The 112,984-nt window shown below is 60.9% G+C and carries 111 protein-coding genes, 1 tRNA gene, 6 pseudogenes, 1 riboswitch and 1 other annotated feature (2 of these 120 only partly in view); of the genes and pseudogenes, 67 read left to right on the top strand and 51 right to left on the bottom strand.

Features of this window, described 5'->3' with window-relative positions:
• From HH212_RS07450 to pepA, 3 genes are all read left to right on the top strand, one after another.
• A protein-coding gene (locus HH212_RS07450; protein WP_229217621.1) for an N-acyl amino acid synthase FeeM domain-containing protein crosses the window boundary here: on the top strand, positions 1-680 show its 3' portion. 58 nt of this gene lie to the left of the window's left edge; only the last 680 of its 738 coding nucleotides appear in the window; the start codon falls outside the window, past its left edge; the stop codon is at positions 678-680.
• A gap of 163 nt (positions 681-843) precedes the next feature.
• Positions 844-1,518, top strand: coding sequence for a class I SAM-dependent methyltransferase (locus HH212_RS07445; RefSeq protein ID WP_169434825.1), 675 nt, complete (start codon positions 844-846; stop codon positions 1,516-1,518).
• 251 nt (positions 1,519-1,769) lie between these two features.
• A complete protein-coding gene (gene pepA, locus HH212_RS07440) occupies positions 1,770-2,579 on the top strand; it encodes a flocculation-associated PEP-CTERM protein PepA (RefSeq protein ID WP_169434824.1) in 810 nt (269 codons plus the stop codon).
• Positions 2,580-2,707: 128 nt separating this feature from the next.
• On the opposite strand, the gene HH212_RS07435 is transcribed toward pepA, so the two are convergent.
• The 10 genes from HH212_RS07435 to HH212_RS07390 form a co-directional block, all read right to left on the bottom strand.
• Entirely contained in the window at positions 2,708-3,577 is an 870-nt protein-coding gene (locus HH212_RS07435; protein WP_169434823.1) for a ThiF family adenylyltransferase, read from the bottom strand.
• A 106-nt stretch (positions 3,578-3,683) separates the two neighbouring features.
• Positions 3,684-4,346, bottom strand: coding sequence for a GNAT family N-acetyltransferase (locus tag HH212_RS07430; RefSeq protein WP_229217620.1), 663 nt, complete (start codon positions 4,344-4,346; stop codon positions 3,684-3,686).
• Positions 4,347-4,621: 275 nt separating this feature from the next.
• Positions 4,622-7,399, bottom strand: coding sequence for an XrtA/PEP-CTERM system TPR-repeat protein PrsT (prsT, locus tag HH212_RS07425; protein ID WP_169434822.1), 2,778 nt, complete (start codon positions 7,397-7,399; stop codon positions 4,622-4,624).
• 239 nt (positions 7,400-7,638) lie between these two features.
• Positions 7,639-7,959 (bottom strand): hypothetical protein, encoded by a 321-nt coding sequence (locus HH212_RS07420; protein ID WP_169434821.1) that lies wholly within the window; start codon positions 7,957-7,959, stop codon positions 7,639-7,641.
• Between the two features lie 189 nt (positions 7,960-8,148).
• Positions 8,149-11,436 (bottom strand): fused isobutyryl-CoA mutase/GTPase IcmF, encoded by a 3,288-nt coding sequence (icmF, locus tag HH212_RS07415; protein WP_169434820.1) that lies wholly within the window; start codon positions 11,434-11,436, stop codon positions 8,149-8,151.
• 119 nt (positions 11,437-11,555) lie between these two features.
• Positions 11,556-11,714 carry a cytochrome bd-I oxidase subunit CydX gene (gene cydX / locus HH212_RS07410; protein ID WP_169434819.1) on the bottom strand — a complete coding sequence of 53 codons (159 nt, stop codon included), beginning with the start codon at positions 11,712-11,714 and terminating at the stop codon, positions 11,556-11,558.
• 28 nt (positions 11,715-11,742) lie between these two features.
• Entirely contained in the window at positions 11,743-12,885 is a 1,143-nt protein-coding gene (gene cydB, locus HH212_RS07405; protein ID WP_169434818.1) for a cytochrome d ubiquinol oxidase subunit II, read from the bottom strand.
• 19 nt (positions 12,886-12,904) lie between these two features.
• Positions 12,905-14,491, bottom strand: coding sequence for a cytochrome ubiquinol oxidase subunit I (locus HH212_RS07400; protein ID WP_169434817.1), 1,587 nt, complete (start codon positions 14,489-14,491; stop codon positions 12,905-12,907).
• A 20-nt stretch (positions 14,492-14,511) separates the two neighbouring features.
• Positions 14,512-14,775 carry a cytochrome oxidase putative small subunit CydP gene (cydP, locus tag HH212_RS07395; RefSeq protein WP_169434816.1) on the bottom strand — a complete coding sequence of 88 codons (264 nt, stop codon included), beginning with the start codon at positions 14,773-14,775 and terminating at the stop codon, positions 14,512-14,514.
• Between the two features lie 211 nt (positions 14,776-14,986).
• Positions 14,987-16,024, bottom strand: a complete 1,038-nt coding sequence (locus tag HH212_RS07390) for a GGDEF domain-containing protein (RefSeq protein ID WP_169434815.1) — start codon at positions 16,022-16,024, stop codon at positions 14,987-14,989.
• A 386-nt stretch (positions 16,025-16,410) separates the two neighbouring features.
• Here HH212_RS07390 and HH212_RS07385 point away from each other — a divergent pair, with 386 nt between their 5' ends.
• From HH212_RS07385 to HH212_RS07325, 13 genes are all read left to right on the top strand, one after another.
• The gene (locus HH212_RS07385; protein ID WP_169434814.1) at positions 16,411-16,596 is read left to right on the top strand and encodes a Flp family type IVb pilin; all 186 of its coding nucleotides are present in this window, start codon (positions 16,411-16,413) and stop codon (positions 16,594-16,596) included.
• 80 nt (positions 16,597-16,676) lie between these two features.
• Positions 16,677-16,862, top strand: a complete 186-nt coding sequence (locus tag HH212_RS07380; protein ID WP_169434813.1) for a Flp family type IVb pilin — start codon at positions 16,677-16,679, stop codon at positions 16,860-16,862.
• A gap of 52 nt (positions 16,863-16,914) precedes the next feature.
• Entirely contained in the window at positions 16,915-17,439 is a 525-nt protein-coding gene (locus HH212_RS07375) for an A24 family peptidase (RefSeq protein WP_169434812.1), read from the top strand.
• Between the two features lie 96 nt (positions 17,440-17,535).
• Positions 17,536-18,897, top strand: a complete 1,362-nt coding sequence (locus HH212_RS07370; protein ID WP_229217618.1) for an ATP-binding protein — start codon at positions 17,536-17,538, stop codon at positions 18,895-18,897.
• The gene (cpaB, locus tag HH212_RS07365; RefSeq protein ID WP_169434811.1) at positions 18,898-19,752 is read left to right on the top strand and encodes a Flp pilus assembly protein CpaB; all 855 of its coding nucleotides are present in this window, start codon (positions 18,898-18,900) and stop codon (positions 19,750-19,752) included. It begins immediately after the preceding gene.
• Between the two features lie 35 nt (positions 19,753-19,787).
• A complete protein-coding gene (locus tag HH212_RS07360; RefSeq protein WP_229217617.1) occupies positions 19,788-21,311 on the top strand; it encodes a type II and III secretion system protein family protein in 1,524 nt (507 codons plus the stop codon).
• 9 nt (positions 21,312-21,320) lie between these two features.
• Positions 21,321-21,599, top strand: coding sequence for a hypothetical protein (locus HH212_RS07355; protein WP_169434810.1), 279 nt, complete (start codon positions 21,321-21,323; stop codon positions 21,597-21,599).
• Positions 21,600-21,683: 84 nt separating this feature from the next.
• Positions 21,684-22,862 (top strand): CpaE/TadZ family protein, encoded by a 1,179-nt coding sequence (locus HH212_RS07350; protein WP_169434809.1) that lies wholly within the window; start codon positions 21,684-21,686, stop codon positions 22,860-22,862.
• Between the two features lie 16 nt (positions 22,863-22,878).
• A complete protein-coding gene (locus tag HH212_RS07345; protein ID WP_169434808.1) occupies positions 22,879-24,222 on the top strand; it encodes a TadA family conjugal transfer-associated ATPase in 1,344 nt (447 codons plus the stop codon).
• Positions 24,223-24,246: 24 nt separating this feature from the next.
• Complete coding sequence (locus HH212_RS07340) at positions 24,247-25,224, top strand: type II secretion system F family protein (protein ID WP_169434807.1); 978 nt, start codon at positions 24,247-24,249, stop codon at positions 25,222-25,224.
• 11 nt (positions 25,225-25,235) lie between these two features.
• Complete coding sequence (locus tag HH212_RS07335; protein ID WP_169434806.1) at positions 25,236-26,180, top strand: type II secretion system F family protein; 945 nt, start codon at positions 25,236-25,238, stop codon at positions 26,178-26,180.
• 17 nt (positions 26,181-26,197) lie between these two features.
• Positions 26,198-27,289 carry a LytR C-terminal domain-containing protein gene (locus HH212_RS07330; protein ID WP_169434805.1) on the top strand — a complete coding sequence of 364 codons (1,092 nt, stop codon included), beginning with the start codon at positions 26,198-26,200 and terminating at the stop codon, positions 27,287-27,289.
• A 91-nt stretch (positions 27,290-27,380) separates the two neighbouring features.
• Positions 27,381-27,707, top strand: a complete 327-nt coding sequence (locus HH212_RS07325) for a BON domain-containing protein (RefSeq protein ID WP_169434804.1) — start codon at positions 27,381-27,383, stop codon at positions 27,705-27,707.
• 82 nt (positions 27,708-27,789) lie between these two features.
• Here the strand turns inward: HH212_RS07325 and HH212_RS07320 are convergent, their stop codons facing one another.
• Both HH212_RS07320 and rtcR read right to left on the bottom strand, forming a co-directional pair.
• Complete coding sequence (locus HH212_RS07320; protein ID WP_169434803.1) at positions 27,790-28,548, bottom strand: GIN domain-containing protein; 759 nt, start codon at positions 28,546-28,548, stop codon at positions 27,790-27,792.
• Positions 28,549-28,638: 90 nt separating this feature from the next.
• A complete protein-coding gene (rtcR, locus tag HH212_RS07315) occupies positions 28,639-30,267 on the bottom strand; it encodes an RNA repair transcriptional activator RtcR (RefSeq protein ID WP_169434802.1) in 1,629 nt (542 codons plus the stop codon).
• Between the two features lie 182 nt (positions 30,268-30,449).
• Between rtcR and HH212_RS07310 the strand changes: the two genes are divergently transcribed.
• The 3 genes and pseudogenes from HH212_RS07310 to HH212_RS07300 all read left to right on the top strand — a co-directional run bounded on the left by HH212_RS07310 (position 30,450) and on the right by HH212_RS07300 (position 34,667).
• Entirely contained in the window at positions 30,450-30,707 is a 258-nt protein-coding gene (locus HH212_RS07310; protein WP_169434801.1) for a hypothetical protein, read from the top strand.
• 63 nt (positions 30,708-30,770) lie between these two features.
• Positions 30,771-31,262: pseudogene (locus HH212_RS07305) on the top strand (RtcB family protein); the annotation flags it as partial.
• A gap of 720 nt (positions 31,263-31,982) precedes the next feature.
• On the top strand, positions 31,983-34,667 hold the full coding sequence (locus tag HH212_RS07300) for a TrlF family AAA-like ATPase (RefSeq protein ID WP_169434800.1): 2,685 nt from the start codon (positions 31,983-31,985) through the stop codon (positions 34,665-34,667).
• A 75-nt stretch (positions 34,668-34,742) separates the two neighbouring features.
• On the opposite strand, the pseudogene HH212_RS07295 reads toward HH212_RS07300, so the two are convergent.
• The 3 genes and pseudogenes from HH212_RS07295 to HH212_RS27805 form a co-directional block, all read right to left on the bottom strand.
• Positions 34,743-35,066, bottom strand: a pseudogene (locus HH212_RS07295) (DUF4158 domain-containing protein); the annotation flags it as partial.
• Positions 35,067-35,078: 12 nt separating this feature from the next.
• A pseudogene (gene arsH / locus HH212_RS07290) lies at positions 35,079-35,779 on the bottom strand (arsenical resistance protein ArsH).
• 150 nt (positions 35,780-35,929) lie between these two features.
• Positions 35,930-36,154: a hypothetical protein gene (locus tag HH212_RS27805; RefSeq protein ID WP_211172470.1), complete on the bottom strand. Its 225-nt coding sequence runs from the start codon at positions 36,152-36,154 to the stop codon at positions 35,930-35,932.
• Between the two features lie 151 nt (positions 36,155-36,305).
• Here HH212_RS27805 and HH212_RS07280 point away from each other — a divergent pair, with 151 nt between their 5' ends.
• From HH212_RS07280 to arsH (HH212_RS07250), 7 genes are all read left to right on the top strand, one after another.
• A complete protein-coding gene (locus tag HH212_RS07280) occupies positions 36,306-36,509 on the top strand; it encodes a substrate-binding domain-containing protein (RefSeq protein ID WP_211172469.1) in 204 nt (67 codons plus the stop codon).
• 18 nt (positions 36,510-36,527) lie between these two features.
• Positions 36,528-37,205 carry a molybdate ABC transporter permease subunit gene (gene modB / locus HH212_RS07275; RefSeq protein ID WP_169434798.1) on the top strand — a complete coding sequence of 226 codons (678 nt, stop codon included), beginning with the start codon at positions 36,528-36,530 and terminating at the stop codon, positions 37,203-37,205.
• A gap of 276 nt (positions 37,206-37,481) precedes the next feature.
• Positions 37,482-37,826 (top strand): ArsR/SmtB family transcription factor, encoded by a 345-nt coding sequence (locus tag HH212_RS07270; protein WP_169434797.1) that lies wholly within the window; start codon positions 37,482-37,484, stop codon positions 37,824-37,826.
• A 40-nt stretch (positions 37,827-37,866) separates the two neighbouring features.
• The gene (locus HH212_RS07265; RefSeq protein ID WP_169434796.1) at positions 37,867-38,346 is read left to right on the top strand and encodes an arsenate reductase ArsC; all 480 of its coding nucleotides are present in this window, start codon (positions 37,867-37,869) and stop codon (positions 38,344-38,346) included.
• Between the two features lie 85 nt (positions 38,347-38,431).
• Complete coding sequence (locus tag HH212_RS07260) at positions 38,432-39,712, top strand: arsenic transporter (RefSeq protein WP_169434795.1); 1,281 nt, start codon at positions 38,432-38,434, stop codon at positions 39,710-39,712.
• A gap of 13 nt (positions 39,713-39,725) precedes the next feature.
• A complete protein-coding gene (arsC, locus tag HH212_RS07255) occupies positions 39,726-40,148 on the top strand; it encodes an arsenate reductase (glutaredoxin) (RefSeq protein ID WP_169434794.1) in 423 nt (140 codons plus the stop codon).
• Positions 40,145-40,861: an arsenical resistance protein ArsH gene (gene arsH / locus HH212_RS07250; RefSeq protein WP_169434793.1), complete on the top strand. Its 717-nt coding sequence runs from the start codon at positions 40,145-40,147 to the stop codon at positions 40,859-40,861. The genes arsC and arsH (HH212_RS07250) overlap by 4 nt, the downstream gene beginning before the upstream one ends.
• 11 nt (positions 40,862-40,872) lie before the next feature.
• On the opposite strand, the gene cadR is transcribed toward arsH (HH212_RS07250), so the two are convergent.
• Positions 40,873-41,304, bottom strand: a complete 432-nt coding sequence (gene cadR, locus HH212_RS07245) for a Cd(II)/Pb(II)-responsive transcriptional regulator (RefSeq protein ID WP_211172468.1) — start codon at positions 41,302-41,304, stop codon at positions 40,873-40,875.
• Between the two features lie 144 nt (positions 41,305-41,448).
• Between cadR and HH212_RS07240 the strand changes: the two genes are divergently transcribed.
• The 5 genes and pseudogenes from HH212_RS07240 to HH212_RS07220 form a co-directional block, all read left to right on the top strand.
• The gene (locus HH212_RS07240; RefSeq protein ID WP_229217616.1) at positions 41,449-42,006 is read left to right on the top strand and encodes a cation efflux transmembrane domain-containing protein; all 558 of its coding nucleotides are present in this window, start codon (positions 41,449-41,451) and stop codon (positions 42,004-42,006) included.
• A gap of 437 nt (positions 42,007-42,443) precedes the next feature.
• Positions 42,444-43,694 carry a TolC family protein gene (locus tag HH212_RS07235; RefSeq protein ID WP_169434791.1) on the top strand — a complete coding sequence of 417 codons (1,251 nt, stop codon included), beginning with the start codon at positions 42,444-42,446 and terminating at the stop codon, positions 43,692-43,694.
• A gap of 8 nt (positions 43,695-43,702) precedes the next feature.
• The gene (locus tag HH212_RS07230) at positions 43,703-44,923 is read left to right on the top strand and encodes an efflux RND transporter periplasmic adaptor subunit (protein WP_169434790.1); all 1,221 of its coding nucleotides are present in this window, start codon (positions 43,703-43,705) and stop codon (positions 44,921-44,923) included.
• An 11-nt stretch (positions 44,924-44,934) separates the two neighbouring features.
• On the top strand, positions 44,935-48,057 hold the full coding sequence (locus HH212_RS07225; protein ID WP_169434789.1) for an efflux RND transporter permease subunit: 3,123 nt from the start codon (positions 44,935-44,937) through the stop codon (positions 48,055-48,057).
• A 302-nt stretch (positions 48,058-48,359) separates the two neighbouring features.
• Positions 48,360-48,896, top strand: a pseudogene (locus HH212_RS07220) (IS5 family transposase); the annotation flags it as partial.
• Positions 48,897-48,983: 87 nt separating this feature from the next.
• On the opposite strand, the gene HH212_RS07215 reads toward HH212_RS07220, so the two are convergent.
• A complete protein-coding gene (locus HH212_RS07215) occupies positions 48,984-49,316 on the bottom strand; it encodes a helix-turn-helix domain-containing protein (protein ID WP_169434787.1) in 333 nt (110 codons plus the stop codon).
• Positions 49,317-49,440: 124 nt separating this feature from the next.
• Here HH212_RS07215 and HH212_RS07210 point away from each other — a divergent pair, with 124 nt between their 5' ends.
• From HH212_RS07210 to HH212_RS07185, 6 genes are all read left to right on the top strand, one after another.
• A complete protein-coding gene (locus HH212_RS07210) occupies positions 49,441-49,935 on the top strand; it encodes a hypothetical protein (RefSeq protein ID WP_169434786.1) in 495 nt (164 codons plus the stop codon).
• Positions 49,936-50,105: 170 nt separating this feature from the next.
• Positions 50,106-50,504 carry a hypothetical protein gene (locus HH212_RS07205; protein ID WP_169434785.1) on the top strand — a complete coding sequence of 133 codons (399 nt, stop codon included), beginning with the start codon at positions 50,106-50,108 and terminating at the stop codon, positions 50,502-50,504.
• 80 nt (positions 50,505-50,584) lie between these two features.
• Entirely contained in the window at positions 50,585-51,646 is a 1,062-nt protein-coding gene (locus HH212_RS07200) for a CAP domain-containing protein (protein ID WP_169434784.1), read from the top strand.
• Positions 51,647-51,683: 37 nt separating this feature from the next.
• Positions 51,684-52,067: a hypothetical protein gene (locus tag HH212_RS07195; RefSeq protein ID WP_169434783.1), complete on the top strand. Its 384-nt coding sequence runs from the start codon at positions 51,684-51,686 to the stop codon at positions 52,065-52,067.
• A gap of 183 nt (positions 52,068-52,250) precedes the next feature.
• Entirely contained in the window at positions 52,251-52,409 is a 159-nt protein-coding gene (locus HH212_RS27800; protein WP_370663933.1) for an antitoxin Xre/MbcA/ParS toxin-binding domain-containing protein, read from the top strand.
• A 48-nt stretch (positions 52,410-52,457) separates the two neighbouring features.
• Positions 52,458-52,883: a hypothetical protein gene (locus HH212_RS07185; RefSeq protein WP_169434781.1), complete on the top strand. Its 426-nt coding sequence runs from the start codon at positions 52,458-52,460 to the stop codon at positions 52,881-52,883.
• 288 nt (positions 52,884-53,171) lie between these two features.
• Here the strand turns inward: HH212_RS07185 and HH212_RS07180 are convergent, their stop codons facing one another.
• The 4 genes from HH212_RS07180 to HH212_RS07165 are packed head-to-tail and all read right to left on the bottom strand — an operon-like array spanning position 53,172 to position 59,676.
• Entirely contained in the window at positions 53,172-54,599 is a 1,428-nt protein-coding gene (locus tag HH212_RS07180) for a tyrosine-type recombinase/integrase (RefSeq protein ID WP_169434780.1), read from the bottom strand.
• Complete coding sequence (locus HH212_RS07175; RefSeq protein ID WP_169434779.1) at positions 54,599-55,141, bottom strand: hypothetical protein; 543 nt, start codon at positions 55,139-55,141, stop codon at positions 54,599-54,601. The genes HH212_RS07180 and HH212_RS07175 overlap by 1 nt, the downstream gene beginning before the upstream one ends.
• On the bottom strand, positions 55,134-57,197 hold the full coding sequence (locus HH212_RS07170) for a site-specific integrase (protein WP_169434778.1): 2,064 nt from the start codon (positions 57,195-57,197) through the stop codon (positions 55,134-55,136). Before HH212_RS07170 ends, HH212_RS07175 begins: the two co-directional genes overlap by 8 nt.
• Positions 57,190-59,676, bottom strand: coding sequence for a hypothetical protein (locus HH212_RS07165; protein WP_169434777.1), 2,487 nt, complete (start codon positions 59,674-59,676; stop codon positions 57,190-57,192). Before HH212_RS07165 ends, HH212_RS07170 begins: the two co-directional genes overlap by 8 nt.
• A 72-nt stretch (positions 59,677-59,748) precedes the next feature.
• Here HH212_RS07165 and HH212_RS07160 point away from each other — a divergent pair.
• The 4 genes and pseudogenes from HH212_RS07160 to HH212_RS27050 all read left to right on the top strand — a co-directional run.
• A pseudogene (locus tag HH212_RS07160) lies at positions 59,749-60,471 on the top strand (RtcB family protein); the annotation flags it as partial.
• A gap of 19 nt (positions 60,472-60,490) precedes the next feature.
• Positions 60,491-61,510 (top strand): RNA 3'-terminal phosphate cyclase, encoded by a 1,020-nt coding sequence (rtcA, locus tag HH212_RS07155; RefSeq protein ID WP_169434776.1) that lies wholly within the window; start codon positions 60,491-60,493, stop codon positions 61,508-61,510.
• 142 nt (positions 61,511-61,652) lie between these two features.
• Complete coding sequence (locus HH212_RS27055; protein WP_211172467.1) at positions 61,653-61,952, top strand: DUF1287 domain-containing protein; 300 nt, start codon at positions 61,653-61,655, stop codon at positions 61,950-61,952.
• Positions 61,949-62,212 carry a DUF1287 domain-containing protein gene (locus HH212_RS27050; protein WP_211172466.1) on the top strand — a complete coding sequence of 88 codons (264 nt, stop codon included), beginning with the start codon at positions 61,949-61,951 and terminating at the stop codon, positions 62,210-62,212. Before HH212_RS27055 ends, HH212_RS27050 begins: the two co-directional genes overlap by 4 nt.
• A gap of 53 nt (positions 62,213-62,265) precedes the next feature.
• On the opposite strand, the gene HH212_RS07145 is transcribed toward HH212_RS27050, so the two are convergent.
• From HH212_RS07145 to HH212_RS07125, 5 genes and pseudogenes are all read right to left on the bottom strand, one after another.
• A complete protein-coding gene (locus HH212_RS07145; RefSeq protein ID WP_169434775.1) occupies positions 62,266-62,853 on the bottom strand; it encodes a TadE/TadG family type IV pilus assembly protein in 588 nt (195 codons plus the stop codon).
• Position 62,854: 1 nt separating this feature from the next.
• Positions 62,855-63,349 (bottom strand): TadE family protein, encoded by a 495-nt coding sequence (locus HH212_RS07140; protein WP_169434774.1) that lies wholly within the window; start codon positions 63,347-63,349, stop codon positions 62,855-62,857.
• On the bottom strand, positions 63,346-64,752 hold the full coding sequence (locus HH212_RS07135) for a pilus assembly protein TadG-related protein (protein ID WP_169434773.1): 1,407 nt from the start codon (positions 64,750-64,752) through the stop codon (positions 63,346-63,348). Before HH212_RS07135 ends, HH212_RS07140 begins: the two co-directional genes overlap by 4 nt.
• Positions 64,753-65,521: 769 nt before the next feature.
• Positions 65,522-65,889 (bottom strand): annotated as a pseudogene (locus tag HH212_RS07130) (globin domain-containing protein); the annotation flags it as partial.
• Positions 65,890-66,006: 117 nt separating this feature from the next.
• A protein-coding gene (locus HH212_RS07125; RefSeq protein WP_169434306.1) for an IS3 family transposase occupies positions 66,007-67,232 on the bottom strand; the annotation gives its coding sequence in 2 pieces (ribosomal slippage) (positions 66,007-66,953 and positions 66,953-67,232; 1,227 coding nt in all).
• Positions 66,838-66,954, bottom strand: a sequence feature (AL1L pseudoknot). (Overlaps the previous gene by 117 nt.)
• A 170-nt stretch (positions 67,233-67,402) precedes the next feature.
• Between HH212_RS07125 and HH212_RS07120 the strand changes: the two genes are divergently transcribed.
• From HH212_RS07120 to HH212_RS07110, 3 genes are read left to right on the top strand one after another with little or no spacing between them, the layout of a single operon-like run.
• Positions 67,403-68,047 carry a hypothetical protein gene (locus tag HH212_RS07120; RefSeq protein WP_229217615.1) on the top strand — a complete coding sequence of 215 codons (645 nt, stop codon included), beginning with the start codon at positions 67,403-67,405 and terminating at the stop codon, positions 68,045-68,047.
• Positions 68,044-68,706: a hypothetical protein gene (locus HH212_RS07115; RefSeq protein WP_169434772.1), complete on the top strand. Its 663-nt coding sequence runs from the start codon at positions 68,044-68,046 to the stop codon at positions 68,704-68,706. Before HH212_RS07120 ends, HH212_RS07115 begins: the two co-directional genes overlap by 4 nt.
• 45 nt (positions 68,707-68,751) lie before the next feature.
• Positions 68,752-69,234, top strand: a complete 483-nt coding sequence (locus tag HH212_RS07110) for a hypothetical protein (RefSeq protein WP_169434771.1) — start codon at positions 68,752-68,754, stop codon at positions 69,232-69,234.
• A gap of 115 nt (positions 69,235-69,349) precedes the next feature.
• Here HH212_RS07110 and HH212_RS07105 read toward each other — a convergent pair.
• The 6 genes from HH212_RS07105 to petA all read right to left on the bottom strand — a co-directional run bounded on the left by HH212_RS07105 (position 69,350) and on the right by petA (position 73,624).
• Positions 69,350-69,425: transfer RNA gene (locus tag HH212_RS07105), tRNA-Thr, on the bottom strand.
• Between the two features lie 21 nt (positions 69,426-69,446).
• On the bottom strand, positions 69,447-69,965 hold the full coding sequence (locus HH212_RS07100) for a ClpXP protease specificity-enhancing factor (RefSeq protein WP_169434770.1): 519 nt from the start codon (positions 69,963-69,965) through the stop codon (positions 69,447-69,449).
• A gap of 126 nt (positions 69,966-70,091) precedes the next feature.
• A complete protein-coding gene (locus HH212_RS07095) occupies positions 70,092-70,703 on the bottom strand; it encodes a glutathione S-transferase N-terminal domain-containing protein (protein ID WP_169434769.1) in 612 nt (203 codons plus the stop codon).
• A gap of 87 nt (positions 70,704-70,790) precedes the next feature.
• The gene (locus tag HH212_RS07090; protein WP_169434768.1) at positions 70,791-71,561 is read right to left on the bottom strand and encodes a cytochrome c1; all 771 of its coding nucleotides are present in this window, start codon (positions 71,559-71,561) and stop codon (positions 70,791-70,793) included.
• A 28-nt stretch (positions 71,562-71,589) separates the two neighbouring features.
• Positions 71,590-73,005 carry a cytochrome b gene (locus HH212_RS07085; RefSeq protein WP_169434767.1) on the bottom strand — a complete coding sequence of 472 codons (1,416 nt, stop codon included), beginning with the start codon at positions 73,003-73,005 and terminating at the stop codon, positions 71,590-71,592.
• Between the two features lies 1 nt (position 73,006).
• Positions 73,007-73,624 carry a ubiquinol-cytochrome c reductase iron-sulfur subunit gene (gene petA, locus HH212_RS07080; RefSeq protein ID WP_169434766.1) on the bottom strand — a complete coding sequence of 206 codons (618 nt, stop codon included), beginning with the start codon at positions 73,622-73,624 and terminating at the stop codon, positions 73,007-73,009.
• A 266-nt stretch (positions 73,625-73,890) separates the two neighbouring features.
• Between petA and mscL the strand changes: the two genes are divergently transcribed.
• From mscL to HH212_RS07060, 4 genes are read left to right on the top strand one after another with little or no spacing between them, the layout of a single operon-like run.
• Positions 73,891-74,325 carry a large conductance mechanosensitive channel protein MscL gene (gene mscL, locus HH212_RS07075; protein WP_169434765.1) on the top strand — a complete coding sequence of 145 codons (435 nt, stop codon included), beginning with the start codon at positions 73,891-73,893 and terminating at the stop codon, positions 74,323-74,325.
• A 22-nt stretch (positions 74,326-74,347) separates the two neighbouring features.
• Complete coding sequence (locus tag HH212_RS07070) at positions 74,348-75,502, top strand: Do family serine endopeptidase (RefSeq protein WP_169434764.1); 1,155 nt, start codon at positions 74,348-74,350, stop codon at positions 75,500-75,502.
• Positions 75,503-75,548: 46 nt separating this feature from the next.
• A complete protein-coding gene (locus HH212_RS07065; protein ID WP_169434763.1) occupies positions 75,549-76,232 on the top strand; it encodes a DUF2461 domain-containing protein in 684 nt (227 codons plus the stop codon).
• A 60-nt stretch (positions 76,233-76,292) separates the two neighbouring features.
• Complete coding sequence (locus tag HH212_RS07060; protein ID WP_169434762.1) at positions 76,293-76,676, top strand: cupin domain-containing protein; 384 nt, start codon at positions 76,293-76,295, stop codon at positions 76,674-76,676.
• Positions 76,677-76,804: 128 nt separating this feature from the next.
• Here HH212_RS07060 and HH212_RS07055 read toward each other — a convergent pair whose 3' ends face one another.
• The 5 genes from HH212_RS07055 to HH212_RS07035 form a co-directional block, all read right to left on the bottom strand.
• Positions 76,805-77,845 (bottom strand): NAD(P)H-dependent glycerol-3-phosphate dehydrogenase, encoded by a 1,041-nt coding sequence (locus HH212_RS07055; protein ID WP_169434761.1) that lies wholly within the window; start codon positions 77,843-77,845, stop codon positions 76,805-76,807.
• Between the two features lie 11 nt (positions 77,846-77,856).
• Entirely contained in the window at positions 77,857-78,318 is a 462-nt protein-coding gene (locus HH212_RS07050) for an SH3 domain-containing protein (RefSeq protein WP_169434760.1), read from the bottom strand.
• Positions 78,319-78,491: 173 nt separating this feature from the next.
• Positions 78,492-78,965: a protein-export chaperone SecB gene (gene secB / locus HH212_RS07045; protein WP_169434759.1), complete on the bottom strand. Its 474-nt coding sequence runs from the start codon at positions 78,963-78,965 to the stop codon at positions 78,492-78,494.
• 288 nt (positions 78,966-79,253) lie between these two features.
• Positions 79,254-79,523 carry a glutaredoxin 3 gene (grxC, locus tag HH212_RS07040; RefSeq protein WP_169434758.1) on the bottom strand — a complete coding sequence of 90 codons (270 nt, stop codon included), beginning with the start codon at positions 79,521-79,523 and terminating at the stop codon, positions 79,254-79,256.
• A gap of 20 nt (positions 79,524-79,543) precedes the next feature.
• Positions 79,544-79,948, bottom strand: coding sequence for a rhodanese-like domain-containing protein (locus HH212_RS07035; RefSeq protein WP_169434757.1), 405 nt, complete (start codon positions 79,946-79,948; stop codon positions 79,544-79,546).
• 142 nt (positions 79,949-80,090) lie between these two features.
• Here HH212_RS07035 and gpmA point away from each other — a divergent pair, with 142 nt between their 5' ends.
• The 16 genes from gpmA (at position 80,091) to HH212_RS06955 (ending at position 96,431) form a co-directional block, all read left to right on the top strand.
• A complete protein-coding gene (gene gpmA / locus HH212_RS07030) occupies positions 80,091-80,837 on the top strand; it encodes a 2,3-diphosphoglycerate-dependent phosphoglycerate mutase (protein WP_169434756.1) in 747 nt (248 codons plus the stop codon).
• Between the two features lie 210 nt (positions 80,838-81,047).
• A complete protein-coding gene (locus HH212_RS07025) occupies positions 81,048-82,457 on the top strand; it encodes a murein hydrolase activator EnvC family protein (RefSeq protein ID WP_170205315.1) in 1,410 nt (469 codons plus the stop codon).
• 85 nt (positions 82,458-82,542) lie between these two features.
• Entirely contained in the window at positions 82,543-84,054 is a 1,512-nt protein-coding gene (locus tag HH212_RS07020; protein ID WP_169434755.1) for a S41 family peptidase, read from the top strand.
• A 65-nt stretch (positions 84,055-84,119) separates the two neighbouring features.
• Positions 84,120-84,878 carry a HesA/MoeB/ThiF family protein gene (locus HH212_RS07015; RefSeq protein ID WP_170205314.1) on the top strand — a complete coding sequence of 253 codons (759 nt, stop codon included), beginning with the start codon at positions 84,120-84,122 and terminating at the stop codon, positions 84,876-84,878.
• 202 nt (positions 84,879-85,080) lie between these two features.
• Positions 85,081-85,515 (top strand): type II secretion system major pseudopilin GspG, encoded by a 435-nt coding sequence (gene gspG / locus HH212_RS07010; protein ID WP_169434754.1) that lies wholly within the window; start codon positions 85,081-85,083, stop codon positions 85,513-85,515.
• Between the two features lie 62 nt (positions 85,516-85,577).
• A complete protein-coding gene (locus tag HH212_RS07005) occupies positions 85,578-86,078 on the top strand; it encodes a GspH/FimT family pseudopilin (protein WP_169434753.1) in 501 nt (166 codons plus the stop codon).
• Between the two features lie 2 nt (positions 86,079-86,080).
• Positions 86,081-86,485, top strand: a complete 405-nt coding sequence (gene gspI / locus HH212_RS07000; protein WP_169434752.1) for a type II secretion system minor pseudopilin GspI — start codon at positions 86,081-86,083, stop codon at positions 86,483-86,485.
• Positions 86,485-87,129, top strand: a complete 645-nt coding sequence (locus HH212_RS06995; RefSeq protein WP_169434751.1) for a PulJ/GspJ family protein — start codon at positions 86,485-86,487, stop codon at positions 87,127-87,129. The genes gspI and HH212_RS06995 overlap by 1 nt, the downstream gene beginning before the upstream one ends.
• Positions 87,126-88,127, top strand: a complete 1,002-nt coding sequence (gene gspK, locus HH212_RS06990) for a type II secretion system minor pseudopilin GspK (protein WP_169434750.1) — start codon at positions 87,126-87,128, stop codon at positions 88,125-88,127. The genes HH212_RS06995 and gspK overlap by 4 nt, the downstream gene beginning before the upstream one ends.
• An 18-nt stretch (positions 88,128-88,145) precedes the next feature.
• Positions 88,146-89,360 (top strand): type II secretion system protein GspL, encoded by a 1,215-nt coding sequence (gene gspL, locus HH212_RS06985; RefSeq protein WP_169434749.1) that lies wholly within the window; start codon positions 88,146-88,148, stop codon positions 89,358-89,360.
• On the top strand, positions 89,357-89,875 hold the full coding sequence (locus HH212_RS06980) for a type II secretion system protein M (RefSeq protein WP_169434748.1): 519 nt from the start codon (positions 89,357-89,359) through the stop codon (positions 89,873-89,875). The genes gspL and HH212_RS06980 overlap by 4 nt, the downstream gene beginning before the upstream one ends.
• Positions 89,872-90,645 carry a type II secretion system protein N gene (gspN, locus tag HH212_RS06975; RefSeq protein WP_169434747.1) on the top strand — a complete coding sequence of 258 codons (774 nt, stop codon included), beginning with the start codon at positions 89,872-89,874 and terminating at the stop codon, positions 90,643-90,645. Before HH212_RS06980 ends, gspN begins: the two co-directional genes overlap by 4 nt.
• Positions 90,642-93,023 carry a type II secretion system secretin GspD gene (gspD, locus tag HH212_RS06970; protein ID WP_308633249.1) on the top strand — a complete coding sequence of 794 codons (2,382 nt, stop codon included), beginning with the start codon at positions 90,642-90,644 and terminating at the stop codon, positions 93,021-93,023. The genes gspN and gspD overlap by 4 nt, the downstream gene beginning before the upstream one ends.
• Before the next feature lie 6 nt (positions 93,024-93,029).
• Positions 93,030-94,454, top strand: coding sequence for a type II secretion system ATPase GspE (gene gspE / locus HH212_RS06965; protein ID WP_169434746.1), 1,425 nt, complete (start codon positions 93,030-93,032; stop codon positions 94,452-94,454).
• A gap of 3 nt (positions 94,455-94,457) precedes the next feature.
• Positions 94,458-95,678, top strand: a complete 1,221-nt coding sequence (gene gspF, locus HH212_RS06960; RefSeq protein WP_169434745.1) for a type II secretion system inner membrane protein GspF — start codon at positions 94,458-94,460, stop codon at positions 95,676-95,678.
• 9 nt (positions 95,679-95,687) lie between these two features.
• The gene (locus HH212_RS06955; RefSeq protein WP_169434744.1) at positions 95,688-96,431 is read left to right on the top strand and encodes a hypothetical protein; all 744 of its coding nucleotides are present in this window, start codon (positions 95,688-95,690) and stop codon (positions 96,429-96,431) included.
• Positions 96,432-96,466: 35 nt separating this feature from the next.
• Here HH212_RS06955 and HH212_RS06950 read toward each other — a convergent pair whose 3' ends face one another.
• The 11 genes from HH212_RS06950 to HH212_RS27250 all read right to left on the bottom strand — a co-directional run bounded on the left by HH212_RS06950 (position 96,467) and on the right by HH212_RS27250 (position 106,945).
• Positions 96,467-97,300 (bottom strand): helix-turn-helix domain-containing protein, encoded by an 834-nt coding sequence (locus HH212_RS06950; RefSeq protein ID WP_169434743.1) that lies wholly within the window; start codon positions 97,298-97,300, stop codon positions 96,467-96,469.
• Between the two features lie 184 nt (positions 97,301-97,484).
• Positions 97,485-97,682, bottom strand: coding sequence for a hypothetical protein (locus HH212_RS06945; protein WP_169434742.1), 198 nt, complete (start codon positions 97,680-97,682; stop codon positions 97,485-97,487).
• Positions 97,683-97,714: 32 nt separating this feature from the next.
• A complete protein-coding gene (gene hslU / locus HH212_RS06940; RefSeq protein ID WP_370663932.1) occupies positions 97,715-99,058 on the bottom strand; it encodes an ATP-dependent protease ATPase subunit HslU in 1,344 nt (447 codons plus the stop codon).
• Positions 99,059-99,084: 26 nt separating this feature from the next.
• Complete coding sequence (gene hslV / locus HH212_RS06935; protein ID WP_169434741.1) at positions 99,085-99,621, bottom strand: ATP-dependent protease subunit HslV; 537 nt, start codon at positions 99,619-99,621, stop codon at positions 99,085-99,087.
• A 231-nt stretch (positions 99,622-99,852) separates the two neighbouring features.
• Complete coding sequence (locus HH212_RS06930; RefSeq protein ID WP_169434740.1) at positions 99,853-101,292, bottom strand: STAS domain-containing protein; 1,440 nt, start codon at positions 101,290-101,292, stop codon at positions 99,853-99,855.
• Between the two features lie 245 nt (positions 101,293-101,537).
• Positions 101,538-101,990, bottom strand: a complete 453-nt coding sequence (gene dksA / locus HH212_RS06925; RefSeq protein WP_169434739.1) for an RNA polymerase-binding protein DksA — start codon at positions 101,988-101,990, stop codon at positions 101,538-101,540.
• Positions 101,991-102,276: 286 nt separating this feature from the next.
• A complete protein-coding gene (locus tag HH212_RS06920; protein WP_169434738.1) occupies positions 102,277-103,356 on the bottom strand; it encodes a CobW family GTP-binding protein in 1,080 nt (359 codons plus the stop codon).
• 135 nt (positions 103,357-103,491) lie between these two features.
• Positions 103,492-104,460 carry a tyrosine-type recombinase/integrase gene (locus tag HH212_RS06915; protein ID WP_169434737.1) on the bottom strand — a complete coding sequence of 323 codons (969 nt, stop codon included), beginning with the start codon at positions 104,458-104,460 and terminating at the stop codon, positions 103,492-103,494.
• A gap of 2 nt (positions 104,461-104,462) precedes the next feature.
• A complete protein-coding gene (locus tag HH212_RS06910) occupies positions 104,463-105,155 on the bottom strand; it encodes a DUF484 family protein (RefSeq protein ID WP_169434736.1) in 693 nt (230 codons plus the stop codon).
• A gap of 149 nt (positions 105,156-105,304) precedes the next feature.
• On the bottom strand, positions 105,305-106,381 hold the full coding sequence (locus HH212_RS06905; RefSeq protein WP_169434735.1) for a porin: 1,077 nt from the start codon (positions 106,379-106,381) through the stop codon (positions 105,305-105,307).
• 279 nt (positions 106,382-106,660) lie between these two features.
• Positions 106,661-106,945, bottom strand: coding sequence for a hypothetical protein (locus HH212_RS27250; RefSeq protein WP_229217784.1), 285 nt, complete (start codon positions 106,943-106,945; stop codon positions 106,661-106,663).
• On the opposite strand from HH212_RS27250, the gene HH212_RS06900 reads away from it, so the two are divergent.
• Positions 106,887-108,383: a tetratricopeptide repeat protein gene (locus HH212_RS06900; protein WP_370663931.1), complete on the top strand. Its 1,497-nt coding sequence runs from the start codon at positions 106,887-106,889 to the stop codon at positions 108,381-108,383. The genes HH212_RS27250 and HH212_RS06900 overlap by 59 nt on opposite strands.
• 37 nt (positions 108,384-108,420) lie before the next feature.
• Here the strand turns inward: HH212_RS06900 and dapF are convergent, their stop codons facing one another.
• From dapF to HH212_RS06885, 3 genes are read right to left on the bottom strand one after another with little or no spacing between them, the layout of a single operon-like run.
• Complete coding sequence (gene dapF / locus HH212_RS06895; RefSeq protein WP_169434733.1) at positions 108,421-109,272, bottom strand: diaminopimelate epimerase; 852 nt, start codon at positions 109,270-109,272, stop codon at positions 108,421-108,423.
• A 26-nt stretch (positions 109,273-109,298) separates the two neighbouring features.
• Positions 109,299-110,162, bottom strand: a complete 864-nt coding sequence (locus HH212_RS06890; RefSeq protein WP_169434732.1) for an LpxL/LpxP family acyltransferase — start codon at positions 110,160-110,162, stop codon at positions 109,299-109,301.
• Entirely contained in the window at positions 110,159-111,055 is an 897-nt protein-coding gene (locus HH212_RS06885) for a lysophospholipid acyltransferase family protein (RefSeq protein WP_169434731.1), read from the bottom strand. Before HH212_RS06885 ends, HH212_RS06890 begins: the two co-directional genes overlap by 4 nt.
• A gap of 204 nt (positions 111,056-111,259) precedes the next feature.
• Between HH212_RS06885 and metK the strand changes: the two genes are divergently transcribed.
• Positions 111,260-112,429 carry a methionine adenosyltransferase gene (metK, locus tag HH212_RS06880; protein WP_169434730.1) on the top strand — a complete coding sequence of 390 codons (1,170 nt, stop codon included), beginning with the start codon at positions 111,260-111,262 and terminating at the stop codon, positions 112,427-112,429.
• Between the two features lie 249 nt (positions 112,430-112,678).
• Positions 112,679-112,751: riboswitch (S-adenosyl-L-homocysteine riboswitch) on the top strand.
• Positions 112,752-112,779: 28 nt separating this feature from the next.
• Positions 112,780-112,984, top strand: partial view of an adenosylhomocysteinase gene (gene ahcY, locus HH212_RS06875; protein WP_169434729.1) — the start only. 1,214 nt of this gene lie beyond the right edge of the window; the window shows 205 of its 1,419 coding nt (coding positions 1-205); its start codon is at positions 112,780-112,782; its stop codon lies beyond the right edge, outside the window.

Below are 112,984 nucleotides of genomic sequence, written 5' to 3'. Positions count from 1 at the left end.
CGGAGGTGGGAAGTCCAAGTATCGCCGAGCGTACCATCAATGAACGGACATTCGGTATCCGGGCAGCGGACATCGCCGAGCACCGCAATTCGGCTAGTATGCTCATCAGCAAGATGTATGCGTGGCGCGGCTATACCGGCAACCACCAGGTAGGCTGCGACCCGAACCGCATCACGCTGACGGCATCGGAAAAGAATGGCCAGACCATCGGCACCCTCAGCCTGGGGATCGATTCCAGTGTCGGCCTGCTGGCGGATCAGGTATTCAGGGATTGCGTCGACCGCTATCGCCATGGCTCGCGCCGGGTATGCGAAATCACCAAACTGGCCATCGATCCTTCCGTGAAATCGAAAGCGGTGCTCGCATCGCTGTTCCACGTGGCCTTCCTGTATGCCAGGAACCTGCACGATTGCAGTGAAATCTTTATCGAGGTCAATCCGCGGCACCGGCGTTTCTATCAGTCCATGCTCAACTTCAGCGTGGAAGCGGAAACCCGCGATAATCCGCGTGTGCAGGCGCCTGCCGTGCTGCTGCGTGCGAATACCGACTATGGCGCCGACCAGATCGCCCAGCGCGGTGGCCGCAGCGACAATCCCGGCGACGACCGTTCGTTGTTCCCCTTCTTCTTTTCGCAACGCGAAGAAGAGGGCATCCTGAACCGTCTGCGCGACATCGGCTGATGGTGCCGGCAGCCACGCCGGCTGCCGATGTGCAATCCCCCATCCACGACATCTGTTCGTTGCCGGCCACACCCGCCGGCTCGCTCCGCATCTTGCCTGCACCGCAATAAGCACCTATATTCGCTGCTTCCACCCTTCCATTATTCAACGACAAGGAATGCCAATGACGATCGGTAAGACAAGGGATGAAATTGCGGAAGCCTATTCATCCGAGCCATGGTGGTATGACATTCGTGGTTTCTTCATTCTCACGTTTGCCTACAACAGCACGATCGGCACGCAGATGCGTTTCTTCGGACCGAATTTCGGTCCCGAGCACCTGGAAGTCGCCTGCGGCACCGGCACCTTGCTGGAAATGGTGTTGGGCTGGCGCCGCCGCAGGAAACTGCCACAAGTAAAAGTGACCGGCATCGATTATGCGCCGTCGATGCTGGCGGGCGCAAAAAAGCGTTTCGCCAAGGATCCGCAGGTCCATGTACAGCATGCCGACGCAGCCGACCTGCCATTCGCCGACAATACCTTCGATACCGCCAACATCGCCAACTCGATCCACTGCTTTCCGACCGTCGACGGTGCCTTGCGCGACATCCGCCGCGTGTTGAAGCCGGGCGGCACACTGGCGGCCAACGTGCTGCTCTATCCAAGCGGCTTTGCGCCACTGCGCTGGATTGCCCAGAAGATCAACGACTGGGGTATCCGCAAAGGTATCTTGTACAGCCCCTTCGAGCAGAGCCAGATCTGCAGCAAGATGCTGGCTGCAGGCTATGAAATCGCCAGCGAATTCAAGTCGGGTAACACCTGGAATGTTATTGCACGCAAACCCTTGCAAATGAGATAACAGCTCTGCTTCACCCGATGAGCATCGCAAGCATCGGAAACATTGCTTCATTAGATTAATTTCTTTGGCGCATTAAAAATGCGCCAAAATTATTTCTAAATTTCAACTTGCTGTCGGTTTTTTTTACAATTGCCTTTTGAAACTTTGTTCTTCGAATTCAAGTGTTTGAATTTAAAAGAAATTTTTATTCTGGCACGGTAGTTGCTATATAAGCTTTCGTAAGCATCACCCTTTACCCCCAGGAGATCACGATGAAAGCAGTTTCGAAAACCATTCTGGCTTGCTCCGTAGCAGCCGCCGCCATGTTCGCCAGCGCCACTGCCAGCGCAGCAAACTTCAATCCGTTCACCGTGACCCCGACCGGTCCAAACGCCACTGCTTCGTTCACTGCCGACAAGATCACCGGTAATTACACTGAAGTTGCTACCTTCAACAACGACGGCACCTTCAACGTGTCGCTGTACTGGAACGCTGGCCAGTTTGTCACCAACGGCGGCAACACCGGCCTGAGCGCACGCACCACCGGCCTGGGCAACGATTATGGCCTGTATGCTGTCTATACCGCTTCGGGCACCACCACCACCACCAACGGCGTGACCTCGTTCACCTTCCAGCCAGGTACCGGTTCCCTGTCGCTGTACCTGGATCTCGGCGACGAGACCAATGTTGCCGCCAACCCGACCACCGGTACCGGCACGTTCAGCTTTACCGGTAACAGCACCGACGTGCTGTTGGCGTCTGGCAACCCGGTATCGGGCCTGGGTACCCTGGACCCGAGCCTGAGCACCTGCGGCAGCAACGGCATCAACTGCGGCAGCTTCGGTTCGGAAACCACGTTCGCCCTGACCACTGCTGGTTCGGCATTCTTCGTGTCGCCGAACCCGTTCTATAACCTGTCGTTCCAGTCGGGCCAGCTGAACAACTTCACCCCGACCGGTACCCAACTCATCAACGGTTCGTTGGACGTCGTGTTCGCCAACGAAGTGCCTGAACCGGCATCGTTGGGCCTGCTGGGCCTGGGCCTGTTGGGTCTGGGCTTCGCCCGCCGCAAGCAGAAGTAACCGGCTACCGGCCCGGTATGCCGGGCCCACCATGAAAGAAACCACTGCCGCGGCAGTGGTTTTTTTTTGTCTTGCGATGTCATGCCGTTCGTCGCCAGCCAAGGCCGAACGAGCCGGCCGGCGAAGAATCAGCCAGCCTTGCGCGCGAACTGGCGCTTGCCGATGGCGATCGCCAGCTTCTGGATCGGGTGACGATTGCCGCCCGGACGCCAGGTCCTGCTCAGCTTGTTGCGGTAGGCATCGAACTGCATGCCGTGCGGCGCCGCCAGCACCTTGCCGCGCCCCAGCAGGATTTTCAGGGCTTCGGTGGCGACGATGCCGGCGCACAGCTGGCATGCCATGAACGTGGACGGGCCGCGTTGTTCGGCGAAGCTGACCGATTCCGGCACCACCAGGTAGGGGCGATGCAGGCCGGCCGGCGCCAGGCCGACCACGAAGCGGATCGCCTTGTCCAGCACCGGAAGCTCGCCCCACTGGAAATAGTCTTCGAAGGTCATCTGTCCCGGCAGGAAGTTGAGCAGGGCGGCGCCCATTCCCAGCGGCGCCGCTGTCGTCGCCGGTACGCCAAGGCGGGCGCACATGGCGAAGGTCTGCTGGCGCGCGTCGAAGGCGAAGAAGTCGAGGGCATCGACGTACAGGTCGACGCCTTTCAGGAATTCAGGCAGGTTGTCCTGGTTGACGCCCTCGGGGAAAATGCGGATGTCGATTTCCGGATTGATCTCCCTGGCCATGCGCGCCAGCACCTCGGCCTTGGGCTGACCCAGGGTCGACATGGTGGCGCCGACCTGGCGGTTGAAGTTGACGATGTCGAAGGTGTCGAAATCGGCGATGTGGAACTGCGACACGCCCAGGCGCGCCAGGGTCAGCAGGTGGACGCCGCCAACGCCGCCGCCGCCGGCGATCGCGACGCGTTTGCCGCGCAGGCTCGATTGTTCCTGGGCCGTGACCCAGCCGATATTGCGTGAAAACGCTTGTTCATATTGGAACGGAGTGCTCATAAGCGCGCGGAAAGCGAAAAACGGGTTGGAGATGATCTAGCGGAGGCGATGCGTGCATGGCGCCGGCACGCGGCGGGCACGGCGTGATGCGCCGAAGCGGAAGCGCTCAGGCGACGTCCTGCTCATCCATGCGCTGCAGACGGTGGATGATGCCGAGCTCCTCGCGCGGCGAGAAGAAATAGGGGTAGAACGAGCGTTCGGTGACTTCGCTGTTTTCGGTATAGGTGCCGCCGTACTGTTCGATCTGTTCGGTCACGTAGGCCAGGTTCACGCGCAGCAGGTAGGCCGGGGCGTCGACGCGCGGATTGACCTTCAGTTCTCCCTCCTGCACGAACCCGAGCATGCGCTCGTAGAAGCGCCGGTGGCGCGGGTTCACTTCGATGATGATGTCGGTGCAGTTGTGGATGTCGCGCGCGTAGATCACGGCAAGGTGAAACAGGTTGGCCAGCGAGACCTTCGAGCGCACCGACGGATCGAAGGCGAACTTGGTGAATTCGCACAGGCGCGCACCGTTGTTGCGGTGCGCATCCAGCTCCTCCTTGAAAACCTGGTCCGCCATCAGCCCTATCGGGGAATCGATGCCGATACTGAGCGTGCCCACCACCTCTCCCTTGTCGGTGGCGGTCAGGGTGATCCGGTTCGGATCGTCGGTGAACTGGTGCGCGCTGCCGTAGCCGCGCCACGCGTACATCTTGTTGATCAGCATGCTGGCCGAATTACGGCCTTCCGGGGTATCGGTAAGCCGGATTCCGTACGAATCGTGGTTCACGATAGAACATCCTCAAATTGGGAGGGCGCCATATTATCGCGATCACCGCGAACATGAGCGTCCGATAGGGATGCGGCAGACTCGCCCTCGGGATTCCCGGACCGGAAGCGCGCGCCGTCCGGTCCCGGGCTTGCCGCGTCCTTGCCACCCTGGGCGCGGAGGTCCTGGCCGGAGAACTGCCCTGCGCCCAGCACCTGCCTGGCAAGGGAGGCGCTGCATGCGGCGGATCGTTCGATGGCCATGGACGGATATAAAAGTAAAATTATATTAACAATTTATAGCGTCTTGAGCAACGCGCGCGCCTCGTCGATCTGGGGGAAGGGCGTGTTCTGCGCCAGCACCTTGTCGAGCTCCTTGCGCGCGCCCTGCTTGTCGCCGTTCTTGCTCAGGGCGACCGCCAGGTGATAGCGGATCTCGACGGCGTTCGGCGCCAGGCCGCTGGCCTTTTGCAGCAGCGGCAGGCCGCGCCCGGCGTTGCCTTGCTCGACCAGCATCCAGCCCAGGGTATCCATCACGCCCGGATTGTCGCCGGCCAGTTTATAGGCCTGCTCGGCGGTCGCCAGTGCGCGCGGATCCTTTTCCTGCTGGTAGGCCCAGGCCAGGTTGTTCAATACCAGGGGATTGTTGGGGACGCGCTTGAGCGTGTCTTCCAGCACCGCGATCGCCGGCTTGTATTCCTTGGCTGCCAGGTTGGTCTCGGCCAGCATCAGCGCGATGCGCACGTCGTCCGGATGCTGGACCAGCCATTGCTGGGCGCGCGACCTGACTTCCTTGGTCTTGCCGGATGCGCCCAGCGCCTGCATGGTCTTGACGAACAGTTCCGGCGCATTCGAGATCGCCAGACCCTTCTCGTAGGAAGGCAGGGCCTGGGCCGGCTTGTTCTGCGACATCATGACATCGCCTTCGATGACGTATCCGGCGGCCGATTTCGGATCGAGCTTCTGCAGCTGGCGCGCGATGTCGAGCGCCTCGTCGCTGCGGCCGGCACGCATCGCCATGTCGACCTGTACCAGGCGCGCCGGAATGAAGTTCGGCTGCAGCTCGACCGCGCGCTTGAGGTCGGCGCTGGCGGCGCTGTCGTTCTTCATCATGAGGTGCACGCCGGCCAGGCGCAGCTGTGCCTGGGGCGATTTCGGCGCCGCGTTGACCAGCTTACTGTAGGTTTCCAGCGCGCCGTTGGTGTCCTTGGTGGCCACCTGGGCCTGGCCCAGCATGTCCAGCAGTTCCGGATTGGTCGGATTGGCGGTCTGGAACTTGCGCGCCAGCGTCAGCGCCTTTTGCGGCTGGTTGGTGCGCAGGTAATGCGCGCCCAGCTTGAGGGCCGGCGCCACCGCGTCGGGGTTGGCGTTGCTGGCCTTTTCGAACCACGAGGTGGCTTCGTCGGTGTGCTTCTGCACCAGCGCCAGTTCGCCCAGTGCGCCCATGGCGTCGGCGTTGTTCTTGTCCTTTTCCAGGACTTTCTCGAAGCGCCCCTTGGCGGCGTCGGGTTTCTTGTCCTGCAGGTCCAGGCGCGCCAGGTTGGTCACGGCCGGCAGGAAGGTCGGCTGCAGCGCCACCGCCTTTTCGAAGGCGGCGCGGGCATTGGCCGGGTCGCCTTTGATCATGTAGACGCCGCCTTTCAGGTTCTGCACCTGCGGATTGTCGGGCTGCTGTTTTTCCAGCGACTGCACCGCGGCCAGTGCCTTGTCGAAATGCTTCAGCTGCATTTCGGTCTGTACCAGCGCCACCGCGGCCTGGGTCGACTTCGGATCGAGCGCGGTGGCCAGTTCCAGTTCGCTCAGGCCGCGCGCCTGGTCACCCTGCGCCAGCTTCGACAGGCCGAGCGAGGTGCGCACGGCAGCCGCCTTGGGCGCCAGCGTGGATGCCTTTTCCAGGTAGGCGCTGGCTTTGCCGAAATCGCGCACCTGCATGTAGGATTCGCCGGCCAGGGCCAGCAACTGCGGGTCCTGGGTCGATTCGTTCAGCACCGGCGCCAGCGCGGCGGCGGCATCGGCCGGCTGGGCGCGCTTGAGCAGCGTCTGGGCCAGCAGCTTGCGTGCGTAGACATCGTTCGGATTGGCCTCCAGGTAACGGCGCAGGTGCTGCTCGGCCTGCTGGGTCGCGCCCAGGTTCAGTTCCGACGCGCCGGCCAGCAGGACGCTGGGCATGTGGTCCGGCGCGCTCTTGAGCACTTTCTGCAATGCGTCTTGGGAGGCAGCGTACTTGCCCTGTGCGAACTCGTAGAGCGCGCGCGTATAGGTAACCAACAAGTTGCCCGGCGATGCCTTTTCGGCGGCATCGATTTCTACTTTGGCCTCGGGGAACTTGCCGCGGGTGATCTGCAGATAGGCCTTCTCGATGTGGGCGCTGCGGTGGTCCGGCTTGAGCTTCAGCGTTTCGTCGTACGCCGCCAGCGCCTCGTCGGCCTTACCGGTGGCGCGCAGCAGGGCGCCGCGCGCCATCCAGACTTCCGGATTCTTCGGATCCTTGGCGACCGCATCGTTCACATAACGCTCGGCGCCTTCGCGGTCCTGCTTCGACGCCGCCAGGCGCGCCAGTCCCAGCAAGGCATCGCCGGCGTTCGGGTTGACCGCGAGCGCCTGTTCGTAGGCAGTCTTGGCGTCATCGCCCTTGCCGGTCACCAGCAGGGCGTCGCCACGCAGCGTCAACAGTGGCGCCGAACGGGCCGCCTGTTCCGCGCTGATATCGTCCAGCAATTCCTTGGCCTTGCCCTGCAACATGTCGGTCTTGCCCAGCAACGGCAGCACCCGGTCAGCGGCAATGCCGAGCGAGCGCGCCTTGCGCAGTTCCTTGTCGGCCGAGACGGCGTCGCCCATGTCCAGTTCCATCATTGCCAGCTGCATACGCGCCTCGCCATCTTCCGGGCTCTTTTCGACGGCGTTCTTCAACTGGATCAGGGCCGATTTGAGGTCGCCCTTCTGCTGGTACTGCTTGGCTTCGGCCATCAGGGTGGCCGTCGATTCGCTCTTGCCGCAGGCGGACAGGCCCGCCATCAGTAAAGCACCCGACACGAGGGCAGCGGTAAGTTTGAGCTTGGAGGCGTGACGCGACATCTGGATTCCTTGTGGGTTGGCTAGCATTTCGCTTTTTGGCGAATTTACTCAGCAACAATAATACCTGAAGGAATAGTCAACCAAACCCATAAGTGGCGCGATTGTTGCAAATCTTCGCCATAACGGCAGCGAAAATCAAAGAAATTTGTTCTATAGAAATTAACGGTAGCTAAGTGCAATGTGCACTTTATCTATATGAGGCAATCGTGCGCGCTGCCGATGCCATGGCATGCAGATCGTCAAGGCGCATCCGGTGCGTCGCCCTTGCGCAGGCGACCGAGCAAGGCTGCGACGTTGTCTCCGACCGGCAAGCCATGACGGCGCAGCAGTTGCACGTGCAGCACCAGGTTTTCCAGTACCAGCTTGGCAGCCACCGCCAGCAGGGTCATCAAGCGGTCTTCGGTACTGAAATTCTCCATCGCCGCCGCCATCTCGCACAGGTGGTTGGCGATCAGCTGGCGCAGCTCGTCTTCGGGAAAGGGCAGATCGGCGAAATCGATGGGGTCTTCCTGCTCGACTTCGCGTATCAGGGCGGCAAGGTCTTCCGGCTTGATCGGCATGCATGGCTCCTGGGATCGTTCTGGAGCCATTCTAGGGCAGTGTCACTAGCAGCGCTACGTCACCATTTGTTCAACATCAAACCGGGGTCAGAGCCCTGATTTTGGAAACATCCTGGCAGATATTGCCAAATTTCGGGCTCTGACCCCGGTTTGCGAGCGGTCAATGCAGGACACGGCTTGCCTTGCCGCTTACATGTTGCGCCGGTACTGGCCGCCGACTTCGAACAGCGCGGTCGTGACCTGGCCGAGCGAACAGACGCGCACCGCATCCATCAGGCGCGCGAACACGTTGTCGTTGTCGATCGCAGCTTGCTGCAAGGCCGCCAGGGCAGCGGGCGCGCTGCCGGCGTGGCGCCGATGAAAATCTTCCAGGCGCGCCAGCTGCGATTGCTTTTCGTCGTCGGTGGAGCGCGCCAGCTCAATGGTCGCGGGGGCTTGCGCACCCTTCGGATTACGGAAGGTGTTGACGCCGATAATCGGCAGGGAGCCATCGTGCTTGCGGTGCTCGTACAGCATCGACTCTTCCTGGATCTTGCCGCGCTGGTAGCCCGTCTCCATGGCGCCCAGCACGCCGCCGCGCTCGGCGATGCGCTCGAATTCCTGCAGCACGGCCTCTTCGACCAGGTCGGTCAGCTCCTCGAGGATGTACGAACCCTGGTTCGGATTTTCATTCTTGGCCAGGCCCCATTCGCGGTTGATGATCAGCTGGATGGCCAGCGCGCGCCGCACCGATTCGTCGGTGGGCGTGGTGATCGCTTCGTCGTAGGCATTGGTGTGCAGCGAGTTGCAGTTGTCGTAGATCGCGATCAGCGCCTGCAGCGTGGTGCGGATGTCGTTGAAGTCGATCTCCTGGGCGTGCAGCGAGCGGCCCGAGGTCTGCACGTGGTACTTCAGCTTTTGCGAGCGGTCGTTGGCGCCGTACTTGTCGCGCATCGACACTGCCCAGATACGGCGAGCGACGCGCCCCAGCACCGTGTATTCCGGGTCCATGCCGTTGCTGAAGAAGAAGGACAAGTTCGGCGCGAAATCGTCGATGTGCATGCCGCGCGCCAGGTACGCTTCGACGAAAGTAAAACCGTTGGACAGGGTGAACGCCAGCTGCGAGATCGGATTGGCGCCCGCTTCTGCGATGTGGTAACCCGAGATCGACACCGAATAGAAGTTGCGCACCTGGTTCTGGACGAAATACGCCTGGATGTCGCCCATCACTTTCAGCGAAAACTCGGTCGAGAAGATGCAGGTGTTCTGGCCCTGATCTTCCTTGAGGATGTCGGCCTGCACGGTGCCGCGCACGTTGGCCAGCACCCAGGCGCGGATTTGCGCCGCTTCCTCGGCGTCCGGCGCACGGCCCTTGTCGGCGTTGAACTTGTCGATCTGCTGGTCGATGGCGGTATTCATGAACATCGCCAGGATGGTCGGGGCCGGACCGTTGATGGTCATCGAGACCGAGGTACTCGGGCTGCACAGATCAAAACCGTCGTACAGCACCTTCATGTCGTCCAGGGTCGCGATCGAGACGCCGGAGTTGCCGACTTTGCCGTAGATGTCCGGGCGCAGCGCCGGATCGGCGCCGTACAGCGTGACCGAATCGAAGGCGGTCGACAGGCGCTTGGCATCCATGCCGGTCGAGACCAGCTTGAAGCGGCGGTTGGTGCGGAAGGCGTCGCCTTCTCCGGCGAACATGCGGGTCGGATCTTCTCCTTCGCGCTTGAACGGGAACACGCCGGCGGTGTAGGGAAAGGCGCCGGGCACGTTTTCCAGCATCAGGAAGCGCAGGATCTCGCCGTGGTCCTCGAAGCGCGGCAACGCTACCTTGCGCACCCTGGTGCCAGACAGCGTGGTCTGCACCAGGCGCGTGCGCAGTTCCTTGTCGCGGATTGTCACCACGTGTTCGTCGCCGGCATAGGTGGCCTGCAGTTGCGGCCAGGCCGCCAGCAGTTTTTTTGCGTCGCCGTCCATAGCGCCGTCGCGTTCGGCGATCAGGTCGTCGAGGACCACTTCACGCCCGGCGGCGGCCAGCATGCGCCCGGTTTCCGTGAGCTGCTGGCGCTCGCGCGCCAGCGTCACCTGCTTGCCGGTGTTACGGTGGTAGCCGCGTACGGTATCCGCGATCTCGGCCAGGTAGCGCGTGCGGCTCGAGGGCACGATCACGTGCTTGCCACCCGAGAATTTCTGCTCGGGCGTCGCCAGTTTCGACGCTTCGACGTGCAGGCCGCGTTGCGCCAGCGCCGGCAATAAACCGTGGTACAGCGCGGTGACGCCGTCGTCGTTGAAGCGCGATGCCTGGGTGCCATAGACCGGCATCCGGTCCGGCTCCAGGCTCCACAATTCGCGGTTGCGCTGGTACTGCTTGGCCACGTCGCGCAAGGCATCGCGCGCGCCCTTGCGGTCGAACTTGTTGATCGCGATGAAGTCGGAGAAATCGAGCATGTCGATCTTTTCCAGCTGCGAGGCGGCGCCGAATTCCGGGGTCATGACGTACATCGACAGATCGACGTGCGGCACGATGGCGGCGTCGCCCTGGCCGATGCCCGAGGTCTCGACGATCACCAGGTCGAAACCCGTTACCTTGCAGGCGGCGATCACGTCCGGCAGCGCCTGCGAGATTTCGGAACCGGCTTCGCGCGTGGCGAGCGAGCGCATGAACACGCGCGCTTGCCCGTTCCACGGATTGATCGCATTCATGCGGATGCGGTCGCCCAGCAGGGCGCCGCCCGACTTGCGGCGCGACGGATCGATCGACACCACCGCGATGTTCAGCCTGTCTCCCTGGTCGAGGCGGATGCGGCGGATCAGTTCGTCGGTCAGCGAAGACTTGCCGGCGCCGCCGGTGCCGGTGATGCCGAGCACCGGCACCCGCAGGCCGTCGGCACGCTCCATGATCTGGCGGCGCAGGCCGGCGTCCGCTTGATTGTTTTCCAGCGCGGTGATCAGCTGCGCCAGCGGGCGGTGGCGCGCTTCGATGGCGCCGCCGACGAGCGGCTCGATGGTGGCCGGCGCATACGGCGACAAGTCGACGTCGCACGCTTCCAGCATCGAGCGGATCATGCCGACCAGGCCCATACGCTGGCCGTCTTCCGGGCTGAAGATGCGGGTGACGCCGTACTCGTGCAACTCGGCGATCTCGCTCGGCACGATCACGCCGCCGCCGCCGCCGAACACCTTGATGTGGGCGCCGCCGCGCTGGCGCAGCAGGTCGATCATGTACTTGAAATATTCGACGTGGCCACCCTGGTAGCTGGAAATGGCGATGCCCTGCACGTCCTCGGCCAATGCCGCGGTGACGACCTCGTCGACCGAGCGGTTGTGGCCCAGGTGCACGACCTCGGCGCCGTTCGACTGCAGGATGCGGCGCATGATGTTGATCGAGGCATCGTGTCCGTCGAACAGCGAGGCGGCAGTGACGAAACGGACTTTGTTGGACAGCTTGGCTTGTTCCGGCAGCGCGAGTTGGGCGGCGGGGGTGATGTCGTTCATGGTGTTCCTTGGGATGGCGGAAACGAACAGGTTTCACGGTACGGTATATGACGTTAACGTAAACGTCAAGAACGGACCGCCGCCTTGCGCAAGCGCGCGCCATGCCTGCCTAGCCTGGATCAGCGCTGTTTCTTCGTGCGGCGCGCATCCTCGAAGCGCGCCATGGTCGTGTCCTCGGTGCGCTGGCCGAAGGCATAGTTGGTTTCGAGCCAGATCGCGTTGATGATGGCGACCGTGAGGGCGAAGCCGAGGCCGAGGATCCAGGAGAAATACCACATGATGTTGTCCTTTGCGTTGAGTGCGTTGTCAGTACGCGGTGTGCTGGTTGTCGTGGATGTGCTGGTGCGTCACCTTGCCGCGCATGACGCGGTAGACCCAGCCGGTGTACAAGATCACGATCGGCAGCATCACGATCACGACCCAGAACATCACGGACAGGGTGCGGTGGCTGGAGACGGCATCCCATGCAGTCAGGCTATGCGCCGGCAGCAGCGACGAGGGCATCACGAACGGGAACATCGCGGCGCCGGCGGTCAGCACCACGCCGGAAACCGCCACGCCGCTGCTCAGGAAGGCGGGCAGCGAGCGGCGCGCGGCGCTGAACAGCCCGGCCATCAGGCCGCCGGCCACGCCCATGGCCGGCAGACTCCACAGCAATGGCCAGCGATTGAAATTGTCCATCCAGGCGCCGCTGGCGCGGGTGACGTCCTTGGCGGCCGGCAGGAACACGCTGTTTGCGTCCGGCATGGAAACGATGCGATACCCTTCGATGCCGTTGGCGATCCACACGCCGCCTAGCACGAACAGCAGCACGGCCAGCAGCGCCGATCCGATCGCCATGCGGCGCGCGCGCTCGGCCACCGCGCCTTCGGTCTTGTGCAGCAAATACGTGGCGCCATGCATGGACAGCATGCTCAGCGACAGCACGCCGCACAGCAGGCCGAAGGGATTCAGCAGCTGGAAGAAGTTGCCCATGTATTCCAGGCGCAGCATGTCGTCGTAGCGGAACGGTACGCCCTGCAGCAGGTTGCCGAAGGCGACGCCGAAGATGATCGGCGGCACGAACCCGCCGACGAACAGCGCCCAGTCCCAGGTATTTCTCCAGCGCGGGTCGGCGATCTTGTTGCGGTAATCGAAGCCGACTGGACGGAAGAACAAGGCGAACAGGCACAGCAGCATTGCTACGTAAAAGCCGGAAAAGGCGGCGGCGTACACCAGCGGCCAGGCGGCGAACAGCGCGCCGCCGGCGGTGACCAGCCAGGTCTGGTTGCCTTCCCAGGTGGGGCCGATGGCATTGATGATGATGCGGCGTTCGGTATCGGTGCGGCCGAGGAAGGGCAGGCCGATGCCGACCCCGAAGTCGAAGCCGTCGGTGAGGGCGAAGCCGAGCAGCAGCACGCCGACGAAGCACCACCAGATCAGTTTATAGGTTTCGTAGTCGAACAGCATGATGATTCCTTGTTTGTCTTCAGGCGGCCACGGTGTCGTCGGCCTGAGCGGTGACGGCATCCTCGCCGTGGTAGCGGCCGGTATGCAGGCTGGCCGGACCGAGCTTGGCGTACTTGATCATCAGGCCCATCTCGACCACCAGCAGCAGCGTATAGAAACCGAGGAAGCCGATCAGGCTGAACCACAGGCTGCCCGGGCTCAGGCTGGAGGCCGACAAATGGGTGGGCAGCACGCCGGCGATGGTCCAGGGCTGGCGGCCGTATTCGGCCACCACCCAGCCGAGCTCGGCGGCGACCCAGGGCAGCGGGATCGAGATCACGCACAGTTTCAGCAGCCAGCGCTGCGGCGCCAGATTGCGGCGCACCATGAACCAGACCGCGGCGCTGAAGATGAACAGGAACAGGAAACCGAGGAATACCATGCCGCGGAACGACCAGAACAGCGGGGCAACCTTGGGAATGGTGTCGGCGGCAGCCTGCTTGATCTGCGCTTCGGTGGCATCGGTCACGTTGGGCGTGTATTTCTTCAGCAGCAGGCCGTAGCCGAGGTCTGCCTTGAGGCCGTCGAACGCGGCTTTGGCTTGCGGCGATTTGTCGCCGCCCTTCAGGCGCAGCAGGGCGGCATAGGCTTGCATGCCGGTGCGGATGCGCGCCTCGTTCTCGCTGCGCAGTTCACGCAGGCCGGTCACCTTGCCGTCGAACGAGCGGGTGGCGATCAGGCCCAGCACATAAGGCAGCTCGACCGAATATTCGGTGGTCTGCTTGTCGTCATCCGGAAAGCCGAGCAGCGTCAGCCCGGCCGGCGCCTGCTGGGTTTCCCAGGCGGCTTCGATGGCCGCCAGTTTTACCTTGTTGACTTCGCCGGCGGTGTAGCCGGATTCGTCGCCCAGCACGATCACCGACAGGGTCGAGGCCAGGCCGAAAGCGGCGGCGATGGCGAACGAGCGCAGCGCGAACTGCACGTCGCGCGCTTTCAGCAGGTACAACGACGAGATACCGAGCACGAACATCGATGCGGTGACGTAGCCGGCGGCCGCGGTATGCACGAATTTGACCTGCGCCACCGGATTCAGGATGACCTCGCCGATCGAGACCAGTTCCATGCGCATGGTATCGAAGTTGAACTCGGCGCCGACCGGGTGGTTCATCCAGCCGTTGGCGATCAGGATCCACAGGGCCGACAGGCTGGAGCCGAGCGCCACGCAAAAGGTGACAAATAAATGCTTGCCTTTCGACAGACGGTTCCAGCCGAGGAAGAACAGGCCGACCATGGTCGATTCGAGGAAAAAAGCCATCAAGCCTTCGATCGCCAGCGGCGCGCCGAAGATGTCGCCGACGTAGTGCGAGTAATACGCCCAGTTGGTGCCGAACTGGAATTCCATCGTGATACCGGTGGTGACACCCATCGCGAAATTAATGCCGAACAGCTTGCCCCAGAACTGGGTCATGTCTTTATAGATCTGGCGCCCGGTCATGACGTACACGGATTCCATGATGAACAGGATCCAGGCCAGGCCCAGGGTGAGGGGGACGAACAGGAAGTGGTACAGCGCGGTGGCTGCGAACTGTAGCCGCGACAGGGCTACGACATCGTCGAGCGGAGGCATGATGAGACCTGCTGGTTATGTTATCGGGAAGGGTGGGAAGAAAAGCCGTGCGCGGCCGGTGTGGAGAACAGGTGGCGTTGCACCTGGTCCGCCGGCAGCAGCATGTGCTTGGTTTGCGGATGTGAAAAACAGGCATACCAGAGGCCATACAACAGCAGGCATTTGATGGCGATGGTGACGCACAGCGTCAATGCCAGGCGTTGGCTGCGCGGCTGGTGGCGATTTTCCTGATGACGTGTCGGAGAATCGGCTTGTGCGGAAACGCGGGATAAAACGGTAGTCATGTCAGCGTCTTCAAATTCATCGCTAGAACTTGAGGTAACGCAAAGTGCACCCATCAAAGTCTGCTAGCGAAACGATGACGCAAGGTTATCTTTTCAATTTGGAAAAGTTATTGATGCAGATCAAATAGTGGGAAAGCAATTGTGGCGCTGCACAATCATGCCGGTGTGCAGGCAAATAACGTCGATCGCGGCATGCCGGCGGCGAAAACGATCAGAAAAATTCGGCGATGTCGTTCGACGTCACTTTTTTCAGCACACCATGCGAGACCAGGTCGTCGTAGTGGCAGGCGCGGTTGCGGCCGCTGCTCTTGGCATAGTACAGGGCCTGATCGGCATGGCCGAGGGTTACCACAGGCGATTCGTAGGCGTTGATGCTGACGAAGCCGACACTCACCGTGACCCGGCCGACCTGGGGGAAATCGTGATTCTCGACGTTGGTACGAAAACGCTCGATGATCTTCCAGGCGTTTTCCGGCGTGGTCGAACGCAGCAGTACGACAAATTCCTCGCCGCCGAAACGGAAGACCCGGTCTTGGGAGCGGAACGAGGTTTGCATCAAGTTGGCAATCAAAATCAACACTTCGTCGCCGTACAGGTGGCCGAACTTGTCGTTGACGGCCTTGAAGTGATCGACGTCGACCACCGCCAGCCATTGTTTTTCCGTGCCATGCAACTGGCGCCGCTCCATCTGACCGGGCAGGCGCAGGTCCTGTTCGTGCGCGCTGTGCAGCATGCGCTTCATCTGGTCGTCGAAGGTCTTGCGGTTCAGCAGGCCGGTCAGGGAATCGCGTTCGCTGTAGTCGAGCAGATTCTGGAAATTGCGGTATACGCCCACGATGCCGCTGACGGTGTGGATCGCATCGTTGCAAAAGGGCTGGTCGTTGCGGATTTCCAGGCAGGTCGAGGCCTTATCGCCGAACCAGATCGGCAACCATAGCAGGCGCATGCCGTCGGCGCCGCAGGCTTCGGCATGACTGCGGTGTTCGGCCAGGCAGCTTATCAATTCCGGATGAATTGCCAGCGGTTCACCTGGACCGCCATCGACGACGTCTTCCAAACGCGCCTCGCAACCCTTTTCGATGGAGGCACGTGCGCGCAGGTACTGTTGGCCGGAGACGCTGACAATGCTCATGATGCGTGCCTGGGCGGCGCCAGCCAATTCCTGTACTGCCGAGATCACTGAAATGTCCAGCATCGCATGATCGCGGTGGCCAGTCATGTCCACCATGTGTTTCAGGAGCGAATCCATATCGTTCTCGGCAGTGTAACCGGATAACCTGCGTCGATATCGACAAAACCGTCCGCAGGATGCTGGCGTTTCAAGAAGAGCAAGCGAAACAGAATATCTGTTTTTTATTTCTTGAGCAATTATGCGAGTTCGATTTTGTTGAGGCTGTTTGATTCCGGCTTAAAAGCTTTCGTTCGACTTACAACACCACAGCAGAAAATTCTTAAAAGAAGTTAATAGTTCAAAATAAAAAGTTGCGTGTAGTCAACTTGCTCAAAAGCATCGCCTTTTATAGTGAGCTCACTGATACGGAAACACGGTGTAGTTGACCGTCAGAAGCGTAGTGGTCGAAGTAGTGCCCTTCCGATCAGTGTCGTGTTTATCAACCTACCATACAGGAGCATTTCATGAGCAACGTGATCTCGGCTTTCAAGGCTTTCGCAGCTGATGAGGGTGGTGTGACCGCCATCGAGTACGGCCTGATCGCAGCATTGGTCGGTGTCGCAGTCGCGGCTACCGCCAAAACGCTGGGCGGCGACCTGTCGGCCGTGTTCGGCAACGTCAGCGGCAAACTGAAAGACGCAATCAAGTAAGTCCGGCAAACCCTCCAGGTCTCGTACTTGGAGGGTTTTTGTTTTTAGGAAGCCTGTCAATCGAACAGTAGGAGTATGTAATGAGTAACGTGATCTCGGCTTTCAAAGCGTTTGTCGCTGACGAAAATGGTGTGACCGCTATCGAATACGGCCTGATTGCAGCATTGGTCGGTATCGCAGTCGCTGCGACCGCCAAAGTGCTGGGCGCCGATATTTCGAACGTGTTCGGCAAAATCAGCGAAAAATTGCAAGCAGCCATTGCGTAAGTTCGATGCCCCTCCAGGTCTCGTGCCTGGAGGTTCTGTTTTGGAGGAAGCCATGCCAATCGAACAGTATCTTGACGTGGTCCTGCTTCTACTGGTGAGCGCCGCCGCCATCAACGATCTGGCGACACGCCGGATTCCCAATCTGCTGCTGCTGGCTGGTCTGTCCAGCGCATTTATCCTGTATTGCCTGTCCGTCGCTCCCGGTACATCGCTGCTGTCAGCATTGGGAGGCATGGCGACCGGCCTGGGATTATTTCTGCCTTTTTACATTATGCGTGGCATGGCTGCCGGGGACGTCAAGATGATGATGACGATCGGCGCTTTCAGCGGACCGGATGAAGCGCTTGAAATAGCCATTCTGTCCTGGTGCATTGGGGGTGTCATGGCGCTGGCGATGGTGTTGTGGCGTGGCCGATTGTGGCTGGCGCTACGCAACATAAAACAAATTTTATATGGCGTGCTGACGCCGGGTGTTGACGCCGCTGCGGTGGCGCCGCAAACGAGTGCCGGGGCCATCCCCTATGGATTGGCAATGGCGATCGGTACCATCATCGTCCTGCTCGACCATCACGGCTGAGTCCGCCTTTGGCGAACCTCAAGGTGATCAAAAAGCCGGTCTTTAGAATCAATCCGACCCTGTTTCAGAAAACATGACGTCTCGTAGGGGATTCCGATGTTTGAAGCACTATCGACAGGCAATACCGTGATCATGCACCGCGCCGCGCCAGCGGCCGTGCCAGCCGAGACTGATATTGTGCCGATCCTGCCGCGCCAGGCCAAGACGGTGCGCGACACCGGTCTTGAACCGCGCTTCGTCACCGACCTGGTGCTCAAGGCGATCCAGGCCAGCGGCAAGGCACCGCTACCGGTATTGGCCGGCAAGCTGCGTTTGTCGATCAGCATCCTGCGCGAAGTACTGAATCCCCTGATCGCCGAGCAGCAAGTGGAAGTCGCCTGGTGCGGCGAATCCGACATCGACATGCAGTACCAACTGACGCCCATTGGTCAGCGCGGCGCCGCAGATGCGCTGACGCGTTGCCGCTACGGCGGTCCGGCACCGGTCACGCTGGCGTCCTACCGCGCCATGGTCGAACGCCAGGCACTGCGCAATGTAGATGCAGAACGGACTACGCCGGCCGTGTTCGCCGCAGCGCTCGGTGAAGACGGGCTTGCGCAGGCCACCCGCGACACGCTCGGCGCAGCACTCTACGCGCGCCGTTCCTTGTTGCTGCATGGCCCGTCCGGCAGCGGCAAGACGCAGTTGGCGCACAAGCTCGGCCGGCTGCTGCCAGGACCGATCGCCGTGCCATATGCCTTGATGGCCGGGCGCCATGTCATCCGCCTTTATGATCCGGCGCTGCACGCCGCTCCATTGCAGCTGGCACGCCAGCAGGAAGAACGCCGCAGCTGCGACGCACGTTGGATCATCGCACAGCGGCCCCTGGTCCATGTCGGTGCCGAGCTCGGACGCGACATGCTCGAACTGCGCTATGACGCAGAGGAGGGCGTCTATCATGCACCACCCCACCTGCAGGCCAACAATGGCATGCTGGTGATCGATGATATCGGACGCCAGCGCATGCCGGCGGCTGAACTGCTCAATCGTTTCATCGGGCCGCTCGATACCGGTATCGACCAGCTGACGCTGCCGGGCGGCCAGACGGAGTCGATGCCGTTCGATGCCGCCATCGTATTCGCCACCAATCTGCGTCCGACCGCCGTGTTCGACGATGCCGCGTTGCGCCGCATCGGCTACAAGGCCGAAATCGGCGCCTGGCCGGCAGGCGCCTACCGTTCCCTGCTGCGCCGTCAGTGCCTGATGCGCGGGATCGAATATGACGACGGCGCGGCCGCCCACCTGATCGAGCGCCTGCATCCGCAATCCAGGCGTGCCCTTCTGGCCTGCTATCCAGGCGAGCTGCTCGACCGGATCGCAGACTTCGCCGGCTTTGCCGGAAGCGACGCACGCTTGACCATGGCGGCGGTCGAGCAAGCCTGGCACAGCATGTTCATCGCTGACGACGCGGAGGCCTAAGTGAAAAACAAGCGCGCTTTCATCGTGATGGCAGTCGCCATCCTGTTCGGACTGGCTGCCGTGGTGTTCGCGTCGCGCTGGCTGCTGAAACAGCCGGGTAGCGGCAATGGGCAGATCGTCGTTGCCGGCGCCGACATCAGCCTCGGCCAGCGCCTGGCGCCCGACATGTTCAAGCTGGCGGAATGGCCGGTCGGCAGCATGCCGAAGGATGCGTTCACCGATCCGCAGCAATTGAATGGCCGTGTCCTCAAGAATAATCTCGTGATGGGCGAACCGATCAGTGAAGCCAAGCTGGCGCCGAAAGGCACGTTAGGCGGCCTGTCGGCACTGATCGCGGAAGGCAAGCGCGCCATCACGGTGCGCGTCAATGACGTGGTCGGCGTTGCCGGGTTTGCACTGCCTGGTAATTATGTCGACATCATCGTCAGCACCCAGAAGGATGCAGCGCCCGGCGCCGACAGCCGCGAACAGAACATCTCGAAGATCGTGCTAGAGCGAATTCTGGTGCTGGCGATCGCGCAGGAGGTCAACCGCGACGAGACCAAACCAAAGGTCGTCAATGCGGTCACGCTCGAGGTGACACCGCAACAGGCTGAAACGCTCGACCTGGCACGCAGCGTCGGCTCGTTGTCGCTGGCATTGCGTAATCAAGTCGATCCGCAGTCGGCATCCACCGAGGGCGCGACCAAGCTCACGCTGCTGCCGCAAGCGAAACCGCCGGTGGTGCCAAAACCGGCGCCCAAACCGGTTCCTCCCCCACGCCTGGCGCCGGTGGTGGTCAAGGTGGCGGCGCCGGTCAAACGTGACTGCGTCAGTGTGCTCAATGGCCTGCGCATGACGCAGGAATGCTTCTGAATTCATACCGGGGTAATGCCATGAACGGATGTCTAATGCATACGCCGATGGTGCGTAGCCTGTTTGTCGCTGGCCTGGCCCTGGCCTTGGCTGACCCTGCATTCGCCGCCAAGTCCAAGGCGCAGAGTGGAGAAAATCCGGATCAGGCCGCGCCGCTACGTGCCGAGATCGGACCGAATTGCCGCGGTGAGGCAGCCAAACCGGCTCAACTGGCGCTGCAGGTCGGCAAATCGAGTCTGATGCGCCTGCCCGAAGCGGTGCAGCATCGCAGTGTCGGTAACCCGTCAGTGGTGCAGGCATTGCTGGTTGCGCCGGATACCCTGTACATCGCCGGTGTCGATGTCGGCACCACCAACATGATCGTGCAGGGCAGGAGCGGCCTGTGCAGTGTGCTGGACATCACGGTGGCGATCGATCCGGCACCGCTGCAGGCCACCCTGGCGGCAGTCATGCCCGATGAGCGCGACATCAAGGTGACCGCGGCTGCCGACACGCTGATCCTGAGCGGCGCCGTCAGCGATGCCAGTGCGGTGGCCCGCGTGGTAGAGCTGGCGAATGCCTATGTGCGTCGTCCGCTGCGCGCACTCAGTGTGCCGGACAAGGACGACAAATCCACGTCCGACCAATCTAATGCGGGTGGCAATCCCCCTGGTGCGCGTATCGTCAATCTGCTGGCGGTGACTGCGCCGCAGCAGGTGCTGCTGGAGGTGAAGGTCGCGGAGGTTTCGAAGACCCTGCTCGAACGCCTGGAAACCAACGCCAGTTGGACGTTCAGTCACGGCAGTTGGGCAGCGGCTCTGGTGACGAATTTCGTTACCGGGAAAGCGCAAGGCAATTACGTTGCGGGCAAATCTCTCGACAAGAACTTTGTCGGCGGTGCCGAGAAGCAGGATAGTCTGGTGCGCGTGCTAGCCGAGCCCAATGTCCTGGCAATCAGTGGCCAGGAAGGCACGTTCCTGGCGGGAGGGAAGTTTTACATACCGGTCGCTCAGGAAAATAACCGCGTCACCCTGGCCGAGAAAGAATTCGGGGTCGGCTTGCGTTTCATGCCGACCGTCCTGTCGGGTGGACGCATCAACCTGCAGGTCGCACCCGAAGTATCGGAATTGTCGCGCGACGGGATCGGTGTGTCTGCCTCGGGCACCTCGGGCACGGCAATCCTTCCAGTCGTCACCACGCGCCGGGCCAGTACCACCGTTCAGCTGTATGACGGCCAGAGTTTTGCGATCGGCGGACTGATCAAGAACAACCTGGCGGCCAATCTGAAGGGATTGCCGGTGCTTGGCGAGGTGCCGATACTGGGGGCACTGTTTCGCAGCACCGACTACCAGCAGGACCGTACCGAACTGGTATTCGTGATCACTGCGCGCCTGGTCAAGCCGTTGGCCGGCCCGGGTTACCAACTGCCGACCGACAAGGTCGGTATTCCCTCGCGCGGCACGATCCTGCTCGGCGGCCAGCTGGATGGTCCTGCACCGGACGTCACGACGGCATCCGGTTCCACGCCCGTGTCGACGCCACGCTCATCGCAGAGCAGCACCGGCTTCGAACTGAAATAGGAGGAAGCGATGGCTATCAGATGTAACCGCTCGACACTCGTGGCGTTGCTGGGCGCCGCGCTGGCAGGATGCGCTTCAACTCCCCACTTCGATGACAGCTTCGGCACTGCAGTGCGCGCCAACCTTTCCGCGCAGACGATCAGTCCGGCCGCTGCAATGAACACGAATCCGGCCGCCGGCATCGATGGCGCCGCTGCCGGCGCAGCCCAGACACGCTACCTGCGCTCCTTTATCGACACCGATACCAGAGCCAACCAATCGCTGGTCAATGGAGGCGGCATCAAATGAGACAGCTCGCGCCGATCTGGCATGAAGGCGCAGCGTCATACGACTCCTGTATGGACTTGATCGAATGCCGTTCCGAGGAAACAGATGAAAGCCCTTTTGATCAGCCGCGACACCCAGCTTTACGCGGAGATCTCCTCCCAAGGCGCGGCGCGCGTGCCGCCATTGAACGTTGCCACTACCCGCGACAGCCTGCGTGACGCCCTCGACCGTCCACTGGCGGACAGCCCCGGGATGGTCATCGTCGACATCAGCGATGCCGACACCGCCGATGGCGACTTGCTGGAGCGCCTGACGCGCCATTATGCGTCGGCGCACTTCATGCTGCTGACCGATAACCATCACCCGGACATCCTGATCCGCGCCATGCGCGTCGGCGTGCGCGAAGTGCTGCAACTGCCGCTGGTGCATCGCGCCCTGCACGAGGCGATCGACCGCATCGCCGCCAGCGCCGGCGTGGCATCGGTCCACGACGGCAAGGTACTCGCCTTCATCGCTTGCAAAGGCGGCAGCGGCGCGACCTTCATCTCGACCAATTTCGGCTACGCGCTGGCGACCCTGGCCGACAAGAAGGTGTTATTGATCGACCTGCATCGCCAGTTCGGCGACGCCACGCTGTATGTCTCGGACCAGAAACCGGCGATGACGCTGTCCGACGTCTGCCAGCAGATCGCGCGTATCGACGGTCCCTTTCTCGAATCCTGCCTGGTCCACGTCGCGCCGGGCTTCGGCGTGCTGGCCGCCGCCGACGATCCCAGCCAGTCGGTGGAAACCAAGCCGGAGCACATCGACATCATCCTGCGCGTGGCGCGTCAGCACTATGACTATATCTTGCTCGACGTCGGCCGCCAGATCGACGCCGTCTCGCTGCGTGCACTGGATACGACCGATGCCATCTACCCAGTGCTGCAGCTGGCCTTGCCCGACATCCGCGACGCGCGCCGGCTGCTCGACATCTTCCGCTCGCTCGGCTACCTCACCGACCATATCCGCCTGATCGTCAACCGCTACGAAAAAGGCGGCAAGCTGCGCCTGCAAGACCTGCACGCGGCCCTGGGCGCGGAAGTACTGCATACCATCCCCAACGATTACATCGCGGTCACCGACTCGGTCAACCAGGGAATCCCGGTACTGCAGTTGGCGCGCGGCAGTCCGGCGGCGCGCAGCCTGGCCGACTTGGTCGAAATCGTGACGGCGCGCCGTATCATCGAAACCAAGAGCGGCCTGTTCGATCGCCTGTTCGGACGTAGTGAAGTCGATTATTAATCAGAAGGAGCATTCCATGTCCTTGCGCGAGCGCTTGTCCGGAACCGACGAGGAACGCCAGCATCAGCCGGTACCGGCGGTGGCGCAACAAGCTTACCGAGAGCTGAAAAAGACAATGCACCAGATGGTCCTTGACCGGATCGACCTGGAACGCCTCAAGCGACTGACCGGCGAACAGTTCAAGCACGAGCTGGCATTGCTGGTGCAACGCATCATCGAAGAAGAACGGATCGTGCTGAACCAGCAGGAACGACACAACCTGGTACTCGACATCCAGCACGAGATGCTGGGGTTCGGGCCATTGGAACCTTTGCTGAACGATCCGAGCGTGTCCGACATCCTGGTCAATACCCACAGCAAAGTGTATGTCGAGCGGCGCGGCCGCCTGGAGCTCACGAATATTACCTTCCATGACAATGCGCACCTGATGAAGATCATCGAGAAGATCGTTTCGCGCGTGGGCCGGCGCGTCGATGAATCCAGTCCGATGGTGGATGCACGCCTGCCGGACGGTTCGCGCGTGAATGCGATCATTCCTCCGCTCGCAGTCGACGGCCCCCTGGTATCGATCCGGCGCTTCGGCGCGACGCCGCTGACGGTGCAGAACCTTCTCGACTACAAGAGTGTGACGCCGCCGATGGTCAAGGTGCTCGAAAGTCTTGGAATTGCCAAAATCAACATCCTGATTTCCGGCGGTACCGGCAGTGGCAAGACCACGATGCTGAACCTGATCTCGGGATTTATCCCGTCCAACGAGCGCATCGTGACGATCGAAGATGCAGCCGAACTGCAGTTACGCCAGCCCCATGTGGTGCGCCTCGAGACACGGCCGGCCAACATCGAAGGCAAGGGGGAAGTCACGCAGCGTGCGTTGGTGCGCAACTCATTGCGTATGCGTCCGGACCGCATCATCCTGGGCGAAGTGCGCGGTGCCGAAGCGATGGACATGCTGCAGGCGATGAACACCGGTCATGAAGGCTCGCTGGCGACGATCCATGCGAACACGCCGCGCGACGCGCTCGCGCGACTGGAAAACATGGTGGGCATGGCCGGCGTCAGCCTGACCCCGCGCGCGATCCGCCAGCAGATCTGTTCGGCCATCACCGTGATCCTGCAAGCCACGCGCCTGACCGACGGTACGCGCAAGGTGGTCAGCATCCAGGAAGTCACCGGCATGGAGGGCGACATCATCTCGATGCAAGAGATTTTTCGTTTCGAGCAGACCGGCGTCGACGCCGAGGGCAAAGTGCAGGGACATTTTTGCGCGACCGGCGTACGTCCGCGTTTCGCCGAGCGCCTCAGGATGTTCGGCGCGCCGGTGCCGGAAGACACCTTCGATCCGGATCGCATCTTTACCTAGCCGGCGCCCGCCGCGGAGTCTCGCATGGACATCTTTTTTTACGGTTTTGCGGTCTTCCTGTTTGCCGCCATCATCCTTGCCATCGAAGGCATCTACCTGTGGTGGGTGAATGTCCACGGCGCCGCGGCGCAACGCGTGGCGCGTCGCCTGCAACTCATGTCCGGCAGCCCGGGCCGTGCCGGAGAGCGCGTCTCGATCCTGAAGCAGCGCCGCTTCGGCCGGCATGAAGCGGTCGACCGGCTGCTGCATCGCCTCGCGATCGCGCATTGGCTCGACCGTCTGCTGATCCAGTCGGGGAAGCAATGGTCGGTCGAGATGTTCCTGCTTTGGTCCGCGGGCGCATTACTGGCCGGCGCTACCGTGGTGGTGCAGTGGCCGATGCCACTGGCGATCCGCGCCGGCGTGATGCTGCTGTGCGCCTTGGTGCCGCTGGCGCTGGTGCGACGTGCACGGGCGCGGCGCCTGGCCTATATCGAGCAGCAGTTGCCGGATGCAGCCGACTTCATCGCTCGGGCGTTACGCGCCGGGCACTCGTTCACCAACGTGCTGCAGATCGTCGGCAACGAACTGTCCGAACCGTTGAGCGGCGAATTCCGTATTGCCCGTGAGGAAATCAACTATGGCGTGCCGATGAGCGAAGCGCTGCACAATATGGCCGCGCGCATTCCGCTGACCGACCTGCGCTACCTGATCATTGCGATCCTGATCCAGCGCGAGACCGGTGGCAACCTTGCCGAGATCCTGAGCAGCATCAGCCACATCATCCGCAGCCGCCTGAAATTGGCGGCGCAAGTACGCGTGCTGTCGGCGGAAGGACGGATGTCCGCTTGGATCCTGGGTCTGTTGCCGTTCGGCGTTGCCGGCGTACTGGCACTGACCAACCTCGACTACATCAAACCGCTCTGGACCACGCCGCCCGGCATCCGGCTGTTGTGGACAGCACTGGTAATGATCGTCATCGGCGTGCTCTGGCTGCGCAAGCTGATCCGCATCCGCATCTGAGGAGCCATTGCATGACTAGCGCACAATTGCTGTTTCTCTTGCTCGTGTTTTCGATCGTCTGCGGCTTGGCCTGGCTCGGAATGATTCTGTTCGCTCCGGCCACCCTGCGGGCCCGGCTCGCCAGCTTCATGGGCGCGCGCTCCGAAAGCAACAAAGCGGATGGCAGCCGCTGGGTCGACCGCATGGCGCGCGCCGTGCGGCCACTGGGCAAGCTTTCGGTGCCGGAAGAGGGATGGGAAAAATCGGCATTGCGTACCCGGTTCATGAATGCCGGCTGGCGCAATCCGGCTGCACCGGCACTGTACTTTGCATCGAAGACCGTGCTCGCGCTGCTCATGCCGGCTGTATGCGGCATCACGCTGGCGCTGGTACCGTCGGCAAAACTCGGCGGTACCGCGATACTGCTCGTGCTTCTGCTGGCTGCATCTCTCGGTTATTACCTGCCGAACATGGTGCTGGATCGCTTCGTCAAATTCCGCAAACGCGAGATATTCGAGACGATTCCGGATGCGCTCGATCTGCTTACCGTATGCGTGGAAGCGGGTCTTAGCCTGGAACGAGCGATGGTCAAGGTGGCTGCAGAAATTCATATCAAAAGCGTGATGCTCGCGCAGGAACTTCAACTGGTTTTGATGGAAATGCGCGCTGGCTTCAGTAAGGAAAAAGCACTGCGCAATTTCGCGTTACGTGTCGGTGTCGACGACGTCGATTCGCTGGTAGCCATGCTGATCCAGTCGGAACGCTTCGGCACCAGCATCGGCGATGCCTTGCGGGTGTATTCGGAAAACCTGCGTACCAAGCGCCGCATGATTGCCGAGGAAGCCGCCGCCAAGATCGGCCTCAAGCTGCTGTTCCCGCTCATTTTCTGCATTTTTCCGACCTTGCTGATGGTGTTGCTCGGCCCGGCTGCGCTGCAGCTCATGGCCATGTTCGGTACCGTCCTCAGCAGTGATTGATATCTTGGGAGATCACCATGCCAGTCCGAATCCATCTTCGTGCCGCGCTTGTCGCACTGCCTTTGCTATGCAGCGGCGCGCTGCTGGGCTGCGGCGGTTTTTCCCCGCAGACGGCGTCGGCCATTGCCCACGCCAATCCTGCAGATGAACATTACCAGCGCGGCCGCATGTTGCATCTGGCGCGGCGCCCCGCCGAAGCGATCGCCGCTTACCAGGCTGCGCTGCAAGCCGATGGCGCCCACGTCAATGCCAGAAACGGCTTGGCGATCGCCTATGCCGAGCAGGGCGATTACGCCAAGGCAATCCCGATCTGGCGCGAGCTTACCCGTGGAGCAACGATGGATTCTGGCCCGGCTTACGCTTTCCTGTTCGGTAACCTCGGCTATGCTCATTACCTCCAGGGCGACTTCAACGATGCCTTGCCGGCGCTAGAAAAAGCCTGCCTGCTCGATCCGCTCAACCAACGCGCCTGGCAATATCTGGGCGAGACGCTGCAGAAACTCGGCCAGGATGAACGCGCCCGGCAAATGCTGCGCCAGGCCAGCGCGCTGCGCGAACATGATTTCCAAGTGGATTACGCTACCGCAACCGGTGGGCATAAATTGCCTGCAATTGAGCAAGCAGTACAACGTGTCCGGCAACCGGACCAGGAATGGGCGTTCACGGAGGTGATTGACAAGGGCAACGGATTACTCGAACTGCGCCGCGTCGCTTCCGCCAGCGTGGCGCACAAGGAGACGGCCAAGAAGGAAGGAGAGCAATCGCAGCCTCTCGTGCTTGCCGCCCTCGAAATCAGCAACGGTAATGGCCGCCAAGGCATGGCACGCAGGCTGTCGCGCCAGATCCAGGAGCCTGGCGTCAAGATCGTGCGCTTGAGTAACGAGAAGGGCTTCGCGGTACGCCAGACCCGCATCGAATATCAGCCGGCGTTCCGTGGGGTGGCCGAACGCTTGGCGCAACGCTTCGGCGCCAATATAGCGGTCGAAGTTGCCTTGGCTAGCCGCGCCGACGTGCGCCTGGTGCTCGGCCATGACTTACCGCCACAACGCATTGCCGTACGTTTAGATAACGCTTCGGGTGGCCATGCAGGTGCGGTCGCGGCGCCGTGATCGATCGCGGTCGCGTTTTCGCAACAGTATCGGGCGACAGGCTAAACCGAAATTGGGAATAATAAAAGCTCAATAAATTCGGAGAATTGCCATGACCTTTACTCGCCGTTTCCAGTCCGCCATCGCCCAATCCGTCATCGCCGGTACCCTGCTGGTGTCGCTTGCAGCATGCGCTCCTACCGCAACCCGTGAAGGCACCGGCGAATACGTCGATGATGCCGTGATCACCAGCAAGGTGAAAGCCGCCTTCGCCGCCGACCCGACGGTCAAGGCAACTCAGGTGAAGGTTGAAACCTTCAAGGGCACGGTCCAGCTGAGCGGCTTCGTCGACTCGCGCGAAAGCTCTCAGCGCGCCGTCGAACTGGCGCGCAACATCAAAGGCGTGACCTCGGTAAAGAACGACACGGTCATCCGCTAATGCTCATGGCCGGCATGGCGGCCTGCGCCACATGCCGGCATGCTGGCCGCGCGCCATCGATCGTACCCGCCTGAACGGCGTGTCATTGCCAGCTGACTTTTCCAAAACCGTTGGTCGTCGCATGGCGCGTCGCCGGCTTGCCATAGACGGTGGCCGATCCCATACCGCTCATGTTGACGTTGGCAGCGGTCCTGGCGAACACGCTGGCGCCGCCCAGGCCCGACATGTCCAGGTCGACCGTATCGGCACGTAATTGTTGAGCGTCGAGTCCACCGACGCCGCCCAGGTGGGCACGCAGCAGCTTGGTCTGGCCGCTCACCGTGATATGGCCAGCGCCGCCAAGGCGCACCTCTACCCGGTCGGCCTGTCCCGGGTCCAGCGTCAAGCCGCCCACACCGCCCAGGCGCGCATCGACTTCGCGATACTGCCCGGTAAATTTCACCGCACCCGCACCGTCCAGCGACAACCTTACCTTATTGCCGCTGAAGCCGGACACCTCGCTCGAACCGACGCCTTGCGACACGAATTCCTGCAGATTCGGTACCGTCAGGTCGGCGCGCAACTCGCCCTTGTTGTTTTCCATGCGGGTAGCATTGTCCATGTCGATCACCAGGGTGTCGCCGCGTTGCGTGGTCGTGATCTTTGCCACCCAACGGCGTTCGCCCGACAGCACCAGCGACGGCGGCCCCTGGCGCAGCGTCAAGCGCACGATGCCGCCCAGGCGCACTTTCGATACTGCGGCGTCCACCGGACGGTTTTCGCGCACGTCCTCGGCCCAGGCGGTATTGGCAGCGAGCGCCATGGTGCTGGCGAGGAGGGCGGTGCTGAGCAATTTTTTCATGTCATGTTCTCCGATACAGGGTTGATGAACCCACTATAGGCCGGCGAACATGCACCAACGCCGGGATTGCGACAGACTGCGCCATCGGCGTCATGAAGCGTCAAAATGCCGTATCGCCTCCCACGACAGCCCGAAGCGGGCCAGGTATTTCTTGAGCCGGTCCGCATCGTTCGGCTGGCGCTTGGCCTGGCGCGAGACCGCGAACAGGCTGCGCCCCGCCTCCGACAGCGAAGCCGAGCGGCAGCACACGTCGATCACCGCCTGCAGTTGCACCGCATCGAAGTGGTCGAGCTGTGCCGCCTCGCCGCCCAGCAGTCGCTTCAGAGCACGATCTTGAGGGGTGCTTGCAGATGGCAGCGGCGCTTCGGCGTCGTGCTGCCACAGGCGGCGCAGGCGCAGTATCTCGCCATCGACGATGTCGCTGGTCACGCGGCCCGCTTCGGCCAGCGTCGCCATGCGCATCACGGAAGCGGACAGGTCGCGGAAGTTGCCGGTCCAGCGCGCCTGCGGCGACAGCGCATAACGCATGTAGCGGTCGCGCGCCTCCTTGTTGAAACGGACCATCTGCCCATGCTCGGCGCCGAACGCGCGCAGCAGGTAATCGATGTTCGGTTCGATGTCTTCGCGCCGTTCGGCCAGGCCCGGCAATTCATAGGTCCATAAATTGATGCGAGCGAACAGATCTTCACGGAAGCGGCCATGTCGCACGTCCTGTGCCAGGTCGCGGTTGGTGCCGGCGATCAGTTGAAAATCGCTGTGTACTTCCTGGTCGGCACCGACCGGCAAGAAGCGTTTATCCTCGATCGCCTTGAGCAGCATGGCTTGCTCGTCCAATCCCAGTTCACCGATCTCGTCGAGGAACAACAGCCCCTTGGCGGCGCTGCGCAGCAAACCGGCGCGCTCGGCGGCGGCCCCGGTGAAGGCCCCCTTGACGTGCCCGAACAGGGTAGAACCGGCGCCATCGCCATGCAGCGTGGCGCAATTGATCTCGACAAATCTGCCATCGATCTGGCGACGCGCCTTTTTTAGTTCGTACAAGCGGCGCGCCAGGAAGGATTTGCCGGCGCCGGTCGGCCCCATCAACAGCATCGGCGCGCGCGACTTGATGGCGACCCGTTCGATCTCGTCGATCATTGCATTGAAGCGCGGGTTGCGGGTGGCGATGCCGGATTTCAGGAATGCCACGCCTTCCTGCTGCTCGCGCGTAAAACGCTGCGCGATCTGGTTGTATTTCGACAGATCGAGGTCGATCAGCGCCAGGGAGCCCGGCGCGCCCGGGGTGTGGCGCCGCGGTGGCGAAGTCTGCAATAGCCGGCCCGGAAAGTAATGCGCTTCGGTCATCAGGAACAGGCAGATCTGCACCACGTGCGTACCAGTCGTGATGTGGATCCAGTATTCCTCACGTTCCAGGTCGAATGGATAGTCCCTGGCGAAATCGTAAAGCGCGCCATACACCTGCTCGAAATCCCATGGGTCGTCGATGGCGACCTGGCGCGGCACGACCTCGGTTTGCGGGCAAACCGCCCCGATATCGATTGTCACCTGCTTCACCAGCGCATCGTGGTGGCCGCTGAACAGCAAGTCGATACGGTCGATGATCACGTCTTCGTGCTGTGCCAGCGCCACCGTCGGCCGCCATTTTTCCCAACGTGCGCTACCTTTTCCACTGTCGAGCTGAGTACCGATAAAACCGATGACGACCTTTTTCTTGTTTTTCATATTTATAAAAATTTATATTTAGGTATAAATTTACCATGAAATTTAGCTTGTAATGGCGGTAGCACAGGTTGATGACTTCGAAAAATTTTCTATTTCAATCAACTACTTATAATTAGACTCCATGCCATCGCCCATTCCTGGCACATGCCTTGCAAATAGAGACAGGCAAGCAAAGAGAACGCATGTGGCCAATCCAGGCCGATCACGACAGGGAGAACGATATGGGATGGATCATCAGCGTCGGCAAGGCCGGCGTACCAGGCAGAACAGCGGGCACGCGTTTGTTGTCGGTGGATGCCGATGTACGCGGCGTATCGGTCCGCGTCCAGGTATTCGCGAACGATGATCCGAGCGCCAGCCACGGCGAAACCGCGTTGACGGCCCGGCAGGCCCAGCGCGTCTGGCGCACCATCCTGTCGACCCTGGTCGAACCCAACTGAAGGAAAGAGACAATCATGGCAATCCAGCACAAGGCACAACAAGCTGCCCAGCACTACGACGTGATGGACGTGAACGGCGGCCGCCCGGTCAAGATGTGGACCCGCGGCGTGCCGGTCGAAGACGAAGCGCGCCAGCAGCTCGCCAACACCGCGCGCATGCCATTCATCTATAAACACATGGCGGCCATGCCCGACGTGCACCTGGGTAAAGGATCGACCATCGGCAGCGTGATCCCGACCCTGGGCGCGGTGATCCCGGCCGCGGTCGGCGTCGACATCGGCTGCGGCATGATGGCGGCCAAGACCACGCTCAGTGCCAACGACCTGCCCGACAACCTGGGACCGCTGCGCAGCGCCATCGAACGCGCCGTGCCGCACGGCATGTCGCCCAAGACGCGCGGCTTCAAGGGCCGCGACAAGGGTTCGTGGGATGCGCCGCCCGACGCGGTCGACACGGCCTGGCTGGCGCTGAAGGACGAATTCGACGTCATCTGCCAGAAGACCCCGAAGCTGAAGAACACGAACAACTATAAGCACCTGGGAACCCTGGGCACCGTTTCCCTGATTGATAAGAATTCTGTCTAAAGTTGTCAGTCCTTAGAACCATTCCAGTTGTTGTGTGAAGCCAACGGAGCCTATCGAGATTTGGTCAGTGGCAACCAAGATAATGTGCCTCGAGCTAGCATTGACACTGCCATTGTAGCTGCCCCCTGCCAGCGGCGAATATACAGGCAGAAACCCGACCGATCATGGCAAGCGCGGCTGCAAGCACCAGCTGCTCATGGATCAACGTGAGTTACGGCTGGTAGCCAAGATCTAGGGCGCAAAGGTGTTCGACCCGCTTCCTTATCCCGCTCGTAGAAGTCATTTTGACGGCTATAGAGCCTTCCGGTGTGCACGCAGACATCTAGGTAAGCTGCATACCAGTCCAGCCTACGCTTCACATGCGCATTGTGCTTGGGTTGTTGAGCGCGCCCCAGGATGCTACAACGTTTTTACAGCTTGCGCATCTCACATGAGCGACGAGCAGACATCCAGCAAGCGTTCCTATCGCTTGCCTGTTCGCTTGTCTATTGGAGGTATGTAGAACTGTTTTGTGACGCGCTAATCGGTCGAAGCAACGGTCCTAGGTCCGCCTTGAGATCTGCACTCTCGCGTTCGAGAGTGCACAAGTAGGTCGCCAGTTTCGTTATTTTTTTAACTAAATTGACCGACTAAGTTTAGGTCATGGCATAGTTCTATAACGTGCGCTTGCGGCGCTATTTGGAAAATGACATGACAGGAAAACTGGCGGAATGCACTGCCCTTCCAAACGGGGCGCACTTTTATCGAGGTGATCTACACATCCATTCGTACAGTGCGTCGCACGATGTGAAGGATGCAGCGATGACGGCGCAGTCAATCATCGACACTGCAGTGATCGAAAAGCTCGACCTCATTGCTATCGCGGACCACAACGAGATTCGAAACGTACGCGATGCGCTTGCCGCTGGCGAAGCCGCCGGAATATTAGTAATACCTGCTGTCGAATTATCCACTCCAGAAGGCCATTTGCTATGTTATTTCCCATCGCTGGAGGCGCTCGAGCAATTTCACGGCCGTCTCGATCTCTCTGAGCGGGGCACACAGAATAGCCGTTGTAGGACAAACATGAGCCGCTGCCTCGACTTGATTGAGGAGCAGGGTGGCTTTGGAGTATTGGCTCACATCGATGGAGGAAATGGTCTAGAAACCAACCATCCTGGCGCGTCGCCTCACAAGCTCGACATCCTATGTCATCGTGCGCTGTTAGGAATCGAACTAAATACTGCGCTTTCTCCTGTGTCATACACGAAGGACGACGTGGATTCAGTTCGCGTTGGAATCGGAAAGCAACGGATCGCAAAGTTAGGCCTCGGCGAGAGGCAGTATCTTGCTCGTATCCTGAATTCAGACTCGCACACTTTAAATGCTTTAGGACGCAATGCGCGACAAGATAGAAAGCTAACGCGCTACAAAATGACAGCGCCCTCATTCCTTAGTTTGCGACACGCTCTGGAGGAGTGCGACTCGCGAGTCCGTCTGGAAGACGAAGTGCCAGAGACAACACCGTTCGTCCTCGGAGCCGCGTTTGGCGGCGGCTTCCTGGACGGGCAAATGGTTCATTTTAGTCGAAACCTCAACTGCATCATTGGCGGCAGGGGAACTGGGAAATCAACAACTTTTGAGGCCATCCGATGTCTTGTAGGTTCAGAGAGCGAAGCTGAAGTAGTTAACTCTGAAGTATGGCCCAACCAGTTACATCTCTTTTGGAAAGACGAAGCTGGGCAGGAGCACAGTTTGTCACGATCAATCGGGTGTCAGATCGAGAATTTAGACAACGCTCAAGACGGCCCCATTGCCTTCGGAATTGACTGTTTTGGCCAAGGGGAGGCAGCGCGCGTGCGGGAGCAGGCGAAGGCAGATCCACTGGCGTTGATGAAGTACTTGGACACATTCACCGGCGTGGATGATGCACTTGGCGAGGAGGCAAACATATTGCAATCCTTACGCGACAAGCATAAAGATATTCTCAAAGCTGAACAGCAGGTCGCATCGATCCCTCAGGTTCAGCGGTCGCTAAGTACCGTCCAACAGCAGCTCATTGCGTTTGAAGCGGCTAAAGGGGCCGAGATCATGCAGTTGCAACGCAGCTTGGCAAACGAAAAAGGTCGACGCGACTCCCTTACCCAAAGTATTACGGACATTGGACGTGAGATTGCCAACTATTCAGTTGTGACCATGGTCGACGACGCAAGGGCATTTGTTGTGGGGGACGACATCACTACAGGGAACGTAGAGGCGGACGCAATCGCTGCGTTCGCTGACGAATTCAAGGAACGCGCAGAGGATCTCGAACAACAGTTGAGTGAAGCTTTCAAATCTTTTAAGAGCAACGCTGTTCGTCAGATGGAGGCGTGGACATTAAAAGAACGTCCTATTCGAGAAAATATCGAAACTAGGCGCGGTGCACTCGAGCAGCAAGGAGTAAAGCTGAACATGGCCCATGTTAACAAGCTTACCGCGGATGAGGCGAAGCACAAGCAGACACTAACTATGTTAAAAACATGGGAGCCACATCTTCAGCTTCTGCAAGCTCAGTACGCCGAGTTGCTGTCACAACGCTGGGCTGCGCGCACTCGCGTGGCAACGCTCCGACAGCATTACGCGGCTAAAGCGACGAGAGCGCTAGGGGAGGTATTAACCGACCTCCGGGTAAAGCTGCAATATATCCAAAGCGGCTTTGCCCAAGAAGCAGTAACCATTGTGGCATCAGCGTTAGGATGGAAAACAGTCAGTCACGCGAAGGCTAAACTTCTCATCTCTAGTCTTACAGTGCCTGGTCTGTTAGAAGCAGTTGCGAAAAAACGCATAGCAACGCTCACCGCAATTCTCACCGAAGATGGCACAAATCAGTTTGGTAAGGTTGAAGCCGAGGAAATCATTGCCAAGCTGTCCGAACCGTCTGTGAAGGCTTCGCTCGAACAATGTCATGTCGACGATTTTCCAAAGCTGACTGTGTCACGCCATACTGGCGGTGGGGACAGTGCCGCCGTAGTAAAGCGCGAGTTTTCGCAACTCTCTCTCGGGCAGCAACAATCGGTCTTGCTTGCCCTTATCCTGTCCTCGGATAGCAAGCAGCCCCTGATTATCGACCAGCCAGAGGACAATCTCGACAGCGAGTTCATTTTTCATACTTTCGTTCCTGTACTGCGCAGAGCGAAGGAACGGCGCCAAGTCATTATCGTCACTCATAATGCCAACATTGCCGTATTGGGAGATGCGGAGCAGCTCATCGTCCTCAAGACCAATCGCGACCGCAGCCAGATCGTCGCCCGGGGCTCTATCGATGACACAATGGCGAGAGACGCTGCTTGCAAAATCCTTGAGGGGGCAAAAGAAGCGTTCGCGCGGCGAGCACGCATTTACTGCATTTCATGAGCACGTATGCTGTTGCGCAGCCCGAAGGAGTTGTGGTGGCCCGACGCCGAGATCACATTAAAAACGACGTTAAGCGCGCAGCTCGTGCAGGTGCTCGTTGCGCGCCTTCTCCCGACCACCGAACTCGGAGAACGCCGTGGCGTCGCTTTGTACCTGCTTGGCGATCCAATGGATGACCGGATCGGACAACCTGGTGTCACTAGCCAGCGCGTAGCCCGGGTAACGCAGGAGGCGCAGTTGAACTGCGACGCCAAGGCGGTTGGCCGCGCCTCGCCGCTGCCGGATCGAGGCGGGATCCGCGTCAGTGAAGCCGTATTGCCGGGCCAAGTCATCCTTGCTTTCCGGCAATGCCAACAAGCTGGCGCGTTCGGTTTCGGAAAGCAGCGAGCGGCGCGGCACCGAGCGGAAGCGCTAGATCTTGGCGACCAACGACGAGATCAATTTAACTTGTCGCTCATTGCGCTCGCTGTAGCGATTGGTGAGATAGTCGATACGTCCGCGTAGCAGCCGCGTCATTTTGAACAGTTCTTCCATCACGTCCACTCCCCGATCGTAGTATGCGGACGGGCGCATACGCACGGCGTCGTCGAACTCCTTGTGGGCCATCGGCACCGACGACTGATTTGGGATGGTGAGCATGCGCATCCAGCGTCCCAACAGGCGCAGGGTATTGACCACGTTGAAGGACTGCGAACCGCCGCATACCTGCATCACGACCAGCGTGCGGCGCTGGCTCGGCCGCAGTGCGCCCTGTTCCAGCGGGGTCCAGTCGATCTGGTTCTTCATCCCCGCCGTGACGGCGCCGTGGCGTTCGGGGCTACACCACACTTGACCCTCGGATTACAGGGACAATTCGCGGAGCTCTACCACCTTCGGATGTGTCTCCGTACGCTGCCGGCCATCGGCAACTCCATCAGGTTAAAGATCCGCACCTCGGCGCCGAATTGCTCGAGGATGCGGGCCGCCTCTTCCGTCAGAAAGTGGCTGAAGGAGCGCTCGCGCAGCGAGCCATACAGCAGCAGGATGCGCGGCGGATGGTTCAGGTCACCAACGGGGGCGAGCTTTTCCAGGGTGGGCGTGTCCAACAGCGCGTCGTGGACGTTGGGTAGAATTTGGCAGCGTCATCAGATCCTCACTTTCTCGATGTTGGCGTCGGCGAAGTCGCCAGGCGGCATAGTGCCGGCCACCGTCGCCCCCTTAGGCGCGGCCGGATACAACCAGCAGAACACCAAGCGTCGCGGTCATGGCGCCGGCCAACTGGGCTAGGATGAAGCCAGGGGGGCGCCCGGACGAATACCGGCAAAGGTATCGGTCGCGGCGCGCGCCAACGTCACGGCCGGGTTGGCGAACGGCGTGACGGCGGGCCGACTGCGCGAGCAGCCAATGATGAAGCCGATCAGGCCGAAGGTGGCCACGAACTCGCTCCACCACTGCAACGCGCCGGTACGGACGTGCTGCGAGGCGAAGAACAACATCTGGTCGAACATACCGTGCGCGGTGGCCACGTGTAGTGGATGAAAAAAAGCTTCACTCGTTATCAACGTAAGTCATTGATTCAGCAAGTACTTGAACATCAAGAAAAGCTGGAAAAATTATCACTAGAGACATACATCTGTAGTTCTTACCATTGATGTGCGGATGAACAAAACTCTCACAACATACCGCTATTCGCTGATCCCTGACAACCTGCACGAGCCGCTGGAACAAGGCTTCATCATCACCAAGCGCGCAGAGAGGAACGCCGCGGCCCGACGATTCGCTGACTACATGAACAGCAAGCCTGCACGGGCTGTAATGACCAGATACGGTTTCGTTCTTCCCGGCGAAATCGCAGGCAAGTAAGGCGGACTGAGAAATGGAATGCTGACGCCCAGCGACCTGCAGGCCTTGTGGTTGACCGCGCGCCTGGCTGCAGTCGTGACTTTCGTTCTGCTGCTGGTCGGGACACCCATCGCCTGGTGGCTTGCCCGCACGCGGAGCTGGTGGAAAGGCCTGGTCGGTGCGGTGGTCGCCCTACCTCTCGTGTTACCGCCGTCAGTGCTGGGGTTTTACATGCTGCTGGCAATGGGCCCGAGCGGCCCAGTGGGACAGTTCACCCAGGCGCTGGGTGTGAGCTCGCTGCCGTTCACTTTCTGGGGGCTGGCACTCGCCTCCGTGTTCTATTCCATGCCCTTCATGGTGCAGCCTTTGCAAACGGCCTTTGAAGCGATTGGCAATCAGCCGCTGGAAGCTGCGGCCACGCTAGGCGCCTCGCCCTTCGATACCTTCTTTCGCGTGGCCTCGCCGCTGGCTGCGCCTGGCTTCCTGACCGCCTCGATCCTGACCTTCGCCCACACGGTCGGCGAATTCGGCGTTGTCTTGATGATCGGAGGTAACCTGCCTGGCTTGACCAGAGTGGCTTCCGTTCAAATCTATGACCATGTCGAAGCGTTTGAATATGTGGCGGCGCACCGGCTTGCGGCGGTGATGCTGATCTTCTCCTTTGTCGTGCTGCTGGCTCTGAATATCTGGCGACCCAACCCCAGGAAAGAAAGTTGACGTAGCTGGCGTCGTCTAGGTGAAAGGAACGGGCGATGAGAAATGCGCTGCCTTTGCCCAGACCTTCCTGTAGATCCGCAAGCGTGTCGATCAGCTTGTCATGCTTCTCTTGGAATGGATGGACGATCACGATACCAAGACCGAAATAGTCAGGGCGTTCGCTGCAATGAAACTATAAAGGGACTTCCCAAGCGTCCCTGTCGATCGCCATGCCGAGCTTGCTGCATGAATATCCATTCGACTATACTGGAATTATCAAATACTTGGAAACTTCACATGGACACGAAACCGGCTCTTGCCGCCCTTGCCGCACTATCCCAAGAATCGCGGCTGGCAACCTTCCGCTTGCTCGTGCAAGCCGGCCCCGCAGGTCTTTCGGCCAGCAAGATTGCAGAGGCATTAAGCGTGCCGCCGTCGTCGCTTTCCTTTCATCTGAAAGAGCTGACCCACGCGAACCTCGTCATACCACGTCAGGAAGGACGCTTCGTCATCTATGCAGCGAACTTTGACACGATGAATTCCCTGATCGGCTTCCTCACCGAAAACTGCTGCGGTGGCAACACTTGTTCGCCCGTCATTGGCTCGGCCTGCGGCACCACCACAGCCAGTTCGGCTGCCTGAACGACTCAATTACTTTGTCTCGAACCACTTAAGGATTACTGTGAACGTACTTTTTCTGTGCACCGGCAACTCGTGCCGTTCCCTGATCAGCGAAGCCGTTTTCAACCACCTGGCCCCAAACGGCTGGCATGCCATCAGCGCAGGCAGCCAGCCCACCGGCAAACTGAACGACCGCGCGCTGGCCCTGCTGGCCAGTAAAGGCATTTCGACCGAGGGCTACTACAGCAAGTCCTGGGACAACCTGCCGGTGACGCCGGACATCGTGGTCACGGTCTGCGCCAGTGCCGCGGGCGAAACCTGCCCCGCCTATCTTGGTCCCGTCCTGCGCACGCACTGGGGTGTCGAGGATCCGAGCCATGTCGTCGGCACCGAAGAGGAGATCAGCGCCGCTTTCGAGAAGGCCTACGCGATCCTGCGCGCACGCATCGAAGCCTTCCTGGCCCTGCCGCTGGACGAGCTGAAAGGCGACCGCGCGAAGCTCAAGGCAGAGCTCGACCGCATCGGCCACATCGAAGCCTGACCTACCGCCACATTCCCCTCGACGGCCGGGCGACAATCCCGGCCTTTTTCGTGAGCCCCTGGCCACGGCAGCCTGAAGGATTTTCGTGCTTACCGCTTTTCTCATCTTCCTGGCCACCCTTACTTTCGTCATCTGGCAGCCGCGTGGGCTGGGCATCGGCTGGAGCGCATCGGCCGGCGCCATTGTTGCCCTGCTCGCCGGCGTCATCCACGTCAGCGACATCCCGATCGTCTGGCACATCGTCTGGAACGCCACCGGCGCCTTCGTCGCCGTGATCATCATCAGCCTGCTGCTTGACAAGGCCGGCTTCTTCGAATGGGCCGCGTTGCACGTGGCGCGCTGGGGCGGCGGCAACGGTCGGCGCCTGTTTGTGATGCTGGTTCTGCTGGGAGCCGCAGTCGCCGCGCTATTCGCGAACGACGGCGCCGCGCTGATCCTGACGCCCATCGTCATCGCCATGCTGGCGGCCCTGCGTTTCTCGCCCAAGGCGACGCTCGCTTTCGTAATGGCGGCCGGCTTCATCGCTGACACCGCCAGCCTGCCGCTTGTCGTGTCGAACCTCGTCAACATCGTCTCGGCCGACTACTTCGATATCGGCTTCGCGCGCTACGCGGCGGTGATGGTGCCGGTGAACCTGGTGTCGGTGGCAGCCACGCTGGCTGCGCTGGTCTGGTTCTTCAAGAAGGACATCCCCGCCGACTACGACCTGGCCCAGCTCAAGCGGCCGGAAGAGGCGGTCCATGACCGGGCGACATTTATCACCGGCTGGTGGGTGCTGGCAATGCTGCTCATTGGCTTCTTCTGGCTTGACGACGTCGGTATCCCGATCAGCGCCGTTGCCGCAGTAGGCGCCGTGCTCCTGCTCGCGGTCGCGGCACGCGGCCACCGGATCTCGACCCGTGAAGTGCTGCGCGGGGCACCGTGGCAGGTGGTTGTATTCTCTCTGGGCATGTACCTGGTGGTCTATGGCCTGCGTAACGCCGGCCTGACCGATTACCTGACCGCCTTGCTCAACCGCTGCGCGGAGCACGGCATTTGGGGCGCAGCACTGGGCACCGGCTTCATCACGGCCATCCTATCGTGCATCATGAACAACATGCCGACCGTGCTGGTCGGCGCCCTGGCCATCGATGCTACATCGGCCCAAGGCGTTGTCCGTGAGGCGATGGTGTACGCGAACGTCATTGGTGCGGACCTCGGCCCGAAGATCACGCCGATCGGTAGTCTCGCCACCCTGTTGTGGTTGCATGTGCTGTCGGCCAAGAACATCCAGATCTCCTGGGGCTACTACTTCCGAATCGGTATCCTGCTGACGCTGCCGATTCTCCTGGTGACCCTGAGCGCACTGGCCGTGCGCCTGAGCTAAGAAAGGACCCAACATGGAAGTCACGATCTACCATAACCCCGAGTGCGGCACGTCGCGCAATACGCTCGGGCTGATCCGCAATGCCGGTATCGAACCGACCATCATCGAATACCTGAAGCAGCCGCCGGACCGCGCCACGCTGGCCGATCTGATTCAGCGCTCTGGCCTGTCAGTGCGCAGCGCAGTGCGCGAGAAAGGCACGCCCTACCTCGAGCTAGGCCTGGACAATCCAGCGACCACGGATGAGCAGTTGATTGATGCCATGCTTGCACACCCAATCCTGATCAACCGCCCAATCGTGGTCACGCCAGCCGGCGTGCGGCTGTGCCGCCCGTCCGAGGTCGTGCTGGATATCCTGCCCGTACCGCAGCGCGGCGCCTTTACGAAAGAGGACGGCGAACCTGTTGTCGACGCAGAAGGAAAGCGAATCAAATGACCAATATTCCGAATCTCCCAAACATCAAGCCGGAGCTGCTGGACCTGCCGACCATCGAGAAACTCGAACCGGTAGGCGACCTGAGCCACCCGCCGCGCATCCTGATGCTGTACGGCTCGTTGCGCGAACGCTCCTTCAGCCGCTTTCTCACCGAGGAAGCCGCGCGCATCCTGGAGCACTTCGGCGCCGAGGTGAAGATTTTCGATCCGATGGAACTGCCGATGGTCGGCAGCGTGCCCGAGACCCATCCAAAGGTGGTCGAGCTGCGCGAGCTGTGCCTGTGGTCGGAAGGCCAGGTGTGGTGCAGCCCCGAGCGGCATGGCGCGATCACGGCCGTCATGAAGAACCAGATCGACTGGATTCCGCTGGAAATGGGCGCGATCCGGCCGAGCCAGGGACGCACGCTAGCCGTGATGCAGGTTTGCGGCGGTTCGCAGTCCTTCAATGTGGTGAACACCCTGCGCCTGCTGGGGCGCTGGATGCGCATGTTCACGATTCCGAACCAGTCGTCTGTGCCGATGGCCTACAAGGAATTCGACGACGAGGGACGCATGCGACCTTCCGCTTACTACGATCGGGTGGTCGACGTGATGGAAGAGCTCGTCAAGATTACGCTGCTGATGCGTGGGCGCACTGATTACCTGACGGACCGCTACAGCGAGCGTAACGAACGGGCGAAGAAGGCGATCGATCGGCAAATCAGCCGAATTTGACCATACTGCGCTCACCTCGACGAATCAGCGGTTTCTTGAACCGCGGCCGGTTCACTAAGCTGCTTCAGTATCTCGCAAGAAGCCGCGGGGCGTGTCGAGCCGCATTTCGCCCGCAGCTGTGAAAGTTCGGTACGCAGCGTAGTTAGCTCAGCAATCTGCCGATCAACCTGATCAAGGTGCTGATCGACCAGCTCGTTCACCCCGCCGCAAGGCCGATCTGGCTCGTCGTGAAAATCGAGCAGGATCTGCACTTCGTCCAGCGACATCCCCAATGCCCGGCAGCGGCGGATGAAGTGCAAACGTTCCGCGTGAGCGGCGTCGTACAGCCGGTAGTTTGCATCCGACCGGACTGGGGGCGGCAACAGACCCTTCTGCTCATAGAACCGGATCGTCTCCGGCTGGCACGCTGTCAACTTCCCCAACTCACCAATTCGCATGTTCATTTGCACCTCGTGCTTGACCTTGTAGTAGCTACAGGGATTCTAATACGACTATTACTCGTAGAGGTTCCTATGTCGTCTTGCTGTTCAGGCTCATTCAGTTCCCAACCGTCGCCGCCAGATAACCGCTATCGCAAGGTGCTTTGGGTGGCACTGCTCATCAACGTCCTGATGTTTGGTGTCGAGTTGGTCAGCAGTATGAGGTCCGGCTCCGTTTCCCTGTTGGCCGATTCGGTCGACTTCCTCAGCGACGCCGGCAACTATGCCGTGTCGCTATTCGTGCTTGGGATGGCCACCATTTGGCGATCGCGCGCCGCCTATGTCAAAGGTGTTGTCATGGGCATGTTCGGGGTACTCGTGCTGGTTCGAGTGCTCTGGATTGGCATGGGTAGCCGCGTGCCGGAAGCCGAGACAATGGGCCTGGTCAGTATCGTTGCCTTCGCAGCGAACGGCCTGGTCGCGTTGTTGCTGTACGCCTTCCGCAATGGGGACGCGAACATGCGTTCCGTGTGGCTCTGCACCCGCAATGACATGATCGCCAATTTGGCTGTCTTGCTCGCCGCGGTCGGGGTGTTCGGCACGAAGGCAGGCTGGCCTGATATCGCTGTAGCAAGTATCATGGCGTTCCTTGGGCTCTCCGCAGCACGCGACATCATCGGTCGCGCCCGTTCCGAAATGCGCAGCCTGAGCACTTCAACTTCCTGATCACATGAGCCGCTGGGTACTCATCATTCTGCTGCTGGTCTATCCATTCCAGGTTGTCCTGGCCGTGGCAGACAGGTGCTGCGTGACGACCCCTGCTGGCGTCACGCATCACACTGTCGACCAAGGGTCCGGTATATCCGTCAGCGAACCCGTTTTCCTGGCCAGCGACGGCCAGTCAGCCCTTGTGGACCTACACTGCCCGGCCTGTACCTTCGGGCATAGCTTCTACCTTCCATCTGATTCGGTTGCGATGTCGGCTGAGCGTCACCCGACATTTAGGATCGCATTCGTTCCCCCACTCCTGACAGCCCCACCCGTGGTCCGTTTCGAACGGCCCAAGTGGTCTGCCGCCGCTAGTTAGCGCGCGGACCTCCAAGCAAGCGAGCCGCTGGCTCCAGCCCCCGCGCGCCTGATTTGATTTATTTTCAGGAGCACGAATGCACACCCTATCTAAACGACTATCGGTGCTGGTCGTCGTATCCGCATTGGCGTGGCGCTGCGGCGCTGCCGAACCATTGCACGGTACGACGGCGGGCAATCCACCACTCGACTTACCGACCGCGATCCGGCTCGCTCTCGACCAGCCTGGGCCACGCGCTGCAGCCCATGATGTGGCTGCCAGCGAAGCGTTGGTCGACCAGGCAAACCGCTTTCCCAATCCCGAACTGCAGTATCTTCGCGAGGGGCAGCAGACTGGAACGAGGACGACCACCGTCCAGATCAACCAGCCGATCGAACTGGGAGGCAAACGCGGCGCCCGCGTCGCGGCCGCACAAAGCGCAGTCGACCTCGCAAACAGCGAACTCATGGCACGGCGCCAGGATGTTCGTTCCGACGTCATAGCCGTCTTTTACGAAGTCCTCGTTGCGCAACGGAGGCAGGAGCTTGCACGCGCCCTGACCGAGCTTGCACGCAAGAGCGTCGAAGTGGCGAGCAAGCGGGTCATAGCCGGGAAGGTCTCTCCAATCGACGAAACCAAGGCCCGCCTGGCTGCAGTAGACGCATCTACCGAACTGAACCAGGCTGCGGCGGCACTTGCCATCGCCAGAACGAAGCTGGCCGCATTGATCGGCCAACCAGCCGGCGCCCTCGTTCTTGTCGAGCAGCCCGACGCGCTACCGGACGTCAGACCGCTCGATGCGCTCCAGGCTAGGGCCAAGAACGCGGCGATTATCCGGCGCGTCCGCAGTCAGGTCTCGGCTCAGGAAGCCCAGGTCGACGTGGAGCGCGCAGCGCGTATCCCGGATCTCACCCTTTCCGTCGGCACCCAGCGCGACGATCAGGTTGGACGTCGCCAGACTGTCCTCGGACTGTCCGTGCCGCTTCCGCTGTTCAACCGTAACTCCGACGCGCTTCGGGCTGCAATGCGGCGAACGGACAAAGCCAGGGACGAACTGGCAGCCACCGAGATCAGCACCGCATCGGAGCTGGCCACCGCCTATACCCGCTACGAAGTCGCCAGGAACGAAGCTACGCTGCTGCGGCAGGACGTCGTTCCGAATGCCAGATCCGCATACGACTTGACGCTGAAAGGCTTCGAGTACGGCAAGTTCTCCTTCCTCGAGGTCCTCGACGCGCAGCGCACTTGGTTCCAGGCTCAGTCACGCCAGTGGAACAGCACGCTCGAAGCATGGCGAGCATTTGCCGACATCGAACGTATTGCCGGTCCTGCTGAACCGAATAACTGAGAAAAAACATGACAAAGAAACAAAAGATGTCGATCGCGCTGATGTGCGTGATCGCCGCAATCCTTGCCGCCCTCATGCTGTGGTGGAAACCGTCTTCACCGGGCGCACAGGGCAGCGAAGAGCACGCAAGCCATCTGGACTCCCATGGTCATGACGATCGCCATGCCGAAGAGAACGAGGGGCAGGCCAAGGCTGCCGAGGATGGCATGATCGCGATGACCGATGCACAAATCAAGACTAACGGAATCGCTCTAGACGCCGCCAAGCCTTCCTTGATCCAGGAACGGCTGCACCTGCCTGCACAGATCAAGGTGAACGCCGAGCGAACCGTTGCGATTGCTGCTCCTTCAGAAGGTCTCATCCAGTTGGTACTGGTATCGCCCGGCGCGGCTGTCAAAAAGGGACAAGCGCTCGTCACCATTCAAAGTCCCACAGTGGCTCAATGGCGGGCTGACCTGAGCAGCGCCCAGCAGCGCGTGAATCTGGCAAGGACAACCTATCAACGCGAGAAAACGCTTTGGGAAGAGCACATCTCCGCGCGCCAGGACTTCGATGTTGCGCAAGCCGCATTGAAGGAAGCCGAGATTGCTGCGCAGGCGGCGCGGCAGCGGCTGAGTGCCCTGGGCATTGCAGGCAGCGATGGCGTCTCGAGCATCGTAACTGTTCGCGCTCCGCTGGATGGGGTCGTGGTCGAGAAGCCAGCCGTCGCCGGCCAGGCCGTCGATGCGACCAAGCCGCTGCTCACCGTCGCGGATTTGTCCCATGTATGGATCGAGGCAGCCGTTCCTGCCGACAGCCTGGGACAGATTGGTCTGGGCATGCCCGCGAAGATCAGCGTCAACACTTTGCCGCATGAGCTCAATGGCACGGTATCGTTCGTCGGCCCGGTCCTCGGAGAAGCTACGCGCATGGCCACGGCCAGGATCACGCTTCCAAATCCGGAACTGCGGCTCCGTCCGGGCATGCTGGCCACGGTCGACCTGATGGGCCCGCAGACAAACGTCCCGGTGACGGTTGCCAGCGATGCCATCCAGACCATCCATGAGCACAATGTCGTGTTCGTACGGACTGAAACCGGATTCCGGGCCCAGAACGTCACGATCGGACGTTCCGATGGCAAGCGCACCGAGATCGTGAAAGGGTTGAACGCTGGGACTAGCTATGCGGCTGGTGGCAGCTTCCTTCTCAAAGCCGACCTCGGCAAGGCGGAAGCCGAGCACGACGACTGAGCGGGATGAACATGTTCCAGAAACTCATCGAACTTGCCATCGCGCGGCGCTGGCTCATCATCGTCGCCGTCTTCTGCCTTGCGGTCCTGGGCGTCTACAGTTACCAGCGTCTGCCGATCGACGCCGTCCCCGACATCACGAATGTCCAGGTGCAAATCAACACGAGCGCGGCGGGCTACTCGCCGCTCGAAGTCGAACAGCGCATCACCTTCCCGATCGAGACCGTGATGAACGGCCTGCCCAGGCTCGAGCAGACGCGCTCGCTGTCCAAGTACGGGCTGTCTCAGGTCACTGTCGTCTTCAAGGAAGGCACGGACATCTATTTCGCGCGCCAGCTCGTGAGCGAACGGCTGCAGGAAGCGAAAGCGAGGCTGCCCGCTGGCGTGGAGCCGTCCATGGGGCCAACCGCGACCGGCCTCGGCGAAATCTTCTACTGGACGGTGGAAGCGAAGGAAGGCGCGCGAAAGCCGGACGGCAGCCCTTACACACCGGCCGACCTGCGCGAAATCCAGGACTGGATCGTGGCGCCGCAACTGCGCGGCGTCGCCGGCGTCACCGAGGTCAACACCATTGGCGGCTACCTGAAGGAATACCAGGTCGCGCCCGACATGGTCAAGCTGTCGGCCCACGGCCTATCGCTCGCCACGCTCGTCAATGCGATCGACCGCAATAACGTCAACGCGGGTGCGGGCTACATCGAGCGCGGCGGGGAACAGTTCGTCGTGCGCACTCCGGGCCAGGTCAAGTCGCTGGAAGAGATCCGCAACATCGTGCTCGACGTCGTGCAGGGCGCGCCGATCCGTGTGCGGGACGTGGCCGATGTCGAACCCGGGCGCGAGCTGCGCACCGGCGCCGCGACGGAAAACGGTCGCGAGGTCGTGCTCGGCGCCGTCTTCATGCTCATCGGGGAAAACAGCCGTGCTGTCGCGGAAGCAGCACGCCGCAAGCTGGAGGATGTGAACCGTTCGCTGCCTCCAGGCATACAGGCCCTGGCGGTCTACGACCGCTCGGTCCTGGTGAACAAGGCAATCGCCACCGTGCGCAAGAACCTGCTCGAAGGCGCCCTGCTCGTCATCGCGATCCTCTTCCTCTTCCTCGGCAACCTGCGAGCTGCCCTGATCACGGCCCTGATCATTCCCTTGTCCATGCTCATGGTCTTCACCGGGATGGTCAAGGCAGGCGTGAGTGCGAACCTGATGAGCCTTGGCGCACTCGATTTCGGCATCATCGTCGACGGTGCGGTCGTCATCGTCGAGAACTGCATCCGCCGTCTTGGCCTGGCCCAGACCGCAGCCGGCCGGCTCTTGAGCCGTGAGGAGCGCTTCGCCGAAGTCGCAGCCGCAGCAGCGGAGGCACGCCGCCCCTTGCTGTTCGGTCAGCTGATCATCATGACGGTCTACCTGCCGATCTTTGCCCTGTCGGGCGTCGAGGGGAAGATGTTCCATCCAATGGCAATCACCGTGGTGATGGCACTCGCTGCGGCGATGCTCCTGTCCGTCACCTTCGTGCCGGCCGCGGTCGCGCTCTTCGTCAGCAAGGGAGTGGCCGAGCATGAAAACAAGCTGATGGATAAAGCTAAGGATCTGTACCGACCCCTGCTTGACTGGGTCTTGCGCAACCGGCCAGTCGCGCTGACGTTCGCGGCACTGAGCATACTGCTGTCCGGGTTGCTTGCGACCCGGCTGGGTACCGAGTTCGCCCCTAACCTGAACGAAGGCGACCTGGCTGTGATGACGATGCGGATTCCCGGGACCAGCCTGCAGCAGTCGGTAACGATGCAGCAGCACCTCGAAACGACGCTCCTGAAGCAATTCCCCGAGATCGAGCGGATGTTCGCGCGTGTCGGCACGGCCGAGGTGGCAACGGACCCGATGCCGCCTAATGCCGCGGACAGCTACATCATCCTTCGGCCGGAGAACCAATGGCCGGCGCCGCGCAAGTCGCATGCGGAACTCGTCGCCGCAATCACCGAGGCGGCCAACAAAGTCCCGGGCAACAACTACGAGTTTTCGCAGCCGATCCAGCTTCGTTTCAACGAACTCATTTCAGGCGTGCGCAGCGATATCGCCGTTAAGGTGTTCGGCGACGATACCGAGACCATGATGGCGACCGCGCAGCATATCGCCCAAGTGCTGGGCAAGGTCCAGGGGGCCGCGGAGATCAAGGTCGAGCAGACCGAAGGACTGCCGGCGTTGACGCTGTCAGTGGATCGCATCAAGGCTGCGCGCTATGGACTGAACGTAGCCGATGTCCAGGAAGCGTTCGGGACGCTCGTAGGCGGCCGCGACGTCGGTATGGTGTTCGAGGGCGACCGCCGCTTTGCAATCACCGTGCGCCTGCCGGAAGGGCCGCGCAACGACATCGACGCTTTGCGCCTGTTGCCGATCTCGCTACCTGCCCAGGACGGTCACGCGGTCAGCATTCCGCTGTCGGAGATTGCCACGCTGACCTTCGTGCCGGAGGCGAACCAGATCAGCCGCGAGAACGGCAAACGCAGGATCGTCGTCACGGCCAACGTGCGGGGACGCGACCTGGGCTCCTTCGTCAGCGAACTGCAGGCGAGCCTCGGCAAACTGAAGCTGCCGGCGGGAATCTGGCTGAACCTGGGCGGACAGTTCGAAAACCTGCAGGCGGCCAGCCAGCGCTTAGGCCTGGTCATTCCTGCAGCGCTGGCGATCGTGTTCATGCTGCTCTACCTGATGTTCAACAGCATCAAGGATGGGCTGTTGGTCTTCAGCGGCATTCCGTTTGCCATGACGGGCGGTGTGCTGGCACTGTGGTTGCGAGGCTTGCCGCTGTCGATCTCGGCGGCGATCGGCTTCATTGCCTTATCCGGTGTGGCGGTGCTGAACGGGCTGGTCATGATCTCGTTCGTGCGTTCGCTGCGGGATCAAGGGTATGCGCCCGAGCAGGCAATTCGTGAGGGTGCGCAGGTGCGGTTGCGGGCTGTCCTGATGACCGCGCTCGTCGCTTCGCTGGGCTTCCTGCCGATGGCCCTGGCGACAAGTACCGGCGCTGAGGTGCAGCGGCCATTGGCAACGGTGGTTATTGGCGGCATTTTGTCGTCTACGGCATTGACGCTGCTTATCTTGCCGGCGCTCTACACCTGGGCTCATCAAAGTAAAAAACTGTAATTTGGCCCGGGAACTGGTTGATGCATCAGTTCCCGGTTTTTCCTCTTACTAAATACTTATGCCGGTGATACGAGAGATGAAGCACAGACCTGCAAGCTTTGGTCGCTTAAAGTCGGTTTGAACCGGATCGGTCCCGTCTGGAAAAAGACATTCATGCACAAGCTGGTAGATTCTCACGGGCAACTGCTCGCGATCTCCATTGTTGTAGCAATCTGTGGCGTCGTTGCTCTACTGGCTTTTTTACCTGGCTTGCCCGCAGCAATGGCCGCAAGCACCGCGGGGGAGGCGCCGGTAATAGAAAGGTCCGCGAGTACGATCAGATCATGTGGGATCGAGCTTGCGTGGACGCTGCAAGCGTGCCGGCACCTGCTGGCGGCGAGCATACAGGCCGGAACCCTACCGATCGCGGCAAGCTCGGCTGCAAACACCACTTGCTGGTAGATGAGCGTGGACTTCCACTAGTAGCCCAAATCTCGGGTGCGCAGGTACACGACTCGCGTTTCCTCATCCCGCTAGTAGAGTCCATCCCGGCAGTGAAAGGTTTGGCAGGCCGTGCCCGAAAACGCCCAGGTAAGCTGCATGCCGATCGAGCGTATGCTTCGAGAGCCCATCGGGCCTGGCTGCGCCGTCGGGGTATTGCCGCTCGAATTGCCCGCTATGACGTGGAGTCGCGCGAAAGGCTTGGCCGATGGCGGTGGGTCGTCGAGCGTACCTTGGGTTGGCTTCACCGCTTTCGCAGACTGCGCATACGGCACGAGAGGCGAGCAGACATCCACCAGGCGTTCCTTTCACTTGCCTGTTCGCTCATCTGTTGGCGGTATGTCGAACGGTTTTGTTAGGCGCTCTAAGTCAGTTTTCTGCAGGGGCCTCGTCCTGCTTTAGACAGTCGCGCAGATACGCGAGCCACTGTCACTGCCTTGGCACCATTAGCGCAGACGGCTTCCCGGGGGTTTTACTTTTGGCTGTGCCGCGTTCGTTCTGCGCGGCTCGTCTTCTTGCGGCGGCAGTGCTATGTCGAGCTCACTGAAGAATTCAGCCAATGTCATGCCTAAGACGTGACATATGTTTGCCAAAACGATAACTGACGGGTTAGCTACGCCGCGTTCGATGTTAGATATGAACACTCGGTCTACGTGTGCTTCTGCCGCCAGCTTCAGCTGACTTATGTTCGCGCGGATTCGAGACTCCTTCAGCCTGTCGCCAACAGCCAAGCTTACTAGATTTCTTGCCTCCGTAGCTTTTGCGGGCGCTGTTGTCATGCTCACGATGATGCACGTCACCCTCACTTCTTGCGACTGACTATACACAACAATTACTTGTCGTGTATAGTCAACAAGTCGTGGCGCGCCGGACTTGGTTCCATGCCTGCTCAGCACCGATTCAATGGACAGATCGCTGGCTTGGCAAACGATGCGTCTCTCACCATTTCGCTCAAGGACTAACGTGTTTCACGCTTACGAAAATTCGGAGGATGACGAAGGAATGGAAGCGCTTCGTGCGTTATTCAATCAGCCAGGACTGCATAGTTATCCTTTCGTCGAGATACCTCTCAACACTCATTTATTTCATCTTGATATTGCTCCGTTCACCGACGAGAGCAGGTGGCAACGCTTTATCTTCGATAATTTTGAAAATATTTTTGATTTTATTTCAATTGAAGAATTAAAAGAATATCGCCTTCACATCCAAACCAGACGGGAATCTGATAGCGATTATGAATTGAAGCGTGTAGTTGAAATTTCAGAGGGATACGCACTTACCGGTGAACGAGCATATATGTTTGCATGTGCTAACGGTTCGATTGAGATTAGCGGGTTTAACGACCTGACGCTGGTCGATATTGTGAAAACATCAAGGTTATGGAAGGAGCCGAATTAGATAGGCGAAGTTTAGGGTGGCTTTGAAAAACCCCTCAAAAATTTTGATAGGAGCGAATAGTGGAGTATAACTGCAACAAATGTGGAAGTGAGAATACGCAAAAAATTTCGGCGATTGTTAGTGGTGGGACCAGCCACGGGAATTCAACGTCTCGCGGGACGACCGTAGGCATGGTTGACGGGAGCTTAGCTGTTGCTGGCACGAAAACTTCGACGAATACTACCGTTAAAACTGCGCTAGCGCAAAAGCTAGCGATGCCAACCAAGCGTACCGAGAGCTGGATATTCTACGGTTTGTTTTTTGGAGTTGGGTTTGCTTGGTTAGGTGGCGCAATAGTTGGATTTCTTGGCGTAGCGATATTTAATTCGGCTGTTGGCGCTATTTTTGCGATTATCGCTGGGACATGTATATTTTTACACTGCATGAAGCACTACCGCGACTGCGCAAGACGCAATGCAAAATACAACAAGCTAGATTATCAAAACGAGAAAGCGCAGTGGGATCTGGGATTCTATTGCCACCGTTGCGAAAACGTCTTCGTCCCTAAAATTAAAATAAACCACGTATGAAGAAGCATTGATTTCATAAGCGAGGTTATCCGAATTACATACGGAATGAGTTGGCAATATTGAAAAGGGATTGATTTATAATGATTAAAAGATATAAGCAGCGCTACGAGATTAAATTGTTAGTTGCAGTGGTATTTACATCTGGTTTAACTGGTTGCGGCGGCGGCAGCTCATCCCCGGCCACCAGCACCCCTGTTGCCACCACGCCGACCAATCCCACCCCAACACCCCCGGTCAGCACCGTGCAGGCGGCTGAGCTGCAAACCGCTGCGCCGGCAGCATACCCGGCCGGTAGCGTACAAGCGAACGCCTTCGCCGAGTTTAATGCCTTCCGCGCCATCGAAGGCCTCGGCCCGGTGCGCCAGAACACCAACATCGACATCGCAGCAAAGAACCATGCTGCCTACGTCCAGACCAACATGAGCGGCGGCGACGCGCACCACGAAATCGCGGGCAACCCTGGCTTCACCGGTGCAGAGCCGGGTGATCGCGTGATCGCGGCCGGCTATGCGAGCGCCTACACCACCGAAGTCATCGCTTTCGAGGGCATCCAGCAGACTTCGGTGCAAGCACTGCTGAGCACGGTGTTCCACCGCAACGCGATGATGGTGCAAGGCCTGACGGACGTCGGCATCGCGCCGGGCAACGACAGCGGCCCGACCTACATCAATGCTGGCTACATCAAGCAGCAGAAGAACGCTGGTGACTACGTGGGCGTGTTCCCGTACGACAAGCAGACCGGCGTGCCGATGACGCACCACACCGAGTCGCCGAATCCGTTCTACAAGGAATTCGAGATGACGCAGGCGAACGTGTGCGCCAAGACCAGCTACCCGATCAGCATCGCCACCGAAACCAGCACCATCCTGAAAGTGACTACGTTCACCGTGACGCCGGAAGGGCAGAGCACCCCGCTAGACGTTCGCCTGATGGTCCGCGACAGCACCGACCAGAACTTACAGTACCTGGGCGCCAACGTCGCTTACATCGTCGGCAAGGCACCGTTCACGCCGGGCACGAAGTACACCGTCCACTTCGTCGGCACCGCTACCGGCACGGCCACCGGTAGCGCAAAAGGTCTGACGATCGACAAGACTTGGACCTTCACGACCGACACCAAGGATGCGATGGGCTGCTCATGAAAATTGAACGGGCACAGATGTTCGTACGGATGCGCACATGAATGAAGATGACGAGCTCGAATATCTAAAAGTTCCCGTGGATTTTCCTCGAACTGTTGCTGAAGGTGCGATTCCAGGAACTCAGCCAAAATTCTCAGTAATGAATTATGGAGGCAGATTTTACATGCCGGGATGCACGCCTCCCGAGATATATGAGAGATGGCAGATCTGTGAAGAAATTGCCCAGCAATTAACAATCAAATTACGAGAAGCTAAAGAGGGCAAGCGTTCGCAAATGAGCGAGGCTGAGATACTTGCGCAATACTTGTCGAGGTTAATTCGAACAAATTTAACCTCTAAAGCTGAAGCTTGGTGGGTAATCCAACGTGTGGCCGCAATTTTAGAGTGGCCGATTCAGTCATTGGACGAGATAGATCCATAGTTTGTTGAAATTTGTATGTAAAAGCATCAGCAAACTTCGGAGGATAGCATGAGCATAAGTATCAGATTGCGTAAAAAAGAAATCTACCGGATTCTGGCCAAAAGGCATACTCATAAAAGGCTAATGAGGAGGCTGAGAACTGGTAACGCTGCTAGAGCTTTGGATGAGATCGGACAAATTCTAATGCGAATGTTTGGAGGCAATCTTTCGATAGCACAGCATTGGCTTAATGAACCGGCGATCGCGTTTAACGGAATGCGACCGCTGGATTTGGTTGCTGAGGGAAATATCGAATTGTTACGAGATTGCCTCATTCGACTGGAATACGGTGTTTATATGTAGCGAGCGTTTATGATACAGACTCCCATCAGCATACTTCCGAATATTGGCATGCAAAAAGAAATTTTCGGTCAGATGGCTACCGTTACAAAAGTGTTCGAAGAAGGTGACTGGCTGACAGCAGAAGATATTAACAAGCTGCAGAAGAATCCTCCAACGAAAAATTCGCTTCCGGCGAGCCATTGGAAGCGCCAAAGGCGCATTTTTAGCGTCTCATACGACGGGAAAGAGTACTATCCTCGTTACCAATTCGACTCGATGTATCAACCTCTGTCAATCATCGGCGACATTTTAAAGGCATACGGCGAATGCGCGGATACCTGGTCACTTGCAATATGGTTTCACTTTCCCAACGGCTGGATCGCGAAACAAGTGGGCGACGACGACGCAATGCCTGTGGCCCCAAGAGATGCGCTTGACCGGGGCAGTGACGTCATCAAAGCTGCTCGCAGTCAAAGTGGGACGTACATCGCATAGCTTTTCAGTCTTTCTCCAAAACCTAACAAGCTCTTAATGTCGAGAGATCAAAGGCGCCTAACAACTAGTTCTACATGCTACATATCACCAATGGATGAGTGGGTCGGCAGCCAGAAGAATGTCCAAGGTATGTATTCTCGGCATTTTTGTCGAATGCACAGCCTGCGAGATCGGCATAACGAATCTACAAGTAAGCGTTTCGTCCGTGTTGCATAGGTATTATGGCCTATTGCTATCGTACCTCGTTGGAAATGCTAACCTGTCGCTAGAGGCTGCCAGTCGAATAATCTAAGATTCATACACTTTTAAGGGCGTTACCTCACCCACACGTTGAGCAGCAAAAAGCTGTGATAGCTCGAGCGCGGCTGTCGCGACCACGCTCTCGAACTCTTTGAATAGTTGAGGCGACCAACCACCTGCCTGCGCTTGATTCTGATAGTCTTTGATAATGAAATGCAATGACTCGACTACTTTGCTCGCTTGGAGGATGTCAAGCGACTCCCTGAAGCCCGTTTCAGTTTCAAATGCATGGTGAATGTACCAGTCCAGCGACTCCATATTAGAGTGCCCGGTCCACTCCATGAGTTGCTGTTTTAACGACTCCATTGAAAGCAAAGCTTTCTTAAGATCACTCACGGATTCACAGCGCTGAGTGCGAATCAGCCGACGCAGCTGTTCAGTAACGTAGCGATGACGAAAGGCATGAAGGCATACCTCTTCATCATCGATGCCAGCAGCAATCCGGATTTCATACAATTCGGACCCGAGCGTATCGACTTGTAAATGCTTACCATTCTTAGAATTTATAAATAAATAGCCATGATCATTTGCTATGCCAATAGTTTTTCTAACAATTGGATTGCGGTAAATCTTGACGAAGGATAGGATGTCTTTTAGATCCACTTTCGGAACAGGTACAAATCGTACTGCTTCGTCGTCCCCTTGTTTTGCGCTAAAGATGCGGAGCAGTCCAGTCCTTTCGGCCTCTAGCAAATCGTTAATTTTTACCAGAGAGGCCTCAATTCGACGTCCACCGGTAATTTCGAAAAGCCGTAGCATAACGTATCGCCGCCGCTTAACGAACCCCGATTCACTTGAAGAATCATTGGCGTTGTGAAGTTTATCGATGGCATCGGTTGAAATAGGTTGACGTCTTCTTGTGGGGTTATCCCTTGGCAGACAATGGTGTGTCCATTTTTTTACATAAATTGTTTTTCCGCGCTTCTTCAACTCTATACTCTTAAGCTCGGCCTTGATCTTACCGTTAGAACCCAGCAATCCAAGTCCAGGCATAATGCCGTCAACGAATGCAAGGAAGTTCATGACAGCCCCCGCAATAGTGTTGACTTGTTTGAGTCCACGCACGCTTTTTGTCGGCGCATTTTTCGCGGTCTCATCTCTGAGATCGGTAACAAACGAAACGAAGTCCGGTTCTTCTAGATCGAAAAAGTCTAATTCGTTCTCGTAGCACCATCGGATGAAAGGACTTAAATTTTTTGCGTAGGTAAGAAGGGTTCCGCCATTGTTCCGCCTTGACTTGCCATCTTTATATCCCTTGAGTAGGTAAAGATTAGCAAGCCAACATACTGAACCATCGGGCCAAAACAACAACGGGATATTTTCCCCGGGCTTAAAGTTAACCTCTTCTTTCCAGACTGACCATGGATAGCGAAATCCGTCCGAGGTAAGCCGATAGAGCTTCTTAGAAATATCCATTATTTTGAACGAATCGGAAACCTTCTCAACAGCTCACTCTGTAGAGCAAGAAATTCTTCTGACTTGTTGGCTTTAGATGCGAGTTCGCGAGCGTAATCCATCACACTTCCGAGGCGACCTGTCAGAAGCATTATTTCGTCAATTAAAAGATCGTTCTCATCTGACTTTGCCTGACTTTCTGTTTTGTGCCAAGCAATGGTGCCCCGGGTAGGCCTCGTGGAGAGAACAAGATGCTCTTGAAGTTTTTCTAGCGCAGCCTTACGGTATACATCTATCGTTTTAAAGCCGCCTACGATGACATCTCCTGCGGCGCTCTTATGGGTATTTAGGGACATGTTCACAATGCTTCTTTCCTTCCACTCCAGTGAAGCTAAGCCCCCTTGGCTTTTAAGCTTGTCCAAGAGTAATGCGCGCAATGGTTCTTCAATGCCCGATAAATTATTACAGCATTCCTTCAATAACTGCAACTCGGCAACAACCGAGCGTCTTGCCGGCGACGTGTACTCGGCACCAAATACAACGTCGTAATCTTTGTCAGCCATTGAATTCTCCAGACAGCGACCTTACGGCGCAAATTTTATACAAGATTTTATATTCTTCCCCATTGGGACCATCGACGAACTCCGGCTCGATTTCCGCTTCTTTCGAACTCAAGAGGTCTTCGATATAGTCAATTACATCTGTCTCGGGCAACACGTGAAGATCATCCAACGTAATGCCATGGCGTTCGCAGATAAATTGAGCTAAAGAGTCTGTGGCGCTGCTGTCAGCTTTTATGAGTTCCGCTGCCACTTTAGCTTTTACTCGGCGCAAAACAGATCCTTTTAATGACTCGGTAACATAACGATAGGTCTCGGAAGGCCTCTGATGACCAAGGAAGTAACGAAGCACTTCAATACCGCCGAAGCTGCCCTGCCAAAAGAAGATCATTGCGAAATTTCGCCGCAGTTGATGAGGCCGAATATAGTGCCTGCAGCTATTTTCATCAGTTGGGATTTCGATGTAGTCACAAAAGCGGTTAAGACATAATCTTAACCATATCCTTGTCCCTTCTGTAGTGCCGTAAGGCGTTGAATCTGCGAGATTTCCATATTTAAAACGCTGAAATAAGGTATGAGAAGATTGATATCCCATGCTATTGAGTTGTTCGCTTAGCCTCGCAAGCAAGCCCAGCGCCTCGGCGCCGAGGGGGGGAATAGGACGTAAAACTCTTTCTCTAACTTCACCAAGGTTGGCCTTACCTAAATCAAAGGCTAGAAAGAAATAGGGCCCGTCTGGTACAATACTTGAGCTCGTCAAGCCGCGTAATTCCGCGTCGCGCCTTGCCATTAAAGTATTTACGATCACGATAATCGCGCCGAGTAAGACCTGTAGCATTTGATACAAGCTCACCCCATTGCGAAGTTCGGCGAAAAAATCTTTAGCCGAGACTTGGGTGTTTTTGAACCTTCGGACACCAAGCTTCATTAATGACAATGGAACATTCTCGAGCCATTCACCCTGCCAATTTTTCTCTGCTAATGTCAGATAATAGTTGACAAGATCCTCGCCGTACTCAAGGTAGAACTCAATGGCGCGCCTAAGGCTGAGGTTGGCAATCTCAAATGGCAGGGTGGCAAACCGTTGTTTAGCCTTTAACTGGCCGTGCTTAAGTACCTCCTTCTCATCCAGCGCCGTCAATGCATCATAAGTTAATAAGGCGTGGTCAGCAGTAATTTCGTGTCCCATGATGCTCAGAATCTGTAGATAACTTTGCACATATTCAATGCCTGCCCGCTCGTCTTCGGAGCCTGGCGCAACAGAAATAGACTGGAACTCACGTACAAACTGTTCACGTGGCTCGAAGCATAAGTAATCAAGTTCCAGATTATCGAACTTGAGATTCGAAAGTACTTTTTTTCCGATGAGGTAGTTGAGAAGTCGAGTTGCCGATACCTCATATTTGAATAGGTCGTCGCGCGATCCCGGTATGTAGAATTTATTAACGTAGAGCCAGACGCGGGCAATCTTAAGTTGTTCTTCCGAGACTCCTTCCGGGAGATCACATGACTCGGTGCGGAAAATGCCGGGCACGCGCTTCTTTGCTGACGCTATCTCCCCCGGCGTGACTTTTAAAGTTCGTACGAAATCGGTAATCCGTCGCTCGGGCTCGTATATATTAGTCTTGATTGATCGACTAGCCGATATTGTTGCAATAAAATGATGGATATCGTTCTTTGAGAGCTGACGATACTCAGTTCCATGGACGCTGACGAAGCTTCCACAAATAAGAAAATGGTCTAAAACATGGAGTGCCCTGCGAAGCAATTGTTTCCCGGTGTTTTCCGCTCGGACTACGGTTCCGACAGCTGAGGGGTGAGTTAGTGCGCAAAGGTACTGTTTAATTGCATCAAGCAACGTCGAATTTGCGCAATGCGTTAGAAGTGATCCATTCGCTAATGCAATCGAGAAATCTATATAAATGACGGAGTTTCCAAAAATGCAATACCAAAGGTTCTCTTCGACTTCGTTAAGCAGCCATTTTGGTTTGGCGATAGTGGCCTTTGTGAGACGATGCTCGTTGATGAAAGAAAGTTCATCAGGTAGTGGATTAAGCACGGATTGCCTTAGCGTAGTTATCGGAACACAGATTATTCGCTGCATTCGCAAAGAGTTTCTTAATGCCGCGGTCAAAAAACGCATCACTTTCGATGTGAGTTTGTAGTCGTTTCGTGAATTCGTACCAATAGAGAGCTTTGTCATGTACCTTCTGACCGCTTTCTAATGCGTGGTTCACTGCAGATTTCACGGAAAGTAAAGCCACAAAGATCTCGTGGCTTGCGGCCACCATGAGCTCTTGAACTTTTGGTTTGGACTGTGCCTCAGTTTCTTCTATAACATCGACACGCAGCTCGGAAAGCGACTTGTCTTCGTCCTGGATTTGTATCAAGGGTTGAAGTGCATGAGTTTTGAGAAACTCATCTAGCTCGGTAGCAGTTTCAAACATCAAGGCCCGTGCCATATAAGGGGTCTCTCTAGTAGCCTCCACGATGAGAAGATTTTGAAAGATGCGAATCCAACGAACAGCGAAATAGTCCCAGATCGCATCCGGGAGATAGTGACGCATGGAGGTTTCCTCGTCGTTGCCGAGCTCACGTGCCATTGCCTTAATGTCAAAGTTTTTAAGAAAAGCAATGATCCCTTTCTGAGATCGAATACGAGAAATACTCACAATTTCAGTGAGCGCGCCTAGAATGATAGAGTTTCGCTTCGCGAACTTGCGGAATGCCGAATTTATATTACTTGTTCGATCGAAGCAGGTTGGCTTGCCAAGTGGCGTGCTAGCGTAAATGAAAAGGTTTTGCCAGCCTTTGATTTCATTCTTTCGCATGTAGGCACGCAGTGGCGCCGTCAGCACCAGCCAGCGTCGGACATGTTCATAAGCTCGTCCAGAGATGACGACATCATGCCATCCCGAGTTCCCCGCTCGTTCTTTGAGTACGCTGAGAGTTAATGTATTATTCCCACTATTGACGGCATTTATTCGCCTATTATCGCGGTCATAAATCTCGGCCGTTGCTAATGCCGCCTCTGAAAAGCGCCCGTCCGCACTAGCTAAATAGCCGATTATCGCCATCGCGTCTTCACGATTAGGGATTCCAAGAAGAGGACCGATTTTATTCTTACTTACGCCGTCTCGAGCCACTCTCCTCGGATAAGCTGGGGTCACAACTCGAGTTGTATCAACATATCCATCGTGCTGATGCTTAAAATATCGAAGCGCTTCGATTAGGGCATTTGGGTTCCTCGTCGGATCAAGTGTTTCAACGAGTTGCGTATCACTCAAGAATACATAAGGCTCGGACCCTGCCATTTTCAGACCAACTTGATAATTCTGCCACATCTGTTCTGCATGAGAATCAAGCCATGTTTGAGCGGTTTCGAAGTCCTTGTTAATCTGTTTAAAAATAAGTTGTGTCGTTGCCTCGTCACTCAAATGTAGAGGCACGGGCGTTAGGAGCTTATAAGTTACACTGTCGGTTATTGTCTCACCATTAGGATCTGGTTTTAAATTGGTATTGCTTTCGCCATGATTTGCGGAGTCGTCATTGCGTTTTTTCCGGTTGTGCAGAACCCCAGGTATATAACTGAGGCTTCGCTTACCTATTGGGAAGCCGGATAGGGGTACCGTTACGACCGCTTCACGTGCTAATTCGGACCAGTAAATACTGTATCGAGTCCACAGCTTTTGCAGATTGGCTAGCGTGCTTTTTTGAGCGCCCTGTTTCATGCTGTATTTCTTCATAAAATGATGCGTCATAAAATCAACAAGTACTTCATGGACGAGCCCAGGATCGTTGAGTTTACTTTCCGTCACCGTATTTTCTTTTGAAGATTGGATCTCTACGAATTTTGCGAATGTCGTGCCGAAATCACGTAGCGCGGCATCCTTGGCCTTTGCTATTGCGATACTACGAAGCGCATTATGAAACCGTCGGGTGAACGCGAGACCCAAATGTGGGACCATTGGTGCTAACAGGACGTTATATTCCTTGCCAGCTTTTGACTCCAGAAGAAATGGTTGCAGTTCTAAGACTTCTTCACTATTGAGGGCTATATTGTCGAATAAGTGAGCAAGCTCTGCAGGCAAACTCTTGTTTGAATTGGGTATAAATGATGCTGGACAAACCTGAAGGTTATGTTCTTTTAAGCCTTTGAAAACGTTATAGAACGCCCGCGCAAAGTCCATGCGCGAAGCTGAGGTTAAGGCGTTAAAGTTGTCGGAAGCAAGGGCGCCGTAGAAAATGTCTTGAAGCTCTCCGAATCTCTTTGTCCCGAGCTCTAGCACTGAAGTTTTTGCCGGCTCGTCGATGACGCGAAGCATGCAGTCGAACATGAGCAAGGAGCGTCGACGGCTGTACGTCGCACTCGTAGACCCTGCTCTGTTCGCTTCAGCAATGACTGCTGTCAGTGCCGTCCCCTGTATGCGTTTGAACAGATGTGTTGGCTCTTTCCAGTCTGCGGAAGAAGTCCGAAGCAGGTTGTGGCTGATAATTGTCAGCTTTGATTTGTTGGGTGGCGCCTCTATGGGTGGCATGTATGTGGTTGATTAGCAAAGAAATTATAGCAATTATTACGAGTTGACAACATCTTGTCAATCCGGGAAAGCACCGGCAACCACTTCATCGAGATCTGCCTCGACGAGCAGGGTTTTGTGTGGTTCATGCTGCATTCCGGTTCGCGCGGCGTCGGCAACGCGATCGGTTCGCACTTCATCGAACTGGCCAAGCACGACATGCGCAGCCATATCGCCAACCTGCCGGACAAGGACCTGGCCTACCTGACCGAAGGCACCCAGCATTATGATGACTACGTGGAAGCGGTCGGCTGGGCGCAGAAGTTCGCGCGCATGAACCGCGAAGTCATGATGCGCAACCTGATCGCGGCAGTACGCACGGTGATCAGGAAGCCGTTCGAGACGCACCTGGAAGCGGTAAATTGCCACCACAATTACGTGCAGAAGGAAAACCATTTCGGCCGCGACGTGCTGGTCACGCGCAAGGGGGCAGTGTCGGCGCAGAAGGGCGAACTCGGCATCATTCCCGGCTCGATGGGCGCGAAAAGCTTCATCGTGCGCGGCAAGGGCAACCCCGAGAGTTTCAACAGCTGCAGCCACGGCGCCGGCCGCACCATGAGCCGCACCGAAGCCAAGCGCCGCTACTCGGTCGACGACCAGGTGCGCGCCACCGAAGGCGTCGAATGCCGCAAGGACGAAGGCGTGATCGACGAGATTCCGATGGCGTACAAGGACATCGATGCGGTGATGCAGGCGCAGGACGACCTAGTCGAAGTGGTGCACACGCTCAAGCAGATCGTGTGCGTCAAGGGATAATCATCAAAATGGAAACATCATGATCGAACTGGATGGGGCAAGCGGGGAGGGCGGCGGGCAGATCCTGCGCAGCGCCATGACGCTGTCGATGATCACCCGGCAACCGTTCCACATCCGGCGCATCCGCGCCAACCGGGTGAAACCCGGCCTGATGCGCCAGCACCTGGTGGCGGTGCAGGCCGCCGCCGAAATCTGCGGCGCCCAAGTGAGCGGCGCCGCGCTCGGCAGCCAGGACCTGGAATTCATTCCCGGCGCCCTGCGCGGCGGCGAGTACCGCTTCGCCATCGGCAGCGCCGGCAGCTGCATGCTGGTGCTGCAGACAGTACTGCCGGCGCTGTTGGAGGCGGATACGCCGTCGATCCTGCACCTGTCCGGCGGCACCCACAACCCGATGGCGCCGCCGGTGCAGTTCCTGCAGCGTGCCTGGATACGCGCGCTGGCCGAGATGGGTGCCGATATCGACATCCACCTGGAGCGCTTCGGTTTCTATCCCGCCGGCGGCGGTGAAGTGATCGCAAAGGTGCGGCCGTGCGCCCGTTTGCTGGCGCGTAGCTGGATGGCACGCGGTGCGCGCAGCGCCGCCTATGCGGAAAGTTTTACGGCAGGCATTCCAGCGCGTGTTGCCGCACGCGAGCTGGAATGCGTCGGCAAGTTGATGAACTGGAGCGAAGACCAATTGCTGGCGCGCCGCCTGCCGGATGGGCAGGGACCGGGCAATGCCCTGATGCTGACTTTCGAACACGAGCACGTGACCGAAGTGTTCACCGCCTTCGGCGAGAAATCGGTGTCCGCCGAAACGGTGGCGCGCCAGGCCGTGGACCAGGCCCGCCGCTACCTGGTCAGCGGCGCCGCCGTGGGGGAATACCTGGGCGACCAGTTGATGCTGCCCTTGGCGCTGGCCGGTGGCGGCGGGTTCACCGTGGATGAGATATCGATGCATGCGCGCACCAATGCGCAGGTAATCGAGCGGTTCTTGCCGGTACGGTTCCGGTTCGATACATGTGGCGAGGTCGCGCGCTGCACCGTCGAGCCGCGTTGACTTGATGCTTGCCTCGTGCGACGCGGGAGCTGGTCATCGAATAGAGGCAGCCCCACTTACCGGCTGATCACATGCGACAAGGCGCAAATGATCGTCAGTGCGAATCGGGCACCCTGGGTCTTGCGGTTTGCTGGAGTACCGCATGACGCGCTTATTGCGTTTCATTCCGCTGTCTGCCCTCCTTGTGGCATCGGTCGCCACGGCAGGTGCGGCAGATGACCTGGTCGCTGCTGCGCATTCGCAGATCGGTGTTACGGTACGCTACGACGGCAGCTATCAGAGGATCGCGTATCCGAATGGCGACGTGCCGAGCGACCGGGGCGTCTGCACCGACGTCGTGATCCGCGCCTACCGGCAACTCGGCATCGACTTGCAGGAGCGGGTGCACAAGGACATGCGGGTTGCGTGGAATGCTTACCCGCATCCCGCACAATGGGATTGAAGTCTACCGACCGCAATATCGATCATCGCCGTGTGCCTAACCTGGAGACCTTTTTCCGGCGGCACGGTACCGTGATTGCACTATCCGACAAAACAGTTGATTTTCATGCAGGCGATATCGTTGTCTGGCAGTTGCCATATAGTTTGCCACACATCGGCATCATATCGGAGCGGATGTCGTCAAACGATACACCTTTGATGATCCATAACATCGCTTCGGGTGTGAAATTGGCGGACATGCTGTTCGCATTCAAGAATTAAGGGCAAGGGTGAAAATACTAAAAAAGCTTTGATTAAAAGCATTTCAGATGTCGTTAAGGACAAGGCATGGACCCGACAATATGTCCGAGGCTGCCTGCAGGAACAATTGTCTCGGCAATTGGTATCTTCCAATTAGAAAAATCAAGGAATGGAAAAATTTTTTGGTATGAGACGGGTTGGCAGTTACCCGTGTTATCCATCGACGCGCAGATTCTGGCTCGTACAAAACGAATGCAATTATCGGCATTCTGATCATTCATGCAAATCCACCGGTTGCGAGCAGGACATGACGGTAGCGAAGTTATATGCTGAAAATCGAGAGTGGTTTTTGATATCGATAAGTAGTCTATCGTGACATTGGCCGAAGTAACCGGCGTACCAAGCGCAAGCGCACCAGCGGAGCTACGGAAAACGGCGTCTGCCTGAATAGTTTGGAGGACTGCAGGATCCTTGAAGTTAGCATCTGCTGCCATAGCGGCAGCACGTCGGGTGACTTCCATTAGTGTATTCAGCAAATATTGAACACGTGCTAGTTCGAGTGTAGCAAAAACTATCATAAGAAAGATCGCCACAACGATTGAGAATTCAACAGCTGCTACACCCGCCTGTCGAATTTTAATTTTTAGTCTAATTTTTTTCATGTTAATTTCCCACATAAGACACGGATATGTATGGAGAAATTGTTACATCACTATCATTTCCTGTAAATGGATCAATGTAGGTTAAATTGCTGGACATATAAATTTGAACCAAAAATTGTCTATAGTCCTGATTATCTGAAACACTGCACGTCTTGGGTATGATAGCCCCAGACGCTTGCCGATAGCTACAAACGATACTAAGGTCAGGGCCAATCATGCCAGCCAATTCTTTCGCAATAATTTTTTTCGCAATTGTTAAGGCAACTGGGTTACCGTCAGCGCCTGCTGTCGTCATTTCCAACATTGGCGCTGTCGAAAGATATATTGCTGCATCATGTATCGCTTTTTGTACAACTGAATACTGATAAAAATACAGAGACCAAAATATTGATGGAGACAGAACGAATATCGCCAATAGAGGTAAAACAATGGCCATTTCGACTGCTGCTACGCCACGCTGGAAACGCTGTTTGACTATTTGGTATTTCTCTCTCATCGGTAAAGCCTCGTATTGCTACGTATAGCAGCCCAAGTTTCTATTCCGGCGAACTCAGCATATACTGCTGAAGTACTTGCAGGTACCATCATAAAGAATCTCCCAACTCCTAGCACCTTCGCTGTAGTTGGTGTGCCAGACGTGATAGGGCACTGCAACAATGGAACACGAAGTACCCGCGTGTTTTTGGCAGTCTTATATGCGCCTGTACCGCCATTTGTTTGATACGGAGTGGTAGACGGATAAGATTGTGGCTGTGCTGCGGGCGGTCCAGGATACAGCGTTCCCCAATCAGTTACGGTAGCGGAATACGTGGTATATCCTGCCGTAGGTTCGATTCCCCTATTTGTCGTATAAGATGAGTATTTAACTGCTTTGGCATATGACCATAACGGTCCGACAGACAAGCCAGAGGGTTGCGCCTTTATCCAAGTTGCGCTCGCAAGGTCGAAACTCTTGACACTTGCATCTGTGGATGCAGAAGAGGGTTCGCAGGGAGTAACATAGGTACCAAACCGAGAGTTAAGGTGATTGTAAAGCGTATCGATCGGAAAATTCTGCTCGACCGTAATATCACCACCTTGTAGTGTAGGTATGGCTATTTTTCCGGTGCAGACGTAGGCGGCGACGAGATCAAGATGTGCTTTCATGGAGGCGCCGATGGTACCCGCAGGGGCGATCGGGTTCACCAGAAAACTTTGAGGCGCAGTGCTCGCTGGATTAGGTTTTATCAGGTCATAGCTGATACCGCGTCTGAAACCGTATTCAATTAGCTCCCCGGATGATAGAGACGATGCTGGCGTAGCTGAATTTGCACAGATTGCTAGCGGCAGAACATTCAGTGAATCTCGGCCTGCTATTGCAGTGGCCCCTACGTCCGTTACCGCGAAGCGCAATGACAAAACAGGTATCAATATATTTTCGACTCGTCCATGGTTGGGGTCGAGCTTGGAAGTGTCCACGCGAGCAAACAAAACCTTTCCTGCATTGGCTTTGGCTGAGTTGCTGTCCATCCATCCCACTGTGCCACCGTCAGGGGCAGTACTAAAAGTAAGTGCATCGGGTGACCATGTAACAATTCCATTATTATAGGAAAAGCTATGGACGGAGGCAGTATCGGCGGCTGCCCTTACCGCGTTGTCGATACCTTCTGATGTCCCGTCCAGTGGACTGGCCGCCGCTAGGGCAGTCGCATCAACGACGCTTTGTAGTTCCATCTTCCGGTTATATGATCGGCTGAGATCGAGAGCAAAGCCGAACATCGCAATCATAATGACAATGACAAAAGCAGTCATTATCGCAATGACCCCATCTTCGGATTTTTTCCGCTGCAACACTAGGATTTGTCTTGTACCCAATGATTGCAAAATGTGCGGCGGTATTCTCTTAAACACGATGGCCATTCTCCTGCACATGTTTGACCAGGTCTATCTAGGAATTGCAGTTTAGAATCGTAATATATTGCCTGTTAGCATCTTTGACAAATCGCAAAATTCAATGATTTGCGTACAATTTGTTAGCATATCAATAGTATTGATATGTGTTAAAAAATTCCGGTTTGCAACTTACTTGTACAATCTATATACCCCACAGTTATATTAAGATCCCATTCTGTTGAGCAACCAAAAGACCGCATAAAGGAGAATCTGATGACCGATGAAAAAACGAAGCGGTTTGCTGCTGATAGCATTTTTCCTTCTGTTTTCTTAGCAGTATTAGGATTGCTGTTAACATAAGATGGCGTAGCACAGATGAATGGGTCATGGAAATTTCATGCAATTGTCGGATTTCCAGGAATTATTTTGTTGGGACTCACTATTAATCGAGCAAGAATACATTGGCCTATTGGTTCGCCCAAGCATCGAGACAAATCAAAGGCAGAAAATTTTTATTTAGTGCGCGTGACTGGTATTTTTTTATTCGGAATAGGTGTCACTATCGCCATTTCTATAGATTCGTTCTTATTGTTTGGCCTTATTGCGACGTTTCCTGGTCATGTACACTCCTCTGAAGGTGAGTTATCCACCTATCCAGGTGTCCGGGGACATTAGACCATTACAGATCTCGCACGGTCTGCATGCGTCGGGCGCTCCATTTGCCCCTGAGGGAAAATGGCCCAGGCAACGCACTGAGCTGCCTGGCCTCGACAACGAATTCGCGCCACCCAACCTAGCCGCCCGACGCATCCGCGCGCTGCTCGCGCAACTCGCTTTCGCGCCCAATCAGGATGTCGGCTAGGTTGCCATAGGCCTGTGCCCGGGACGAGATGATGTCCTCGGTCGCAACCTCGCCAAGTACGGCCCTGATCGAGGCCAGCAGGTACTCGCCGACGATCGGGTACTGCTCGGGCTTCACGCCCAGGCTGGCGTGTTTGTTGGCGATCCCTTCCAGCACCGCCGCTAGGGAGCCCGGGTCCTCGATGTTGGTCGCGTACGCATGCACCGCCCGCGCCACGCCTCCTGCTGCTGGCGGCGCATATTAAACATGTTTTTCAGTTCCGGATGCGTGCCAAAGAGGCTGCGGTAGAAATGCTTGATGATGACGTGGGTTGCTGTACGGATGAGCAATGGCGATCCAGTGCTCTGGTCCGTTGTCAAAGAAAGAAAACGCAGGCATGTTGAATCGCCCCGGCTTTCGTAGAGGCCGGTTTATGTGAGTCAGGCCGGAATGGCTTGACTGCTCAACTGCTCGTAATAGTTTGCCTCAGCTTCCGCCGGCGGTATATAGCCGAGTGGTTCCAGCAGACGGTGATGGTTGAACCAGGCAACCCATTCCAGGGTTGCCAGCTCGACGGCCTCGCGCGTCTTCCAGGGAGCGCGGCGATGGATCAGCTCAGCCTTGTACAAACCGTTGATGGTTTCGGCCAGGGCGTTGTCATAGCTGTCGCCCTTGCTGCCCACGGAAGGTTCTACACCAGCCTCTGCAAGGCGCTCGCTGTACCGAATGCTGACGTATTGCGAGCCCCTGTCGCTATGGTGGACCAAGGCATCGCTGCGTTCTGGCTGGCGGTCGTACAACGCCTGCTCCAGGGCTTCGAGCACGAAGTCGGTTCGCATCGAACTGCTGACGCGCCAGCCTACGATACGGCGCGCAAAGACATCAATAACGAAGGCTACGTAGACGAAACCCTGCCACGTCGACACGTACGTGAAATCGCTGACCCACAACTGATTCGGTCGCTGTGCCTTGAATTGACGGTTGACCCGGTCGAGTGGGCACGGCGCTTTCGCATCGGGGACGGTGGTGCGTACCACCTTGCCACGTATAACGCCACGCAGGCCGGCGCGACGCATCAGGCGCTCCACGGTACAGCGGGCTACGTCAGTACCTTCACGTTTCAGCTGGCGCCAAACCTTGTCGACCCCATAGACTTGCAAGTTCGCCTGCCAGACACGCTCGATCTCGGCGCTCAGGACTTCATCACGCTGCGCCCGTGGACACTGCAATGCCGGGTTACGCCGTCTCGCTGCGTAACGCCAGTAGCCCGACGGCGCGACCTGCATGACACTGCAAATCGGCTCGACGCCGTAGGCATGGCGGTGCTTGTCGATGAACGCTCTTACGATTTGAAGCGGCGGTCGAGCTCCGCCTGGGCGAAAAAAGCGCTCGCCAGGCGTAGGATCTCGTTCGCCTTGCGCAGCTCCCGATTCTCCCGCTCCAATGCCTTCATACGCTCCTGCTCGGCGGTAGTGACACCAGGACGCTGGCCGGTATCGGTTTCTTGCTGGCGTATCCAACGACGCAGCGTTTCAGGCGTACAGCCGATCTTGGCTGCGATGGATGTGATCGCTGCCCACTGCGACGGATACTCGCTGCCAGCTTCGCTGACCATGCGCACAGCGCGCTCGATAACTTCAGGTGAATACTTCGGTTGCTTCTTCATAGCTCCATTCTCTCAAACAATGGAGCCTCCTCAAAATCCGGGGCGATTCATGTTACTACTTAGAACTATTCCAGCAGTAACAGCCAAGGTATGAAACTTTACGAAAATATCATCATTGGAAATTTCTATATGGGCTCGGGTTTGCGGTTCGTGCGCATCGTTCGTCAGGCATGACCACTAGCGTGGTCAATTTGCTCCAGCAAACCCCGGCCGATACGCTGTTGGGCGACCTGTTGTTGGAATTCCCGGGTGTCGTTCGCTTGATTGAGTTCAAGGCGGAAGACAACCGTGATTCAAAAGAGCGCAGTCGGCATCGGAAGTTGTCTGCCGGCTTGGTCGACAATCCGGAGTTCCAAGCGATCTCTCGTGATGTGCACTGGTATGTCGAAACGGCGCCGTCAGCCGAGCACGGTGTCATTGCGCGGACTGTGCCCTATCTGGACGCGTTTCCACGCGAGCGAGGCAAGCGCGACCGTCTGGAGGTGTTTATCGAGCGACTTGCCCGAGAGGTCGCGGAGGATCGCCCCGCCACACGCTCGGATCGCGAGGCCGCTTACTTACGGTGGGTAAAGCAGACTCAGGACGGCGGTATGGTAGGGTCCGGGGGATTGATCCTGGTCGCGCATGCAAATGGCTCGCTACGCTACGCCCAGTTGCTCGACATGCTTGAGTTGCGCCTCAGCCATCGACAGTGGATCGCACTTCATCAGCAGCGCATGCAGCGTGAACTTTTACTGGAACGGGAACTGGGGCATCGCTTGGGGCGGGCCCGTGAAAGGTCCATCGACGGACCTGAACAGGAAATCACACGATGAAACCATCTCAGGAAACGCATGAGAAAACGGTCGAACGCCTGCTGGACGCGGCCGGGAAGGTATTGGAGGCCACGTACGAGGACGAGCAGAGGACTCACCGGGCGATCACGGCGCTGGAGCAGCTTCGCATCGCGGTAGAGCAGAAGATCAGCACGCTGTCGCGCGACACGGTCCTGCTGATTGAAGGCGCGTCCGACACTACCGCGAAAAAGGCGGCGGAGTTACTGCAACATAAATTTTCGGAAGCGGACGCCGCCGCTGAACGGGCGCGTGCCCGCTATGTCCAAGCTGCACAGGGATTTGGATGGCGCCTCTTCGGTTTGGCCGCACTACTGCAACTCCTGCTCTTCGTGGCCGGATGGCTGATCTTGGGCCGGACGCTGCCATCGGAAGACGAAATTGCGGACCGTCGCCAAATAGTGCAGCAATTAAGGCATCAAACGGTGGATTTGCAAGGACAGGTGGCTGACCTGGACCGGCAAATCAAATCCAAGCAACGCAAAGTGAACGATCTCGATCGGCGGGGCGCTCGCGTAAATTGGACGGTGTGCAAGGATAATCAACAGGTATCCCACATTTGTTTCCGTACTGACGAGCAAGCAGGCGATTTCTCAAGCGCTGATGGCGAAAAAACGTATCGTATTCCTTGGGGATATTAGTAATCCTGTGGTGCTGAAAAGGAAAACGACGAGCGCCAGGACGATTTGGCTGAGAATGCACCAGTTCTCAAGCAAAAAGAGACGTTTTTGCGCTGGAACTCGGCGCTGCCTGACAAGCGACTACTTGCGCTTCTCCATGTTCGGTTTTCAGGCGTCGCGACTACCTATGGCCGACTTTTGACTTTGTCTGCGGATCTGAAAGACTCTGTATTGATAAAAGTTCCGTCTCAGGCGAACTACGATAACTGCGCACGGACTTCTGACCCCGTCTATGTGGAACTGAATGGAGACGGGGTAGACGATGTGGTGTTCGCGACCGAAGTAAAGTCGCACTGCTATCCAGGTAATGCTGAGGTACCAGCTATTTATTTGTCGAACCCGAGTGTCGAAGGCGGCTACTGTTATTCGGATGCCGCCAGTCGACAGCTTGAGCCTGCCGACCTGACTAATGCCAAGGCGATCCAGGCGAAGATATTGCAGGAAGGCGAAAGGTTGGGGCGTGACCTTCTGCGCTGTGGGCCGCGATAACGGCGTTGTTAGCCGATCAACCCATTTCCTGACGCAAACGGGTTATACAGCGGTTACATGAACCCCTGAAAGCAAAAGCCCAACCACGAAGGCTGGGCTAAGTGCTTGATTATATTGGTGCCGGCTGCAGGACTCGAACCCGCCACCTGATGATTACAAATCAACTGCTCTACCTGATGAGCTAAGCCGGCGATGTGGCCAGGATTATACCCTCATTTGATCCGGGTCAACGTAGGACGCCCGCCTTTTTTCGGCGGCTCGTCGTTGTCGTCCGGCGACGACGGCGCCTCGGCAGCCGGCGCATCGCTGTTCTTGGCCGGCACTGCCGCCAGTCCCGGCACGGAAGCAGGAATGGAAGCAGGCTCCGACGGCACCGCGGTCGGTGCGGAAGCGGGCGCCGGTTCCAGCTCGGCCGCGCTGGCCGAAACGTCGAACGCCATCCCTTGCCCGTTCTCGTTGGCATAGATCGCCAAGACGTTGTGCACCGGGATGTACAGCTCGCGCGAGATGCCGTTGAAGCGGGCGCGGAAGGCGATGGCATCGTTGTCCATCTTGAGGCCCGAGGTCGCGCCGAAGCTGATGTTCAGGATGATCTCGCCCTTTTTGACGTATTCCATCGGCACCGTGGTCGCGGCGTCGACCTTGACCGCCAGGTAGGGCGTGAAGCCGCTGTCCGTGCACCATTCGTAGATGGCGCGCAGCAGGTACGGTTTGGTGGAAATATCGGACATGTTCGCAATCAAAAGAAACAGATGTCGCGTGCAGTGTACTTCGATTCGCAGGTAGCGTCGAAACAAACCGGCACGCGACGGGATCCGGCGGCGCCCACGCCGCCGGGCCGGTTCGGCGCAGCCGCCTTAGCGGCGCATCACCTTTTCGGATGGGGTCAGCGCTTCGATGTAGGCCGGGCGCGAGAAGATGCGCTCGGCGTACTTCATCAGCGGGGCCGCGGTCTTCGACAGTTCGATGCCGTAGTGGTCCAGGCGCCACAGCAGCGGAGCGATCGCCACGTCCAGCATCGAGAACTCGTCGCCCAGCATGTACTTGTTCTTCAGGAACAGCGGAGCCAGCGTGGTCAGGCGGTCGCGGATTTCGGCGCGCGCCTTGTCGTGGCTCTTGTCGGTCACCTTGTTGCGCTCGTTTTCGAGCGTGTTCACGTGCACGAACAATTCTTTTTCGAAGTTGAACAGCATCAGGCGCGCGCGCGCGCGCATCAGCGGGTCGGCCGGCATCAGTTGCGGATGCGGAAAGCGCTCGTCGATGTACTCGTTGATGATGTTCGATTCGTACAGGATCAGCTCGCGCTCGACCAGGATCGGCACCTGGCCGTACGGGTTCATGGTCGAGATGTCTTCGGGCTTGTTAAACAGGTCCACGTCGCGCACTTCGAAGTCCATGCCTTTTTCGAACAGGACCAGGCGGCAACGTTGGGAGAACGGGCACGTCGTGCCGGAGTAGAGAACCATCATGGTTTACAGTTCCTTCAAGAACAAAGGGGTGAAAGCCGAAAGGCTCACCCCAAAATAGAATGCCTGCATTATAACCGGGCAATCAAGTCACTTTACGTCTTTCCAATATGAAGCATTCAGACGCCAGGCAAGAAACGCGAATGCGGCCAGGAACAGGACCACAATCGCACCCAGGCGCTTGCGCAGGTCGCGGCTCGGTTCGGCCATCCATTCCATGTAGGCGACCAGGTCGGCGATCTGCGTATCGAATTCCTGGGGTGTCATGCTGCCCTTGCTGACCTGCTCGAAACCGGCAAAGCGGTGCACGGTCTTGCCCTTTTCGTGCGGGTCGGCTTCCTCCACCATCTTGATGGTGCGCACGCCCTGCAATTGCCACAGCACGTGCGGCATCGCCACGTTCGGCACCACCAGGTTGTTCCAGCCGGTGGGGCGGGTGTCGTCCTTGTAGAAGGTGCGCAAATAGGTGTACAGGTAGTCGCCGCCGCTGCCGGCAGCGGAAGCGCGTGCGCGCGCGATGATGGTCAAGTCCGGAGGCACCGCGCCGAACCAGGCTTTCGCATCTGCCGGGCGCAGCGCGACCGTCATCATGTCACCGACCTTTTCGCCGGAAAACAACAGGTTGTTCTTGATCTGGTCTTCGCTCAAGCCCAGGTCGCGCAGGCGGTTGTAGCGCATCGACGATGCCGAATGGCAGTTCAGGCAATAGTTGACGAACAGCTTGGCGCCATTCTGCAGCGAGGCGATGTCGGTGCGGTCCGGCGCGCGGTCGAGCTGGGCGCCGCCTTCGTTGGCCAGCGACATGCCCGGGAGCAGGGTCACGAAGGCAAGGACCGCGAGGATTTTTTTCGACAAGTTCATGGTTGTCCTTTGGCTCGGGGTCCGGAAGTCAATGCGGCGTGAAGGTGAGGCGCTTGGGCAAGGGCTTGAAGCGGCCCATCGTGCTCCACCACGGCATCAGGAGGAAAAAGCCAAAGTACAGCAAGGTCGCGATCTGGGCGATCAGCGTGTAGGCCGGCGTCGGCAGTTGCGTGCCGAGGTAGCCCAGCGTCACGAAGGCCACGAAGAACACGGCGTACACCGCCTTGTGCCAGTCCGGACGGTAGCGGATCGAGCGTACCGGCGAGTGATCCAGCCAGGGCAGCAGCGACAAAATCACCACCGCTGAGCCGAACAGCACCACCCCCCAGAATTTCGCATCCAGCACCTGCGGCAGCATGCCGATCTCGATCACCACCGCCAGCACCGTCACCGCGATCTTGGTTTTATACGACAGGCGCGAACGCAGCCAGATGAATACGACGTAGGCGGCCAGGCCGGCCATCACCACCCACATGAAGTCGGACGTGGTGGCGCGCAGGACCGAGTAAAACGGCGTGAAGTACCAGGTCGGCGCGATGTGCGGCGGCGTCTTGAGGGAATCGGCCGGCAGGAAGTTGTTGTACTCGAGGAAGTAGCCGCCCATTTCCGGCGCGAAGAATACCACCGAGCTATAGATCAGCAGGAATACCGAGACGCCGAAGAAATCCTTGGTGCTGTAGTACGGGTGCGAGGGAATCGCATCCACAGGATGGCCGTCCGGCCCGATGTTGTCCTTGACCTCGATGCCGTCCGGATTGTTGGAGCCGACTTCGTGCAGCGCGATCAGGTGCGCTGCCACCAGTCCCAGCAAGACCAGCGGGATGGCGATCACGTGGAAGGCGAAGAAGCGGTTCAGGGTGGCGTCCGACACCACGTAGTCGCCGCGGATCCACAGAGATAGATCGTTGCCGATGAAGGGAATCGCGCCGAACAGGTTGACGATCACCTGCGCGCCCCAGTACGACATCTGTCCCCACGGCAGCAGGTAGCCGAAGAAGGCTTCGGCCATCAGGCACAGGAAGATGGCGAAGCCGAACAGCCAGATCAGTTCGCGCGGCTTGCGATACGATCCGTACAGCAATCCGCGCGTCATGTGCAGGTAGACCACGATGAAGAAGGCCGAGGCGCCGGTCGAGTGCATGTAGCGCACCAGCCAGCCCCACGACACTTCCTTCATGATGTATTCGACCGAGCCGAACGCCAGGTTCGAGTCCGGCTTGTAGTACATGGTCAAGAAGATGCCGGTGACGATCTGCAGCACCAGCACCAGCATGGCCAGCGAGCCGAACAGGTACCAGACGTTGAAATTCTTTGGCGCGTAGTAACGGCCCCATTGGTCGTTCCACAATTTCGACAGCGGAAAACGGTCGTCGACCCAGGCCAGGGCCTTGCGCCCCTTCGGCGCATCCGCCGGCAGTTTGGTTTCCTTGAATGCAGCGCCCATGTTATGCCTCGCCTTTTTCGTCGTCTTTACCGATCAGAAGCTTGTTATCGGACAGGTACATGTACGGGGGGACATCGAGGTTGCTTGGCGCCGGCTTGTTCTTGAACACGCGGCCGGACAAGTCGAAGGTGGAGCCGTGACAGGGGCACAGGAAACCGCCGTGCCAGTCATCGGGCAAATTCGGTTGCGGACCTTCGGTGAAGCGGGAAGAGGGCGAGCAGCCCAGGTGGGAGCAGATGCCGACCACTACCAGCACTTCCTTGTGCTTTGCGTAGGCGCGGAATTCGTTCTTGGCGTATTTGGGGACGTCGAGCTGGAAACTCTTGTCGGAATCGGGATCGGCGACCAGGCTGTCGTTCTGCTTCAGCGTGGCCAGCATTTCGGGAGTGCGCCGCAAGATCCACACCGGCTTGCCGCGCCACTCGGCAACCTTCATTTCGCCGGGTTTGACGTCGGAGATATCGACTTCGACCGGTGCACCGGCCGCTTTCGCCCGCTCGGACGGCTGCAGCGTACTGACCAGTACACCCGCCGTTGACACTCCGACGACACCACCCGCCGCGCATGTAGCCACGAGCAAGCCTCGCCGGCCTGAATCGACCTGCTTCTCATTACTCATACCAACTCCATTCGTCAAATGCGAAATGTTGCGCTGCAATACGTTGCAGCCAGGTAAAGACCTTACTTGCAACAATCGATTATATGTGAACACTTTTACAAACTAAAGAAAAACCGATTTTGTGGTATACGCCCCCGCCAAGCGCGTTTCATCAAGTTATTCCTGCTGCATACGGCCGGTCCGCCGCGCAATAGTGGCCGGCTTCGGCCGGGCGCCGCATCCTGTATCATCCCTAGGACGCATGCAACAACGACAAGGAGAAACGGATGGCGATGCTGGAAGAATTCAGGAAGTTCGCAATCAAGGGCAACGTGGTCGACCTGGCGGTCGGCGTCATCATCGGCGGCGCCTTCGGCCGCATCGTCGATTCGCTGGTGCAGGACGTGATCATGCCGCCGATCGGCAAGCTGTTCGGCGGCCTGGATTTCGCCAACTACTACATTCCCTTGAACCACCAGGGTTATGGCTTGCCGCTGGCGGAAGCGAAAAAGGCGGGCGCGGTGCTGGCATACGGTAACTTCCTCACCATCCTGCTGAACTTCCTGATCCTGGCCTTTGTCATCTTCCAGATGGTGCGCCTGATGAACCGCCTGCGCAACCAGTTCCATACGCCGGAAGAGGCCAAGCCGGCCGTGGCGCCGACGCCCGAAGACGTGCTGCTTCTGCGCGAAATCCGCGACGCGCTGAAGAACGGCCGCTGACGCCGCGCCACCGGATTCCCTGATGCGCCGCACCTGGCTCCTGTTCGCGCAAACCGTCACCATCGCGCTCGGCATCTACGCCGTGCTGGCGGCGGTGCGCCCGGCCTGGATCGAGCGCGCGCCGACCCGGGTCGGCCTCGGCGCGCCCGGCCGCGCCGTGCCGGTACTGCAGGCGCCGGGCGCACTCGGCAGCGCGCCCGGCAGCTACCGCGAGGCGGCGGGGAAGGCGATGCCGGCGGTGGTCAACATTTTGACCAGCAAGGCGCTGCGCGGCGGCCATCCGCTGTTGAAGGATCCGCTGTTCCGCCGCTTCTTCGGCGACAAGTTGCCGCCGCAAGAACAGATGGCCAGCCTGGGCTCGGGCGTGATCGTCAGCAGCGACGGTTATATCCTGACCAATTTCCATGTCATCGATGGCGCCGACGAGATCGAGGTCGGGCTGGCCGACGGCAGGAAGGCGGCGGCCAGCATCGTCGGCACCGATCCGGAAACGGACCTCGCCGTCATCCGCATCAAGGAAGACAAGCTGCCGGTGATCGTGCTGGGCGAGCCGGGCCAGGCGCGCGTGGGCGACGTGGTGCTGGCGATCGGCAACCCGTTCGGCGTCGGCCAGACCGTCACCCTCGGCATCATTTCGGCGCTGGGGCGCAACAACCTGCACATCAACCATTTCGAGAATTTCATCCAGACCGACGCCGCGATCAACTTCGGCAACTCGGGCGGGGCGCTGGTCGACAGCCGCGGCAACCTGCTCGGGATCAATTCGGCGATCTATTCGCAGACCGGCGGCTCGGTCGGCATCGGCTTCGCCATTCCCGTGTCGACCGCCAAGAACGTGCTGGACGCCATCGTCAAGCACGGGCAGGTGGTGCGCGGCTGGATCGGCATCGAATCGCAGGACATCACGCCCGAACTGGCCGACAGTTTCGGGCTGGGCCGCGACCGCGGCGCCATCATCGCCGGCATCGTGCGCGGTGGCCCGGCCGACCGCGCCGGCATGCAGCCGGGCGACATCCTGCTGGCGATCAATGGCAAAAAGATCGCCAACACCAACGACATGATGAACCGGATCGCCGACCTGCCGCCGGGCGAAAAGACGCCCATGACGGTAATGCGCAAGAACCGCGAAGCCACGCTGGCCGTGACGGTCGGACGCCGGCCGCGCCAATCGCCTTGACATCTGGACTTTGCCCCATTTATCGACCGACTCCACCGGATAACCCATGCACCTGCACGACCTGACCCGATTTCTCGCCGAACTCAAGGAAAACAACAACCGTCCCTGGTTCCTCTGGAACAAGCCTCGCTACGATATCCTGCGCACCGAATTCGCGGAGGTGCTCACCGAACTGATTCGCGAGCTCGGCAAGTTCGACCGGCAAGTTGCCGCCTGCGATCCGAAAAAGGCGATGTTCCGCTTCCAGCGCGATACCCGTTTCGCGCACGACAAGACCCCCTATAAAACGCATTTTTCGGCGGGCATTGCGCCGGGCAATAAGCGCCGTCCCAGCGAAGGCGGCGGCCCGACCTATTATTTCCACATCGAAGCCGACGGCACGCTGTTGTTCGGCGCCGGCGAGTACCTGCCGCCGGCAGCGCGCCTGAAAGCGATCCGCGAGCACGTGGTCAACGATGCGACAGGATTTGCGAAAATGTTGAAGAATAAACATCTGCGCGAGACGTATGGCGACCTCAACCCGGAAGACAAGCTGCAGCGCCCACCGAAGGGCTTCGATGCAACGCACCCGCTGGTCGAGTACCTGAAGTTGAAAAGTTATTTCGTCTGGATCGAGGTCAAGCTGGACCTGGACAAACCGGAACAACTGGTGCCGCGGCTCGCGCAGGGATTCAAGGACGCCACCGCGCTGGTGACCTGGCTGCGCGGCGTACCGCAAACTCATGAATGACAGGGATTCCCGGCCGGCGTAGCGCACGGCGCCTGACGGGTTTCGGAATAGGAGAGCAAGATGGCCTTACAACATGCAGTATCGGGCGAACGGATCGCACTCGAGCGCGACGAAGACGACATCGCGAATTTCACATCGATCGCGCTGATCAAGACTGACCACATGGAATTGATCCGGCTCGTGCTGCCCAAGGAAAAACCGATGCCGGAACATTGGGTCGAAGGCGAGATGACGCTGTTGTGCCTGGAAGGCGAGATCGCTTTCAGCGCCCACGGCCGCACCACCATCCTGGCGCCGAACGAAATGGTCTACCTGGCCGGCGGCGAGCCGCACGCGATCCGCGCCAACCAAGACGCGGTGGCGCTGATGACCATCCTGCTGCACCCCGGCGACAACAATGGCGGCCCGACCCGCACCGACGCGCGCACCGTTCCAAGCGCCTGATCCGATGCCGGCCCTGCGCCGGCATGTCCGACCGGCCCGGTAATCTGGCCGGACCCTGCGGACGATGCGATCGGCGTAGGGTGGGCGGCTCGGCCGCCGTCACGCCATCTCTCCCGGCAAAATCGTTTTCACGCCAATTCGTTGCGCGGATCGCGCGCGAGCAGCTTGCCGACCATATCCACCGCCGAATCGCCATCGAACAAGACCCCCGCCACCGCATCGGTGATCGGCATGTCCACCCCCAGCTTGTGCGCCAGTTCGCGTACCGCCTTGGCGCACGGCACACCCTCGGCCACGTGACCCAGTTCGCGCACGATGGCATCCAGCGGCTTGCCCTGCGCCAGTGCCAGGCCCACGCGGCGGTTGCGTGACAGGTCCCCGGTGCAGGTCAGGATCAAATCTCCCATCCCGGTCAGGCCCATGAAGGTGCCGGCATGCCCGCCCAGGGCCGTGCCCAGGCGCGTGATCTCGGCCAGGCCGCGGGTGATCAGCGCCGCGCGCGCATTCAGGCCCAGGCCGAGCCCGTCGGCGGTACCGGTGGCGATCGCCAGGATATTCTTGACGGCGCCGCCGACTTCCACGCCGACCAGGTCGTCGCAGGCATACACGCGCGTGCTGCCGCCATGCACCAGGCCGACCACGCGCTCGCGCAAGGCGGCCGAGGTGGAAGCCACGGTCAGCGCACAGGGCAGGCCGCGCGCCACTTCCTGGGCGAACGAAGGGCCGGACAGCGCAGCGCCCTCGATCTCGTCCCCCAGCACCTCGCGCACCACCTGGTGCGGCAGCAGGCCGGTGTCGTACTCGAAGCCTTTGCACAGCCAGACGATGTTGGGAATGCGCTTACCCTTCAGCTGTTGCAGCAGCGGCCGCAGTCCGGCCACCGGGCAGGCCGCGATCAGCAGCGGCGTGGCGCCGGCAGCGGCGGCGGCGGCGCCGGTCACGTGATCGATGGCGGCCTCGACATCGGCGCCCACGCGCAGCGTCGCCGGCAACGGATGGCCGGGCAGGTAGTCGACGTTTTCGCGCGCGGCCGCCGCCGCCGCCATCTGGGCGGGATTGCGCCCCCACAGCAGGACGTCGTGGCGCGCGGCCAGCGAAATCGCCACCGCCGTACCCCAGGCGCCGGCGCCGAGGACGGTGATGGCTTGAGCTTGTTTGGATTCTTGCATGGAATAATTGGCTAGAGGCCCCAGACGTCGGACGTTTTGACGTAGCCGCTGATGCCGTCGCGATGGCGCACGCGCACCCACGGGCCTGCGTCCGGATCGACCAGTTCGAGCAGGACGTTCTTGTCGGCCGTCATCAGGACCGGCGCGGCCTCGTCCGGCGTGGCGCGGACCTTGGCCGCGGCGCTGCGCACGATCACGTTGCGCCTGGCGGACAGGCCCTTGGCTTCGGTCCAGGCCACGTCGCCGCCGGCGTCGCGCACCTTGACCCAGTCGCCGTAGCCGAGGACGATCTCGACCGGCATGCCGCTGGGCGCGACGTACAGCCTGGCGCCCTTGAGCGAGGGTGCGTCGTACAGGATCACCGGACGCGCGCCGACCGTCTTGAAGTCGAACGCGTGCGCGCCAAGCGAGTACAGCAGCAATGCGCTGCCGGTCAGCAGGCGACCGAAACGAAAAGGATGGGAACGATGCATGACGAGGCCTTTGGAAACGACGAACGCCAAAAGGCAGGACCGGCGTCCCGTCCATGACACGGGCGGAACGCCTGGCGCGGACGCCTCGTGACCGTGCTGCGCGCTGCAGCGGCGCCGGAGACGCCGATGGGCGATGCGCGCTGCGCCGGTTCCAGGCGCCCGCAAGGAGCGGTTTACTGGTTGCCGATCGGCTGGCCGGCGGTGGCTGCCTGCTCGGCCAGGGCCTGGCGGCGCTGTTGGTAGAACACCTCGAAGTTGATCTCGGCCAGGTGCACGGGCGGGAAGCCGGCGCGGGTGATCAGGTCGGCGATGTTGCTGCGCAGGTAAGGATAGATGATGTTCGGGCAGCCGATGCCGAGCAGCGGATCCATCTGGTCGGCCGGGATGTTGCGGGCTTCGAAGATGCCGCCCTGCTTGCCTTCGACCAGGAAAGCGACCTTGTCCTTGACCTTGGCGGTCACGGTGATGGTCACGGTGGATTCGTAGATGCCATCGGCGATGGCTTCGGCGCCGACGTCCAGCGACACCTCGATGGTCGGGGCTTCCTGCTCGAGGAAGATTGCCGGGGAATTCGGTTGTTCCAGCGACATATCCTTCAGGTAAATACGCTGGATTTGGAATACGGGTTGCAGGTTTTCGTCAGCCATGGAACGCTTTCATTTAATTGTAAGAAGAACGGTGATGTCCGTTCCAGATGCATGCAGGGGAGTCTCCAACCCGCGTCGCAGGATTTCTACCGCGCACCGGTTTTTGATGTCCGAATGTAGGAAACCTCGACCAACCTGCAGCCGAGCCGGCCACGATCGTTCGAGGTTCCTTCAAGGCGTCGGTAATTGTATCAAAACCAATTCGGATTAAATAGCATTCTCCGGCGCCGGTTCGACAAGGCGCAGCGCGGCCCGGACAGCATTCGCGCTGCCGTTGCCGCGCTTGCCTCAGGCGGCTTCGCCCTTTAGCAGCGGATCGAGGCGCCCGGCCTGGTCGAGCGCGTACAGGTCGTCGAAGCCGCCCACGTGCGTATCGCCCACGTAGATCTGGGGCACGGTGCGGCGGCCAGTGCGTTCCATCATGGTGACGCGCTGCTGCGGGTCCAGGTCGACGCGGATGCGCTCGATCTCGGTCACGCCCTTGGCTTCCAGCAGGCGCTCGGCGCGCACGCAGTAAGGGCAGGCAGCAGTATGGTAGAGGACGACGTGGGCAGTCATGGTAATTCCTTTCACTTGAATCATTTGGTCAGAGGCATGCCGGCGGCGGTCCAGGCCGTGACACCGCCTTCCAGGCAATAGATGTCTTCGAACCCGGCCGTTTTCAACTGGCGCGCGGCCTTGTCGGCGCGGTTGCCCGCCTGGTCGACGACGATCACGGTCTTGACTTTCACCTTGTCGAGTTCGCCGGTACGGTTGGCCAAGTCTGCCAGCGGAATGTGTTTCGCGTCGCGCAAATGGCCGGCGGCAAATTCCTCAGCGCTGCGCACATCGATCACGGCGGTGCTTCTGCCGCGGTTCATCATCTGGGTTGCCTGCAGTGGAGAAGCGCGCCGCGCGCGCGGCACCAGGGCGGGCCACAGCAGGGCGCCCCCGGAAATCACGGCAATTGCAACAGTAAGAAGATGGTCGAGGATGAATTTCACGAAGGTTCCGTTGGTTGAACTGAATCATCGCATTATAAAATAGAAGCGAGGCCGGTATTTCGGGCGCCTGGAAAAACCGCCATGGCAACATGCGGCAGCTTGTTCCGGGCGTCTTTTTGCACACTTTTTTCTCGAAGAGCTTATGTACAAAATCGTATTCATGCGTCACGGCGAATCCACCTGGAACCTGGAAAACCGCTTCACGGGCTGGACCGACGTCGACTTGACGGAAAAGGGCATCGGCGAAGCGAAGACCGCCGGCCGCCAGCTGCGCGAAGCCGGCTTCGCCTTCGACCTGGCCTACACCTCGGTGCTGACGCGCGCCATCCGCACGCTGTGGCTGGCCATGGACGAGATGGACATGATGTGGCTGCCGATCAAGAACGACTGGCGCCTGAACGAGCGCCACTACGGCGCGCTGCAGGGCCTGGACAAGGGAGAAACCGCCGCCAAGTTCGGCGACGAGCAGGTGCTGGTCTGGCGCCGCAGCTACGATACCCCGCCCCCGAGCCTGGAAGCGGACGATCCGCGCACCTCGTTCGCCGATCCGCGCTATGCCGGCCTGGACCAGGGCAGCATCCCGCTGACCGAATGCCTGAAGGACACCGTGGCGCGCGTGATGCCGTGCTGGGACGAGGAAATCGCCCCGGCCATCCGCGCCGGCAAGCAAATCCTGATCTCGGCCCACGGCAACAGCCTGCGCGCCCTGATCAAGATGCTCGACAATATCAGCGACGACGACATCGTCAGCCTGAACATCCCCAACGGCACGCCGCTGGTCTATGAACTGGATGCCGACCTGAAACCGATCCGCCATTACTACCTGGGCGACCAGGAAGCGATCGCCGCCAAGATGGCCGCCGTGGCCAACCAAGGGAAGGCAAAGTAAGTTTTGCGTGTACTTGCAATGAAGTCGGCCGGCGGCGCCGGGCAGGGCGCCGCCGGCACGCTGCTGCGTGGCCTGCTGGCGCTGGCCCTGGCGTTCATCGGCGGCGGCGCGCAGGCGGCGCCGCACGCGGCCGAGGCGCATCAGAACGAGCCGCGGCACAATGGCGCGAAGCAAAGCGCAGCCAAGCAGAACACGCCGAAGCAGGACGCCATGCGTGCGGCCGCGCCGCGCATCACCGAGCGCAGCAAGCAGAAGGCGGCCGCCGAAGCGGAGCGCGCCGGCATCCAGCAAAAGCTGGGCGCCCTCAAGAAGGACATCACGCGCACCGAGAGCGCAAAGGAAGACGCCGCCGACGAGCTGGCCGAATCGGAAGAGTCGATCTCGAACGCCAACCGCGCGCTGCGCGAACTGGCGGACGAGCAGAGCGCCACCAACGACAAGCTCAAGGAATTGAATAACGAGCAGGCGCGGCTGGAAGGCACGATCGCGGCGCAAAAGCGCCAATTGGCCAAGCTGTTGCGTGAGCATTATGTGTCTGGCAACGAAGACCGCATCAAGCTGCTGCTGTCGGGCGACAACCCGAACCGCATCAACCGCGACCTGCAGATGATGTCCTACGTGTCCCAAGCGCAGGCGACATTGCTGGATGGCTTGCGCGGCAACCTGGCGGCCGTGGAGGCGAACCACGCCAAGACCCAGAACGCCAAGGACGAACTCGAGGAAATCGCCGGCGAACAGCGCGACCAGAAAACGCTGCTGGAGCAGGAAAAGGCGAAACGCGCCTCGCTGCTGGCGAACCTGTCGAGCAAGCTGGTTACCCAGCGCAAGGAAGCGTCCAGCCTGGAGCGCGACGAACAACGCATGAGCGGCCTGGTCGATCGCCTGACCCAATTGATCCGCGAACAGGAAGCCGCCGCTGCCGCCGAGCGCAAGCGCCAGGAAGCGCTGGCCGCGGCGCGCGCCAAGGCCGAAGCCGAAGCGAAGGCGCGCGCGCTGGCGCGCGCCAAAGCCGAGCAGGCCGAGCGCGAACGCCTGGCCGCGCTGGCGCGCGAAGCCGCCAAGGCCGCGGCGCGCGAGGCGGCGCGCACCGGCAAGCCGGTCAAGCCGGCGCCGGTGCCCGCGCCGGCGCCGGTGCGCGAAGAGCCGCAAGTGGCGCAGGTCGAACCCAGGCCGCAGCCGCCGGCGCGCTCGCCCGACACCGCGCTGGCATCGGAAGCACCGAGCGGCGCGTTCGAGAGCCAGCGCGGACGCATGCCGGCCCCGATCGGCGGCAAGATCGCGGCCCGCTTCGGCGCCAAGCGCGGCGACGGTCCGACCTGGCGCGGCATGTTCATCAAGGCGCCGGAAGGCACCGACGTGCGCGCCATCGCCGCCGGGCGCGTGGTGTTCGCGAACTGGATGCGCGGCTACGGTAACCTGATCATCGTCAACCATGGCGGCGAATACCTCTCCATCTACGGCAACAACCAGACCCTGGTGAAACGCGTCGGCGATGCGGTCAAGCCGGGCGAGGTCGTGGCCAGCGCCGGCAACACCGGCGGCAACGAGGAATCGGGGCTATACTTCGAACTCAGGCATCTGGGCAAGGCCTTCGATCCGGCAGGCTGGGTCCGCTTCTAGCCCGAGCACTCGAATTCAGATCGCGAAGCAGGGAACCCCGCATGACGCTGGCATGCGGGGTTCCCTTCCTTTCAGGAATAAGTTAATGGGCAATAAACTCAAGAGCATCGGCCTGATCGGCATCGGCATGGTCGCCGGCGCCGCCGCCACCGTGCAGTTGTCCGCGCTCGCGCAGCAGGGCGCCGGCGCGCCGGGCGCCGCTGCGCCGCTGCCCCTGGACGAACTGCGCCAGCTGGCCGACGTGTATGGCTTGATCAAGAGCGACTACGTGGAAAAGGTCGACGACAAGAAATTGCTGTCGGAAGCCATTGCCGGCATGGTGTCCTCGCTCGACCCGCATTCGGTCTACCTGGACCAGAAGGATTTCGCCGAGATGCGCGAGTCGGTGCAGGGCAAATTCGTCGGCGTCGGGGTGGAAGTCGCGATGGAAGACGGCTACGTCAAGATCGTCTCGCCGATCGAGGACACGCCCGCCTATCGCGCCGGCATCAAGGCGGGCGACCTGATCACGCGCATCGACAACGTTCCCGTCAAGGGCTTGTCGCTGGACGAGGCGATCAAGCGCATGCGCGGCGAACCGCACAGCAAGGTGTTGCTGACCATCGCCCGCCGCGGCGCCGACGTACCCTGGGTGGTGCCGGTGGCGCGCGAGGAAATCCGCGTGGCCAGCGTGAAGGGCAAGATCATCGAGCCCGGCTATGCCTGGCTGCGCGTCAGCCAGTTTCAGGAAGAAACCCTGGACGAGATGGTGGCCAAGATCCAGGAACTGTATGGCAAGAACCCCGACATCAAGGGCCTGGTGCTGGACTTGCGCAACGACCCCGGCGGCCTGCTGCCGAGTGCGATCGGCGTCTCCGCCGCCTTTTTGCCGCAGAACGAGGTGATCGTATCGACCAAGGGGCAATTGCCGGACTCGAACGCCACCTTCTATGGCCGGCGCGAATTCTATGCGACCCGTGCCGGCGCCGATCCGCTGGCCAGGCTGCCGGCCGCGCTGAAAAAGGTGCCGATGGTGGTGCTGGTGAACACCGGTTCGGCTTCGGCCTCCGAAATCGTCGCCGGCGCGCTGCAAGATTACAAGCGCGCCATCGTGATGGGCAGCCAGACCTTCGGCAAGGGGTCGGTGCAGACGCTGCGCCAGTTGAGCGCCGACACTGCCGTGAAACTGACCACGGCGCGCTACTACACGCCGAAGGGGCGCTCGATCCAGGCGCTGGGCATCGTGCCCGACCTGAAGGTCGACGAAACCCTGCAAGGCGACGGCTTGAACGCGCTGCGCGTGCGCGAGGCCGACCTCGACCGTCACCTGGACAACGAGGCCGATAAGAGCGCACCGAGCGCCAAGGTCGCGGCCAAGAATGCCGAGCGGCGCGACGAGCTGGAAGAGGAACAGCGCGCGCTGGCCATGCTGAAGGACAGCCCGCCGCTCGAATTCGGCGGCAAGGACGATTTCCAGTTGGCGCAGGCGATCAACCACTTCAAGGGCTTGCCGGTGCACCTGGCCAAGGCCGACCCGGACCAGGACAAGCCGGCGCCCGCCCGGTTGCCGGGCGAAGAGCAGAAACCGCCGGAACTCAAGGGACCGCCGAAGAAGTGATGGACAACCCGTTGACAGACACCCGGCAGGTAGCCGCAGTAGCATCCGGCGTACGCAAGATCGACATGAACGACCAGCAATTGCTGCGCTATTCGCGCCACATCCTGCTCGACGAAGTCGGCATCGAAGGCCAGCAGCGCTGGCTGCATGCGCGCGCGCTGCTGATCGGCGCCGGCGGGCTGGGTTCGCCGGCCGCGCTGTACCTGGCCGCCGCCGGTATCGGGCGCATCACGCTGGTCGACAACGACGAGGTCGACCTCACCAACCTGCAGCGCCAGGTGATGCACGCCACGGCGCGCATCGGCCAGCCCAAGGTCGCGTCCGGGCGCGAGGCGCTGTTGCAGATCAATCCCGAGATCGACGTGGCCGCCTTGCGCGAGCGCGCCGGACCTGCACGTCTTGCGGAACTCGTGCGTGAGGCCGATGTCGTACTCGACTGCAGCGACAATTTCGCCACCCGCCACGCCGTCAACCGCGCCTGCGTCGCGGCCGGCGTGCCGCTGGTGGCCGGCGCCGTGATCCGTTTCGACGGCCAATTATCCGTGTTCGACATGCGCGATCCCGCTTCGCCCTGCTACGCCTGCCTGTTCCCCGAAGACAGCCGCTTCGAGGACGCCGCCTGCAGCAGCATGGGCGTGTTCGCGCCGCTGGTCGGCGTGGTTGGCGCCATGCAGGCGGCCGAGGCGATGAAACTGCTGGCCGGTATCGGCCAGTCGCTGGCGGGACGCTTGCTGATGCTCGATGGCCGCGCGATGGCGTGGACCGAGATGAAAGTGGCGCGCAATCCCTGCTGTCCGGTGTGCGCCGCACGCGCCGCCCCCTGAGAAGGGGCACGGGCTCGGCTTCTGATTTACAATCGGCGGTTGCCTTACAATTGGAAAACCTTGTAAGGTAGCCTGCTTTACGGTTGCACCTTATACTTGACCGCTTGCCGGGATCGATGGACCGATCGATGTGCATCGCCTCCCAAGCGGCTGTTCCGACCATCTACCAAATTAAGAGCTTATGCACAACGTTTCGCATCGCATGAAGCAGCAGCGTCAACGCGGTTTCACCCTGGTCGAGATCATGGTCGTCGTGGTCATCATCGGCATTCTCGGCGCACTGGTCGTGCCGAAGCTGCTGGGCCGCACCGGCGAGTCGCGCGTGGCCGCCGCCAAGGTCGACATCAATACCCTGAAGGCCGCGCTCAACCTGTACAAGCTGGACAACCAGCGCTATCCGACCACCGAGCAGGGCCTGACGGCGCTGACGCAGAAGCCGACCAGCGGCCCGGCCGCCAACGGCTGGAAGGAAGGCGGCTACATCGAGCGCCTGCCGAAAGACCCGTGGGGCAATGCCTACCAATACCTGTCGCCCGGCTTGCACGGCGAATTCGACATCTTCTCGCTCGGCGCCGACGGCCAGCCCGGCGGCACCGGCGAAGATGCGGACATCGGTTCCTGGGATACCACCAAGTAATCCGGCGCACCGGCAACCGAGCGGATAACCCTGCGCATACCGGCCCGAGGAGTGGCACCGCGATGAACCGTCCGCCCGGCACTGCCACTTCTGCCGCTGCACGGCGCGACACCGCCGGCTTCACGCTGGTGGAGATCATGGTCGTCATGGTCATCATCGGCATCACGGTGGGCATGGTGTCGCTCAACGTGATCCCGAGCCCGCGCCAGGACCTGCAGGACGAGGCGCGCCGTTTATCTCTGCTGCTGCAGCTGGCGCGCGACGAAGCCATCGTGCGCAACCGGCCGGTCACCTTCGAGGCCAATGGCGAGCGCTATCGTTTCCTGGTGCGCAACGAAACCCGCTGGGAACCGCTTCCGGGCGACGACATGCTGCGCGAACGTCCTTTCCGCAACGCGCCCGTGAGCCTGCTGCTGGAACCGTCCAGCGCCGGCACCGCCAATCCGCTGCGCATCACCTTCGGCCGCGAACCGGTCGACAAGCCGTTCCTGCTGACCCTGGCCAGCGGCAATTACCACGTCGCCGTGCGCGCCGACGGCGTCGGCCACTTCACGGTCGAATGAACATGCGCCGCATTTTTCATAGTCGTCGCCGCCCTTGCCGCGCCCGCCAGCGCGGCTTCACCCTGCTCGAAGTGCTGGTGGCGCTGGTCATCGTCGGCACCGCGCTCGGCGCCGGCCTGCGCGCGGTTGGCAGCCTGAGCGCCAACAGCGCCGGCCTGCGCACGTCGATGATGGCCACCTGGTCGGCCGAGAACCGCCTGATCCAGATCCGCCTGGCCAACGAATTCCCGGAAGTCGGCAAGCGCAGCTTCGATTGCCCGCAGGGCGACCTGAAGCTGGTGTGCCAGGAAGAAGTGCTGGTCAGCCCGAACCCGCGCCTGCGCCGGGTCGAGGTATCCGTGTTCGACATCGAGAATCCGAACCGGCGCATCGTCAAGCTGATCCAGCTGGTGTTGAGGAAAACCTGATGCGCCCCGTTCCAGAACAACGCGGTTTTACCCTGGTCGAGCTGCTGGTGGCGATCAGCATCCTGGCCATCGTCGCCGTGCTCGGCTGGCGCGGGCTGGACGGCATCATGCGCGCCCGCGGCACGCTGACCGACCAGATGGAAGTCACGCGCGGCATGCAGCTGGCCTTCGCCCAACTGCAGAGCGATTGCGAGCACATCGCCGACAGCGACGTGCTGGTCCAGCGGCCGCGCCTGCTGATCGGCACCGACCGCATCACCCTGGTGCGCGACGTGTTCGTCGAAAACCAGCCGGCGCAATTGCAGGTGGTGGCCTACCGCATCATCAACGGCACCGTGGTGCGGCGCGAAACCGGCGCCACGCGCGACCTGGCGCAGCTCGACGCGCTGTGGCAGAACGCCGTCACCGATGCCGACACCGGCGGCGCCATCACGCTGCAGGGCGGCGTGACCGGCATGCAGGTGCTGGTCTGGCAGGGCGGCGGCTGGCGCCAGGCGGTGAGCACTGTCAGCAGTACCGGAATACAGCCGGGGCAAGCGGCCGGCAACACGCAATCGCTGGAAGCGACCGGCCTGCAGGTGGCGCTGCTGCAGGTGGGTCAGAAGGTCCCCTTGAGCAAATTCTTCCTGCTGGGTTCGCAATGAAAAGGCGTTTACTTCCCGTGCGCCGCGAGCGCGGCGTGGCCGTCATCACCGCGCTGCTGCTGACCACGCTGGCGGTATCGATCGTGGCCAGCCTGTTCTGGCAGCAGCAGGTGCAGGTGCGCTCGCTGGAAAACCAGCGGCTGCACCTGCAGACCAAGTGGATCCTGCGCGGCGCGCTCGACTGGTCGACGCTGGTGCTCGATTCCATGGCGCAGAGCTCGCCCTATATCAGCCTGGACCAGCCTTGGGCCACGCCGCTGGCGGACACGCGCCTGGACCAGTACATCGAGCGCGAGCGGGTGCAGGGCGAGAATTTCGATGCCAGCCTGTCCGGCGGCATCACAGATGCGTGCTCGCGCTACAACCTGCGCAACTTGGCCGATCCCACTACCGGCCCTGATACCAAGCAAATCGATATTTTCAGGAATTTATTGCGCAATGTGAACATACCCGACACACTGGCGGCCAAGGTGGCCGCCTATGTCGATGCCGCCCAGCCGCCGGTGGCGACGACCAACCCGAACGACGGCAATGGCGGCACGACCGCCACCTCCAGGATCAGTACCGTCAGCGGCAAGCCGATGCAACTGCTGCAGGTTGACGACCTGTTGGCGATCCAGGGTTTTACGCCGGAACTGGTCGAGCGCCTGCGCCCGTTCGTGATCGTGCTGCCGCAGCGCGGTACGAAGGTCAACGTGAACACGGCACCACCGGAAGTGCTGGCGGCGCTGGTGCAGAACATGTCGGTATCGGAGGCGAGCGCGCTGGTGGTGCGGCGCAAGCAGGCGCCATGGAACGATTACGGGAAATTCACTAGCCAATTGAACGGGCATACGATGATGCCGAGTGTGGAAGCAGACGTGACCAGCAACTGGTTCCTGGTCAGCAGCCGCATCCGCCTGGACCGGGCCGCGCTGGACGCCGAGGCGCTGCTGCAGCGCGGGGCCGGGGTGGGGCCGGGCAACCGCACCCACGTGGTATGGATCCGCCAGAACTAAACAAGAAAGCGAGACGGTTTGACTACACTGTATATCCGGCACCCGGCCAGGGCCGACGGCGAGCATGCGCTGAGCCGCTTCGCCCTGGTGAACGACGGCGGCGTCATCGAGCAGCAGGGGGAAGGCCCGCTACGCAACCTGGGCGACCTGGTCGGCACCAGCCGGCGCGTGGTATTGCTGCTGGCCGGCGCCGACGTCAACCTGCTGTCGGTGCAGGCGCCGCCGCTGTCGGGCGCGCGCTTGAAGGCGGCGTTGCCGGGGCTGGTCGAGGAACACATCCTGGGCGACCCGGCCGAATCGGTGCTGGTGGCCGCGCCCGAGCAGCCGGACGGGGCGCGTCCCATCGCCGTGGTCGAGCGCGACTGGCTGGAAGGCATCGTGCGCGCGCTGCTGGCGCAGGGCGCGCGCGCGGTGGCCGCGCTGCCCGCGCAACTGTGCCTGCCGCTGCAGCCGGGCAGCGTCGGCGCCGCCGTCGACGGCGCCGGGCTGACCCTGCGCCAGGGCCTGTTCCAGGGTTTCGGCCTGGCGCTGGAAGCCACGCCGGCGGTGGTATTGCAGAACGCGCGCGCCTTCGGCGGCGATGCGCCGCTGGTGCTGTACGTGCCGCGCGCACAGCTGGGGGAGTACCAGGCGCTGCTGCAGGAAGACGGCGGCGCCGCGGTCACGCTGGAAGCCGACGATTGGGCGCACTGGATTTCCGGCTCGAAGAGCACCGCGCTCGACCTGGTGAGCGGCCTGGGCGCGGCCGGCAGTCCGGCGCGCGACTGGCGCCGCTGGCGCTGGCCGCTGCGCCTGGCGCTGCTGGCGGTGGCCGTCAACCTGATCGGCCTGAACCTCGACTGGCTGCGCCTGCGGCGCGAATCGATCGCGGTGCGCCAGTCGATGAACCAGACCTTCCGGCAAGTCTATCCGAACCAGACCGCGATCCTCGACCCGGTGCTGCAGATGCGCCAGAACATCGCCGGCGCGCGCGCCAACAGCGGCGAGGTGGCGCCGGACGAGTTCACCTACCTGGCGGCGGCCTTCGGCGAAGCGGCGCGCAACGGCCCGCGCCAACCCGGCATTGCGTCAATCGAATACCGCGAACGCGCCCTGTCGGTCAAAGTCAAACCCGAAACGGTCGACCCCGGTCTGACCGCGCAACTGCGCACGGCCCTGGGTGCGCGCCATCTGAGCCTGGAAGAAGCCACGCCCGGCACCTGGGTCATCCGCAGCACGGGAGTCAAGCCATGAGCCTCGCCACCACCATCGCCCAGTACCGCGAGCGCGCCAACGCGCTGTGGCTCGCGCGCACCGAGCAGGAGCGCCGCTTCCTGGCCGTCGGCGGCGCCGTCGTGCTGCTGGCCATCCTGTACCTGCTGCTGGTCGACCCGGCCGTCGAGGGCCGCACCCAGCTGCGCCGCCAGCTGCCGCAGCTGCGCCAGCAGGCCGCCGAGCTGCAGGCCCTGGCGCAGGAAGCGGCCAGCCTGGCGCACGCCCCTGCCAGCCAGGTGGCGCCGCTCACGCGCGAATCGGTCAGCAGCAGCCTGACGGGCCGCGGCCTGAATCCGCAATCCTTGTCCGTCAGCGGCGACTACATCAAGCTGCAGTTGAACAACGTGCCGTTCTCGGGGCTCACTGCCTGGCTCGACGAGCAGCGCCGCGCCAACCGCGTGCTGGCGCAGGACGTCGTGGTCAATGCGTTGCCGACCGCCGGCCAGGTCGACGCCAGCCTGACGCTGCGCCAGAACACCGGCGCGCCCCGATGAAGCGTTTATTGGCGTGGGGCACGCTGGTCGTGCTGGCGGTGCTGCTGACCATTCTCGCCTTCCTGCCGGCGGCCTGGCTGGCGCCGCTGGTCGAACGGCAGACCGGCGGCCGTTTGACTCTGGGGGATGCGCAGGGTACGCTGTGGCGCGGCTCAGCCTTTATCGGCGGTGCGCCGGGAGAAGGCGGCGCAGTTACGCCGCTGCTGCCGGGACGGTTCACCTGGCGCCTGTCGCCGCTGGTACTGGCCGGGTCGGTGAGCGTCGACCTGGCCAACGCGCAAGCCCTGGCGCAGCCGGTGCACGTCGGCGGCAGCTGGTCGCAATGGCAGGTCAGCGCCGGCGAACTGCTGCTGCCGGCCGAAGGCTTGTCCGGCCTGGGCGCGCCGCTCAACACGCTGGCGCCGTCGGGCGTCATCCGCCTGTCGTGGAACCTGCTCGACATCGCGCGCCAGGGCCCCGCAGTGGCGGTGAGCGGGCGTACGGTGCTGTCGATGACCGACATGGGTTCGCGCATGAGCCCGATCAAACCGCTGGGCAGCTACGAGATGGCGATGGATTGGCGCGGCCAGCAGGCCGACCTGACCCTGCGCACGGTACGCGGCGCCCTGGTGCTGACCGGTAGTGGAGCACTGGAAAATGGCCGCCTGCGCTTCGCGGGCCAGGCGTCGGCGGCCGACGGATACGAAGACACGCTGGGCAACCTGCTCAACCTGCTGGGCCAGCGCCGAATGGTGAACGGCAAGAACATAATCGCACTCGAGTTCAGATGATGAAAAATACCCACGCAGTTTCCCATCCCCGCAAGCGGCAACTGCCGGCGTTGCGCCGTATCGTGGCCGGCGCCATGCTGTGCTGCACGGTCGCCACCGCCATCCCGCCGCTGCCCGCGCTGGCCCAGGACGGCAGCGGCGCCGCGCTGAATTTCGTCAATGCCGACATGGAATCGGTGATCAAGGCGGTCGGCCACTACACAGGCATGACCTTCGTGATCGACCCGCGCGTAAAAGGCACGCTGACGCTGGTGTCCGAAAAGACCCTGAGCAAGGCCCAGGCCTTCCAGCTGCTGACCTCGGCGCTGCGCCTGCAAGGGTATGCGGTGGTCACCGCCGACGGCTACGCCAAGGTGGTGCCGGAGGCGGAAGCCAAGCTGCAATCGTCGCCGACCCAGGTCGGCAGCGGCGCTTCGCGCGTGCGCGGCGACCAGGTCGCCACCCAGGTGTACCGCCTGCAGCACGAATCCGCGGCCAACCTCACCGCCGTGCTGCGTCCGCTGATCTCGCCCAACAACTCGATCATGGCCGATCCGGGCAACAACAGCCTGGTGATCACCGACTACGCCGACAACCTGCGCCGCCTGTCGCGCATCATCGCCGCGCTCGACGCGCCGTCGACCGGCGACCTCGACGTGGTGCCGATCCGCAACGGCATCGCCAGCGACGTGGCGACCCTGGTCACGCGCCTGATGGAGCCGAGCCCGGGCGGCGATTCCGGCCGCGTCACGGTGCTGGCCGATGCCCGCACCAATTCGGTGGTGGTGCGCGCGCCCTCGGCCGCGCGCGCCAACATGGCGAAGAGCCTGATCGCCAAGCTGGACCAGCCGACCTCGGAGCTCGGCAATATCCACGTGGTGTACCTGAAGAACGCCGACGCCAGCAAGGTCGCGCAGACGCTGCGCGCGGTGGTGTCGCAGGACGCCTCGGCGGTGGCGGTGCAGCAGCAGGGCACCGCCGGCGGCTCGATCCAGTCCGGCACCACGGGCACCGGCACCAATACGGGCGGCCTGAACAGCAACAACCAGCAGAGCAGCATCGGCGCCGGCGGCACCGGCGGCACCTTCGCCCAGCAGAGCCAGGCCACGTCCGGCGGCGCCGGCGGCGGCCAGGGTTCCGGCTTCATCCAGGCCGACGCTTCCACCAACAGCCTGATCATCACCGCGCCGGATGCGCTGTACCGCAACCTGCGCGCCGTCATCGACCAGCTCGACGTGCGCCGTGCCCAGGTCTACATCGAGGCCCTGGTGGTCGAGGTCAACGCCGCCAAGGCGTCCCAGTTCGGCGTGCAGTGGGTGGGCCTGTCCGGCAGCGATACCAGCAACTACCGCGTCGGCGGCCTGCAATCGTTCGGCAGCGGCACCAGCAACATCGTCAACCTGGCGGTGGCGGCGAGTTCCGGGATCAGCAGCACCAGCAGCGCGATCAGCTCGTCGACCCTGCCGAGCGGCCTGTCGATCGGCCTGTTCCGCCAGATCAACGGCGCGCTCGGCCTGGGCGCGGTCGCCAGCGCGCTGGAAACCGACGGCGACACCAACATCCTGTCGACGCCGAACATCATCACGCTCGACAACGAGCTGGCGACCATCAAGGTCGGCCAGAACATCCCGATCCTGACCGGTTCCTTCACCACGGCATCGAGCGGTTCCAGCAACCCGTTCCAGACCATCGACCGCAAGGACATCGGCCTGCTGCTGAAAGTGCGCCCGCAGATTTCCGAAGGGGGTACGATCAAGCTGTCGATCTACCACGAGAACTCGGGCATCGACAATTCGGTCGCCTCGACCTCGGGCATCGTCACCACGGTGCGCGCGATCGAGAACAACATCATCGCCGACGACGGCCAGATCATCGTGCTGGGCGGCCTGATCTCGGACGACGAGAACCACAACGAAGAGCGCGTGCGCGGCCTGGGCGACATCCCGGTGATCGGCAACCTGTTCAAGTACCGCACGCGCACCCGCAACAAGCGCAACCTGATGGTATTCCTGCGTCCGGTGGTGGTGCGCAGCAAAGAGCAGAACAACAGCCTGTCGATGGACCGCTACGACTACATGCGCGCCGCCGGCCAGCAGGCCCAGCCGGTCGACAACAGCGTGCTGGTACGCAACCTGGGCGCGCCGGTGCTGCCGGCGCTGACCAACGGCCAGCCGCCGGTGGACAACGGGCTCATGGCGAACGTCCCGCCGCCGGCGCCGGTGGCGGCGCGTCCGGGCCAGGCCACCGGCGCCGGCGCGCGCCAGCCGGCGCGCCCGCAAGCCGACGGCGGCTACCGTCCGGGGCAGGCGGGCAGCCCGGCGCCGGCCCAGAACGTGCCGACGGTCATCGCGCCGAGCGGCAACGAATACCGCCCGGCCACGCCGGTCCAGCAGAATTGAGGAACCATGAATAACCTGTTGCCCTACGCATTCGCACGCGACTACGGCGTGCTGGCGCGTTCCAACGGCGACCCGGCGCAAGCCGTCGAAGTGCTGGTCTCGAATGCCACGAAGCCGGCCGCGATCGCGGAAGTCTCGCGCCGCTTCGGCCGCATCGCGCTGCGCCGCATGGAACGCGCGGAACTGGAAGCGGCGATCGCTTCCGCCTACCAGGGCGGCGGCGGCGACGCCTCGCAGGTGGCGGATGAATTCGATGCCGACCTCGACCTGACCCGGCTGCTGCAGGACGTGCCGGCGATCGAGGATTTGCTGGAATCGTCCGACGACGCCCCGGTGATCCGCATGATCAACGCGCTGCTGACGCAATCGCTGCGCGAAGGCGCGTCCGACATCCACATCGAACCGTTCGAGCAGACCTCGGTGGTGCGTTTCCGCATCGACGGCGCGCTGCGCGACATCGTGCGCCCGCGTAAAGCGATCCACGCTTCCTTGATCTCGCGTATAAAAATCATGTCGCAGCTGGACATTGCCGAGAAGCGCCTGCCGCAGGACGGCCGCATCACGCTGCGCATCGGCGGCAAGCCGGTCGACGTGCGCGTCTCGACGCTGCCGACCGGCCACGGCGAGCGCGCCGTGCTGCGCCTGCTGGACAAGGAAGCGGGGCGGCTCGACCTCGGTCACCTGGGCATGAGCGGGCGCCTGCTGCCGCGCTTCGACAAATTGATCAACCAGCCGCACGGCATCGTGCTGGTGACCGGCCCGACCGGTTCGGGCAAGACCACGACCTTGTACGCGGCGCTGTCGCGCCTGAATGCCTCGACCACCAACATCATGACGGTGGAAGACCCGATCGAGTACGACCTGGGCGGCATCGGCCAGACCCAGGTGAACGCGCGCATCGACATGACCTTCGCCAAGGCGCTGCGCGCGATCCTGCGCCAGGACCCGGACGTGATCATGATCGGCGAGATCCGCGACCTGGAAACGGCGCAGATCGCGGTGCAGGCGTCGCTGACCGGCCACCTGGTGCTGGCCACGCTGCACACCAACGACGCCGCTTCCGCCGTGACCCGTCTGCTGGACATGGGCATCGAGCCGTTCCTGCTGTCGTCCTCGCTGCTGGGGGTGATGGCGCAGCGCCTGGTGCGCAAGCTGTGCCCGTACTGCAAGAAGCAGGAAGGCGGCCACTGGATCGCGGTCGGCTGCGAGCGCTGCGGCCACACCGGCTACCAGGGCCGCGTGGGCGTGTACGAGCTGCTGGAAACCAACGAGCAGATCCGCGCCCAGATCCACAACCGCGTGTCCGAAGCCGAGATCCGCGATGCCGCCCTGGCGTCCGGCATGCATACCATGCGCGACGACGGCGAGCGCTGGGTCAGTGAGGGCGTCACCACTGAAGCCGAGCTGGTCCGCGTGACCAAGGCGGACTGACGCATGCCGGCCTTTCGCTACGAAGCCGTCGACAACGGCGGCGTGACCCGCAAGGGCGTGCTCAACGCCGACAGCCCGCGCGCGGCGCGCGCCGACCTGCGCCTGCAGGGCTTGACGCCGCTGAACGTGGAAGCCATCGCGGCCCAGGTCGACGACAGCGGCGCGGCACGCGCGCGCAGCTTTGGCGAGCGCCTGTCGCAGGTCGAGCTGGCCCTGTTCACGCGCCAGCTGGCCAGCCTGCTGGAAGCGGGCCTGCCGCTGGAACAGGCGTTCACCGCCTTGCTGGAGCAGGCCGAGCGCCCCTACGTGCGCGATTTGATCGCCTCGATTCGCTCGGAAGTCATGGGCGGCGCCTCGTTCTCGAGTGCGCTGTCGCGTCACCCGCGCGACTTCGCCGAGATCTACCGCGCGCTGGTGACTTCCGGCGAGCAGATCGGCCAGCTGGCGCGCGTGCTGTCGCGCCTGGCGGACTACATCGAGCGCCGCAACGCACTGGTGCAGCGGGTACGCCTGGCCTTTACTTATCCGGCGATCGTGACCGTGGTGGCGTTCGCGATCGTGATCTTCCTGCTGACCTATGTGGTGCCGCAGATCGTCTCGGTATTTGCCAACACCAAGCAGAAATTGCCGGTGCTGACCGTGATCATGCTGGGCGTCTCGAACTTTACGCGCGCTTACGGCATCTATGTCGGATTGGCGGTCATCGCGGCCTGGTTCATGTGGCGGCGCGCGCTGCAGAATCCGGTACTGAAACGGCGCTGGCATGCCTGGCTGCTGAATGCGCCGGTGTACGGCAAGTTCGAGCGCAGCCTGAACACCGCGCGCTTCGCCAGCACGCTGGCGATCACCACCGGCTCCGGGGTGCCGATCCTGCGCGCGCTGGATACCAGCCGCGAGACGCTGTCCAACGTGGCCATGAAGGAACTGGTGGAGCAGGCCACCGGCAGCGTGCGCGAAGGGGCCAGCCTGGCGCGCGCCTTGTCGGCGCAAAAATATTTTCCGCCGATGCTGGTGCACATGATCCGCGCCGGCGAAATCACCGGCGAATTGCCGGCGATGCTGGAACGCGCCGCCAGTTCGCAGCAGGCCGACCTGGAGCGGCGCACGCTGACCATCGCCGGCCTGCTGGAGCCGGTGCTGATCCTGGCCATGGGCCTGGTCGTGCTGCTGATCGTGCTGGCGGTGCTGATGCCGATCATTGAAATCAACCAGCTGGTGCGCTGAAGGACACCCATGAACAAGCGTTTGCCTTTACTTATGAGCTTGCTCGCCATGCTCGTGCTGGCGGCCTCGCTCGCCTACTGGATCATGCAATTGGTCCAGCCGCCGCAGCGCCCGATCGCCGCGGTGCCGCTGGCGGCCATGCCGGACCCGCCGATGGATGCCGCCGCTACCCTGTTCGGCGGCCAGATCGCGGTGGCCAGCGCAACCAATTACCAGCTCACCGGCGTGGTTTCGGCCGGCCGCGACAGCGTGGCGATCCTGGTGGCCGACAATGCGCCGCCGAAGGCCTTGCGCCTGGGGCGCGAACTGTCGCCCGGGATCACCTTGAAGGAAGTCCATCCGCGCTACGTGATGCTGTCGGATAACGGCATCGTCAAGCGGGTCGACCTGGCGCCGGACGCCAAGGCGGCGGCGCCGATGGGCGGCGCACCCGGCGCCGCGGTACCCAATCCGGGCATGGCGATGCAGGCGCCGTCGGTCACGCCGGTGACCCCCGCCGGTACCGAAGCCAGTCCGGCATTGGGCGCGCCGGTGCCGGCGGACGCCGCGCCGGCCAATGTCGGCGGCGGGCAACCGCAGCCGCCGCTGTCGCCGGGTGCGGTGTCGCAGCAATTGCCGGGCAGCGGCCAGATCGGTCCTTCAGGGCAGGCGCCGGCGCAGGGTGGCAACAACCAGCAAGGCGCGCCGGTGCAGATGGCGCCGCCGAGCCGCTCGGGCAACAGTCCGGTCAGCCAGGTGCCGCCGACCCAGTAGCCCCCAGTAGCCCCCAGTAATCGCCCGGTAGCGGTTTATCCGCTGACCGCAGGCCCGATAGTCGTCGTTCCGCTGCTCGCCGTTTCGCTGCTTGGCGAGCCGTTCAGCGGCGCCGCTGCCGCGCTTGCGGCCTCAGGCTGGCGCCGCAGCGCGGTGAACGCCGCCAGCTCCCATGAACGAAAACCGACCAGCAAGGTAAAACCGTCGCGCTCCTGCGGCGCCAGGCGGCGGTCGTTGCGGTGCAATCTCGCCAGGTCGGCCGCCAACTGGTGGATGCGTTCGGCCACTTCGGCAGCGCTGGCCAGCGACAGGCGTGCCGGCAGGCACATCAGGGTTTCGCCGGCGCCGTCGAAGCGTCCGTTGAAATAATCGCCGATGACATGCTGTCCGAAAAAGCGCTGTACGGGGCCGTCCGGCAGCCAGCGGAAGGCGTTCGAGACACGCAGCGTGTAGCGGTTCAGCGGTTTCAGTTCGATCACGCCGAGCCGGTCGAGTTCCACCAGCAGGCCGATGCATTCGGCCTGCGTCAAACGATAGGTTTCCAGTACTTGTTCCAGCGTCCAGTGGCCGAGGCAGCAGATCGCCATCAGCAGCAGGCGCGGATTGGCGACCAGCGCGTTTTCCTGGAGCAGGGTGAGGGTAGCGGCCCGGGGACGCGCATCGGCGGCGCGGCGCAGCACGTCTTCCAGGGCGATGCCGGCCGCCTGGCAGATCTGCGCCAGGCGCGACAGGGTCATGTCCTTCTGGCCGAACATGCGCTTGATGCTCGACTCGCTCATCGCGATGCGCTCGGCCAGCATTTTATAGGTGATGCCGGTGGCGCGCAGTTCGGCGCGTAGGATGTCCAGCAGCATGTCTGGAGAGCTCATGGCGTATGGGTTCGTTACTGGAGATAACGAATGTACAGAAGAGTGGAAGCGTGTTCAAGGCATGCGGCATGCCTTGATCCTGGCTTGATGATGCCGCCGCCGGTGTGGCGGGGCGGAGACCGGTGCGGCCGGCGGTGGCACGCCGCCGCACACGCGGACGGCGTGCACGGGCGCCGGCAGGCGTTCAGTCGTCTTCCGGCGCCAGCCCGGCCTTTTTCAAGGCCCGCTTGGCCGCCAGCCGTTCGCTGGCCTCGGGTTTCGCGTGCGCCCCGGCCACACGCTGCTTGGCGAAGCCCGCGAACGGGTTGCGCGGTTTCAGGGGCGGCGCCGGCTCCACGCGCAGCCGCATTTTCTGGCGGGTCGCCAGCGCCTTGTTTGCCATTGCCGCTTCCTTTCCGTTACAACACGTGACGCTTACAGGACATAGCGCGACAGATCCTCGTTCTCCGCCAGCTTGTCGAGCCGTTCGTTGACGTAGGCGCTGTCGATCACCAGGGTATTGCCCGACTTGTCGCTGGCCGAGTACGAGATTTCTTCCAGCAGCTTTTCCATCACCGTGTACAGGCGGCGCGCGCCGATATTCTCGGTGCGTTCGTTGACGGAGTAGGCGATCTCGGCCAGGCGATGGATGCCTTCTTCCACGAACGACAGCGTCACGCCCTCGGTCGCCAGCAGCGCTTCGTACTGCTTGGTCAGGCTGGCGTCGGTGGAAGTCAGGATGCTCTTGAAATCCTCGATCGACAGCGATTCCAGCTCGACCCGGATCGGGAAGCGGCCCTGTAGTTCCGGAATCAGGTCCGACGGCTTGGACAGGTGGAAGGCGCCCGAGGCGATGAACAGGATGTGGTCGGTCTTGATCATGCCATATTTCGTGTTCACCGTCGTGCCCTCGACCAGCGGCAGCAGGTCGCGCTGCACCCCGGCGCGCGAGACGTCGGCGCCGCCGTGTTCCGAGCGCGACGCGATCTTGTCGACTTCGTCGAGGAAGACGATGCCGTTCTGCTCGACGTTGGCAATCGCCTTCTGCTTCATCTCGTCTTCGTTGACCAGCTTGGCGGCTTCCTCGTCGACCAGGATCTTCAGGGCGTCCTTGATCTTCATCTTGCGCGCCTTCTTGCGTGCGCCGCCGACGCCGGAGAACATCGACTTGATCTGCTCCGTCATCTCTTCCATGCCCGGCGGCGCCATGATTTCCATCTGCGGCGCCGATTCCGCCACCTCGATCTCGATTTCCTTGTCGTCGAGGGCGCCTTCGCGCAGGCGCTTGCGGAAGGTCTGGCGCGTGGTGTCGCCGCCGCTGCCTTCCTTGGCATCGCCGGCCGGGGCGCTGACGTTGAAGCCGAAATCGCGCGCCGGCGGCACCAGGATGTCGATCACGCGGTCCTCGGCGGCGTCTTCGGCGCGCTGGCGCATCTTCTTCATTTCGCTGGCGCGGGTCTGCTTGACGCCGATGTCGATCAGGTCGCGGATGATGGTGTCGACATCGCGGCCGACATAGCCGACCTCGGTGAACTTGGTCGCCTCGACTTTGATGAAGGGCGCGTCGGCCAGCTTGGCCAGGCGGCGCGCGATCTCGGTCTTGCCGACGCCGGTCGGACCGATCATAAGGATGTTCTTCGGCGTGATCTCGTGGCGCAGCGGCTCGTCCACCTGCTGGCGGCGCCAGCGGTTGCGCAGCGCGATCGATACCGCGCGCTTGGCCTTGCCCTGGCCGACCACGTGCTTGTCCAGTTCGGAAACGATTTCCGAAGGGGTCATGCTGTTCATGTTCTTGCTCACGCCGCTTACTCCAGGGTTTCGATGATGTGGGACATGTTGGTGTAGATGCACAGCTCGCCGGCGATGGTCAGCGCCTTCTTGACCACGTCCGCCGGGGGCAGTTCCGTGTTTTCCTGCAGCGCCTTGGCGGCCGATTGGGCATAGATGCCGCCCGAACCGATGGCACCGACGCCGTCTTCGGGTTCAAGCACGTCGCCGTTGCCGGTGATGATCAGGGTCTTTTCGCGGTCGGCCACCAGCAGCATCGCTTCCAGGCGGCGCAGCACGCGGTCGGTGCGCCAATCCTTGGCCAGTTCGACCGAGGCGCGCAGCAGATTGCCCTGGTGCTTTTCCAGCTTCGCCTCGAAGCGGTCGAGCAGGGTGAACGCGTCGGCGGTGCCGCCGGCAAAGCCGCATAACACCTTGTTCTGGTAGAGCTTGCGCACCTTGCGCGCCGAGCCCTTCATGACGACGTTGCCCAGGGTGACTTGTCCATCGCCACCCAGCGCAACCTGGTTGCCGCGCCGGACGCTCAGGATCGTCGTGCCGTGAAATTGTTCCATATTTGCCTCGTGATTGATCTGCTCTCCGCAAGTGGGGATCGCACAACAAATTGCAAGACGATAAGGATGAGCGACTGGAACGGGCAGGGCGGACGTGACCGGCGCGGCGGCTTGTTCGCCGGGCGTTCAGCCCGGCTCGCTCCATGCGGTAATATCGGGCACATGGATAGCCGCGCCGGCGCCGGTCCCGGCACAGCCGCCTTTGTTCATCCGGTCTGCCATGACAGGCGCTCAATAGCGGTGCGCATACAAGCGCACTTGCGCACCGCTGCCCAGCAGCCGCAGCAACGCCGCCACCAGGTGATTCACGTCGCGCAGTTCGACTGCGCGGCCGCCGCCGGCATGGCGGCGCAGCCGTGCCAGCAGGGCGCCGGCGGCGTGGTAATCGATACGCGCGAGGCGGGAACAGTCCAGTACAAGCGGCGGGCGCGGCGGCGGTGCCGGCATGTCGGCGGCATCCGCGATGGCGGCCTCCTCGTCCGGTACGCCGGCATAGGCATCGATCGCGTCCAGCAGCGCCGTACTGTCGCCTTCGACGATGCCGGGCAACATGAAGCGGTCGCCGGCAGCCGGCGGCAACGGCGCGGCGCCGACCCTGGGCGCGCTGCGCAGCGGCGCTTCGAACGAGGGCGGCGAGACTTCGAAGGTGACGCAGTAATCCATCGCCGTCTCTTCGAAATCCTTTTCGCGGTTCATCAGGAGCAGTAGTTCGAGCAGCAGCAGCCAGGGCGCCTGGCCGGCGCCGCGCTCGCCGATCGCCAGCATCGGGCGCAAAACACCGGCCAGGTGTTCGGCGCCGGCCGGCACCAGCTCGCGCCCGGCGCGGCGCAGGGTCTGCAGAGCATCGAGCAGCAGCGCGCAGCCTTCGGGGGTGGCCGAGGCGATGGCGCCGAATTCGAAGCGCACCACGGCCGCGGAAGAGGGGGCCAGCACGCGCGCCAGTTGCGCGCCGATGCCGGCATCGAGCCGGCCGCCCAGGCTGGCGGTCGGGGCGACGCCGGAAAAGCCGCTGCGGGCGCCGGCATTGCCAAGCGTCCCGGCACTGGCCGCCGTGTTCGCCATGAACGGCGGCTGGTAAGTCGGCGGCGAAGTCTCGAAACGGCTGGCGTAGTCGATCGCGATGCTCTCGAACGCTTCTTCACGGGCGCCGGCCTGGTACAGGTCGAACAGCATCCACCAGGGCAGGCGGTCATGCCTCGTACCTGACAGGATGGCACGCAGGGAGTGCTCGGCGGCATCGGCCTGGCCGTTGGCATACAGGATCGCAGCTTCCTCGACCGCCGGCGCGCTCGACGGCTGGACGACGCTGTCCGGCATGCCTGCGGCGCCGAACAGGGCATCGGTGTCGGGGCCGGCGGCGCCGTCCGGAATGACCGACACGGGCGCGTCTGCCGCCGCAGCCGGTACCGCCGCCGGGGCACGGCGCGGCAACGTCCACGGCTCGTCGTCGAAGATGTCGGATGTCATCTCCAGCTCGATCGCGTCGATCTTGGCGGCAGTGGCGCGTGCGATCTCGCGCTGGCGTTCGCGCTCGGCTTCGGTGTCGAGCGGCATACGGGTGACCGGATTACCGGGCAGGGCCGGGCGTGCGCCGGCATCGGCCGGGCGTGCGTGTGCCGCCGCCTGCACGGACGGATTCTGCTTTTTTTTCAGGAAGGAAAAAAGCCCCACGTCGCTCCTCGTCTACCCTCGTTCGCCGGTCGAGACAGTAGCATGGCGGCGCGGGGTAGGCCCTGCGCACGCCTGCGCTGCATCAAGCATCCGCCAAGCTGATCACAGTGTATCCCATGGGAAATTATTTTGCGTATTGCATAGCATGCGGTGCAAACAAAAAGAGCATGTGCGATGCACATGCTCTCTCGTTGCTTCACCTGTATGCTGACGCGGATCGCGTGGGCTGCTGCGCTTGGCGGCGCTCAGTCGCCGTACAGCTTCTGCTTCAGTTCGCGGCGCTGCTGGGCTTCCAGCGACAGGGTCGCGGTCGGACGGGCGATCAGGCGCGGGATGCCGATCGGCTCGCCGGTTTCCTCGCACCAGCCGTATTCGCCGGACTCGATCGAGGCCAGCGATTGCTGGACCTTCTTGAGCAGCTTGCGTTCGCGGTCGCGCGTGCGCAGTTCGAGCGCGTGTTCTTCTTCGATGGTGGCGCGGTCGGCCGGATCGGGCACCAGCACCGTTTCGCGCAGGTGCTCGGTGGTCTCGCCGGCATTTTTCAGCAGCTCCTTTTCGAGCTCCTGCAGGCGGTTCTTGAAGAACGCCAGCTGGGCCGGGTTCATGTAATCCTCGTCGCTCATCGCCCGAATTTCTTCTTCCGTCAGGAGGCGTTCTTCGGGCTGCGCAACGGTATTCGGTTTCGTTGTTTTAGTCATGACTTCACTTACCTTTGATACGACAGAGTTTCCATTTTATCAGCTAACTCGGCACTCGCCACGGTTTGCGGCATGCACCGGCAGGCTGCCGTAATGGCGGGCGTCGACCTCACCCCGCCGGTCCCGCCTCGGCTCCGGGTGGAGGCTCTGAGCAGAACTGGTTGTGCTTTAAAGAAAGTATTGCGACCTGAATCATACATGTTTGTACGTGCTGCCAGCGCCCGCCAAAACAGCGCCCGTCGACGATCGCCGAGTTGTCGAAGCGGTCATGCAGAACCGCAGTAGTTTATACCAAACACTGTTCCAGTCCGCGGATAAACACATCTTTTGGTAAATTTTTACCAATAAACACCATCTTGCTGCCGCGTGCTTCGCCATCCGCCCACTTTGCACCGAGGTCGCTGCCCATAATTTGATGCACGCCTTGAAATACGACCTTGCGATCCGCGCCCTCCATCGACAGCACACCTTTATAGCGCAGCATGCTGGGCCCGAACACTTGTACTATGCTGCCGAGGAATTGATCCAGACGCTCGGGATCGAATGCCCGCTCGCTCTTGAACACGAAGGCGGCGATATCGTCGCTGTGGTGCGAATGGTGGTGGTCGTGTCCATGATGGCAGGCTTCGGTGTGCACGTGTCCTTCCTCGTCGCAGTGTGCGTGATCGCCGTCGTGTCCATGGCCGTGCGCATGCCCGTGCCCGTCGTCGGTGGCGAGGAAATCCGGGTCCAGTTCCAGCTTGTCGTTCAGGTTGAACCCGCGCAGGTCGAGCACGTCGCCGATCGGCGCGCGGCCGAAATCCGAGGTGCTGATCGGGGCGCGCGGATTGATGCGGCGGATGCGCGCCTTGAGCGCCTCCAGGGCGGCGACATCGACCAGGTCGGTCTTGGACAACAGGATCTTGTCGGCGAACCCGACCTGGCGCTGGGCTTCCTCATGGCGGTCGAGCTGGTCCATCGCATGGCGCGCATCGACCACGGTCACCACCGCGTCCAGCAGGTAATGGGCGCCGACTTCCTCGTCGACGAAGAAGGTCTGCGCCACCGGCCCTGGATTGGCCAGGCCGGTGGTTTCGATCACCACGCGGTCGAACCGGATCTCGCCGGCGTCGCGCTTGCGCGCCAGGTTCGTCAGCGCCACGATCAGGTCGCCGCGCACGGTGCAGCAGATGCAGCCGTTGTTCATCTCGACGATCTGTTCGCCGGCATCCTGCACCAGGATCTCGTTGTCGATGTTTTCCTGGCCGAATTCGTTTTCGATGACGGCGATTTTGAGGCCGTGTTCTTCCTGCAGGATGCGGTTGAGCAGCGTGGTTTTGCCGGCGCCGAGGAAGCCGGTCAGGATGGTGCTGGGAATCAATTCCATATGTCGCTCTTCGATCTGGATGCCGCGTCCACCGCGGAGAATCGGACGATTATGCCGGAATTTACCGAAGCTCACCACCGGCCGGGTCCGGGTTGCCATCCGGGCCAGGACGCGCCGGCGCATCGCGCCTCGGCGTCAATCCCGTTTCTTGGCGCGCGGATGGGTGCGGTCGTAGACCGCGGCCAGGTGCTGGAAGTCGAGCGAGGTATAGATCTGGGTCGAGGTGATGCTGGCGTGGCCGAGCAGTTCCTGTACCGCGCGCAGGTCGCCCGAGGATTGCAGCAGGTGCGACGCGAATGAGTGCCTCAGCACGTGCGGGTGCACGTGGACCGGGGTGCCGGCCTTGAGCGCATGGGCTTTGAGGCGCAATTGCACCACGCGCGGGCTGACCCGGGTGCCGCGCTCGGACAGGAACAGCGCCTGGCTGCCGTCGCGCGCCGGCGGACGCACCCCCAGCCAGGCCGTCAAGGCGTCGCATGCCGGCGCACCGACCGGAACGCGGCGCATTTTGCTGCCCTTGCCGGTGACGACCACTTCCTGCGCTGCCAGCTCCAGCCAGCCGAGCGAGGCCGGTGCACCATCGCGCGCCGCCACATGGTGAACGTCGAGGCCGGCCAGTTCGGATACGCGCAGGCCGCTCGAATACAGCAGTTCGAACATGGCGCGGTTGCACAATTGCGCCGCGTCCGGATGGCCGTGCGCATTGCCTTCCATCAGCTGGACAGCATCGTCCACCGCCAGCGCCTTGGGCAGGCGGCGCGCGCGGCGCGGCGCGCGGATACCCTCGACCGGATTCGCTTCCAGCGGCAACTGGCGCGACAGCCAGTCGAAAAAGCCGCGCCAGCCGGACAGCTTGCGCGCGATCGAGGCCGGGCTCTGGCCCTCCGCATGCAGGCGCGCAGCGCAGCGCCGGATATCGAAGTGGGAAATGCGCAGCCAGTCGGGAGAGGGACCGGCATCGGCCAGTTTGGCCAGTTCGGCCAGGTCGCGCCGGTAGGCGCCGATCGTATGCGCCGACAACTGGCGCTGCGTGGCCAGCTCGAGCAGGTAGCGGCCGGGCCAGTCGACGGCGGCAATATCCCCGGTGGCGGCGCGTATTTCCATGCCTATTTGCGCAGCGGCGCCAGCGCAGTGCTGGCGGTCTCGCTGATATGGACCAGGAAGTCGGTGGCCATGGCGGCGCTGAAGCGTTCCGGATCGGGCGATCCCAGCACCAGCAAGCCGAAGGCGCTGCCGCCGGCGCGCAGCGGCATCAGCGCGGTCGAGCGCACCGTGGCGGCGTCGTCGAGCCAGCGCACCGCTTCGAAATCCTTGTTGGGGCCGCAATACGGCGCGCGCAGGCTGTTGGCGAACAGGCGCACGTCGTCGCTGACGCCGGCGCCGAACCAGGCGCCGGCGTACGGCGCGGCCAGGTTCCACAGGCGCAGGCTGGCGCGCGGCACGATGAAATGCGTGACCAGGCCATCGACCACGGCGTCCGGCATGGCCGCCGGCGCCGCTACAGGGGCCGAGGTATCGGCCTGCGCCGCCGTGCGCAGCAATTGCTGGGTCCAGCCATGGAAACGGTTGGCGATCGCCGTGTTTTCCTCGCCGCGCCGCATCAATTCCGCCATGCGCAGTTCGAGCGCCTTGTACTTGGCGCGCATGACTTCCATCTGGCGTTCCTGCAGCGAGATGGCGCGGCCGGTCAGCGGACTCGACAGTTTCACTTCGCCCAGCAGCTCGACGTGCTCCTCGAAAAACTGCGGATGGTCGGCCAGGTAGCGGGCAACGGCGGCGGAGTCCAGCGGTGAAGTCATGAACGGTCGTGCGAAGTGGCTCGGAAGATGCATTTTAACCGACTGCATCCGCGCCAGGCAGCGAAACGGGCGCCAGATGCAGCAAGGGCGGACCCGGTTGCCCGGGTCCGCCCTTGCGCAAGCGGCAGCGGGACGAATCCCGCTTCAGCTTAGAACGAGTGGTTCACGCCGACGTCGTAGTGGTTGACCGTCGGGGTGGTCGCCAGGTTGCCGGTGATGGCGTTGACGATGTTCTTCTTGCGGGCTGCGTCGACGTACAGGTAGGTACGCTTCGACAGGTTGTACTCGTAGCCCAGCGACAGCTGCTTGGTCTTGGCGGTGTTTTCCTGGTGCTTCTGACCATAACCAGCCAGGAACTTGCCCGGACCCATGCCGTAGGTGGCGCCGACCAGCCATGCGCGGATTTCCGGACGCAGGGTGTTGGTGTGCTCCAGGTTCTGGTGCGAGTAGGTCGCCATCAGCTTCAGGTTGTCGTTGACGGCGAACGAACCGGCGCCCGACCAGACCTTGCTTTCGACGGCGTTACGCTCGTAAGCCAGCATGGCTGCAGCCGGACCGTTGTTGTAGGTCGCAGCGACCGAGAACGGGTTGGCCGATGCCTGTGCGCCTGCAGCGTACGAGGTCGAGCCGGCGCCGATGCCGGTGATGGCGGTGCCGTTCGAGACAGCTTCCTTGGTTGCCCACGAAGCATTGACCTGGAAACCGCTGGTGACCGGCGAGTTATAGAAGATCGCGTTCGAGATACGGTTGGTGTTGGCACCCGAACCGGCGGCGTTGGCGCCCGAATCCAGCGGAGCCGAGTTGAAGCCGGCGACACTGATGTCGGTATAGAAACCGGCCGGGGTCGGCAGGCCGTGGAACGGCTCGAACGAACCGACGACTTCCTGGAACGGGGTCAGGCCACGGCCCAGGCGGACCATACCGAAATCACCCTGCAGGCCGACGCGGCTCTGGCCCTGGAACAGCGGACGGGTATTGTTTTCGACGGTGCCGGTATCCGGCTCGTAACGAATTTCCAGCTGGAACAGAGCTTTCAGGCCATTGCCTAGGTCTTCGGTACCTTTGAAGCCCAGGGTGTTGGCGGCGCGCTTGCCGATGGCAACAGTCTGGTCGGTACGCTTGACGACGCCGGCGTCGACGGTACCGTAGATCTGCACGGCGGTCTGCGCGTGCGCCACGCCAGCGAAGGCGCCCAGCAGAGCGACTGCCACGAGTGATTTTTTCATCTAGTTCTTTCCTTATAAAATGAATCGCAGGAATCCAGAGAGCATTGAGATTTGTTGTAGTTTCTGAACACTCGGATGTGTGAACCTTAAATGCTTAATGCGTCAAGATTGCCGTATTTGTCAATTATGACCGTTCGACTTGGTGGAAAGCCAATAAATCGAATCGTGCTGTTGTATTTTCGAAACGGCTGAGCTGGTCCTCTGCACCAAACTTAAGCATTGTTTAAGTTTCCTCTAGTCATCATCCTGAGGGTCCGTGATATAGGCATTTGTCCGGCCTCAAACCCTTTGAACATCGCAATCGAATTGCCCCGGCAAGGCTTTAGACTCTGGCCCATCCGGTTTGTGGTGCCGGAATGACATGCCGATCAGGCTTATCGGACGCCAACGTGCTTCTTCTGCACGTATTTCACAGGCGTCTTTAATTTTCAGAAAATGAGCGATGGCAAATCGTGAAGAATTAGCGATCATCCGCGGTGCTCGTGCCGGCCGCAGCGATTCCCAGTTGGCGCTGGGCCGTTTGTATTTATTTGGCAGCAACGGTTTACCGAAGAGCTTGCCCACCGCCCTGCATTGGCTCGACCGTGCTGCACAACAAGGGTGCACCGAAGCCTGGCAGCTGATTGGTAACCATATTCCCCTTGAACTGGCCCAACAAAGCCCGCAACCGGTCAGCCGCTGGTATGAGCGTGCCTATGATGGCGGCCTGGTGCGTGCAGGGCTGGTGTATGCCCAGCTCGTCCTCGAAGCGCGCGAAGCGTCCATGGCGCCACAGCAGCGCGCCAAGGCCCTGCGCGCGCTGGAGGATGCCGGCCGGGCCGGCTTCGCCCAGGCGCAATGGCTGCTGGCGCGCGAACACGGCGTCGACCTGCCCGATACGCGCCCGGGCAAGGGCGGCAGCGGCGAGGATGCCGCTCGATCCGGGCAACGCTGGCTGCGCGAGGCGGCCGACAGCGGCGTCGCGCCGGCACAGTTCGCTCTGCTGGAACAGGACTGGAAAGCCGGCGACCACGCTGCCTATCTGGCGCGCGCGTTGCCGCTGGCGCGCGCCATGGCCGGCTCCGACGCTGCCCGCGACGGCAGCTGCGCGCGCCTGGCGCCGGACGAGGTGACGTTGCTGTCGCGCTGCGCGCGCCTGGTTGCCGGCGCCGCCGTGGCGCACGACGTCGCCCCCGGCGAATTGCATGCGTTCTGGGAACTGGCGGCGGCGGAACAGGACCGGCACGCCCAGTTTTCGCTCGGCCTGTGGTGCGCGCGCATGCGCGTGGACGGCAAGCGCATCGATGCCGGCGGCGGCGCGGCCAATTTCAAGAAGGCGGTGCGCTGGCTGGTGCTGGCAGGCGAGCAGGGACTGGCCGAAGCCTGGTATGCCTTGTCGCGCATCTATATCAAACCCGAATATTCGCAGCGTAACGTCGTGGAAGCGCAGCGCTACCTGGAGCGCGCCGCCGAGATGGGCCATCGCGACGCCCAGCTGGAGTGCGGCAACGCCGCCTGGCGCGCGCGCCGCGAAAACGAGAGCAACGATGTGCGCGCCGTGTTCTGGCTGCAAAAGGCGGCGGTCCAGGCTTGTCCCAAGGCGGCTGCAGCGTTGCGCAAGATCGCGCCGCGCACGCCAGAAGCCTGGCCCGGGCTGGCGCCGCTGCTTGCCGGGCACGACCTGTCGGCGCATCCGCTGCTGGCGGCGCGCCTCGAACTGGCGCTGGTCTTCGGACTGAGCCGTGCCGAAACACTATTGCTTGACGTTAAGCAAGCCGATCAGGGGCATTGCCTGGTGGTCGACATCCGCGCCAGCTACGGCCGCAGCCGGCGCCGCCTGGTACTGGTGGAAACGGCGCAGGAGCGCCAGCTGCTCGATCGCGCCGCCGAACTGTTCGACAGCGTCGATTGCGGCCCGGGCGGGTCGGAAGGGAATTACCGGCAGCGCCTGTACCGCTTGCGCACCCTGCTGCCGGAAGCGGAAGGCGCCGGGGGCGACCTCGATTACGGCATCGCCGCCTGAGGACAGCGGTAGGGAAGGCACGGCGACGGTACCGTGATCACAGGTCGATCTCGCCTTCGAACACGCTAACGGCCGGACCGCTCAGGAATACCGGCTCGCCTTCGCCGGCCCAGCCGATCGTCAGCGCGCCGCCGCGCGCCTCGACCTGTACCGGCGAATCCAGCAAGCCACGGCGGATGCCCGCCACCACCGCGGCGCAGGCGCCGGTGCCGCAGGCCAGTGTCTCGCCCGCGCCGCGCTCGAACACGCGCAGTTTCACATGGCCGCGGTCCAGCACCTGCAGATAGCCGGCATTGACCCGCTTCGGAAAGCGCGGGTGGTGTTCGATGGCGGGACCGGTGTCCGCCACCGGGGCAGTGTCGACGTCGTCGACCACCTGCACCGCATGCGGATTGCCCATCGAGACCACCGACACCAGGATTTCCTGGCCATGGACCGCGATCGGCCACAGGGTATCGCGTCCTTGCGCCACACCCTTCAGGCCGCCGGCGTCAAACGGCACCCGCGCCGGTTCCAGCACCGGCGCGCCCATGTCGACCGTGACGCTGCCATCGTCTTCCAGGCGGGGGGTGATGATGCCGGCCATGGTCTGCACCCGGATGCTGCGCTTTGGCGTCAGGCCCTGCTCGCTCACGAAGCGCACGAAGGCGCGCGAGCCGTTGCCGCACTGCTCGACCTCGCCGCCATCGTTATTAAAAATGCGGTAGCGGAAATCGCAGTCCGGGGCGGTCGGGCGCTCGACCACCAGGATCTGGTCGGCGCCGATGCCGAAGCGGCGGTCGGCCAGGCGCCGCCACTGGTCCGGTCCGAAGTCGATGTGCTGGTTGATGGCGTCGATGACGATGAAGTCGTTGCCGGCGCCGTGCATCTTGGTGAATTTCAGTTTCATGGTGAACGCTAATATAGGTGCGAGTGCTAATCGTAGAACGACGGCTCGCCCGGCGGCCGCGTCTTGAAGCGCTTATGCGTCCAGAAGTATTCGGCGGGGTGTTCGCGCACGCGCTCCTCGATGAAGGCATTCATGCGGCGGGTGGCGGCGACCATGTCGCCGCCGGGGTAATCTTCCCATGCCGGGTAGAACGTCACGCGATAACCTTTGTAGTTCGGCAAGAACGTCGCCACGATCGGAATCACCTTGGCGCCGGTCGCGGCCGACAGACGGCCGAGGGCGGTCAGGGTAGCGGCCGGAATGCCGAAGAAGGGGACGAAGGCAGCATCCTTTTCGCCGAAATCCATGTCCGGCAACATGAAATAGGGCAGGCCGTCGCGCAGCGCGCGCAGGATCGGCTTGATGCCGTCGTCGCGCGTGAACAAGCGTACCGGGCCGTAGCGCTCGCGGCCGTAGCGCAGCAGATCGTCGAAGGCCTTGTTCTTTTGCGGCGAGTACATGGTCGAGAGCGGAATCACGCGCGCCGCCACGCCGGCCACGTCCAGGCACACGAAGTGCGGACACAGCAGGATGGTGGGACCGCTTTCCATTTGTTCCTGCGGCACTGCCGGCACCACCTCGATCAAGCCGTGGATGCGTTCGAACGACGCCCACCAGATCAGCGAGCGCTCCAGGATGCTGCGCGAATAGCCCTGGAAATGGCGCTTGGCGATGGCGACGCGCTCGGCCTCGCTCAGTTCCGGCATGCACAGGCGCAGGTTGATCAGGGCGATCTTGCGCCGTTTCGGAATGGCGTAATACATCATCCAGCCGATGGCGTTGCCGATGCGGCCGAGGATCGGCAGCGGCAGCCAGTGCAGCAGCCACAGCAGGGCAATCAGGAGCCTCATGCGACCGCCCCGCTTTCCGGCGCCGCCACGCCTTGCGGACGTTTGTAGCGGTTGTAGCTCCAGAAATACTGGGATGGGCAACGAGCGATCAATTGTTCCATCGCTCGGTTGATGGCGGCCGCCTGTTCGACCGGGGTGGCGGCCATTGCCGTGGCGGCCATCGCCGTGGCGGCCACTGCCGTGCCGGCCATGCTACCTTCGAACGGCACGAAGCGGATCGCATAGCCGCGCCCGCGCGGCAGGCGTTCGGCGTACACCAGCAGGATGTCGGCCTTGCCCAGCTGAGCCAGCTTGGCCGGCAGCGTCATCGTGTAGGCATCCTGGCCGAAGAACGGCGCCCACACGCCTTCTCCCTCCTGCGGCACCTGGTCGGGCAGCACGCCGACCGGCTGGCCCGCCTTGAGCGCCTTGGCCAGCATGCGCACGCCGGACAAATTGGCCGGCGCCAGGTGCATGTGCTGGCGCGCGCGCGCGCCTTCGACCAGTGGCTTGAGCGCGCTCTGGCGCGGCGGGCGGTACATGACGGTCAGTTCGACGCGCAGCGACACTTGCTGGGCGGTCAGTTCGAAGCAGCCCAGGTGCGGGGTGAGGAACACGATACCCTTGCCACTGTCGAGCCGGCGCTGCACCAGTTCCCAGTTTTCCATGGTCACGTGGCGGGTGACGCGTTCCTGCGGCGCGCACCAGACGAACGGCAGCTCGGCCAGCGCCTTGCCGGATTCGGCAATGGCAGCGCCCAGGGATGCGCCGTACCCGGCGCGCTCCAGGTTGGCGCGCAGGCGCCGGCGGTGGGACGGGGACAGCAGGTAGACCAGCCAGCCGAGCAGCGCGCCGAGCGCATGCAATACCGGCAGCGGAAACACTGCCAGGAAACGAAACAAAAGGACAAGCATTATCGAAGCAAAAGGACAAGCATGATTGATCGAGGTTGAGGCGGCACGTCTTGCCGCACCAAAATTCTTTTAAGGAGCGTAAAATAACACTTTGGGCAGTATCCGCGGAGTTAATGACAACTTGCGAAGCGGAATATAAATATCGCTAAAGCGTCGCAGGCTTCCGTACTGCGGCATTTTCAAACAGTATCAGGAGCCTTATCAATGTCTTCGAACGACTTCCTCTTCACTTCCGAATCCGTTTCGGAAGGCCACCCGGACAAGGTCGCCGACCAGATTTCCGACGCCATTCTCGACGCCATCCTGGAGCAGGATCCGACCGCGCGCGTGGCTGCCGAAACCCTGTGCAACACGGGCCTGGTGGTGCTGGCCGGGGAGATCACCACGCACGCGAACGTGGATTATATTCAAGTCGCGCGCAACACCATCAAGCGCATCGGCTACGACAATACCGATTTCGGCATCGACTACAAGGGCTGCGCCGTCATGGTCTGCTACGACAAGCAGTCGCCCGACATCGCCCAGGGCGTCGACGAAGGCGCCGGCATCGATCTCGACCAGGGCGCCGGCGACCAGGGCCTGATGTTCGGCTATGCCTGCGACGAAACCCCGGAACTGATGCCGGCCGCGATCTATTACGCGCACCGCCTGGTCGAGCGCCAGTCGCAGCTGCGCAAGGATGGCCGCCTGCCGTGGCTGCGTCCGGACGCCAAGTCGCAGGTCACGCTGCGCTACGTCGACGGCCGTCCGGTGTCGGTGAACACCGTCGTGCTGTCGACCCAGCACGCGCCGGAAATCGGCCACAACCAGATCGAAGAGGCGGTGATCGAAGAGATCATCAAGCCGGTACTGCCGCGCGAATGGCTGCAGGATACCCGCTACCTGGTCAACCCGACCGGCCGCTTCGTCATCGGCGGCCCGCAGGGCGATTGCGGCCTGACCGGCCGCAAGATCATCGTCGACACCTACGGCGGCGCGGCGCCGCACGGCGGCGGCGCCTTCTCCGGCAAGGACCCGTCCAAGGTCGATCGTTCGGCCGCCTACGCCGCCCGCTACGTCGCCAAGAACGTGGTCGCCGCCGGCCTGGCGCGCCAGTGCCAGGTGCAGGTCAGCTACGCGATCGGCGTGGCGCGTCCGATCAATATCACCGTGTACACCGAAGGCACCGGCGTGATCTCCGACGAGAAGATCGCGCAGTTGGTGATGGAACATTTCGACCTGCGCCCGAAAGGCATCGTGCAGATGCTCGACCTGCTGCGCCCGATCTACCAGAAGAGCGCCGCCTACGGCCACTTCGGCCGCGAAGAGCCGGAATTCAGCTGGGAGCGCACCGACAAGGCGGCCCTGCTGCGCGCCGAAGCCGGCCTGGCCTGATCCCACAAAGGCTGCGAGGGCAACGCAGCGTAGCGTGGACGGCTTTGCCGTCCACGCGTGCAACTCACCGTGTGCAACTCACGCATGCGAGTTACGCCGATGGCGCCGATTACCGCGTGGGCGGCATGGCCGCCTCGCCGGCCACGTTCACCTGTCTGTCCGTGGCGAGGGTGCGACAACGGCCGCCGATGCGCATCTTCTACCTGCCGGGGCCAGCAGCGGCAGCACGGCACTCGTGCTACACTACTGAATTCCGAGGAGCGTTGCGACGAAAGAGTCTTCTTTCGCCAGGCTCGGATCATCAACACCGCGCTCACGTTACTTTTTTCTTAACTTGAAAGGAGGGCGTGATGAGCGCCGTACTCAAAGACACCACCACCCAGGACTTCCTCGTTGCCGACATCGGCCTCGCCGCATGGGGCGAAAAGGAAATCCGCATCGCCGAAACCGAAATGCCGGGCCTGATGGCCATCCGCGAGGAATACGCCGCCAGCCAGCCGCTGAAGGGCGCGCGCATCGCCGGTTCGCTGCACATGACGATCCAGACCGCGGTCC

Source organism: Massilia forsythiae (genome assembly GCF_012849555.1).
In the GTDB taxonomy this organism is placed as follows: domain Bacteria; phylum Pseudomonadota; class Gammaproteobacteria; order Burkholderiales; family Burkholderiaceae_D; genus Telluria; species Telluria forsythiae.
This window is presented reverse-complemented; position numbering and strand designations above follow the sequence as displayed.

Coding starts and splice junctions, on each gene's coding strand:
- gspK (WP_169434750.1), top strand. CDS start 87,126: ATGAAAAGGCGTTTACTTCCCGTGCGCCGCGAGCGCGGCGTGGCCGTC.
- grxC (WP_169434758.1), bottom strand. CDS start 79,523: ATGACTGCCCACGTCGTCCTCTACCATACTGCTGCCTGCCCTTACTGC.
- HH212_RS07100 (WP_169434770.1), bottom strand. CDS start 69,965: ATGTCCGATATTTCCACCAAACCGTACCTGCTGCGCGCCATCTACGAA.
- HH212_RS07435 (WP_169434823.1), bottom strand. CDS start 3,577: ATGAGCACTCCGTTCCAATATGAACAAGCGTTTTCACGCAATATCGGC.
- HH212_RS07345 (WP_169434808.1), top strand. CDS start 22,879: ATGTCCTTGCGCGAGCGCTTGTCCGGAACCGACGAGGAACGCCAGCAT.
- HH212_RS06915 (WP_169434737.1), bottom strand. CDS start 104,460: ATGGAAATACGCGCCGCCACCGGGGATATTGCCGCCGTCGACTGGCCC.
- HH212_RS07005 (WP_169434753.1), top strand. CDS start 85,578: ATGAACCGTCCGCCCGGCACTGCCACTTCTGCCGCTGCACGGCGCGAC.
- HH212_RS07095 (WP_169434769.1), bottom strand. CDS start 70,703: ATGATGGTTCTCTACTCCGGCACGACGTGCCCGTTCTCCCAACGTTGC.
- HH212_RS07310 (WP_169434801.1), top strand. CDS start 30,450: ATGTGGCCAATCCAGGCCGATCACGACAGGGAGAACGATATGGGATGG.
- HH212_RS06890 (WP_169434732.1), bottom strand. CDS start 110,162: ATGAGGCTCCTGATTGCCCTGCTGTGGCTGCTGCACTGGCTGCCGCTG.
- HH212_RS06910 (WP_169434736.1), bottom strand. CDS start 105,155: ATGACTTCACCGCTGGACTCCGCCGCCGTTGCCCGCTACCTGGCCGAC.
- HH212_RS06950 (WP_169434743.1), bottom strand. CDS start 97,300: ATGAGCTCTCCAGACATGCTGCTGGACATCCTACGCGCCGAACTGCGC.
- HH212_RS07180 (WP_169434780.1), bottom strand. CDS start 54,599: ATGGATATTTCTAAGAAGCTCTATCGGCTTACCTCGGACGGATTTCGC.
- dapF (WP_169434733.1), bottom strand. CDS start 109,272: ATGAAACTGAAATTCACCAAGATGCACGGCGCCGGCAACGACTTCATC.
- modB (WP_169434798.1), top strand. CDS start 36,528: ATGCTGACGCCCAGCGACCTGCAGGCCTTGTGGTTGACCGCGCGCCTG.
- gspF (WP_169434745.1), top strand. CDS start 94,458: ATGCCGGCCTTTCGCTACGAAGCCGTCGACAACGGCGGCGTGACCCGC.
- HH212_RS07200 (WP_169434784.1), top strand. CDS start 50,585: ATGATTAAAAGATATAAGCAGCGCTACGAGATTAAATTGTTAGTTGCA.
- HH212_RS07330 (WP_169434805.1), top strand. CDS start 26,198: ATGCCAGTCCGAATCCATCTTCGTGCCGCGCTTGTCGCACTGCCTTTG.
- HH212_RS06995 (WP_169434751.1), top strand. CDS start 86,485: ATGCGCCCCGTTCCAGAACAACGCGGTTTTACCCTGGTCGAGCTGCTG.
- HH212_RS06955 (WP_169434744.1), top strand. CDS start 95,688: ATGAACAAGCGTTTGCCTTTACTTATGAGCTTGCTCGCCATGCTCGTG.
- pepA (WP_169434824.1), top strand. CDS start 1,770: ATGAAAGCAGTTTCGAAAACCATTCTGGCTTGCTCCGTAGCAGCCGCC.
- gspD (WP_308633249.1), top strand. CDS start 90,642: ATGATGAAAAATACCCACGCAGTTTCCCATCCCCGCAAGCGGCAACTG.
- HH212_RS07380 (WP_169434813.1), top strand. CDS start 16,677: ATGAGTAACGTGATCTCGGCTTTCAAAGCGTTTGTCGCTGACGAAAAT.
- HH212_RS07280 (WP_211172469.1), top strand. CDS start 36,306: ATGAACAAAACTCTCACAACATACCGCTATTCGCTGATCCCTGACAAC.
- HH212_RS07205 (WP_169434785.1), top strand. CDS start 50,106: ATGGTTGACGGGAGCTTAGCTGTTGCTGGCACGAAAACTTCGACGAAT.
- HH212_RS07090 (WP_169434768.1), bottom strand. CDS start 71,561: ATGAACTTGTCGAAAAAAATCCTCGCGGTCCTTGCCTTCGTGACCCTG.
- gspI (WP_169434752.1), top strand. CDS start 86,081: ATGCGCCGCATTTTTCATAGTCGTCGCCGCCCTTGCCGCGCCCGCCAG.
- HH212_RS07015 (WP_170205314.1), top strand. CDS start 84,120: ATGAACGACCAGCAATTGCTGCGCTATTCGCGCCACATCCTGCTCGAC.
- HH212_RS07195 (WP_169434783.1), top strand. CDS start 51,684: ATGAATGAAGATGACGAGCTCGAATATCTAAAAGTTCCCGTGGATTTT.
- HH212_RS07340 (WP_169434807.1), top strand. CDS start 24,247: ATGGACATCTTTTTTTACGGTTTTGCGGTCTTCCTGTTTGCCGCCATC.
- HH212_RS07230 (WP_169434790.1), top strand. CDS start 43,703: ATGACAAAGAAACAAAAGATGTCGATCGCGCTGATGTGCGTGATCGCC.
- HH212_RS07390 (WP_169434815.1), bottom strand. CDS start 16,024: ATGGATTCGCTCCTGAAACACATGGTGGACATGACTGGCCACCGCGAT.
- gspN (WP_169434747.1), top strand. CDS start 89,872: ATGAAGCGTTTATTGGCGTGGGGCACGCTGGTCGTGCTGGCGGTGCTG.
- HH212_RS07165 (WP_169434777.1), bottom strand. CDS start 59,676: ATGCCACCCATAGAGGCGCCACCCAACAAATCAAAGCTGACAATTATC.
- gpmA (WP_169434756.1), top strand. CDS start 80,091: ATGTACAAAATCGTATTCATGCGTCACGGCGAATCCACCTGGAACCTG.
- HH212_RS07210 (WP_169434786.1), top strand. CDS start 49,441: ATGGACAGATCGCTGGCTTGGCAAACGATGCGTCTCTCACCATTTCGC.
- HH212_RS07055 (WP_169434761.1), bottom strand. CDS start 77,845: ATGCAAGAATCCAAACAAGCTCAAGCCATCACCGTCCTCGGCGCCGGC.
- HH212_RS07350 (WP_169434809.1), top strand. CDS start 21,684: ATGAAAGCCCTTTTGATCAGCCGCGACACCCAGCTTTACGCGGAGATC.
- HH212_RS06905 (WP_169434735.1), bottom strand. CDS start 106,381: ATGAAAAAATCACTCGTGGCAGTCGCTCTGCTGGGCGCCTTCGCTGGC.
- HH212_RS07320 (WP_169434803.1), bottom strand. CDS start 28,548: ATGAAAAAATTGCTCAGCACCGCCCTCCTCGCCAGCACCATGGCGCTC.
- HH212_RS07370 (WP_229217618.1), top strand. CDS start 17,536: ATGTTTGAAGCACTATCGACAGGCAATACCGTGATCATGCACCGCGCC.
- HH212_RS06945 (WP_169434742.1), bottom strand. CDS start 97,682: ATGGCAAACAAGGCGCTGGCGACCCGCCAGAAAATGCGGCTGCGCGTG.
- icmF (WP_169434820.1), bottom strand. CDS start 11,436: ATGAACGACATCACCCCCGCCGCCCAACTCGCGCTGCCGGAACAAGCC.
- HH212_RS07065 (WP_169434763.1), top strand. CDS start 75,549: ATGCACCTGCACGACCTGACCCGATTTCTCGCCGAACTCAAGGAAAAC.
- dksA (WP_169434739.1), bottom strand. CDS start 101,990: ATGACTAAAACAACGAAACCGAATACCGTTGCGCAGCCCGAAGAACGC.
- HH212_RS07445 (WP_169434825.1), top strand. CDS start 844: ATGACGATCGGTAAGACAAGGGATGAAATTGCGGAAGCCTATTCATCC.
- hslV (WP_169434741.1), bottom strand. CDS start 99,621: ATGGAACAATTTCACGGCACGACGATCCTGAGCGTCCGGCGCGGCAAC.
- HH212_RS07050 (WP_169434760.1), bottom strand. CDS start 78,318: ATGCATCGTTCCCATCCTTTTCGTTTCGGTCGCCTGCTGACCGGCAGC.
- arsC (WP_169434794.1), top strand. CDS start 39,726: ATGGAAGTCACGATCTACCATAACCCCGAGTGCGGCACGTCGCGCAAT.
- hslU (WP_370663932.1), bottom strand. CDS start 99,058: ATGACCCCTTCGGAAATCGTTTCCGAACTGGACAAGCACGTGGTCGGC.
- HH212_RS07145 (WP_169434775.1), bottom strand. CDS start 62,853: ATGAAAAAAATTAGACTAAAAATTAAAATTCGACAGGCGGGTGTAGCA.
- rtcR (WP_169434802.1), bottom strand. CDS start 30,267: ATGAAAAACAAGAAAAAGGTCGTCATCGGTTTTATCGGTACTCAGCTC.
- HH212_RS27800 (WP_370663933.1), top strand. CDS start 52,251: ATGCGAATGTTTGGAGGCAATCTTTCGATAGCACAGCATTGGCTTAAT.
- HH212_RS07020 (WP_169434755.1), top strand. CDS start 82,543: ATGGGCAATAAACTCAAGAGCATCGGCCTGATCGGCATCGGCATGGTC.
- prsT (WP_169434822.1), bottom strand. CDS start 7,399: ATGTCGCGTCACGCCTCCAAGCTCAAACTTACCGCTGCCCTCGTGTCG.
- HH212_RS06885 (WP_169434731.1), bottom strand. CDS start 111,055: ATGCTTGTCCTTTTGTTTCGTTTCCTGGCAGTGTTTCCGCTGCCGGTA.
- HH212_RS07115 (WP_169434772.1), top strand. CDS start 68,044: ATGAAACCATCTCAGGAAACGCATGAGAAAACGGTCGAACGCCTGCTG.
- HH212_RS07185 (WP_169434781.1), top strand. CDS start 52,458: ATGCAAAAAGAAATTTTCGGTCAGATGGCTACCGTTACAAAAGTGTTC.
- HH212_RS07385 (WP_169434814.1), top strand. CDS start 16,411: ATGAGCAACGTGATCTCGGCTTTCAAGGCTTTCGCAGCTGATGAGGGT.
- cadR (WP_211172468.1), bottom strand. CDS start 41,304: ATGAACATGCGAATTGGTGAGTTGGGGAAGTTGACAGCGTGCCAGCCG.
- HH212_RS07400 (WP_169434817.1), bottom strand. CDS start 14,491: ATGCCTCCGCTCGACGATGTCGTAGCCCTGTCGCGGCTACAGTTCGCA.
- HH212_RS07140 (WP_169434774.1), bottom strand. CDS start 63,349: ATGAGAGAGAAATACCAAATAGTCAAACAGCGTTTCCAGCGTGGCGTA.
- rtcA (WP_169434776.1), top strand. CDS start 60,491: ATGATCGAACTGGATGGGGCAAGCGGGGAGGGCGGCGGGCAGATCCTG.
- HH212_RS07270 (WP_169434797.1), top strand. CDS start 37,482: ATGGACACGAAACCGGCTCTTGCCGCCCTTGCCGCACTATCCCAAGAA.
- HH212_RS07360 (WP_229217617.1), top strand. CDS start 19,788: ATGCATACGCCGATGGTGCGTAGCCTGTTTGTCGCTGGCCTGGCCCTG.
- HH212_RS27805 (WP_211172470.1), bottom strand. CDS start 36,154: ATGTTCGACCAGATGTTGTTCTTCGCCTCGCAGCACGTCCGTACCGGC.
- HH212_RS07070 (WP_169434764.1), top strand. CDS start 74,348: ATGCGCCGCACCTGGCTCCTGTTCGCGCAAACCGTCACCATCGCGCTC.
- HH212_RS07235 (WP_169434791.1), top strand. CDS start 42,444: ATGCACACCCTATCTAAACGACTATCGGTGCTGGTCGTCGTATCCGCA.
- cydP (WP_169434816.1), bottom strand. CDS start 14,775: ATGACTACCGTTTTATCCCGCGTTTCCGCACAAGCCGATTCTCCGACA.
- mscL (WP_169434765.1), top strand. CDS start 73,891: ATGGCGATGCTGGAAGAATTCAGGAAGTTCGCAATCAAGGGCAACGTG.
- HH212_RS07060 (WP_169434762.1), top strand. CDS start 76,293: ATGGCCTTACAACATGCAGTATCGGGCGAACGGATCGCACTCGAGCGC.
- cydX (WP_169434819.1), bottom strand. CDS start 11,714: ATGTGGTATTTCTCCTGGATCCTCGGCCTCGGCTTCGCCCTCACGGTC.
- HH212_RS07085 (WP_169434767.1), bottom strand. CDS start 73,005: ATGGGCGCTGCATTCAAGGAAACCAAACTGCCGGCGGATGCGCCGAAG.
- gspG (WP_169434754.1), top strand. CDS start 85,081: ATGAAGCAGCAGCGTCAACGCGGTTTCACCCTGGTCGAGATCATGGTC.
- HH212_RS07215 (WP_169434787.1), bottom strand. CDS start 49,316: ATGACAACAGCGCCCGCAAAAGCTACGGAGGCAAGAAATCTAGTAAGC.
- arsH (WP_169434793.1), top strand. CDS start 40,145: ATGACCAATATTCCGAATCTCCCAAACATCAAGCCGGAGCTGCTGGAC.
- HH212_RS07335 (WP_169434806.1), top strand. CDS start 25,236: ATGACTAGCGCACAATTGCTGTTTCTCTTGCTCGTGTTTTCGATCGTC.
- HH212_RS07135 (WP_169434773.1), bottom strand. CDS start 64,752: ATGGCCATCGTGTTTAAGAGAATACCGCCGCACATTTTGCAATCATTG.
- petA (WP_169434766.1), bottom strand. CDS start 73,624: ATGAGTAATGAGAAGCAGGTCGATTCAGGCCGGCGAGGCTTGCTCGTG.
- HH212_RS07120 (WP_229217615.1), top strand. CDS start 67,403: ATGACCACTAGCGTGGTCAATTTGCTCCAGCAAACCCCGGCCGATACG.
- HH212_RS06920 (WP_169434738.1), bottom strand. CDS start 103,356: ATGGAATTGATTCCCAGCACCATCCTGACCGGCTTCCTCGGCGCCGGC.
- secB (WP_169434759.1), bottom strand. CDS start 78,965: ATGGCTGACGAAAACCTGCAACCCGTATTCCAAATCCAGCGTATTTAC.
- cydB (WP_169434818.1), bottom strand. CDS start 12,885: ATGCTGTTCGACTACGAAACCTATAAACTGATCTGGTGGTGCTTCGTC.
- HH212_RS07300 (WP_169434800.1), top strand. CDS start 31,983: ATGACAGGAAAACTGGCGGAATGCACTGCCCTTCCAAACGGGGCGCAC.
- HH212_RS07355 (WP_169434810.1), top strand. CDS start 21,321: ATGGCTATCAGATGTAACCGCTCGACACTCGTGGCGTTGCTGGGCGCC.
- HH212_RS06980 (WP_169434748.1), top strand. CDS start 89,357: ATGAGCCTCGCCACCACCATCGCCCAGTACCGCGAGCGCGCCAACGCG.
- HH212_RS27055 (WP_211172467.1), top strand. CDS start 61,653: ATGACGCGCTTATTGCGTTTCATTCCGCTGTCTGCCCTCCTTGTGGCA.
- HH212_RS07025 (WP_170205315.1), top strand. CDS start 81,048: ATGCGTGCGGCCGCGCCGCGCATCACCGAGCGCAGCAAGCAGAAGGCG.
- metK (WP_169434730.1), top strand. CDS start 111,260: ATGTCTTCGAACGACTTCCTCTTCACTTCCGAATCCGTTTCGGAAGGC.
- HH212_RS07175 (WP_169434779.1), bottom strand. CDS start 55,141: ATGGCTGACAAAGATTACGACGTTGTATTTGGTGCCGAGTACACGTCG.
- HH212_RS07325 (WP_169434804.1), top strand. CDS start 27,381: ATGACCTTTACTCGCCGTTTCCAGTCCGCCATCGCCCAATCCGTCATC.
- HH212_RS07225 (WP_169434789.1), top strand. CDS start 44,935: ATGTTCCAGAAACTCATCGAACTTGCCATCGCGCGGCGCTGGCTCATC.
- gspE (WP_169434746.1), top strand. CDS start 93,030: ATGAATAACCTGTTGCCCTACGCATTCGCACGCGACTACGGCGTGCTG.
- HH212_RS07420 (WP_169434821.1), bottom strand. CDS start 7,959: ATGCCGATCAAGCCGGAAGACCTTGCCGCCCTGATACGCGAAGTCGAG.
- HH212_RS07375 (WP_169434812.1), top strand. CDS start 16,915: ATGCCAATCGAACAGTATCTTGACGTGGTCCTGCTTCTACTGGTGAGC.